The sequence below is a fragment of the Gordonia sp. NPDC062954 genome, from assembly GCF_044543825.1.
Lineage (GTDB): Bacteria > Actinomycetota > Actinomycetes > Mycobacteriales > Mycobacteriaceae > Gordonia > Gordonia tangerina.
Genome location: NZ_JBITWL010000011.1, coordinates 1 through 114759 on the forward strand (window position 1 = coordinate 1; position 114759 = coordinate 114759).

Annotated in this window: 100 protein-coding genes, 1 tRNA gene and 1 riboswitch (1 of these 102 only partly in view); of the genes, 46 read left to right on the forward strand and 55 right to left on the reverse strand. The window is 67.0% G+C overall.

The window, feature by feature from the left end:
• Positions 1 to 65 precede the first annotated feature (65 nt).
• The 5 genes from ACIGKQ_RS12440 to sdhC form a co-directional block, all read right to left on the reverse strand.
• A complete protein-coding gene (locus tag ACIGKQ_RS12440) occupies positions 66 to 452 on the reverse strand; it encodes a hypothetical protein (RefSeq protein WP_396573861.1) in 387 nt (128 codons plus the stop codon).
• 132 nt (positions 453 to 584) lie between these two features.
• Positions 585 to 1373, reverse strand: a complete 789-nt coding sequence (locus tag ACIGKQ_RS12445; RefSeq protein ID WP_266059541.1) for a succinate dehydrogenase iron-sulfur subunit — start codon at positions 1371 to 1373, stop codon at positions 585 to 587.
• Positions 1373 to 3127 (reverse strand): succinate dehydrogenase flavoprotein subunit, encoded by a 1755-nt coding sequence (sdhA, locus tag ACIGKQ_RS12450; protein WP_235723739.1) that lies wholly within the window; start codon positions 3125 to 3127, stop codon positions 1373 to 1375. The genes ACIGKQ_RS12445 and sdhA overlap by 1 nt, the downstream gene beginning before the upstream one ends.
• 17 nt (positions 3128 to 3144) lie before the next feature.
• A complete protein-coding gene (locus ACIGKQ_RS12455) occupies positions 3145 to 3603 on the reverse strand; it encodes a succinate dehydrogenase hydrophobic membrane anchor subunit (protein WP_235723740.1) in 459 nt (152 codons plus the stop codon).
• Between the two features lie 10 nt (positions 3604 to 3613).
• A complete protein-coding gene (gene sdhC / locus ACIGKQ_RS12460) occupies positions 3614 to 4021 on the reverse strand; it encodes a succinate dehydrogenase, cytochrome b556 subunit (RefSeq protein ID WP_235723762.1) in 408 nt (135 codons plus the stop codon).
• A 224-nt stretch (positions 4022 to 4245) separates the two neighbouring features.
• Between sdhC and ACIGKQ_RS12465 the strand changes: the two genes are divergently transcribed.
• From ACIGKQ_RS12465 to ACIGKQ_RS12480, 4 genes are all read left to right on the forward strand, one after another.
• The gene (locus ACIGKQ_RS12465) at positions 4246 to 4647 is read left to right on the forward strand and encodes a cytidine deaminase (RefSeq protein WP_235723741.1); all 402 of its coding nucleotides are present in this window, start codon (positions 4246 to 4248) and stop codon (positions 4645 to 4647) included.
• Positions 4644 to 5996 (forward strand): thymidine phosphorylase, encoded by a 1353-nt coding sequence (locus ACIGKQ_RS12470; protein WP_235723742.1) that lies wholly within the window; start codon positions 4644 to 4646, stop codon positions 5994 to 5996. The genes ACIGKQ_RS12465 and ACIGKQ_RS12470 overlap by 4 nt, the downstream gene beginning before the upstream one ends.
• Positions 5993 to 7153: an adenosine deaminase gene (locus ACIGKQ_RS12475; RefSeq protein WP_235723743.1), complete on the forward strand. Its 1161-nt coding sequence runs from the start codon at positions 5993 to 5995 to the stop codon at positions 7151 to 7153. The genes ACIGKQ_RS12470 and ACIGKQ_RS12475 overlap by 4 nt, the downstream gene beginning before the upstream one ends.
• A 178-nt stretch (positions 7154 to 7331) precedes the next feature.
• Positions 7332 to 8309, forward strand: a complete 978-nt coding sequence (locus ACIGKQ_RS12480) for an IS481 family transposase (protein ID WP_396573866.1) — start codon at positions 7332 to 7334, stop codon at positions 8307 to 8309.
• Between the two features lie 30 nt (positions 8310 to 8339).
• Here ACIGKQ_RS12480 and ACIGKQ_RS12485 read toward each other — a convergent pair whose 3' ends face one another.
• The 3 genes from ACIGKQ_RS12485 to ACIGKQ_RS12495 form a co-directional block, all read right to left on the reverse strand.
• Complete coding sequence (locus tag ACIGKQ_RS12485) at positions 8340 to 9647, reverse strand: primosomal protein (protein ID WP_235723886.1); 1308 nt, start codon at positions 9645 to 9647, stop codon at positions 8340 to 8342.
• Positions 9648 to 9845: 198 nt separating this feature from the next.
• Positions 9846 to 10778, reverse strand: coding sequence for a C40 family peptidase (locus ACIGKQ_RS12490; protein WP_287016208.1), 933 nt, complete (start codon positions 10776 to 10778; stop codon positions 9846 to 9848).
• Entirely contained in the window at positions 10778 to 11131 is a 354-nt protein-coding gene (locus ACIGKQ_RS12495) for a type VII secretion target (RefSeq protein ID WP_396573869.1), read from the reverse strand. Before ACIGKQ_RS12495 ends, ACIGKQ_RS12490 begins: the two co-directional genes overlap by 1 nt.
• Before the next feature lie 69 nt (positions 11132 to 11200).
• On the opposite strand from ACIGKQ_RS12495, the gene upp reads away from it, so the two are divergent.
• On the forward strand, positions 11201 to 11824 hold the full coding sequence (gene upp / locus ACIGKQ_RS12500) for a uracil phosphoribosyltransferase (protein ID WP_235723883.1): 624 nt from the start codon (positions 11201 to 11203) through the stop codon (positions 11822 to 11824).
• A 108-nt stretch (positions 11825 to 11932) separates the two neighbouring features.
• On the opposite strand, the gene ACIGKQ_RS12505 is transcribed toward upp, so the two are convergent.
• The 3 genes from ACIGKQ_RS12505 to ACIGKQ_RS12515 are packed head-to-tail and all read right to left on the reverse strand — an operon-like array spanning position 11933 to position 15243.
• Positions 11933 to 12724: an ABC transporter ATP-binding protein gene (locus tag ACIGKQ_RS12505; protein ID WP_235723904.1), complete on the reverse strand. Its 792-nt coding sequence runs from the start codon at positions 12722 to 12724 to the stop codon at positions 11933 to 11935.
• A gap of 29 nt (positions 12725 to 12753) precedes the next feature.
• Positions 12754 to 14400: a phospho-sugar mutase gene (locus tag ACIGKQ_RS12510; protein WP_396573871.1), complete on the reverse strand. Its 1647-nt coding sequence runs from the start codon at positions 14398 to 14400 to the stop codon at positions 12754 to 12756.
• 39 nt (positions 14401 to 14439) lie between these two features.
• Positions 14440 to 15243, reverse strand: a complete 804-nt coding sequence (locus ACIGKQ_RS12515) for a purine-nucleoside phosphorylase (RefSeq protein WP_396573873.1) — start codon at positions 15241 to 15243, stop codon at positions 14440 to 14442.
• Positions 15244 to 15279: 36 nt separating this feature from the next.
• Here ACIGKQ_RS12515 and ACIGKQ_RS12520 point away from each other — a divergent pair, with 36 nt between their 5' ends.
• Together ACIGKQ_RS12520 and ACIGKQ_RS12525 are read left to right on the forward strand one after the other, a co-directional pair.
• Complete coding sequence (locus ACIGKQ_RS12520) at positions 15280 to 15978, forward strand: enoyl-CoA hydratase/isomerase family protein (protein WP_235723880.1); 699 nt, start codon at positions 15280 to 15282, stop codon at positions 15976 to 15978.
• A gap of 10 nt (positions 15979 to 15988) precedes the next feature.
• A complete protein-coding gene (locus tag ACIGKQ_RS12525; protein ID WP_287016210.1) occupies positions 15989 to 17182 on the forward strand; it encodes an amidohydrolase in 1194 nt (397 codons plus the stop codon).
• A gap of 11 nt (positions 17183 to 17193) precedes the next feature.
• Here ACIGKQ_RS12525 and ACIGKQ_RS12530 read toward each other — a convergent pair whose 3' ends face one another.
• Positions 17194 to 17670, reverse strand: a complete 477-nt coding sequence (locus ACIGKQ_RS12530) for a gamma-glutamylcyclotransferase (RefSeq protein ID WP_235723878.1) — start codon at positions 17668 to 17670, stop codon at positions 17194 to 17196.
• A gap of 216 nt (positions 17671 to 17886) precedes the next feature.
• Here ACIGKQ_RS12530 and ACIGKQ_RS12535 point away from each other — a divergent pair, with 216 nt between their 5' ends.
• The gene (locus ACIGKQ_RS12535; RefSeq protein WP_235723877.1) at positions 17887 to 19290 is read left to right on the forward strand and encodes an NAD(P)H-quinone dehydrogenase; all 1404 of its coding nucleotides are present in this window, start codon (positions 17887 to 17889) and stop codon (positions 19288 to 19290) included.
• A 63-nt stretch (positions 19291 to 19353) separates the two neighbouring features.
• Here the strand turns inward: ACIGKQ_RS12535 and glpK are convergent, their stop codons facing one another.
• Positions 19354 to 20862 (reverse strand): glycerol kinase GlpK, encoded by a 1509-nt coding sequence (glpK, locus tag ACIGKQ_RS12540; RefSeq protein WP_266062012.1) that lies wholly within the window; start codon positions 20860 to 20862, stop codon positions 19354 to 19356.
• A 54-nt stretch (positions 20863 to 20916) separates the two neighbouring features.
• Between glpK and ACIGKQ_RS12545 the strand changes: the two genes are divergently transcribed.
• Positions 20917 to 22659 (forward strand): glycerol-3-phosphate dehydrogenase/oxidase, encoded by a 1743-nt coding sequence (locus ACIGKQ_RS12545; protein WP_235723876.1) that lies wholly within the window; start codon positions 20917 to 20919, stop codon positions 22657 to 22659.
• A 104-nt stretch (positions 22660 to 22763) separates the two neighbouring features.
• On the forward strand, positions 22764 to 23186 hold the full coding sequence (locus tag ACIGKQ_RS12550; RefSeq protein WP_235723902.1) for a pyridoxamine 5'-phosphate oxidase family protein: 423 nt from the start codon (positions 22764 to 22766) through the stop codon (positions 23184 to 23186).
• A gap of 98 nt (positions 23187 to 23284) precedes the next feature.
• Here the strand turns inward: ACIGKQ_RS12550 and ACIGKQ_RS12555 are convergent, their stop codons facing one another.
• Complete coding sequence (locus ACIGKQ_RS12555; RefSeq protein WP_266062014.1) at positions 23285 to 24082, reverse strand: DNA-formamidopyrimidine glycosylase family protein; 798 nt, start codon at positions 24080 to 24082, stop codon at positions 23285 to 23287.
• Positions 24075 to 28712, reverse strand: a complete 4638-nt coding sequence (locus ACIGKQ_RS12560; RefSeq protein ID WP_396573878.1) for an ATP-dependent helicase — start codon at positions 28710 to 28712, stop codon at positions 24075 to 24077. Before ACIGKQ_RS12560 ends, ACIGKQ_RS12555 begins: the two co-directional genes overlap by 8 nt.
• 37 nt (positions 28713 to 28749) lie before the next feature.
• Positions 28750 to 28890: riboswitch (cobalamin riboswitch) on the forward strand.
• A gap of 31 nt (positions 28891 to 28921) precedes the next feature.
• Here ACIGKQ_RS12560 and ACIGKQ_RS12565 point away from each other — a divergent pair.
• The 4 genes from ACIGKQ_RS12565 to ACIGKQ_RS12580 all read left to right on the forward strand — a co-directional run bounded on the left by ACIGKQ_RS12565 (position 28922) and on the right by ACIGKQ_RS12580 (position 31880).
• Entirely contained in the window at positions 28922 to 29158 is a 237-nt protein-coding gene (locus tag ACIGKQ_RS12565) for a CbtB-domain containing protein (protein WP_396573880.1), read from the forward strand.
• Positions 29159 to 29184: 26 nt separating this feature from the next.
• On the forward strand, positions 29185 to 30006 hold the full coding sequence (locus ACIGKQ_RS12570; RefSeq protein WP_328714105.1) for a CbtA family protein: 822 nt from the start codon (positions 29185 to 29187) through the stop codon (positions 30004 to 30006).
• Between the two features lie 2 nt (positions 30007 to 30008).
• Positions 30009 to 30497, forward strand: coding sequence for a histidine phosphatase family protein (locus tag ACIGKQ_RS12575; RefSeq protein WP_266062020.1), 489 nt, complete (start codon positions 30009 to 30011; stop codon positions 30495 to 30497).
• A 156-nt stretch (positions 30498 to 30653) separates the two neighbouring features.
• Positions 30654 to 31880, forward strand: coding sequence for an acyl-CoA dehydrogenase family protein (locus ACIGKQ_RS12580; RefSeq protein ID WP_235723870.1), 1227 nt, complete (start codon positions 30654 to 30656; stop codon positions 31878 to 31880).
• On the opposite strand, the gene ACIGKQ_RS12585 is transcribed toward ACIGKQ_RS12580, so the two are convergent.
• The 5 genes from ACIGKQ_RS12585 to ACIGKQ_RS12605 form a co-directional block, all read right to left on the reverse strand.
• Complete coding sequence (locus ACIGKQ_RS12585) at positions 31881 to 33158, reverse strand: Nramp family divalent metal transporter (RefSeq protein ID WP_266062022.1); 1278 nt, start codon at positions 33156 to 33158, stop codon at positions 31881 to 31883.
• Complete coding sequence (locus ACIGKQ_RS12590; protein WP_287016213.1) at positions 33136 to 35907, reverse strand: molybdopterin-dependent oxidoreductase; 2772 nt, start codon at positions 35905 to 35907, stop codon at positions 33136 to 33138. The genes ACIGKQ_RS12585 and ACIGKQ_RS12590 overlap by 23 nt, the downstream gene beginning before the upstream one ends.
• Positions 35904 to 36722 carry a xanthine dehydrogenase family protein subunit M gene (locus tag ACIGKQ_RS12595; protein WP_235723868.1) on the reverse strand — a complete coding sequence of 273 codons (819 nt, stop codon included), beginning with the start codon at positions 36720 to 36722 and terminating at the stop codon, positions 35904 to 35906. The genes ACIGKQ_RS12590 and ACIGKQ_RS12595 overlap by 4 nt, the downstream gene beginning before the upstream one ends.
• Positions 36722 to 38080, reverse strand: coding sequence for an 8-oxoguanine deaminase (locus ACIGKQ_RS12600; protein WP_287016264.1), 1359 nt, complete (start codon positions 38078 to 38080; stop codon positions 36722 to 36724). The genes ACIGKQ_RS12595 and ACIGKQ_RS12600 overlap by 1 nt, the downstream gene beginning before the upstream one ends.
• 91 nt (positions 38081 to 38171) lie before the next feature.
• Complete coding sequence (locus ACIGKQ_RS12605) at positions 38172 to 39623, reverse strand: MFS transporter (RefSeq protein WP_328714101.1); 1452 nt, start codon at positions 39621 to 39623, stop codon at positions 38172 to 38174.
• Positions 39624 to 40039: 416 nt separating this feature from the next.
• Here ACIGKQ_RS12605 and ACIGKQ_RS12610 point away from each other — a divergent pair, with 416 nt between their 5' ends.
• Positions 40040 to 43429 carry a pyruvate carboxylase gene (locus ACIGKQ_RS12610; protein ID WP_396573884.1) on the forward strand — a complete coding sequence of 1130 codons (3390 nt, stop codon included), beginning with the start codon at positions 40040 to 40042 and terminating at the stop codon, positions 43427 to 43429.
• 55 nt (positions 43430 to 43484) lie between these two features.
• On the opposite strand, the gene ACIGKQ_RS12615 is transcribed toward ACIGKQ_RS12610, so the two are convergent.
• The 3 genes from ACIGKQ_RS12615 to ACIGKQ_RS12625 all read right to left on the reverse strand — a co-directional run bounded on the left by ACIGKQ_RS12615 (position 43485) and on the right by ACIGKQ_RS12625 (position 46523).
• Positions 43485 to 44180 carry a hypothetical protein gene (locus ACIGKQ_RS12615; RefSeq protein WP_396573886.1) on the reverse strand — a complete coding sequence of 232 codons (696 nt, stop codon included), beginning with the start codon at positions 44178 to 44180 and terminating at the stop codon, positions 43485 to 43487.
• Between the two features lie 112 nt (positions 44181 to 44292).
• Positions 44293 to 45906, reverse strand: coding sequence for a 4-hydroxyphenylacetate 3-hydroxylase family protein (locus ACIGKQ_RS12620; protein ID WP_287016216.1), 1614 nt, complete (start codon positions 45904 to 45906; stop codon positions 44293 to 44295).
• Between the two features lie 50 nt (positions 45907 to 45956).
• The gene (locus tag ACIGKQ_RS12625) at positions 45957 to 46523 is read right to left on the reverse strand and encodes a flavin reductase family protein (protein WP_235723864.1); all 567 of its coding nucleotides are present in this window, start codon (positions 46521 to 46523) and stop codon (positions 45957 to 45959) included.
• A gap of 120 nt (positions 46524 to 46643) precedes the next feature.
• Here ACIGKQ_RS12625 and ACIGKQ_RS12630 point away from each other — a divergent pair, with 120 nt between their 5' ends.
• Positions 46644 to 47588, forward strand: a complete 945-nt coding sequence (locus tag ACIGKQ_RS12630) for an AraC family transcriptional regulator (RefSeq protein WP_235723863.1) — start codon at positions 46644 to 46646, stop codon at positions 47586 to 47588.
• A 94-nt stretch (positions 47589 to 47682) separates the two neighbouring features.
• Here ACIGKQ_RS12630 and uraH read toward each other — a convergent pair whose 3' ends face one another.
• The 3 genes from uraH to uraD (ACIGKQ_RS12645) are packed head-to-tail and all read right to left on the reverse strand — an operon-like array spanning position 47683 to position 50538.
• Positions 47683 to 48009 carry a hydroxyisourate hydrolase gene (gene uraH, locus ACIGKQ_RS12635; RefSeq protein ID WP_235723862.1) on the reverse strand — a complete coding sequence of 109 codons (327 nt, stop codon included), beginning with the start codon at positions 48007 to 48009 and terminating at the stop codon, positions 47683 to 47685.
• Positions 48006 to 48539 (reverse strand): 2-oxo-4-hydroxy-4-carboxy-5-ureidoimidazoline decarboxylase, encoded by a 534-nt coding sequence (gene uraD / locus ACIGKQ_RS12640; RefSeq protein ID WP_396573890.1) that lies wholly within the window; start codon positions 48537 to 48539, stop codon positions 48006 to 48008. The genes uraH and uraD (ACIGKQ_RS12640) overlap by 4 nt, the downstream gene beginning before the upstream one ends.
• Before the next feature lie 10 nt (positions 48540 to 48549).
• Positions 48550 to 50538, reverse strand: a complete 1989-nt coding sequence (gene uraD, locus ACIGKQ_RS12645) for a 2-oxo-4-hydroxy-4-carboxy-5-ureidoimidazoline decarboxylase (RefSeq protein WP_235723860.1) — start codon at positions 50536 to 50538, stop codon at positions 48550 to 48552.
• A gap of 155 nt (positions 50539 to 50693) precedes the next feature.
• On the opposite strand from uraD (ACIGKQ_RS12645), the gene ACIGKQ_RS12650 reads away from it, so the two are divergent.
• Positions 50694 to 51290, forward strand: a complete 597-nt coding sequence (locus ACIGKQ_RS12650) for an NTP transferase domain-containing protein (protein WP_396573972.1) — start codon at positions 50694 to 50696, stop codon at positions 51288 to 51290.
• Between the two features lie 8 nt (positions 51291 to 51298).
• On the opposite strand, the gene ACIGKQ_RS12655 is transcribed toward ACIGKQ_RS12650, so the two are convergent.
• The 8 genes from ACIGKQ_RS12655 to ACIGKQ_RS12690 form a co-directional block, all read right to left on the reverse strand.
• On the reverse strand, positions 51299 to 51670 hold the full coding sequence (locus ACIGKQ_RS12655; protein WP_396573892.1) for a hypothetical protein: 372 nt from the start codon (positions 51668 to 51670) through the stop codon (positions 51299 to 51301).
• A gap of 13 nt (positions 51671 to 51683) precedes the next feature.
• Positions 51684 to 53492: an acetyl/propionyl/methylcrotonyl-CoA carboxylase subunit alpha gene (locus ACIGKQ_RS12660; RefSeq protein ID WP_396573894.1), complete on the reverse strand. Its 1809-nt coding sequence runs from the start codon at positions 53490 to 53492 to the stop codon at positions 51684 to 51686.
• A 192-nt stretch (positions 53493 to 53684) separates the two neighbouring features.
• Positions 53685 to 55211: a condensation domain-containing protein gene (locus ACIGKQ_RS12665; protein ID WP_396573896.1), complete on the reverse strand. Its 1527-nt coding sequence runs from the start codon at positions 55209 to 55211 to the stop codon at positions 53685 to 53687.
• Positions 55208 to 55660, reverse strand: coding sequence for a SufE family protein (locus ACIGKQ_RS12670; protein ID WP_235723856.1), 453 nt, complete (start codon positions 55658 to 55660; stop codon positions 55208 to 55210). Before ACIGKQ_RS12670 ends, ACIGKQ_RS12665 begins: the two co-directional genes overlap by 4 nt.
• Complete coding sequence (locus tag ACIGKQ_RS12675; RefSeq protein WP_235723855.1) at positions 55657 to 56553, reverse strand: sulfurtransferase; 897 nt, start codon at positions 56551 to 56553, stop codon at positions 55657 to 55659. The genes ACIGKQ_RS12670 and ACIGKQ_RS12675 overlap by 4 nt, the downstream gene beginning before the upstream one ends.
• Positions 56554 to 56848: 295 nt before the next feature.
• On the reverse strand, positions 56849 to 57508 hold the full coding sequence (locus ACIGKQ_RS12680; protein WP_372475010.1) for a nucleoside triphosphate pyrophosphatase: 660 nt from the start codon (positions 57506 to 57508) through the stop codon (positions 56849 to 56851).
• Positions 57505 to 57750, reverse strand: coding sequence for an acyl-CoA carboxylase subunit epsilon (locus ACIGKQ_RS12685; RefSeq protein ID WP_235723853.1), 246 nt, complete (start codon positions 57748 to 57750; stop codon positions 57505 to 57507). Before ACIGKQ_RS12685 ends, ACIGKQ_RS12680 begins: the two co-directional genes overlap by 4 nt.
• Positions 57747 to 59375, reverse strand: coding sequence for an acyl-CoA carboxylase subunit beta (locus ACIGKQ_RS12690; protein ID WP_235723852.1), 1629 nt, complete (start codon positions 59373 to 59375; stop codon positions 57747 to 57749). Before ACIGKQ_RS12690 ends, ACIGKQ_RS12685 begins: the two co-directional genes overlap by 4 nt.
• 138 nt (positions 59376 to 59513) lie before the next feature.
• Here ACIGKQ_RS12690 and ACIGKQ_RS12695 point away from each other — a divergent pair, with 138 nt between their 5' ends.
• Positions 59514 to 60311, forward strand: coding sequence for a biotin--[acetyl-CoA-carboxylase] ligase (locus ACIGKQ_RS12695; RefSeq protein ID WP_287016451.1), 798 nt, complete (start codon positions 59514 to 59516; stop codon positions 60309 to 60311).
• A 28-nt stretch (positions 60312 to 60339) separates the two neighbouring features.
• Here the strand turns inward: ACIGKQ_RS12695 and ACIGKQ_RS12700 are convergent, their stop codons facing one another.
• A complete protein-coding gene (locus ACIGKQ_RS12700) occupies positions 60340 to 60945 on the reverse strand; it encodes a DUF6069 family protein (RefSeq protein ID WP_235723850.1) in 606 nt (201 codons plus the stop codon).
• 110 nt (positions 60946 to 61055) lie between these two features.
• Between ACIGKQ_RS12700 and ACIGKQ_RS12705 the strand changes: the two genes are divergently transcribed.
• The 3 genes from ACIGKQ_RS12705 to ACIGKQ_RS12715 are packed head-to-tail and all read left to right on the forward strand — an operon-like array spanning position 61056 to position 63667.
• Complete coding sequence (locus tag ACIGKQ_RS12705) at positions 61056 to 61637, forward strand: PH domain-containing protein (protein WP_266062030.1); 582 nt, start codon at positions 61056 to 61058, stop codon at positions 61635 to 61637.
• Positions 61634 to 62308, forward strand: a complete 675-nt coding sequence (locus ACIGKQ_RS12710; protein WP_235723848.1) for a response regulator transcription factor — start codon at positions 61634 to 61636, stop codon at positions 62306 to 62308. Before ACIGKQ_RS12705 ends, ACIGKQ_RS12710 begins: the two co-directional genes overlap by 4 nt.
• A 15-nt stretch (positions 62309 to 62323) precedes the next feature.
• Entirely contained in the window at positions 62324 to 63667 is a 1344-nt protein-coding gene (locus ACIGKQ_RS12715) for a HAMP domain-containing sensor histidine kinase (protein WP_287016224.1), read from the forward strand.
• Here ACIGKQ_RS12715 and ACIGKQ_RS12720 read toward each other — a convergent pair.
• Positions 63639 to 64199, reverse strand: a complete 561-nt coding sequence (locus tag ACIGKQ_RS12720; RefSeq protein WP_235723846.1) for a GtrA family protein — start codon at positions 64197 to 64199, stop codon at positions 63639 to 63641. The two genes, ACIGKQ_RS12715 and ACIGKQ_RS12720, sit on opposite strands and share 29 nt — an antisense overlap.
• A 78-nt stretch (positions 64200 to 64277) precedes the next feature.
• On the opposite strand from ACIGKQ_RS12720, the gene ACIGKQ_RS12725 reads away from it, so the two are divergent.
• Complete coding sequence (locus ACIGKQ_RS12725) at positions 64278 to 65495, forward strand: 5-(carboxyamino)imidazole ribonucleotide synthase (RefSeq protein WP_372512412.1); 1218 nt, start codon at positions 64278 to 64280, stop codon at positions 65493 to 65495.
• Complete coding sequence (gene purE / locus ACIGKQ_RS12730) at positions 65492 to 66037, forward strand: 5-(carboxyamino)imidazole ribonucleotide mutase (protein ID WP_396573902.1); 546 nt, start codon at positions 65492 to 65494, stop codon at positions 66035 to 66037. The genes ACIGKQ_RS12725 and purE overlap by 4 nt, the downstream gene beginning before the upstream one ends.
• Positions 66038 to 66116: 79 nt before the next feature.
• Here the strand turns inward: purE and ACIGKQ_RS12735 are convergent, their stop codons facing one another.
• The 4 genes from ACIGKQ_RS12735 to ACIGKQ_RS12750 form a co-directional block, all read right to left on the reverse strand.
• Complete coding sequence (locus ACIGKQ_RS12735; protein WP_396573904.1) at positions 66117 to 66935, reverse strand: dienelactone hydrolase family protein; 819 nt, start codon at positions 66933 to 66935, stop codon at positions 66117 to 66119.
• Between the two features lie 5 nt (positions 66936 to 66940).
• A complete protein-coding gene (locus ACIGKQ_RS12740) occupies positions 66941 to 67315 on the reverse strand; it encodes a nitroreductase family deazaflavin-dependent oxidoreductase (protein WP_235723843.1) in 375 nt (124 codons plus the stop codon).
• Positions 67316 to 67376: 61 nt separating this feature from the next.
• Complete coding sequence (locus ACIGKQ_RS12745) at positions 67377 to 68099, reverse strand: TIGR03089 family protein (RefSeq protein WP_266062039.1); 723 nt, start codon at positions 68097 to 68099, stop codon at positions 67377 to 67379.
• Between the two features lie 3 nt (positions 68100 to 68102).
• Complete coding sequence (locus ACIGKQ_RS12750; RefSeq protein WP_396573907.1) at positions 68103 to 70052, reverse strand: LCP family protein; 1950 nt, start codon at positions 70050 to 70052, stop codon at positions 68103 to 68105.
• A 377-nt stretch (positions 70053 to 70429) separates the two neighbouring features.
• On the opposite strand from ACIGKQ_RS12750, the gene rfbD reads away from it, so the two are divergent.
• The 3 genes from rfbD to ACIGKQ_RS12765 are packed head-to-tail and all read left to right on the forward strand — an operon-like array spanning position 70430 to position 73391.
• Positions 70430 to 71350: a dTDP-4-dehydrorhamnose reductase gene (rfbD, locus tag ACIGKQ_RS12755; protein WP_287016229.1), complete on the forward strand. Its 921-nt coding sequence runs from the start codon at positions 70430 to 70432 to the stop codon at positions 71348 to 71350.
• Positions 71351 to 71401: 51 nt separating this feature from the next.
• On the forward strand, positions 71402 to 72295 hold the full coding sequence (locus ACIGKQ_RS12760) for a glycosyltransferase family 2 protein (protein ID WP_396573909.1): 894 nt from the start codon (positions 71402 to 71404) through the stop codon (positions 72293 to 72295).
• On the forward strand, positions 72285 to 73391 hold the full coding sequence (locus ACIGKQ_RS12765; RefSeq protein WP_235723838.1) for a sugar phosphate nucleotidyltransferase: 1107 nt from the start codon (positions 72285 to 72287) through the stop codon (positions 73389 to 73391). The genes ACIGKQ_RS12760 and ACIGKQ_RS12765 overlap by 11 nt, the downstream gene beginning before the upstream one ends.
• A 22-nt stretch (positions 73392 to 73413) precedes the next feature.
• Here ACIGKQ_RS12765 and ACIGKQ_RS12770 read toward each other — a convergent pair whose 3' ends face one another.
• Complete coding sequence (locus ACIGKQ_RS12770) at positions 73414 to 74082, reverse strand: O-methyltransferase (RefSeq protein WP_235723837.1); 669 nt, start codon at positions 74080 to 74082, stop codon at positions 73414 to 73416.
• Positions 74083 to 74348: 266 nt separating this feature from the next.
• On the opposite strand from ACIGKQ_RS12770, the gene sigE reads away from it, so the two are divergent.
• The 4 genes from sigE (at position 74349) to tatB (ending at position 77857) form a co-directional block, all read left to right on the forward strand.
• Positions 74349 to 74957 (forward strand): RNA polymerase sigma factor SigE, encoded by a 609-nt coding sequence (gene sigE / locus ACIGKQ_RS12775; protein ID WP_235723836.1) that lies wholly within the window; start codon positions 74349 to 74351, stop codon positions 74955 to 74957.
• Between the two features lie 199 nt (positions 74958 to 75156).
• Positions 75157 to 75732 (forward strand): hypothetical protein, encoded by a 576-nt coding sequence (locus tag ACIGKQ_RS12780; RefSeq protein ID WP_396573912.1) that lies wholly within the window; start codon positions 75157 to 75159, stop codon positions 75730 to 75732.
• Between the two features lie 150 nt (positions 75733 to 75882).
• Positions 75883 to 77349, forward strand: coding sequence for a trypsin-like peptidase domain-containing protein (locus tag ACIGKQ_RS12785; RefSeq protein WP_396573974.1), 1467 nt, complete (start codon positions 75883 to 75885; stop codon positions 77347 to 77349).
• 49 nt (positions 77350 to 77398) lie between these two features.
• Positions 77399 to 77857, forward strand: coding sequence for a Sec-independent protein translocase protein TatB (gene tatB / locus ACIGKQ_RS12790; protein ID WP_396573914.1), 459 nt, complete (start codon positions 77399 to 77401; stop codon positions 77855 to 77857).
• Between the two features lie 15 nt (positions 77858 to 77872).
• On the opposite strand, the gene ACIGKQ_RS12795 is transcribed toward tatB, so the two are convergent.
• The 4 genes from ACIGKQ_RS12795 to ACIGKQ_RS12810 all read right to left on the reverse strand — a co-directional run bounded on the left by ACIGKQ_RS12795 (position 77873) and on the right by ACIGKQ_RS12810 (position 82374).
• Positions 77873 to 79018 (reverse strand): Mrp/NBP35 family ATP-binding protein, encoded by a 1146-nt coding sequence (locus tag ACIGKQ_RS12795; protein WP_396573916.1) that lies wholly within the window; start codon positions 79016 to 79018, stop codon positions 77873 to 77875.
• Between the two features lie 79 nt (positions 79019 to 79097).
• Positions 79098 to 80228 (reverse strand): lytic transglycosylase domain-containing protein, encoded by a 1131-nt coding sequence (locus ACIGKQ_RS12800; protein ID WP_396573918.1) that lies wholly within the window; start codon positions 80226 to 80228, stop codon positions 79098 to 79100.
• Between the two features lie 287 nt (positions 80229 to 80515).
• A complete protein-coding gene (locus tag ACIGKQ_RS12805) occupies positions 80516 to 81055 on the reverse strand; it encodes a DUF1003 domain-containing protein (RefSeq protein ID WP_235723831.1) in 540 nt (179 codons plus the stop codon).
• Positions 81052 to 82374, reverse strand: coding sequence for a magnesium transporter MgtE N-terminal domain-containing protein (locus ACIGKQ_RS12810; RefSeq protein WP_235723830.1), 1323 nt, complete (start codon positions 82372 to 82374; stop codon positions 81052 to 81054). Before ACIGKQ_RS12810 ends, ACIGKQ_RS12805 begins: the two co-directional genes overlap by 4 nt.
• 160 nt (positions 82375 to 82534) lie before the next feature.
• Between ACIGKQ_RS12810 and ACIGKQ_RS12815 the strand changes: the two genes are divergently transcribed.
• The 5 genes from ACIGKQ_RS12815 (at position 82535) to ACIGKQ_RS12835 (ending at position 87850) form a co-directional block, all read left to right on the forward strand.
• On the forward strand, positions 82535 to 83023 hold the full coding sequence (locus tag ACIGKQ_RS12815; RefSeq protein WP_266062056.1) for a general stress protein: 489 nt from the start codon (positions 82535 to 82537) through the stop codon (positions 83021 to 83023).
• A gap of 170 nt (positions 83024 to 83193) precedes the next feature.
• Positions 83194 to 84678 carry an ABC transporter substrate-binding protein gene (locus ACIGKQ_RS12820; protein WP_287016231.1) on the forward strand — a complete coding sequence of 495 codons (1485 nt, stop codon included), beginning with the start codon at positions 83194 to 83196 and terminating at the stop codon, positions 84676 to 84678.
• Positions 84675 to 85829 carry an ABC transporter permease subunit gene (locus ACIGKQ_RS12825; protein ID WP_235723828.1) on the forward strand — a complete coding sequence of 385 codons (1155 nt, stop codon included), beginning with the start codon at positions 84675 to 84677 and terminating at the stop codon, positions 85827 to 85829. The genes ACIGKQ_RS12820 and ACIGKQ_RS12825 overlap by 4 nt, the downstream gene beginning before the upstream one ends.
• Positions 85830 to 85837: 8 nt before the next feature.
• Positions 85838 to 86668, forward strand: coding sequence for a carbohydrate ABC transporter permease (locus ACIGKQ_RS12830; RefSeq protein WP_235723827.1), 831 nt, complete (start codon positions 85838 to 85840; stop codon positions 86666 to 86668).
• 3 nt (positions 86669 to 86671) lie between these two features.
• A complete protein-coding gene (locus tag ACIGKQ_RS12835) occupies positions 86672 to 87850 on the forward strand; it encodes an ABC transporter ATP-binding protein (protein ID WP_235723826.1) in 1179 nt (392 codons plus the stop codon).
• 78 nt (positions 87851 to 87928) lie between these two features.
• Here ACIGKQ_RS12835 and ACIGKQ_RS12840 read toward each other — a convergent pair whose 3' ends face one another.
• Complete coding sequence (locus tag ACIGKQ_RS12840; protein ID WP_235723825.1) at positions 87929 to 88786, reverse strand: chromosome partitioning protein ParB; 858 nt, start codon at positions 88784 to 88786, stop codon at positions 87929 to 87931.
• Positions 88776 to 89450, reverse strand: coding sequence for a metallophosphoesterase (locus ACIGKQ_RS12845; RefSeq protein WP_235723824.1), 675 nt, complete (start codon positions 89448 to 89450; stop codon positions 88776 to 88778). Before ACIGKQ_RS12845 ends, ACIGKQ_RS12840 begins: the two co-directional genes overlap by 11 nt.
• 48 nt (positions 89451 to 89498) lie before the next feature.
• On the opposite strand from ACIGKQ_RS12845, the gene ACIGKQ_RS12850 reads away from it, so the two are divergent.
• A complete protein-coding gene (locus ACIGKQ_RS12850; protein WP_235723823.1) occupies positions 89499 to 90074 on the forward strand; it encodes a suppressor of fused domain protein in 576 nt (191 codons plus the stop codon).
• A 37-nt stretch (positions 90075 to 90111) separates the two neighbouring features.
• Here ACIGKQ_RS12850 and ACIGKQ_RS12855 read toward each other — a convergent pair whose 3' ends face one another.
• Positions 90112 to 91185 carry a magnesium and cobalt transport protein CorA gene (locus ACIGKQ_RS12855; protein ID WP_235723895.1) on the reverse strand — a complete coding sequence of 358 codons (1074 nt, stop codon included), beginning with the start codon at positions 91183 to 91185 and terminating at the stop codon, positions 90112 to 90114.
• A 38-nt stretch (positions 91186 to 91223) separates the two neighbouring features.
• Here ACIGKQ_RS12855 and ACIGKQ_RS12860 point away from each other — a divergent pair, with 38 nt between their 5' ends.
• Together ACIGKQ_RS12860 and ACIGKQ_RS12865 are read left to right on the forward strand one after the other, a co-directional pair.
• Entirely contained in the window at positions 91224 to 91844 is a 621-nt protein-coding gene (locus ACIGKQ_RS12860) for a MarC family protein (RefSeq protein ID WP_235723822.1), read from the forward strand.
• 13 nt (positions 91845 to 91857) lie between these two features.
• Positions 91858 to 92796 carry a glycine betaine ABC transporter substrate-binding protein gene (locus ACIGKQ_RS12865; protein ID WP_235723894.1) on the forward strand — a complete coding sequence of 313 codons (939 nt, stop codon included), beginning with the start codon at positions 91858 to 91860 and terminating at the stop codon, positions 92794 to 92796.
• A gap of 22 nt (positions 92797 to 92818) precedes the next feature.
• On the opposite strand, the gene ACIGKQ_RS12870 is transcribed toward ACIGKQ_RS12865, so the two are convergent.
• Positions 92819 to 93649 (reverse strand): SDR family NAD(P)-dependent oxidoreductase, encoded by an 831-nt coding sequence (locus ACIGKQ_RS12870; RefSeq protein WP_396573924.1) that lies wholly within the window; start codon positions 93647 to 93649, stop codon positions 92819 to 92821.
• Between the two features lie 22 nt (positions 93650 to 93671).
• Entirely contained in the window at positions 93672 to 95207 is a 1536-nt protein-coding gene (locus tag ACIGKQ_RS12875) for an NAD(P)/FAD-dependent oxidoreductase (RefSeq protein WP_235723820.1), read from the reverse strand.
• Between the two features lie 185 nt (positions 95208 to 95392).
• Between ACIGKQ_RS12875 and ACIGKQ_RS12880 the strand changes: the two genes are divergently transcribed.
• Positions 95393 to 95965 (forward strand): TetR/AcrR family transcriptional regulator, encoded by a 573-nt coding sequence (locus ACIGKQ_RS12880; protein ID WP_235723893.1) that lies wholly within the window; start codon positions 95393 to 95395, stop codon positions 95963 to 95965.
• A gap of 151 nt (positions 95966 to 96116) precedes the next feature.
• Entirely contained in the window at positions 96117 to 97010 is an 894-nt protein-coding gene (locus tag ACIGKQ_RS12885; RefSeq protein WP_235723819.1) for an endonuclease domain-containing protein, read from the forward strand.
• Positions 97011 to 97190: 180 nt separating this feature from the next.
• Here ACIGKQ_RS12885 and ACIGKQ_RS12890 read toward each other — a convergent pair whose 3' ends face one another.
• The 4 genes from ACIGKQ_RS12890 to ACIGKQ_RS12905 form a co-directional block, all read right to left on the reverse strand.
• Positions 97191 to 101003, reverse strand: coding sequence for a multifunctional oxoglutarate decarboxylase/oxoglutarate dehydrogenase thiamine pyrophosphate-binding subunit/dihydrolipoyllysine-residue succinyltransferase subunit (locus ACIGKQ_RS12890; RefSeq protein ID WP_396573926.1), 3813 nt, complete (start codon positions 101001 to 101003; stop codon positions 97191 to 97193).
• Between the two features lie 161 nt (positions 101004 to 101164).
• Positions 101165 to 105001, reverse strand: coding sequence for an ABC transporter ATP-binding protein (locus ACIGKQ_RS12895; protein WP_396573977.1), 3837 nt, complete (start codon positions 104999 to 105001; stop codon positions 101165 to 101167).
• A 20-nt stretch (positions 105002 to 105021) separates the two neighbouring features.
• On the reverse strand, positions 105022 to 105777 hold the full coding sequence (locus tag ACIGKQ_RS12900) for a hypothetical protein (protein ID WP_266062069.1): 756 nt from the start codon (positions 105775 to 105777) through the stop codon (positions 105022 to 105024).
• Complete coding sequence (locus ACIGKQ_RS12905; protein WP_396573928.1) at positions 105770 to 106846, reverse strand: glutathione S-transferase family protein; 1077 nt, start codon at positions 106844 to 106846, stop codon at positions 105770 to 105772. Before ACIGKQ_RS12905 ends, ACIGKQ_RS12900 begins: the two co-directional genes overlap by 8 nt.
• A gap of 103 nt (positions 106847 to 106949) precedes the next feature.
• On the opposite strand from ACIGKQ_RS12905, the gene ACIGKQ_RS12910 reads away from it, so the two are divergent.
• The 6 genes from ACIGKQ_RS12910 to ACIGKQ_RS12935 all read left to right on the forward strand — a co-directional run bounded on the left by ACIGKQ_RS12910 (position 106950) and on the right by ACIGKQ_RS12935 (position 114069).
• Positions 106950 to 107579, forward strand: a complete 630-nt coding sequence (locus tag ACIGKQ_RS12910) for a PadR family transcriptional regulator (protein WP_396573930.1) — start codon at positions 106950 to 106952, stop codon at positions 107577 to 107579.
• Positions 107576 to 109099: an MFS transporter gene (locus tag ACIGKQ_RS12915; RefSeq protein WP_396573932.1), complete on the forward strand. Its 1524-nt coding sequence runs from the start codon at positions 107576 to 107578 to the stop codon at positions 109097 to 109099. Before ACIGKQ_RS12910 ends, ACIGKQ_RS12915 begins: the two co-directional genes overlap by 4 nt.
• A gap of 220 nt (positions 109100 to 109319) precedes the next feature.
• Positions 109320 to 110465, forward strand: a complete 1146-nt coding sequence (locus tag ACIGKQ_RS12920; RefSeq protein WP_308191707.1) for a metallophosphoesterase — start codon at positions 109320 to 109322, stop codon at positions 110463 to 110465.
• The gene (locus ACIGKQ_RS12925) at positions 110462 to 113074 is read left to right on the forward strand and encodes an AAA family ATPase (protein WP_396573934.1); all 2613 of its coding nucleotides are present in this window, start codon (positions 110462 to 110464) and stop codon (positions 113072 to 113074) included. The genes ACIGKQ_RS12920 and ACIGKQ_RS12925 overlap by 4 nt, the downstream gene beginning before the upstream one ends.
• An 80-nt stretch (positions 113075 to 113154) precedes the next feature.
• A tRNA-Arg gene (locus ACIGKQ_RS12930) sits at positions 113155 to 113227 on the forward strand.
• Between the two features lie 191 nt (positions 113228 to 113418).
• Complete coding sequence (locus ACIGKQ_RS12935) at positions 113419 to 114069, forward strand: hypothetical protein (protein ID WP_266062079.1); 651 nt, start codon at positions 113419 to 113421, stop codon at positions 114067 to 114069.
• A gap of 18 nt (positions 114070 to 114087) precedes the next feature.
• Here ACIGKQ_RS12935 and ACIGKQ_RS12940 read toward each other — a convergent pair whose 3' ends face one another.
• Positions 114088 to 114759 carry the 3' portion of a DUF305 domain-containing protein gene (locus ACIGKQ_RS12940; RefSeq protein ID WP_372475006.1) on the reverse strand. It continues 195 nt past the right edge of the window, so the window shows 672 of its 867 coding nt (coding positions 196-867); its start codon lies off the right edge, out of view — the gene reads right to left on this strand; it ends in the stop codon at positions 114088 to 114090.

Genomic DNA, 114759 nt, shown 5'->3' on the forward strand with positions numbered 1-114759 from the left:
CATCAGCATCACGGGAGGCCCGCCTACTCTGGCGGAGCCACACGGGTGGGGAATTTAGGTGAGCATCAGTGGGGAATTTCGATGAGCGCCGTCACGTTCACCCAGACCGCGCATCGGGCGAATCCGCCGGACGATTGGAAGACGGCGTCGATCCTCTGATGTCGTACCCGACTGGTGAACACCAGCGACGCAGAGTATCTCGCGGACGTCGGATCATGACGGGTGAGCGGGACACGGGTCTGGCTGCGCAGCGTGTTGTGGCTGTCGTACCAGGACGCCCCACTGTTGACCTCGCGGTCCGAGGTCAGCACCACGGTGATGCGGTCACCGGCACCCGGGTGGCGCGGGGATGCTTGGGCGTGCGGCGAACCGACGGTGATCGCGACGCCCGGGCCGATGACGAGCCCGATGCAGACCAGTGCACCGACGGCCAGTGAATGTGTGCGGCTCATGGTGATTGGACGCATCAGGGGTGCGATCGGTTCCACCGACGACGATGCCCCTCCTCGAGAACCGAGGAGGGGCATCGTCGGGGCTGCAGATAGGTCTATCTGCTTCTGAGGGCCGGATCGGCCGTCAGCAGGTCAACGCGAGAACATCAGCGCACGTTTGACCTCTTGGATTGCCTGGGTGACCTGGATGCCGCGGGGGCACGCCTCGGTGCAGTTGAAGGTGGTCCGGCAGCGCCACACACCATCCATGTCGTTGAGGATGTCGAGACGCTCGACCGCACCCTCATCGCGGCTGTCGAAGATGAAACGATGCGCGTTGACGATGGCGGCGGGACCGAAGTAGCTTCCCTCGTTCCAGAACACCGGGCAGCTGGTGGTGCAGCAGGCGCACAGGATGCACTTGGTGGTGTCGTCGAAGCGGGCACGGTCGGCCTGGCTCTGGATACGTTCCCGGGTCGGCTCGTTGCCCGACGCGATGAGGAACGGCTTGATCGCGCGGTAGGCATCGAAGAACGGCTCCATGTTCACCACGAGATCCTTCTCGACCGGCAGGCCCTTGATGGGCTCGACGGTGATGGTGAGCTCCTTGGATGTGTCCTTCGGGAGCATGTCCTTCATCAGCAACTTGCAGGCCAGGCGGTTGACGCCGTTGATGCGCATCGCGTCGGACCCGCACACGCCGTGGGCGCAGCTGCGTCGGAACGTCAGGGTGCCGTCCAGGTAACCCTTCACGTACAGCAGCAGGTTGAGCAACCGGTCGGTCGGCAGCGCCGGCACCCGAAAGCTCTCGAATCCCTGCGCGTCCGGGTTCTCCGGATTGAACCGGTAGATCTTCAACGTGACCATGGTGGCCTCGTCGGGCACCGGGGGCAGCGGCGGCTCGTCGGCGGATGGGGTGGGGTTCTCCATGATCGCTGTCATCAGTACTTACGCTCCATCGGCTCGTAGCGGGTCTGCACGACGGGCTTGTAGTCCAGCTCGATGTCCGCGAGAAGGCCCTCGCCCTTCTTGTACGCCATGGTGTGGCGCATGTAGTTGGTGTCGTCGCGGTCGGGGTAGTCCTCGCGGGCGTGACCGCCGCGTGACTCCTTGCGATTGAGCGCGCCGACCACGGTGACCTCGGCCATCTCCAAAAGGAAGCCGAGCTCGATCGCCTCGAGTAGGTCGCTGTTGAAGCGCTTGCCCTTGTCGTGCACGCGGATGTGGTTGTAGCGCTCCTTCAGTGCGTGCACGTCGGTGAGTGCCTGCTTGAGCGTCTCCTCGGTACGGAACACCGACGCGTTGTTGTCCATCGTCACCTGCAACTCGGTGCGGATGTCGGCGACGCGCTCATGGCCGCGTTCGCTGAGCAGCACCTCGAGCCAGTCGTCGACCATCTTGGTCGGCGTCTCGGGCAGTTCGATGAAGTCGGCCGACGTGGCGTAGTCGGCGGCGGCGATACCGGCCCGCCGGCCGAACACATTGATGTCGAGCAGCGAGTTGGTGCCCAGCCGGTTCGCGCCGTGCACCGACACACAGGCGCACTCGCCGGCCGCGTAGAGGCCGTGCACCACGGTGTCGTTGTCGCGCAGCACCTGACCCTCGATGTTGGTCGGGATGCCACCCATAACGTAGTGGCAGGTCGGGTACACCGGGACGTACTCGGTGACCGGGTCGACACCGAGGTAGGTGCGGGCGAACTCGGTGATGTCGGGCAGCTTCTCGTTGAGGACGTCCTCGCCGAGGTGGGTGACGTCGATGTAGACGTAGTCCTTGTTGGGCCCGGCGCCGCGGCCCTCGAGCACCTCGAGCACCATCGATCGAGCGACGATGTCGCGGGGTGCGAGGTCCTTGATGGTGGGGGCGTAGCGCTCCATGAAGCGTTCGCCGTCGGCGTTGCGCAGGATGCCACCCTCACCACGCACGGCCTCCGAGATCAGGATGCCGAGTCCGGCCAGGCCGGTCGGGTGGAACTGATGGAACTCCATGTCCTCCAGCGGCAATCCCTTGCGGAAGACGATGCCCATGCCGTCGCCGGTGAGCGTGTGGGCGTTGGAGGTGGTCTTGTACATCCGGCCCGAGCCGCCGGTGGCGAACACGATTGACTTGGCGTGGAAGACGTGGATCTCGCCGGTGGCCAACTCATAGGCGACCACACCATTGGCCACCATCTCGCCGTCTTCGTTTTCACCGAGGCAGATGTCGAGCGCGTAGAACTCGTTGAAGAATTCGACGTCGTGCTTGACGCAGTTCTGATACAGCGTCTGCAGGATCATGTGGCCGGTGCGGTCGGCGGCGTAGCAGGCACGTCGCACCGGCGACTTGCCGTGATCTCGGGTGTGTCCGCCGAATCGGCGCTGATCGATCTTGCCCTCGGGGGTGCGGTTGAACGGCAGCCCCATCTTCTCCAGATCCAGGACCGCGTCGATGGCTTCCTTGGCCATCACCTCGACGGCGTCCTGATCGGCGAGGTAGTCACCACCCTTGACGGTGTCGAAGGTGTGCCACTCCCAGTTGTCCTCTTCGACGTTCGCCAGCGCGGCGCACATGCCACCCTGTGCTGCGCCGGTGTGGCTGCGGGTGGGGTAGAGCTTGGTCAGCACCGCTGTCCGCGCACGTGGCGCGGATTCGATGGCGGCGCGCATGCCGGCCCCGCCGGCACCCACGATGACTACGTCGTAGCGATGTTCCTGCATCAGTTTCGTCAGTCTCCTCAGCCGACGCTGTTCACGTCGAAGGTCAGCAGTGCGTAGGTGCCGAGCACCAGCACCAGGATCATCGAGATGCCCAGCAGGACGTTCAGCCAGAACCGGGTGGAGTCCTTGCGTGAGTAGTCGGCGATGACGGTGCGGACGCCGTTGCCGCCGTGCAGCTGGGCCAGCCACAACATGCTGAGATCCCAGATCTGCCAGAAGGGTTCCTTCCAACGCGCGGCGACGAACGAGGCGTCGATGCGGTGCACGCCGTCGTCCCAGGCGAGCATGATGAACATGTGACCGATGGTCAGGATGATCAGCGCGAGCCCGGAGAAACGCATGAACAGCCACGCGTACTTCTCGAAGTTCCCACCTTTGCGCATCCGCGGTGCGCGGGGATTGTCCAGGCTTGCCGGACGGTCGTAGTCGGTGCCCAGCGTCTTCGCGGCACCCGGAGTTGCTTGCGATGCAGTCATCAGGTGCCTCCTAGAACGAGTGGGTGATCAGGATCTGCAGCAGACGGACCGCACCCGCGCCGAAGACTATGACGAACAGGGTCAGGATCACCCACAGCATCTGCCGCTGATACTTGGGGCCCTTGGACCAGAAGTCGACCAAGATGATCCGCACACCGTTGAACGCGTGGTAGACCACACACGCGACCAGCGCGATCTCCATGAGTCCGATGATCGGCGTCTTGTACGTCTCGATGATCTCGGAGTACTTGTTGGGATCGATGCGGATGACCGCGGTGTCCAGTACATGGACGAAGAGGAAGAAGAAGATGGTGACACCGGTGATGCGGTGCAGCACCCACGACCACATGCCTGGGTCGCCTCGATACAGGGAGCGTTTGCGCACCGGCTCTGGTGCTACCTCGGTGGGGGTGCTCATCGCGAAATTGGCCTCCAACAGCGTCGATGGATGTGCCGAGTCGGCATTATCAGGCTCGGCCGTGGACCCATGCATGAGACTCTAAACCTATGCTGAGGCCGGGCGTAAATTGCCCGAACAGATTTGGGCGACAACTGATCTCGAATTAGGTATGCCTTACCAAGGTTATTGGTCGTATCCGGGGTCACATCTTGCTCGCCCGTACCGATTGTGAGGAGCCTGTCGTGTCTGTCGACGTGGACTGGAAACTGTTGCGGGACAACGCTGAAGCCATGATCGAACGGGCGTATGCGCCATACTCCGGCTTCCCGGTGGGTGCGGCCGGCCTGACATCTGACGGACGTGTGGTGCTGGGCTGCAATGTGGAAAATGTCTCATATGGTCTCGGCATCTGCGCCGAGGTCGCCCTGGTCGCGCACCTGGTCGCGACCGGTCGACAGCCGCTGGTCGCGGTGGCGGTGTGCGATGCCCGCGGGGCGATCCTGATGCCGTGCGGACGCTGTCGGCAGGTATTGCTCGAACACGGCGGGTCCGTGCTGCTGGTGGACCATCCCAGCGGGCCGCGGCGCCTGGCAGAGCTGTTGCCCGATGCGTTCGGGCCCGAGGATCTGGAGGCGGCGCGATGAGTGACCAGGACGTCACGACCGAATCGTGGCCCGAGGACGCAGAGGTCATCGACACGATCTCGGTGATCCGGACCAAACGTGACGGTGGGGAGTTGTCCGACGCCCAGATCGACTGGGTCATCGATCGCTACGCCGCGGAGCACCGCGACGTCGTTGACGAACAGATGTCGGCGTTGTTGATGGCGATCCTGATCCGGGGTATGTCGCGCCGCGAGATCGCCCGCTGGACCCAGGCGATGGTCGACACCGGGCGCCGGATGGATTTCACCAGGCTGCGCCGCGACGGCCAGCAGCTGACCACCGTCGACAAGCACTCCACCGGCGGGGTGGGGGACAAGATCACATTGCCGTTGGCGCCACTGGTGGCGTCCTACGGTGTGGCGGTTCCGCAACTGTCTGGGCGTGGGCTCGGCCACACCGGCGGCACGCTGGACAAGCTGGAGTCGATCGCGGGCTGGCGTGCCGATGTCGGTCCAGACGAGATGGTCGATCAGCTCGAGCGGGTCGGTGCGGTGATCTGCGCGGCGGGCCGTGATCTGGCACCGGCCGATCGCCGGCTCTACGCGCTTCGTGATGTCACCGCGACGGTGGAGTCGATTCCGCTGCTGGCGAGTTCGATCATGTCGAAGAAGATCGCCGAGGGCACCGGTGCGCTGATCCTGGACGTCAAGTTCGGCAGCGGGGCCTTTCTGAAGACCGAGCAGCTCAGCAGGGAACTGGCCGAGACGATGGTCGAGCTCGGTGAATCGGCCGGGGTCACCACCCGCGCGCTGCTCACCGACATGAACACGCCGTTGGGGCTGACCGCGGGCAATGCGCTCGAGGTGGCCGAGTCGGTCGAGGTGCTCGCGGGTGGCGGCCCGGATGATGTGGTGCAGCTGACTGTGGCGCTCGCCAGGGAGATGCTCGACGCGGCGGGGCTCGGCGAGGTGGACCCGGCGGTCAACCTCGCCAACGGCAAGGCCATGGATGTGTGGCGGGCGATGGTGGCCGCCCAGGGCGGCGACCCGGATGCGCCGCTGCCGGTCGCCGACCACACCGACACCGTCACGGCCGAGCACTCGGGCGTGGTCGTCGGTCTCGACGCCTGGGATGTCGGGATCGCGGCGTGGCGTCTCGGAGCGGGACGTGCGGTGCCGGGTGCGGCCGTGCAGGCCGAGGCGGGCGTCACCATCCACGCCAAGCCCGGGGATCGGGTGCGTCGGGGCGATCCGCTGTTCACTCTGCACACGCAGACCGCCGAACGGTTCGCGCCGGCGCGGGCCGCGTTGCGCGCCGCGGTCACGGTGGGCGACGCGCCGGGCGAGCCCGCGCCCCTGATCGTCGATCGCGTTACCGTCGGTGCATGACGACCGCGCAAGTGCCCGCTTCGAATCGGGCGACCGACCTCGGGCCGGGACGGCCGCTGGATCTGCCCAACATCAGGCTGGCCCCGAAGGTGCTGCTGCACGACCATCTCGACGGCGGTCTACGACCGAGCACGGTGCTCGAATTGGCGCGGGAAACCGGCTATGGCGAGCTGCCGGCCGACGATCCGGACGAACTCGCCGAATGGTTTCGCGACGCGGCCGACAGCGGCTCACTGGAGCGCTATCTGGAAACGTTCGCGCACACAGTCGCCGTGATGCAGACGCCCGCCGCGCTGACCCGGGTGGCCCGCGAGTGCGTCGAGGACCTCGCGGCCGACGGGGTGGTGTATGCCGAGGTGCGCTATGCGCCCGAACAACACCTCGAACAGGGTTTGACGCTCGACGAGGTGGTCCAGGCAGTACTCGACGGATTCGCGGCAGGTGAGCGGGAAGCGGCCGAGGCGGGACGCCCGATCATCGTGCGATGCCTGGTCACCGCGATGCGTCATGCCGCGCGGTCGCGCGAGATCGCGGAGTTGGCGGTGCGTTTCCGCGACGCCGGCGTCGCGGGTTTCGACATCGCCGGGGCCGAGGCGGGCAATCCGCCGACGCGGCATCTCGATGCGTTCGAGTTCATGCGGGCCAACAACGCTCCGTTCACCATTCACGCCGGCGAGGCGTTCGGTCTGCCGTCGATCCATGAAGCGATCGCGTTCTGCGGTACCGACAGGCTCGGTCATGGTGTGCGGGTCATCGACGACATCGTGCTGCCTCCTGGTGCGGACCTCACCGCCGAGAGCTTCACCGGTGCCGAGCTCGGGCAAGTTGCCGACATCGTCCGCGACAAACGCATCCCATTGGAGTTGTGTCCCAGCTCCAATGTGCAGACCGGAGCTGTCGCCTCGATGGCCGATCATCCGTTCAACGTGCTGGCCCGCCTTCGTTTCCGGGTCACGGTGAACACCGACAACCGGTTGATGAGCGACACCACGATGAGCAAGGAGTTCTTGCGGCTCGCGGAGCAGTTCGGCTACGGCTGGGCCGATTTCGAACGGTTCACGGTCAACGCGATGAAGTCGGCGTTCATCCACTTCGACGAACGACTCGCGCTGATCGACGACGTGATCAAGCCGGGGTATGCGGTCCTGCTGGGTTGACCCTTCGTGACGCTCGCAAGCTCGCTCCTCAGGGATTGGGGTGGGCATCTGCTCCCTGAGGAGACCCGGAGCGCTGTAACTCTTCGGGAGGTTGTGAACGGCGTGGTGCCGGTCAACAGGTGAGGGCCTCCGGTATCGATGTGGTTACCACACACACGCCGATCACCAAGAGGCCCTCATGACCCACCGTAATGCCTTTCTCACCGAACGTGGCCGTCTGTCCCTGGCTCAGTGCGTCGTCGACCAGGGTTGGCCTCTACGACGGGCCGCCGAACGGTTCAACTGCTCACCGGCCACGGCCAAGAAGTGGGCCGACCGCTACCGGCAGACCGGTGAGGCCGGCATGGCAGATCGGTCCAGCCGCCCCCACCGGTCACCCCATCAGCTCCCGGTGCGCCGGGAACGTCGAATCATCAAGTTGCGGTTCCTGCGTCGCTGGGGCGCTGCACGAATCGCTGCGCACCTGCGGCTAGCAAAATCGACCGTTGAGGCGGTGTTGCGCCGGTATCGGATGCCGCTGTTGCGTCACCTCGACCAGGCCACCGGACTTCCGGTACGCCGGACACCGCCACGACGCTACGAACACGACGCTCCCGGCGACCTGATCCACATCGACATCAAGAAACTCGGCCGCATCCCCGAAGGCGGCGGCCACCGCAAACTCGGGCGCACGATCGGCAACCGGCACAACAAGAAACACCGCCCGGGGTACGCGTATCTGCACCACGCCGTCGATGACCATTCCCGGCTGGCATACTCCGAGATCCTCACCGACGAACGCAAAGAGACCGCCGCGCAGTTCTGGGACCGCGCCCACGCCTTCTTCAGCCAACATGGGATCACTGTGAGACGAGTGATGACCGACAACGGCGCCTGTTACCGCTCAAAGGTTTTCGCAGAATCCCTCGGCGCCGAGATCAAGCACAAGAAGACCCGTCCCTACCGTCCGCAAACCAACGGCAAGGTCGAACGATTCAACCGCACCCTGGCCTCGGAATGGGCCTACGCCGAGTTCTACAGCTCAGAGACCGCCCGCGCAGCCACCTACGACGACTGGCTACACCACTACAATCACCACCGAGCCCACACCGGCATCGGCGGACTCACCCCGATCGAACGCCTACACGTTCACAACCTGCCCGGGTCTTACAGCTAGCGCTAGCGGAGGGTCGTCACGAAGGGTCGCTCAGCCCTTCTTGACCAGACGGCCCTCGAAGTCGTGCACCAGGGCGCGCCATGCCTCCGACTCGTTCTCGAACGGGGGGCTCGGCGCCATCCGCTTGGGATCCGGGTTGATGGCGTAGTCCACGAACCATCCCAGCGGGGTGGTCGATCCGAGGGCTTCGCTCACCGAGTCGTCGTCGGCGTAGTCGGCCGCGTCGGAGAGCAACTCCACTGCGAGGTCGAGTTGGTTGCGGTCCATCCGGCGCGGTCCGTCGGCGATGTCGTCGGCGAGACCGGGCAGCACGTAGACGTTGTCGTCGATGACGTCGAACTCCAGCGACCCGTCAGTGGCTCCAGTGCGCACATCCTCGAACGTCGACAGGTCAGCGAGGTCGTGATCATCGGAGTCCGCGAGGAATCGGCTCAGCGAACGCGGCGAGGTGAAGACGAAAATCTTGCCGTTCGCCCCGAGGAAGACCGGGTCATCGCCGAGATAGCAACGCAGCGAGAGATATTCGTCGGCGTCGGTGACGATCCGGATCGGGTCGATGCCGACGCCTGCCCAGAAGTCGTCGTCGATCTCATCGTCGCTGTCGACCTCGTCGTCGGCATTCTCGGCACTGTCGTCGTCGGACTCGTCGCTGTCGTCGGACTCGACGGTGTCGTCGCCGTTGGTGCTCTCGACGAGATCCAGGTCATCATCGTCGGGTTCGTCTTCGTCCTCGGCGGACGCGGCAGCTTCGAGTTCGGCTTCGGCGGTCTCGACCGCGGACCGGTCGACCTTCGGGGTCGTGATGACATCGTCGATGGCGTCGATGACGTCGTCCCAATGCTTGGCGATGAGCCGACCGATGCGAACCCACAGATCCACGCCTTCGCGACCCTCGAAGTTGCGGGTTCCAGTGGTCACCGCACCCAGGATCGGGTTGCCGTTGAAGAACTTGGTGATGATGGTGAGTTCGCAGACCTCGCCGAGGATGCGAACGATCTCGAGCGCATCCTCCAGCTCCGCGATGACCTCGGGATTGGGATCCTCGGCAGCCAGTTCCGGCACACCGACGAGGTCGTAGCTGTGCCGGTCGTCGGGAACGAGTTCGTCGGCCTGCAGGCCCGCGACGGTCTCCCACGCCGGGTGGTCGACGAGGTCGTTGTCGTCGTCGGTGCGGATGAAGGCGGCCAGTTCGGCGACACCGGGGAATCCGTAGAGGTCCTCGTCGAGTCCGAGGAAGGCCTCCCACTCGTCGTCGCCCTCGCGCCACCGGGGTGCCCAGAGGGTGAAACTGTTTCCGTCGGTGAGTCCGAGCTCGATGGGGACAATGTCTCCGGCCATGAGGACACAGCGTACTGATCGGACCTGTGAACTCCGGTAGCGGCCCCGCGACGGTCCGGTGAACGGCCGGAGCGCGAGCGGTCGCCGGGCCGGGGTCGTCGATGTGGTCAGTGCGCGAGGTCCGGCCACCCGGGCTTCCGCCCGGCCGACCACGGTCGAGTGGGCGCCGTTTCGTATCGAGTGGGCGTATGAGCCAGATCAGCGTGGACGGAAGAAGCCCTGGAAACCCTGGCCGGCGTTCGTCGTGCGTAGCGGCGACGTCTGGACGGGGTCTCCGGCCTCGACGAGTTGGTTGTTGCCCACGTACATCGCCACATGGCCGTCCCAGACGGCCAGGTCACCGGGTTGCAGTTCGGACTGGCCGACCGCGACACCGGCCATGTCCTGATCTTGGGCGAGGCGGGGGAGTTCGACGCCGGCCTGACGATAGGCCCACTGGGTGAAACCGCTGCAGTCGAAACCGTCCGGTGTGGTGCCACCCCAGACATAGGGGACGCCGCGTTGACTCAAAGCGGCGCGCACCGCCTTCGCTGCTCGTTCGTTCGGGGCGTGTGCGATCGATCCGTCCGGCAATCGGATGGCCACCCCGGTGCCGTCGTTGGCGGACGGCGACGGCACCGAAGCCGGGGCCTCGGTCCGACCGATCGCCATCATCCGGTCAGTGTCGGATCGGAGGTCGGACTGTGTGCGCGCGACGATCTGCATGCCGCGCTGGACGTGGTCGAGTGCCACCGGCAGGATCATCGCGATGCCCTGTGGACTGAACAGCGCGGGTCCGAGCGCCGCGGCCAGCGACTGGAAGGAGTCGATCAACGCATTCAGCTGATCGGCGGCAACCTTCACCTTCGCGCCGGCCTGCTCGATGAGCTCGGCGATCTCGGCGCTGTCATCAGTGGTCTCGATCATCGTTCGATGTGTCCGATGAGCCGCGTCGACGGCACCGTCGGCGCCCGTGCCCAACCAATCGGTGGCGACCCGGTTGGTGGCCGCGACCGATTCCCGGCGCGTGTGGTCGAGTGACCCCACCGAACTGCGCAGCCGATCAGCCGGGTTGTCGGGCGGCAGGATGCCGGTGCCGAGGGCGGTGATCATGATGCGTAGCGGCTCGATGATGATCTCGATGGTCAGCATCAGAGATACAGCCCCTCCGTGTGATTCCCGATGTTTCGCGGCTTGTCGGTGGGTGGCCGCGACAACCAATGGCCGGCTCGAGCGTCGGCGTCGAGGTAGACGGTCGCGGCGCTGTCGGTGATGTCGCCCTGCTCGCCGTGACGCGTTGCCAACGTGTCGAGGCGACGCGCGCGGGTGTCGAGTGTGTAGGCGGCCGCGACCAGGAAATCGGCGCCGATGACGCCGAACGTGTCGGTGAGGTCGCCCACCTCGCCTCGCTGGGCGTTCGCGTGCGCTCGCACCACGTCGGCCGCGGTGTGCTGGTCTCGGGCGTAGTCGGCCAACGAGGGGGTATGGACGGAGACATCGGTCATGTTTGTTGGACGCACGGATACCGCTTTCGGTTCCACCCGAGTCCCGGACACACCATTAAGGTGATCGTCATGCAGGTACAGATCGTCGACCATCCATTGGCGGCCGCTCGACTGACCACGATGCGCGACAAGACCACCGACAACGCGGCGTTCCGCGGAGCGTTGTCGGACCTGACCCAGATGCTGGTGTACGAGGCGCTGGCGGGGGCACCGAGCGTGACGGTACCCATCGAGACGCCGCTGACCGCCCACGAAGGATCGCGGCTGGCGACTCCTCCGCTGCTGGTACCGGTGTTGCGCGCCGGTCTCGGCATGGTGGAGCAGGCACACGCGATGGTGCCCGAGGCGCACGTCGGTTTCGTCGGGGTGGCGCGCGACGAGACCACCGCGCAACCGGTGCCGTATCTGGAATCACTGCCCGGCGACCTGTCGGGATTGCCGGTGTTCGTGCTCGATCCGATGCTGGCGACCGGCGGTTCGATGCTGCACACGATCGAGCTCTTGGTGGCGCGCCATGCCACCGATATCACCGCGGTGTGCGTGGTGGCGGCGCCAGAGGGGGTTGCCGCGCTGGAGAAATCCGGTCACCCGGTGCGTCTGGTGGTCGCTGCCGTCGACGACGGCCTCAACGACGTCGCCTACATCGTGCCCGGCCTCGGCGATGCCGGGGACCGCCAATTCGGGCCACGCTGACACCGGTCGACTGAGCGGTCCCGCGCGAACTGATCGGCGGGAGTGAGGTGAACGTTAGGAATTCCGCGACGTTCACCTCACACGGCAGTGCCCGAGCGCCGTGTCGGCTCAGGCGGCGACCGCCGCCCATCGCCCGGCCGCACGCCGCACCACCACATCATGCTCGAAACAAGTGCTGATCGTCGTCGAGGTCAGGGCCTCATCGACCGCTCCGGCGGCGATCACCTGGCCATCGCGCAGCAACATCGCGTGACTTGTGCTGGCCGGTAGATCTTCGAGGTGATGGGTGACCAGCACACTGGCCAGGCCGGGTACCTCGGAGCGGAGCTGGTCGATACCGGTCAGCAGCTTCTCGCGCGCCGCAAGATCCAGGCCGGTCGCAGGTTCGTCGAGCAGCAGCAACGCCGGGCGCGGCATCAGTGCCCGCGCGATGAGGGTCCGGCCCCGTTCGCCCTGACTCATCACCGGCCACAGCGATTCGCGGCGGGTGGTCATGCCCAGCAGCTCGAGAAGCTCGTCGGCGTGACGGTGCTCGTCGACGGTGTAGTCGTGCCGACGGTCGAGCTCGGGGGTGTTGGTCAGGCCGGTGAGCACCACCTCGTGGGCCGTGAGCGGTACGTCGATGCGCCAGCGCGGATCCACATGGCCGATGTGGGTGCGCAGTTGACGCATGTCCACCCGTCCCAACCGCCGACCCAGTACGTCGACGGTGCCGGCGGTGGGGTGGCCGCGGGCGCCGAGGATCGTCATCAGCGTCGACTTACCGGCCCCGTTCGGGCCGAGCAATGCCCAGTGCTCGCCATGCGCCACGCGCAGACTCACGTCGTGCAGCAGGGGGCGGCCCCCGCGGATCACATCGATGTTCGCGGCGTCGAGTAGTGGTTCGGGGGAGGACACCAGCCCACCGTAGCCAGGCGATCGATCCCGACTCAGCGCGGGAGGTCGGCGATGACGTCAACGGCGAGCGCATGCAACCGCGCGGATGTCGCGGCCACGTCGGACTCGCGCGGCTCGGCAACCAGTTCGAGGTAGTACTTGAGTTTGGGTTCGGTCCCGGAAGGCCGCACCATCACGCGTACTGAGGTCTCGGGATCGTTTGCGGCACCGGACAGTTCGACGGCATTGGTGTTTAGGTGATCCTGTCGGGTGGCGTAGTCGACGCTCGTGACGCTGATCCCGGCGAGGGTCGTCGGGGGATGTGTGCGCAGCCCCGCCATGATGTCGGCGATCCGGTCGAGGTCGGTGACCCGGATCGAGTGCTGGGTGGTCACATGAACTCCGTGTTCGACGAACAGTTCATGCAGCGCTGTCGCGAGATCGGAACCGGCGCTGACCCGTTCGTGGGTGAGTAGTGCCGCGACCACCGATGCGCTGATCCCGTCCTTGTCGCGCACGGCGACTGGATCGACACAGTGGCCGATGGCCTCCTCGTACGCGTAGAGCAGCGGTTCACCTGCGCGGACGAGCCATTTGAAGCCGGTGAGGGTCCTCGCGTACCGGGCGCCGGTAGCCTCGGCCACGGCCTGCAACAGTGACCCGGACACGATCGTGCCCGCCACGACGGGTGCGTCGAGATCGGTGGCCGCGAGCAGATGCCTGCCCAGCAGGGCGCCGGTTTCGTCGCCGGTGAGCATCCGCCAGCTGCCGCCGATACGAGCGCCGAGCGCGCATCGGTCGGCGTCGGGGTCCAACGCGATGGCGAGGTCGGCGTCGACGTCGGCGGCGAGTGCCAGGAGCCGATCGGAGGCCCCGGGTTCCTCGGGGTTGGGAAAACGCACGGTGGGGAAGTCGGGATCGGGTGCGAACTGCTCGGGCACCACCTCGACGTCGGTGAACCCGGCCCGGCGCAGAGCGGTGAGCGCCAGCGCGCCGCCCACACCGTGCATGGCCGTCAGCGCGATCCGAACCGGCGACCGTGGTACCCGTCCGAAGCGGTTCGTCAGCCGGGTCAGATACCGCTCGGTGTTGGCGGCCGCCCACGGATCATCGGCGGACACAGTCGTCCGGGGCACGGTGTTGGCCGGCGCGGCCGTCGCGATCAGCCGCTCGATCTGCGTGTCGTCTGGCGGGATCAGCTGGGCGCCACCGGACACGAAGACCTTGTACCCGTTGTCGGCCGGCGGATTGTGTGAGGCGGTCACCGCGATCGCCGCGGACGCACCGAGATCCCGGCAGCAGAACGCGATGAGTGGAGTGGGGGTGGTCCCCGGTAGCCGCACCACATCGAATCCCTGCGCCGCGAGCACCTCGGCGCAGGCATCTGCGAAGTCGGCCGACCCGTGGCGGGCATCGCGGCCCACCACTACCCTCGACCCGGCGTGCCCGCCGTCGATGAGCCAGCGTCCGAGCGCGACGGTCGTCCGCACGATTACTGCGACGTTCATCCCGGATGGCCCGGCCCGGACCGGTCCACGCAAGCCGGCGGTGCCGAAATGCAATGTGTGGGAGAACCGCTCGGTCAACTCGTCGGGTGTCAGCGCACGCAGCTCGGCGCGGGTGCGCGGATCGGGGTCGGCGGCGATCCAGGCCTGCGGATCTGATGTCGGCGGATCGGACGCCGCCTGTGGATCGGACACCCCCCGCGAATCCTGTGGATCAGGTACAGACATGGCGTGTCAGAGTTCGGCGATGATCGACGCCAGTAGCTCGCCCATCCGGGTCGCCGAGGCACGCCCCACCTCGAGTACCTCGGTGTGGCTGAGCGGTTCACCGGTGATGCCGGCAGCGAGGTTGGTCACCAGCGACATGCCCAGCACCTGCAGGCCCGCGGCACGCGCGGCGATCGTCTCGTGCACAGTGGACATCCCGACGAGATCGGCGCCCAGGGTGCGCAGCATCCGGATCTCGGCGGGCGTCTCGTAATGCGGACCGGGTAGCCCTGCATAGACACCGTCGGACAGTGACGGGTCGGTGCGTCGGGCGATCTCCCGCAATCGCGGCGCGTAGGCATCCACCAGGTCCACGAACTGCGCGCCCCGCATCGGAGACCGAGCGGTGAGATTGAGGTGATCGGCGATGAGGATCGGCTGACCGACCTTCATGTCGTCGCGTAGTCCGCCGGCCGCGTTGGTCAAGACGATGGTGTGCGCGCCTGCCGCTGCGGCGGTGCGCACGGGGTGGACCACGCGGGCCAGGTCGTGCCCCTCGTAGGCATGAACTCGGCCGAGCAGGATCAGCACGCGACGATCACCCACACGCACAGAGTGAACCGTTCCGCCGTGCCCCGCAGCCCGCGGTGCGCTGAAGCCGGGAATGGACGCCATCGGCACGCTCGCGATGGGGCGGCCGAAGGCGTCGGCGGCCGGGGCCCAGCCGGAACCGAGGACCACCGCGACGTCGTGGGCGGCGCAATCGGTCTCGGCGGCGATGGTCGCGGCCGCGGCGATTGCGGCCGCGTCGGCGTCGGCTGTGGGGTCCATGGCCCCAACCCTAGTGCCCGACGATAAAGTCCCTACATGCCGTTTCTCAGTTCTGTAGGCGATGTCACCGAGCTCTATCTGGGCACCGAAGGGGTCGAGCTCGACGAGTCGAACCCGGAGAACCGGTTCCGTCTCGACTGGCTGACGACGGTCGAGAACGCGCTCGCCGAGGTCGCCGCGGAACCGACCCGGCCGCTGATCATCACGGCCACCGGCAAGTACTTCACCAACGGACTCGACACCGACCACATCCTGGCCGAGCCCAAGGCGTTGCCCGACTACCTCGACCGCGTGCACGCGCTGTTCAGCACACTCCTCACGTTGCCGGTGCCGACCGTCGCCGCGATCAACGGTCACGCCTTCGGTGCCGGGGCGATGTTCGCCCTGTGCGCCGACCACCGTCTGATGCGCACCGAACGCGGGTTCTGGTCACTGCCCGAGGTCGCGCTGGGTATGCCGTTCCCGTTGGGGATGAGTTCGTTGCTGCGTACCCGCCTCGCCGATCCGGTGGCCACCGAGGCGATGCTGACCGCGCGGCGCTACTCGGGCGAACAGGCACGTGCCGGTGGCATCGTCGAGGAAGCCGTCGACATCGACTCCCTGCTCGCCCGGGCGCGGGAGGTGGCTGCCGAGCGTGCACCGTTGGCGGGCCCCAATCTCGGTGAGGTCAAACGCAACCTGCGTCAGCCACTGATCGCTGACCTGCAGATCGCGTATCCGCGGAGGGCACTGTGAGGTTCTCGCGATGGCCGTGAGCGAACGCGGAATCCGGCCGGCGGCGCCACGCGACGTCATCGACGCCTGGTGGGCCGCGCACCGCGACGACGTGGTGCGGTGGCGCCGGGAGATCCACGCCCACCCGGAGTTGTCCCGCCAGGAGGTCAACACCACCGAACTGGTGATGGCCGAGTTGACCGCGGCGGGTCTGACCCCGCGTCGACTACCGCTGGGCACCGGCGTGGTCTGCGACATCGGCGGGGACGAGATGCCGCGGGTCGCGCTGCGCGCGGACATGGACGCGCTGCCGATCACCGAGCACACCGGTCTGGCCTTCAGTTCCACCGTGGAGGGTGTGTGCCACGCCTGCGGACATGACGCCCACACGGCGATCCTGATCGGCGTCGCCAAGTTGTTGGCGACGGTCGACGACCTGCCGGTCGGTGTCCGACTGATCTTCCAGGCGGCCGAGGAGGTCATGCCCGGAGGTGCGCTCGACGCGGTGGCGGCCGGAGTGATGACCGGCGTGGGACGGATCTTCGCGCTGCACTGCGATCCGAAACTACCGGTCGGTTCGGTGGGGCTGCGGGCGGGCGCCCTCACCTCGGCGGCCGATCACATCGATCTGCAGCTGCATTCGGCCGGTGGGCACACCTCGCGGCCCCATCTGACGGGCGACCTCGTCTATGCGATGGGGACGGTGATCACCGGGCTACCCGGAATCCTGTCGCGGCGCCTGGATCCGCGGTCGGGCACCGTGATGGTGTGGGGTGCGGCGAATGCGGGCACTGCACCCAACGCCATCCCGCAGGAGGGGCGGCTGCTGGGTACGGTCCGGACCGGTGACCACGAGAGCTGGGCGCTGCTCGAACCACTGGTGCGCAGCGTGATCGGCGAGCTGCTGGCGCCGCTGGGGGTCCGCTACGACCTGTCCTATTTCCGAGGTGTGCCGCCTGTGGTGAACGACGAACAAGCGATCGCCGCGATGCGGGCCGCGGTGGCGCAGATCGGCCCCAACGCGGTCGCCGACACCCCTCAGTCACCCGGCGGGGAGGACTTCTCGTGGTACCTGGAACACGTACCGGGCGCGATGGGGCGGCTCGGCGTGTGGGATGGGATCAGCCCGCGTGTCGATCTGCACCAGCCCAATTTCGACCTCGACGAGCGTGCGCTGGAGATCGGGGTCCGCACGTTGGCGGGAATCGTGCTCGGCGACGTGTGATTCCGGGGGCGTCAAGGTTCCAGCGGACCCGGGCCCACGTTGCGTGACTCGCGTAGTCGGAGGTCCTGTACATAGTCGGCCGGAGCGCCGGCGATCTCGGCGGCCTCGGCCATCACCCCGAGGTATCGGGCCGACGGCAGGCCACCCTCGTAGGCGTCGAGGACGTAGAGCCAGGCCAGCACCGGGCCGTCGGCGGTGTCCACCCGCACCCGGATCTTGACGTGGATGCCCAGCTCCGAGCCTTCCCAGCGGTCGAGGTTCTCCTCGTCCTCCGGGGTGACGTCGTAGAGCACGATGAAAACCCTGGCATCGGGATCGTCGCGATCCTCGGTGACCGTGGCCAGCGAACCCTCCCAGCCGATGTCTCCGCCTCCGAAGGTCAGGCGCCAACCGTGTAGCCATCCGGTCCCCGCCATCGGGGAGTGCGGTGCTCGCTCGGCCATCTGCTCGGGGTGCATATTGGAGCCGTAGGCTGCGTAGATGGGCATTTAGGTCTCTGACCTGCACTTTCTCCGCGTGGCGGACGCGTGGGCGATCCGCGCGATCATTGAAAACGTCTCAACTCCCGATTGATCGTATTACGCAGGCGGACCCGATACGTCCGCGAGATGTGACGTGTGCCCGGATGGCGCGGGCGCGGTGGGCGGACCGCGGGCACCGGGGACTAGGTTGGTAGGCGGTACGGCGGCGAACAGGAGTGACTTGTGACCAAGATCGTGATCATCGGCGGCGGACCCGCGGGCTACGAGGCCGCGTTGGCGGCGGCCGCGTACGGTGCCGACATCACGGTGATCGATTCCGACGGTGTCGGCGGCGCGTGTGTGCTCTGGGATTGCGTTCCGTCGAAGACGTTCATCGCCTCGACGGGCATCCGAACCGAGGTGCGCCGTGCGGTCGATCTGGGGATCAACCTGAGCACCGACGATGCGTTGGTGACGCTGCCGCAGATCCATCAACGGGTGCGTGATCTCGCCTTTGCCCAATCCGCCGACATCCGGTCCCGGCTGATCAGCGAGGGGGTGAAGCTGGTGTCGGCGCGGGCAGCGCTGGAGGAACGTCAGATCGGGGTCTCCACCCATGGTGTCGTGGCGACGCTGCCCGACGGTTCGACCGAACGCTACGAGGGCGACGTGGTGCTGGTGGCGACCGGTGCCTCGCCGCGCATCCTGCCCGACGCCCAGCCGGACGGTGAGCGCATCCTGACCTGGCGTCAGCTCTACGATCTCGAACAGCTACCCGAACATCTCGTCGTGATCGGGTCGGGTGTGACCGGTGCCGAGTTCGTGCACGCCTACACCGAATTAGGCGTCAGGGTGACCCTGGTGTCCAGTCGTGACCGCGTGCTGCCCGGGGAGGACGAGGATGCGGCCCTCGTGCTGGAGGACGCGCTGGCCGAACGCGGGGTCGAACTGATCAAGCATGCCCGCGCCGACAAGGTGGAACGCAACGGCGATTCGGTGACCGCGCACCTCGCGGACGGCCGGACGGTGACCGGGTCACATGTGTTGATGACGGTCGGTTCCATCCCCAACACCACCGAGTTGGGACTCGACCGGGCCGGGGTAGAGGTCGATCGGGGCGGCTACATCACCGTCGACCGGGTCTCGCGCACGTCGGTCCCGGGTATCTACGCGGCCGGTGACTGCACGGGTCTGCTGCCGCTGGCGTCGGTGGCCGCGATGCAGGGGCGGATCGCCATGTACCACTCACTGGGCGAGGGCGTGAGTCCCATCAAACTCAAAACGGTTGCATCGGCGATCTTCACGCGTCCCGAGATCGCCACCGTCGGGGTCTCGCAGCAGGCCATCGACAACGGTGACTACCCGGCCCGGACCGTGATGCTGCCGTTGGCGACCAATCCGCGCGCCAAGATGAGCGGGCTGCGGCGCGGTTTCGTGAAGATCTTCTGTCGGCCGGCGACCGGTGTGGTGATCGGAGGCGTGGTGGTAGCGCCCACCGCCTCCGAACTGATCCTGCCGCTGGCGCTGGCAGTGCAGAATAAGCTCACGGTGTCCGACCTCGCGCAGACCTTCTCGGTGTATCCGTCGCTGACCGGTTCGGTCACCGAGGCCGCACGCCAACTCGTGCGTCACGACGATCTCGACTGACCTCCGCGATCTTGTAGTACGAACGGGCGAAAAACGATACGTTCGTACTACGAAACCGGGGGTTCAGGCCAGGTCGAGACTGTGCTCGACGGCGCGGTTCCAGCCGGCGTAGAGCTCGTCGCGGGTGGCCGCCGGCATCCGCGGCTCCCAGCGGGTGTGCTCGGCCCAGTTCTCGCGGATCTCGTCCTCGGACTCCCAGTAACCCACTGCGAGACCGGCGGCATATGCGGCGCCGAGCGCGGTCGTCTCGTTGACCACCGGCCGAACCACGGGGACATCGAGGATGTCTGCCTGGAACTGCATCAGCAGGTCATTGACGACCATGCCGCCGTCAACTTTCAGTGTCGACAACTCCACACCCGAATCGGCCTGCATCGCCTCGATCACCTCGCGGGTCTGGAAGGCGCTGGCCTCCAAGGCGGCTCGAGCGAGATGGCCCTTGTTCACGAACCTCGTCAGGCCGACGATGACCCCGCGCGCATCCGGCCGCCAGCGGGGTGCGAACAGCCCGGAGAACGCGGGCACAAAGTAGGCGCCGCCGTTGTCGTCGACGCCGGCTGCGAGCGTCTCGATGTCGGCGGCGTCAGCGAACAGGCCCAGGTTGTCGCGCAGCCACTGCACCAGTGATCCCGTTACCGCGATGGAGCCCTCGAGTGCGTAGCGGGCCTGTTGATCGCCGATTCGGTAGCACACGGTGGTCAGCAATCCGTGATCACTGAAGACGGGTTCGGTGCCGGTGTTGAGCAGCAGGAAGTTGCCGGTGCCGTAGGTGTTCTTGGCCTCGCCCGGACTCAGGCAGGCCTGGCCGAAGGTGGCGGCCTGTTGATCGCCGAGGATCCCGGCCAGTGGCACGCCGGGCAGCGAGCCGTGTTCGCGCAGCGGGCCGTAGACCTCTGAGGAACTGCGGATCTCGGGCAACAGTGCGGTCGGCACGCCCATCTCGGCACAGATCTGCTCATCCCATTGCAGGGAGCGCAGATCCATCAGCATCGTGCGTGACGCATTGGTGACATCAGTGATGTGCAGTCCGCCGTCGCGGCCGCCGGTCATATTCCAAGCGGTCCACGAATCCATTGTGCCGAAGCACAGTTCACCCGCCTCGGCACGATGGCGAGCGCCCTCGACGTGGTCGAGTAGCCAGCGGATCTTGGGACCGGCGAAATAGGTGGACAACGGCAGTCCGGTCCGATCCCGGTAGCGGTCGGTCCCGACGTCACCGGCGAGATCGTCGCACAGGTCGTTGGTGCGGGTGTCCTGCCAGACGATCGCATTGTGGATCGGCACGCCGGTCTCGCGGTCCCAGATGAGCGTGGTCTCACGTTGGTTGGTGACCCCGCAGGTGGCGATGTCGCCGTGCTTGAGGTCGGCCGAGGCGAGTGCGGCGGCCATCACCCGCCGGGTGTTGCGCCAGATCTCGGCGGCGTCGTGCTCCACCCAGCCGGCCTGCGGAAATATCTGCTGGTGCTCGATCTGCTCGCTGCTGACGACGCGTCCGCTGCGATCGAAGATCATCGCACGGGTGGACGTGGTGCCCTGGTCGACGGCGGCGACATATGTGTTTGCGCTAGCCACGCGGCCAGTGTCGCACGCGGTGGCATTCGAGGAGATCAATTAGGCTGGGCAAGCATGAACACCGAGTTCAACCCGGACCGGCCGGCCGATATGGGTCCGCTTTACCGTGCGGAAGCGTGGCGGCGCCTGGGCAGTGAACAGTTCGACATCGTGGTCATCGGAGGCGGAGTCGTCGGTGTGGGGGCCGCGCTCGACGCGGCGACGCGCGGCTTGCGCGTCGCGCTGGTGGAGGCCCGTGACATCGCGTCGGGGACGTCGAGTCGGTCGTCGAAGATGTTCCACGGGGGTCTGCGATACCTCGAACAGCTCGAGTTCGGGCTGGTCCGTGAGGCGTTGCGCGAACGCGAATTGTCGCTGCGTCTGCTGGCCCCGCATCTGGTGAAGCCGCTGCCGTTCCTCTACCCCCTCACCCAGCGCGTCTGGGAGCGACCGTATGTGGCGGCTGGATTGTTCCTGTACGACCGCATGGGTGGAGCAAAATCTGTTCCGGGACAGCATCATGTCACCCGGTCCGGCGCACTTCGCGTGGCTCCCGCGCTGAAACGGAGTTCGTTGATCGGTGGCATCCGATACCACGACACGGTTGTCGACGACGCAAGGCACAGTCTGACCGTTGCCCGCACGGCGGCCAACTACGGTGCGGTCATCCGCACGTCCACCCAGGTGGTCGGTTTCCTGCGCGAGTCCGACCGGGTTCTCGGTGTGCGCGTTCGGGATTCGGAGACCGGCGACGTCACCGAGATCCGCGGTCACTGTGTGATCAACGCGGCCGGGGTGTGGACCGACGAGGTCCAGGCGCTGTCCAAACAGCGCGGCCACTTCCGGGTACGTGCGTCCAAGGGTGTGCACATCGTGGTGCCTCGAGACCGGATCGTCAGCGAGACCGCGATCATCTTGCGCACCGCGAACTCGGTGTTGTTCGTGATCCCGTGGGAGACGCACTGGATCATCGGCACGACCGACACCGACTGGAATCTCGACCTCGCGCATCCGGCTGCCACCCGCGCCGACATCGATTACATCCTCGAGCGGGTGAACGAGGTGCTGGTGACCAAGCTCACCCACAATGACATCGAAGGCGTCTACGCGGGGTTGCGCCCGCTGTTGGCAGGGGAGGACGACGAGACCTCGAAGCTGTCCCGTGAGCACGCGGTGGCGACGGTGGCGCCCGGGTTGGTGTCGATCGCGGGCGGCAAGTACACCACCTATCGGGTGATGGCCGCCGACGCCGTGGACGCCTGTACCGATTTCATCCCCACCCGGGTGGCACCGTCGATCACCGAGCGGGTGCCGCTGCTCGGAGCCGACGGATACTTCGCGCTCATCAACCAGTGCGAGCATCTCGGCCAGCGATTCGGGTTGCATCCCTACCGAATTCGTCGTCTGCTCAACCGGTACGGATCGTTGATCGATGACGTCCTCTACTACGCCGACGACGATCCGTCACTGCTGCGCCCGCTCGCCGCGGCACCGCAGTACCTGCGCGTGGAAGTGGTCTATGCGGCGATAGACGAGGCTGCACTGCATCTCGAGGACGTGCTCGCGCGCCGGACGCGCATCGCGATCGAGTACCCGCACCGCGGCGTCGACTGCGCGCGGGAGGTGGCGGAGTTACTCGCGCCCATACTCGGCTGGACCGAGGAACACACGGCGTTCGAGGTGGCCACCTATATCGCCCGCGTGGAGGCGGAGGTCGCGTCGCAGCGCCAGCCCGATGACGATTCCGCCGATGCGCTGCGTGCGGCGGCCCCGGAGGCTCGCCCCGAGATCCTGGAGCCCGTTCCGGTTCCTGAGTGACCCGCGCGGATGGTCGTGGTGCCCATCACAGGAAGATGGGGACCTTCGACTCTGCCGAACACGTTCCGGTGGACGGAGAATGGTGTATGGCAGAAGGACAGGACATGGTCGACAACGCGGTTGAGGAACTCACCACCGACGAGGCGTGGGAACTGCTCGGGTCCACCGAGTTGGGACGCATCGGCCTCAGCGTCGGCGGTCACCCGGACATCTTCCCGGTCAATTACATTGCCGGAGAAGGTCGGATCACCTTCCGGACCGGCGAGGGTACCAAGCTCTCCGAGATCGCGGTCAACGAGAACGTCGCCTTCGAGGCGGACGACCACGATGACCAGCGCGGCTGGAGCGTCGTCGCGAAAGGCACCGCACGCGTGCTGGTTTCGACTCATGACATCGCTGCCGCCGACGAATTGTCACTGCGTCCGTGGATTCCCACGATGAAGTACAACTACGTCGAGATCGCGGTCACCGAGATCTCCGGGCGGCGGTATCTGTTCGGTCCTGAGCCGGAACGGTACCCGGTCTAGCTGTTTGCGAACAGCGCCATCGGGGGCGGGTATCGCCTCGCCTCATGCTGCCGTCGCGAAACACTTCCTGTCGGACGGTGAACGGTGTCTGGCAAGCGTCATGACTGACACTGTCGGCAGAAGTAGATCACGCGATCCTCGCCGATCGAGCCGAGCTGGTCTCGCTCGATCGGCGAACCACATCTGCGACACAGTTGGCCGCGCCGACCGTAAACCCACATGCGTGCATTGGGCGCGGTCTGGCCGGTCGTGGTCCGGGCCGTCCGCAGCCGGTTGGCCCACAACACCCGGCGGGCCAGGTCGACCATGGCCGTGACGTCGACTTCGCGCACCGGTCGGGTGGGCAGCACCCTGCGAAGGAAGCACAGCTCGCTTCGATAGACGTTGCCGATGCCCGCGACGAGCCGCTGGTCGAGGAGCGCGGTTCCGATCGGCTCATCGGCGCGGGCCTCGATGCGGCGGATGGCCTCGGTGGGCTCCCACTCGGCGCTCAGCAAGTCCGGTCCCAGGTAGGCAAGGTCCTGATCGGGGGTCTCGGTGAGCTCCAGGATGCCGAGGTCGAAACCGACGGCTTCGTGCGTCGCGGTACGTAACACGACCCGTGCCTGGTACCCGGGACGACGCCATTTCGTGCCGATGGGGTGGACATGCCAGGCGCCCTCCATCTTCAGGTGCGAATGCAGACTGACCCTGGCGAGTCCCGAGTCGTCGTCATCGGATCCGCCGACATCGATGAGGAGATGTTTGCCCACCGATCGGACCGAGGTGACCGTTCGGCCGGTCAGGTCGGCGGTGGCCAGCGACGGTATCCGGAACTGTGTCCGCGTCAGCCGTTGACCGTCGAGCGCCGCCCGCAGTCGTGCGGCGGCGGCGAAGACGGTGTCGCCCTCAGGCATGCCTGCCGTAGCGCATGCGAACACCGCGCGGTGTGGTGGCGAATCCGGCCTCGATCAGGATTCGGCCGAAATCCGAGGTCAGCACGGGCTCGGAGTCGACCTGATCGATCATGAGCCGAGCCACGCGGCCCGAGCGGACGATCTCGGCGAGAGCGCCGGCGGCGGTCTGCAGAGCGGGAAGCGATTCGGTGAACGTCAGCAGGGTCTTGCCGCCTCGTTCGACGTACACGACGAGTTCGCCGCCCACCATGACCACCATGGCGCCTGGTTTGCGACCCGGGCGGCGTCGGCCGTCCTCGGCGCGGGTCGTCGGCCAACCCAAAGCGGCGCCAAACGGATTGGCCGGATCTGTGGCCGCCAGCACGATCGCCGGTGGGGTGCGCCGATCGTCGAGGGCGTGGCGACGCAATTCGTCGATGGTTGCGGTCGAAGCGAACTGCGCACCACCCAGGCCGTCGACGAAGTAGCCGCGCCGGACCTGACCGTTGTCCTCGAACACGGTGAGGGCCTTGTAGATCCGGTAGAACCCGCCGACAATGTCTTCGTTGGTGACACTTCCGCGCGTGATGACCCCATAGCGCGCGAGCAGCTGATCGCACAGCGCCTGCGTGGCCACCGTCGGGTCGGTGGTGATACGGTCGGGAACCACCCAGCGGCCACCGGCGGTGGGCGGGACACTCTGGCCGGCACCGTGTTCGGTGAGATAGCGGGTGGACAGCCGCTGCGCCCGAAGTCGCGGCGCGCGTCCACGGGCCCGGTGGGCCGGTGCCGATCGCGGCGACGACGAGGTGCGCCGCGGTGCCAACATCGCGCGCACCGGAGCGAACGAGTCATTGCTGACCTGACCTGCCCACACCAGATCCCAGAGGGCGGCCTCGATATCGGCGGCGGACACGGTGCCGTCGGAGGACACCGACTCGGCAAGCTTGCCGAACCGTAGCGCGCCGCCGGGGGCCAGTGCGGCGGTGAGTCGGTCGTGCACTCCGGTGGTGTCGATCTCGTCGGCGGGAGCCAACGTGAGCGGTGCGACATCCACCGGATGCAGGGCGATCCAGCCGTCCGACCCACCGATACGGCCGTGCCCGGACCAGATCACCTCGCCGGAGCTGAGCAATTCGTCGAGCATCGCCGGACTGTAGTCGGTGACGCGGGCGGGTAGGACCACCGATTCCCACGCCGAGGCGGGCAGCGGGTAGCCGGCCAACTGGTCGATCACCGTCGCCACCCCGTCGACGCCGCGGAGTTGTTCCTCAGGGGTGACATGCTGCCAGGACGCGGTGAAGCGGGTGAGGGTCTCGTGGTCGACCGGCGCGACCTCGGCGCGGCTCGCCGCCAGAGAACCGCGACGGATCTGACCGAGCACATCGGCATGGCACCACTGGGTCGCGTGCGGTGCGCCGGTCCGGGTTTCCGTGCCCTGCTCTGTCTCCTGGGCCTCAGGGAGAAAATCCCCCTCGATGACCCGACGGTCGGCGGCCAGCCGGATGAGAGTGTCGCGGACGACCCCGACCGCCATGCCCAGTGCATCGGCGGCCTCGGTGACGGTGAACGGGCCGTGCGTCCGTGCATATCGGCTCACCAGATCCCCCACCGGATCACCCACCGGTTGCAGGAAGGCCGCCGGAATGCCCAGCGGGGCCGGAACGCCGAGACCGTCACGCAATCGGGCGGTGTCGTCGATCGACGCCCACAGCGCTCGGCCACGATGGGTGATCGAGATGATCTGGCCGGATCGGTGCAACTCGGTCAGCTGATCGATCGCGGGTGTTTCGCCGCGATAGCGTGCATCGACGTCAGCGGTGTCGAGAGGACCGAGCCAGCGCAACAGGTCGACGATGTCCTCGGCATCTCGGGCCTGACGCTCGGCAACGGTGCGCTGCAGGCGTGCGGTCACCTCGGCGATCACGCCGGGATCGAGCAGCTCGCGCAAGTCGACGCGGCCGAGCAGTTGCGCGAGCAGGCTGGTGTCCAACGAGAGCGCGGCGGCCCGGCGTTCGGCCAGCGGTGCGTCGTCGGCGTAGAGGAACGCCCCGATGTAGCCGAACAGCATCGATGCGGCGAACGGGGAGGGGCTTGCGGTCTCGGTCTCGACTACTCGGACCCGCCGCTGGCGGATTCGGGTGAGCAGGTCGGTGAGCGCAGGAAGGTCGTAGACGTCCTGCAGACACTCTCGCACCGTCTCCAGGATGATCGGGAAGTCGGGGAATTGTGAAGCGACGGAGAGCAATTGTGCGCTGCGCTGACGCTGCTGCCAGAGTGGGGCGCGACGGCCGGGGTCGCGTTTGGGTAGCAACAGGGCACGCGCTGCACATTCGCGGAATCGGGAGGCGAACATCGACGAGTCGGCGAGAGCGTCGGTGACCCACTGCTCGATCTCATCGGGATCGAGGACGAAGACCGACGCGCCCGGCGGGTCGTCGTCGGTGTCGGGCAGCCGCACGATGATGCCGTCGTCGGAGGCCGTGGTGGCGCCTTCGAGGCCGAGTGTCTGCAACAATCGTGCCGAGATCGCACTGGCCCACGGTGCGTGCACGCGCAATCCGTAGGGCGAGTGCAGAATCAGGCGCCAATCGCCGAGTTCGTCGCGGAAACGTTCCACCACCAATGTGCGGTCGGTGGGCAGGTGGCCGGTGGCCTCCTGCTGTTCGGCGACGAGGGCGGCGAGGTTCTGTCGGGCATTGTCGGTGAGCCCGAGCCGGTGCGCGTGTTCGGCCAATGTGTCGGGATCGGCCACCGCCCCGGTGAACTTGCCGATCGCCGCACCGAGTTCGGCGGGGCGACCGATCGTGTCGCCGATCCAGAACGGCAACCGGCCGGGCTGGCCGTAGGCCGGTGACACCAGCACCCGGTCGTGCGTGATGTCCTCGATGCGCCAACTCGTGGCACCGAGCGCGAAGACATCCCCGACGCGCGACTCGTAGACCATCTCCTCATCGAGTTCGCCGACGCGGGTCGACTTCTCGCCGACCATGAACACGCCGAACAGTCCGCGATCGGGGATCGACCCGCCGGAGGTGACCGCCAATCGCTGCGCCCCGCGGCGTCCGACGAGTGTCCCGGCATCCCGGTCCCAGGTGACGCGGGGCCGTAGTTCGGCGAACTCGTCGGAGGGAAAGCGTCCGGAGATCAGGTCGAGGGTCGCCTCGTACACCTGGCGGCCGAGCTCGCGGTAGGGCGCGGCGCGGCGGACGAGGTCGTACCACTCGTCCACGTCGAGGTCGTCGACCGCGGCGGCCGCGATGGTCTGCTGGGCGAGGATGTCGAGGGGATTCTGCGGTACCCGTAGTGCCTCGATGGCGCCGTCGAGCATCCGTTCCACGGTCACCGTGCAATGGATCAGGTCGGTCCGGTGCTTGGGGTAGAGCACCCCCTGCGAGATCTCACCCACCTGATGGCCCGCGCGGCCGATGCGCTGGAGTCCGCCGGCCACCGACGGCGGGGCTTCGACCTGCACCACGAGGTCCACCGCGCCCATGTCGATGCCGAGTTCCAGCGAGCTGGTCGCCACCACGCACGGCAGGCGTCCGGCCTTGAGGTCGTCCTCGATCTCGGCGCGCTGTTCCTTGCTGACCGAACCGTGATGCGCGCGGGCCAGGATCGGGGCGGCGCCACCGCTGGCGCCGCTGGCCATGATGTACGCGGGAGCACCGCCGGCGACGGTGGGGTTGGCGGACGGATTCGGCGCATTTCCGGTGCGCTCGGCGTGGATCTCGTTGAGGCGGGCGGTGAGCCGCTCGGCCAGTCGCCGCGAATTGGCGAACACGATGGTCGCGCGGTTCTTCTCGATGAGGTCCACGATGGACGACTCCACGTAGGGCCACAGCGACCCGGCGGTGGGGGAGAACGCGTCGTCGAGGTCTTCGCCGGCAGGTGTGTCCGGTGGTGGCGGGATGTTGGCCATGTCCTCGACGGGCACGTCGACCCGCAGATCGAAGGTCTTGGCCGCCTTGGGACGGACCACCGTGCACGGAGCGCTGCCGCTGAGGAACTCCGCCACGACCTCGGGTGGACGGACCGTCGCCGACAGTCCGATGCGCTGCGCCGGCCGGTCGAGCAGTTCGTCGAGCCGCTCGAGGGAGAGCGCGAGATGGGTACCGCGCTTGGTGGCCGCGACGGCGTGCACCTCGTCGACGATCACCACCTCGACGTCGGTGAGTGTCTCGCGGGCGGCCGAGGTGAGCATCAGAAAGAGCGATTCGGGGGTGGTGATCAGGATGTCCGGCGGAGTTTTGACCAGGGCCCGGCGCTCGGCGGCGGGGGTGTCGCCCGAGCGCACCCCGACGGTGATCGCCGGTTCGGGCTCACCGAGTTCCTGCGCCGCCCGGGTGATGCCGGTCAGTGGCGCGCGCAGATTGCGTTCGACATCGACCGCGAGCGCCTTGAGTGGGGAGATGTAGACGACACGTGTCCCGCGCTTCCGGTCGGGTCGGGCGGCGAGGCGATCCAGCGCCCACAGGAATGCCGACAGTGTCTTGCCGGAGCCGGTGGGCGCGATGACCAGGGTGTTGTTTCCGTCGGCGATGGAGGCCCACGCGCCGGTCTGCGCCGCGGTCGGTTCCTCGAACGCGCCGTCGAACCACCGCCGGGTGGGGGCGGTGAAGCGGTCGAGTACGGACGTCTTGCGGGGCACTCTGCCATCATCCACCACACGTCCGACAACGCCGGTAGTACAGTCATCACACACCAGTGCGCGGGGAATCCGGTGAGAGTCCGGAGCGGTCGCGCCGCTGTGATCCCGTCGCAGTACGGCCACCGAGGCCATCGGCGGCGGGAGAGCCAGAATGCCGCCTGGTGTGTGTTCGCCAACGGATGGGACGCGCAATCCCAGAAAGGACCACCATGACCGCCTCCACGCACTCATCATCGGCCCGCGCAGTGGCCGCGCCGAGCCTTGCGGTACCCAATGTCTCCGCGGCCAGCGTGGCGCTGTGGCTCAGCCTCACCGTGCTGCTCGCCGGGCTGGCCTATTACTTCCTCGGGTACGACCAGGGCGCGGTGAGCGTCTTCGGTTCCGACACCCACGTGCACGAATTCGTGCACGACGCCAGGCACTTCCTCGGTTTCCCTTGCCACTGATCGCCACTGGTAGGAGACAACCGAACATGGAGAAGAAATTCATCGGCGCAGGCCTGCTCTCGGGCCTGGTCGCCGGCATCGTCGCGTTCATCTTCGCGCGGCTGTTCATCGAACCCCTGGTGGTCGAGGCGATCGACTACGAAGAGGGACGCTCCCACGCCGAGGAAATGCTCGCCGGTGAGCACGGTGGCCACGAGCACGGCGAGATCTTCTCGCGCTCGATCCAGGAGAACGTGGGTGCCGGGATCGGAACCATTGTGTTCGCGGTCTGCATGGGCGCGTTCTTCGCGGTCGCGTTCACCGTGCTGTGGGCCTACCTCGGCCGTCGTCACCCGGCCACGGACCCGCGGATGGCCGCCGTGGCGCTGGGCGCGATCGGGTTCGTCGCGGTGTTCGCCGTGCCGTTCTTCGCCTATCCGGCCAACCCGCCGGCGGTGGGCGACGACGACACGATCGGTGCACGCAGCGCGGCATTCCTGACGATCACCATTTTGTCGGTGGTGTTCGCAGTTGTCGCGGTGGTCCTGGCGTTGTGGCTGCGGCCACGGCTCGGCGGGCTCGTCGCGGGCGTGCTCGGGGCTCTCGCGTATCTCGTCGCGGTCTCTGTCACGATCATGCTGCTCCCGGAGTTCCACGAGGTGCCCGGCCCGCTGTCCGACGCCACCGGGCAGATCGCGTTCCCCGGTTTCCCGGGTGATGTCATCGGCGACTACCGGGTGTATGCGATTGCCGATCAACTGATCATGTGGACCGTGTTGACCGTCCTCTTCGCGCTACTCCTCGGACGTCTCATGCGATCGGGTTCCGACGAATCCCCCGACGCCCACGTCGCGCAGGTCGACGCCTGACGATGCTGATCGTCACCGCCGGCCGCACCGGCCCCAACAGATCGGTGCGGTTCGGCGGTGATGCATCTCTGGACGATCGTGGACGACGCGACGTGGCCGGACTCCGCGCGGAGGTCACCGCGACCATCGGCACCGGCCGTGTTGCCGGTGGTCCCGAGCGTGCGGTGGTCGAGTCGTCTGACGTGTTGCAGATCCAACCCGTGACGACACCAGCTCTCCGATCCCTTGATGTCGGTCGGTGGACGGGGCGGATGCCGACCGAGATCACCCCGGATGACTTGGCCGCCTGGTTCACCGATCCGGTCGCCCGCCCGCATGGTGGGGAGAGCGTCGCACGGTTCGTGGAGCGGATCCACCGGTGGTATGTCACCGATGGCGCCGATACCGACGTGTGCGTCGTCTCGATGCCGGTTGCACAGGCACTGCTGTGTACCGACCCCGAGGAGTTCTTCGGCGTCGAGATCCGACCGGCGACGATCTATCACCGCTGACAACTCTCGCCTCGGACGGCCGGGACAGCGGACCCAAGACACGAATTTCGGAATCCGTACCTTTACAACCCGGGTGACGCCTGACACAGTAACCTGGCAGGAAAGTGGAACATGTTCAGCCCGTACTGGCGGGCGCGGCGGTGGGGAGTTGTGACGATGTTCGAGTGGTCCGAAGAAGACCTGATGGTGCGGGATGCGTTGCGCGCGTTCATCGACAAGGAGATCAAGCCGCACATCGACGAACTCGAGACCGGTGTTCTGCCGCCGTATGACATCACTCGCAAGCTGCTGGCGACCTTCGGTGTCGACGCGATGGCCAAGGACGCGTTGGAGAAGGAGCTCGCGGCAGAGGCGGCCGGTGAGAAGCCGTCGGGCGGCGGTGGCGGCGGTGGCATGTCCGGGTCGATGTTCATGATCGTCAACATCGAGCTGGCCGGGGTGTGCCTCGGACTGGTCGGTTCGATGGGCGTCAGTATGGGGCTGACCGCCTCGACGATCCGCGGCAAGGGAACACTGGCGCAGAAGAAGCGGTGGCTGCCCGAACTCGTCACGATGGAGAAGGTGGGCGCGTGGGCGATCACCGAACCCGATTCCGGGTCGGATGCGCTGGGCGGCATGAAGACCACGGTTCGCCGCGACGGTGACGACTACCTGCTCAACGGGCAGAAGACGTTCATCACCAACGGTCCCTACGCCGACACCATCGTCGTGTTCGCCAAACTCGACGACGGCAGCGACACCCCGATGCGCGATCGCAAAGTGCTCTCGTTCGTCCTCGACAAGGGCATGCCCGGTCTCACCCAGGGCAAGCCGTTCAAGAAGATGGGTATGACGAGTTCGCCGACCGGTGAACTGTTTTTCGACAATGTGCGCTTGGGTAAGGATCGTCTGCTCGGCGAAACCGAGGACACCGGCGCCGACACCCGCGGCGGTGAGGGCGCCAAGGCAGGATTCACCGCCGAGCGCGTCGGCATCGCCGCGCTCTCGTTGGGCATCATCAACGAGGCGCAACGTCTGTCCATCGACTACGCCAAGACCCGCAAGCTCTGGGGCCAGGAGATCGGCCAGTTCCAGCTCATTCAGCTCAAGCTCGCCGAGATGGAGGTGGCCCGGATCAACGTGCAGAACATGTTGTTCAGCGCGATCGAACGCGGTCAGGCCGGCAAGCCACTGAGCCTCGCCGAGGCCTCGGCGATGAAGCTGTACTCCTCGAAGGCGGCGACCGACGTCGCGATGGAGGCCGTACAGCTGTTCGGCGGCAACGGCTACATGGCCGAGTACCGGGTCGAGCAGCTCGCGCGCGATGCGAAGTCGCTGATGATCTACGCGGGCAGCAACGAGATCCAGGTGACGCATGTGGCCAAGGGGTTGCTGAGGGGCTGATCAGGCACCCGTCACCACCAAACCGATCAACGTCAGGTTGAGGAGCACGATCAGCACCGACGCGATGCCCGCGGTCAGCCGCAGGGGCCATCCGTCGGCGAACTCGCCCATCAACGACCGGTCAGCGGTGAACCGGCCCAGCGGGATCACCGCGAACGGGATGCCGAAACTCAGCACCACCTGACTGATGACCAGCGCCCAGGTGGGGTCGACGCCGAGAGCCAGTACCACCAGGGCCGGGATGACCGTGATCACCCGCCGGATGAACAGTGGGATGTCTCTGTGCAGTAGGCCGCCCATGATCGCCGCGCCGGCAGACGATCCGACGGAGGTCGACGCCAGTCCACTGGCCAGTAGTCCGATGGCGAAGGCGGTTGCCATCGGAGATCCGAGGGCGTCGGCGACCGCGTCGTAGGCGCCCTCGATGGTGTCGGTACCTTCCTTGCCGCGCAGGTTCTGTGCGGCCAGCAACAGCAGTGCGACGTTGACCGCGCCGGCGACGATCAGTGCCACCACGACATCCCAGCGCGTGACCCGCACCAGTTGTCGTTGGCGCGTCGCCGACCGGGTGACCCCGTGTCGGTCGATGACCATCGCCGAGTGCACGTAGATGGCGTGTGGCATTACGGTCGCACCCAACATACCGGCTGCCAGCAGCACGGTCTCCGGTCCGTCCAGCCGCGGGACGAGCCCACCGAGTACCTCGTTTGCCGGCGGTGGATCGACCACCAGTCCGGCCAGGAAACCGATCACAATGATTGCCAACAGGCCGAGTATCACCTTCTCGAATGTGCGTTCCTGCCGCGGATTCTGTAGGAGCAGCACGGTCAACGAGACCGCGCCCACGATCACCCCGCCCAGCACCAGCGGCAGATCGAACAACAGCTGGAGGGCGACGGCGCCACCGAGCACCTCGGCCAGGTCGGTGGCGATGGCCACCACTTCTGCCTGAACCCAGAACGCCAGTCGCGGACGGGTGCTCAGACGGTCACCCAGCAGCCCGGGCAGGCTCTTGCCGGTGACGATGCCGAGCTTTGCCGACTGATACTGGATCAGCATGGCAATCACGTTCGCCAGCACCAGAACCCAGACCAGCAGGAAACCGTAGCGGGCGCCCGCGGTGATGTTGGCCGCGACGTTGCCGGGATCGACGTAGGCGATCGCGGCGACGAACGCCGGCCCGAACAGCGCGAGGTTGCCGACGATGTTCTTGCGGGTTCTCGACACCCGTTTACGCGTGGTGCCGTCCTCGCCGCTACGCGTGCCGACCAGTGCCACCCACCTCACGGTCGATCAGGCGCCACACCCGGTCGCGTGACATCGGCTGTTCGCAGGGCCGCACACCGATCGCACGTCGGATCGCATTGGCCATAGCCGGGGCAACCGGGTTGTACGGGGACTCGCTCATCGACTTCGCCCCGAACGGACCCAACTCGTCGGACGTCTCGGCGAAGTACACCTCGGTGACCGGCACATCGGCCATCTGCGGCACCCGATAGGTGCGGAACACACCCGTCAGCGGGACCCCGTCGGCGAGCATGATCTCCTCGTAGAGCGTCGATCCGATGGCTTGGGCCACGCCGCCCTCGACCTGCCCGCGACACTGTTGCGGGTTCATCACCGTACCGGCGTCGGCCGACTGGATCGACTGCAGGATGCGCACCACCCCGGTCCGGACATCGACGGCGACCCGAAAAGCCTGAACGTTGAAGGCAATCGACCGTACGTCCCCGGTCTCCTCGCCGTCGGCGGTCACCTGGTCCGCGGCCGGATCGAGGACATCGATCATCTCGTCGAACGAGACCATCCGGTCACCCACCAGCGCGCCGTCGGAGGTGAGCACCACGCGGTCGGGTTCGGCGTCGGCCACGGTGGCGGCAGCGCCGATCAGGTTCTCCCGCAGACTGGTACACGCCCGGTGCAGTGCTTTGCCGGCCACCGTCGTGCCGGCGGAGGCGAAAGCTCCGGTGTCGTAGTCGGCGGCGTCGGTGTCGCCGTGTCGCAACCGAATCCGCTCGGGGACGGTCTGCAGGGTGGCGGCCACGATCTGGGTGTGCACCGTGGTGGTGCCGTTGCCGAATTCGGCCGTCCCGATGCCGACGTGATAGTCGCCGTGCCGGTCGACGGCCACCTGCACTCGGGAGATGTGCCCGCGTGGGGCCATGGTGGCGATAGCCGCGAGCGCCATTCCCTCACCTACCCGCCAGTGCGGACCGGCCGGCGGCTCGACGCCGTTGCCGCGATCGAGTGCCGCCTGCGCCAGGTCGAGGCACTGGTCGAGGCCATAGCTGCCGTAGACGAGATCGGGTTCGGGCTCGGCGTGGGCGGCCAGCAGCGGGTCGCCGTCGCGGACTGCATTGATTCGTCGGATGTCGAACGGGTCGATGCCGAGTTCGATGGCCAGCTCGTCGAGCGCGGACTCGATCGCGAAGATGACCTGCCCCAGACCGTAACCGCGGAAGGCGCCGGACGGCGGATTGTTCGTGTAGACGACCTCCGCGTCGACCCGTTTGATCGGACAGTTGTACACCGAGATCGACTCGGCGCAGGCGTGGAACATCACGCCGATCGCGTGGTTGCCGTAGGCGCCGGTGTCCGACAGCACGTCGATCTTCAGTGCGGTCAACACGCCGTCGGTGTCGGCGCCGAGATCCACGGCGACCCGGAACGGATGGCGATAGGTGGTGCGCGTCATCTCGTCGCTGCGGCTCATCTCATAGGCACACGGACGGCCCGTCCGTAGCACCGCCAACGCCACCAGGTCCTCGGTCAGCAGTTCCTGTTTGCCGCCGAATCCGCCGCCGACGCGGGCGCTGAAGACGCGGATCCGCTCCGGCGCGAGATCGAGGATGTGCGCGAGTTCGTCGCGGACCAGGAACGGCACCTGGGTGCTGGTCCGGATGACCAGCCGACCGTCGTCGTCGAGCCAACCGATGCTGCCGTGTGTCTCGAGCTGAGCGTGGGAGACCCGGGCGGTGGACCAGGTCCCCGAGACCGTGACCGCCGAATCGGCCAGTGCCGCATCGATGTCCCCTCCGAAACCGTGGTGGAAGTCGGCGATCACGTTGCGATCGGCGTGATTGACCCGATCCAGCGCGGTGCGGTCCGGGTGGATGGCCGGGGCGCCCGGTCGACGCGCTTCGCCGGGGTCGAAGACCGCCGGCAGGATCTCGTAGGAGACCTCGATGAGTCGGCAGGCCCGCTCGGCCGCGGCTGCGGTCTCGGCCACGACCGCCGCGACCCGTTGACCGACGAACCGGACGACGGGGTCCAACATCATCGTGTCGTCGGGGTCGTCCTCGCGATGCTCGTGACGAGCGGTGGAAAACCTTGTCTGCGGGACATTGTCATGGGTCAGTATCAGCGTGACACCGTCCACCCGCTCGGCGGCGGTGGTGTCGATGGACACGATGCGCGCATGCGCGTGCGGTGACCCCAGCACACGCAGATGGGTGAGGCCCTCGACGGTGACGTCGAACGTGTACGGTTCGGTGCCGGTGACCACGCGACGGGCCGCCGGTGGCGATACCGACCGGCCGATGCACGCCTCAGCCGCCTCTGGGGACGGGTCGGTGGGGTTCCGGAGATCATCGGCCGGGGCCACGGCCGCGGTGATCGCGTCGCGGATCGAACGGTAACCGGTACAGCGACAGATGTTTCCCTTCATCTTCCGGGGCAGATCATCGAGATCGGCGGCCTCGAGTGTGGACGCGGTGACGATCATGCCGGCGGTGCAGAATCCACACTGGAAACCGAAATTGTCGACGAACGACTGCTGCACTGGATGGAGGTCGTCCGGGGTACCGAGCCCGGTGACGGTCGTCACCGTGTGTCCCTCGACGCGTTGCGCCGGGTAGATGCACGAGTGCACCGGGGTGTCGTCGACCAGCACCGAACACGCGCCGCAGTCGCCGGCATCGCAGCCCTTCTTCACCTCGAAGTGGGCGTTGTCGCGCAGGAGCGTGCGCAGGCACTGGCCCGGACGCGGAGTGGCGTCGTGCATGTCGCCGTTGACGGAGAACTTCATGCCGTCACCCCACCGGCGAGTTCGGCGCGGATCTCTTCGGCGAGCACTGCCGAGGTGGCGCGTCGCCAATCCGCCGATCCGAGAGGGTCGGTGTAGAAGTCGTCGGCAGCCACGACCCGGTCGTGGAGTTCGTCGATGGTGGGGATCGCGTCGAAACGCATCACATGTGGGCGCAGGGTGGCGGCGGTGACGACCAGGATCAGTGTGCCGTCCTCGTCGCGACGGCCGGTCACCACCGCACCCGACCGGCCGAGTTCGGCCAGCGCGATCTTGCGGAACGCGGTGACCGATTGCATCGAGGTGCCGGGTATGTCGATGGCGCGCAGTATCTCTGCGTCGCCGAGTGAGTTTGTGCCGTTGCCGGTGATCAACTCCGCCACCGGGGTGCGACGTTCGCTGCCGTCGGGGCACCAGATGACGGCCGTGGCATCGAGGCCCGCTGCCAGCGAGACCATCGAGGCCGCGGCGAACGACCGACAGATGTTGCCGCCGACGGTCGCGACATTCCAGATCTTGAACGAGGCCAGGAGCGCGTTGGCGCACTCGGAGAACAGTGGTTGCGCACGCCAGGCCGATCGAGCGGGCAACCTGGTGATCTCGACGATGGGGCAGGTGGCGCCGATCCGCAGCCCGTCATCGGGAAGATCCTCGAATGCCGGCCAACCCATGGTGGTGAGGTCCACGATGCCGTCGGCGTCGACCTGCGGTTCGGAGAAGAACCAGGTGCCGCCGGCCACCACGCGCTCGCCCGGGCCGAGCCGCAGATCCTCGCGGGTACGTGCGTAGCGGTAGCGGTCGATGGTGTTGAGGTCCATCACCCGGCCTTCTCGATCAATCGGCGATGTTCGCGCACCACGTCGGCGGCGATGCGTTCGGCATCGACGGTCCGTAACATGTTGTGCTCGACCACCTGTCGCCCGTTCACCCAGCTCGCGGCAATCGGCGGGATCGCGCCGAGCACGAGCGCCGCGACCGGGTCGTCGATTCCACTGTGTGCCACCGACGTCAGATCCCACAGCACCAGGTCGGCGAGTTTGCCCACCTCGATCGACCCGGTGTCGGCGGCGCGGCCGAGCACCTGAGCGCCGCCGATCGTGGCCAACTCGATGGCGGTGCGCGTGGTCAGGGCGGTGGGTCCACCACGGGCACGGGCCATCAGCACCGCCTGGTAAGCTTCCTCGAGCAGCCGGCACGACTCGTTGGACGCCGCACCGTCCACGCCGAGTCCTACGGGGACACCCGCGTCGACGAGATCGCGGGTACGGCAGATCCGGTTGCCCAGCCGGGCGTTGGAAGTGGGGCAGTGGGCCACTCCGGTGGACGTTGCGGCGAGCCGGCCGATCTCGTCGTCGTCGAACTCGATGCCGTGGGCGAACCACACGTCGTGGCCCACCCAGCCGACCGACTCCATGTATTGCAGTGGGGTGGAGCCGAAGTGCTGCTGGCAGTAGGTGTTCTCGTCCAGCGATTCGGCCAGATGGGTGTGCATGCGTACGTCGAGTTCGCGTGCCAGCGTTGCGGATTCACGCAGGAGATCAGTGGTGACGGAGAACGGTGAACACGGTGCCAGGGCGATGCGCAGCATCGAGTCGTCGGCGGGGTCGTGCCAGCGCGACACCGCGTCCGAACTGGCCGTAAGGATTTCGTCGATGCTCTGCACCACCGAGTCCGGCGGTAGACCGCCGTCCTTTTCCGAGAGGTCCATCGAGCCGCGGGTCGGGTGGAAACGCAGCCCGACTGTGGTTGCGGCGTCGATCTCGGCACCCAGTAGATCGCCGCCCTCGGCCGGGAAGACGTAGTGGTGGTCGGTGGTGGTGGTGCAGCCGGACAGTGCCAGTTGGGCGAGACCACCGAGGGCGGCGGTGCGCACCGCCGCCTCGTCGATGCCGGCCCAGATCGGGTACAGCGTGGTGAGCCATTGGAACAGCGTGTGGTCGGCGGCGAGACCGCGGGTGACCCACTGGTATAGGTGGTGGTGGGTGTTGACCAGCCCGGGGGTGAGCACGCACCCGCGCCCGTCCACCCTGATCGCGTCGGCGGGCAGCTGCGCCGGCGGAGCGCCGACGGAGACGATCCGCGTCCCCTCGATAACCACGCAGGCGTCGGCGAGTTCTCGGCGCTGCGGGTCCACGGTCACCACGAAGGCGTTGTCGATCACGGTCACCGACGGCACGGAATCTGCATCGGATGACGACCCATTGGAGGACACCCGCGTCACGCTACGACGATCGCGTTACGAATTCGTTTCGGTGGTCGGTCACTGGTCAGACGTCCTGCACTGAGATCGGCCTCCGGGGTGGAATCGCGAGCGCCAGCACGATGGCGAGCACGCACGCGCCCAGCGAGATCGCCGACGCCCACAGGTACCCCGATTCGGTGGGTACACCGACTCCGGTGCCATCGGCGGCGGGCACCGAGATCATCGACCATGTGAGGATCATGCCCACGACCGCCGCTGACGTGGATGTGCCGACCACCCGCATCAGCGCGTTGACGCCGTTGGCCTCGCCGGTCTGTTCCACGCGCACCGAACTCATGATCAGCGCCGGCATCGCGGAATAGGCAACGCCCAGGCCGGCACCGATGAGGCAGGCGACGCCGAGCATGACGCCCCAATTCATCGCCCACGGGCCGGTCAGCGCCACGATGAACACCACGTAGCCGGCGGCGATGACGGCGCCGCCGGTGGCCAGCGACACCCGTGGGCCGAATGCTGCGGTCAGTCGGGCGGAGACGTGGGAGAAGATGAACATCAGGATTCCGCTGGGGGCCAGTACGAGGCTGGCGGTGAACATGTCCAGACCCAGTCCATTGGGGCCGGTCGTCGGTGCCATCAGGAGTTGGATCGGGATCAGCTGCATCGAGTAGAAGGCGAATCCGGTGGCGACCGATGCGATGTTGGTCAACATCACCGGCCGTTCGGTCGCGACATCGAGATCGATGAGCGGGTTGGCGCCGCGCCGCTCCACGAACCACCAGACCACGGCCACCACGACGAACGCCGCGAACATGCCGATGGTCAGCGGCGCCGACCATCCCCACTCCGATCCCTTCGAGAGGGGGAGCAGCAGGAAGACCAGCATCGCGGCCAGGCCGAGGGCGCCGAGCAGGTCGAAGCGGCCGCCGGTGCGCGACAGGCTCTCCGGAACGGTGAGCGCGATCCCGGCGGCGCCGAGTAGCGCGGCGGCCGCGCACGCCCAGAACAGTGCGTGCCAGCTGACGTGCTGGGCGATCGCGGCCGCGAAGGGCAGGCCGAGGGCGCCGCCGATCCCCAGCGATGCGCTCATCGTGCCCACCGACGACCCGAGATGCCGCGGCGGGACGATGTCGCGCATGACGCTGATGCCCAGGGCGATCGTGCCGAACCCGAGGCCCTGCAGTGCGCGACCGACCAGGAACGGGGGCAATGACGCCGACAGTGCGCACACGGCCGAACCGGTGGCCACACAGCCCATGCTTGCCACCAGCATCAGACGTTTGCCGTACATGTCTCCCAGGCGTCCGCCGATCGGCGTGATTACCGCACCGGCCAGCAGGGTGATGGTCAGCGCCCAGGTCGTGTCACCGGGATCGGCATTCAGCAGTGTCGGCAGCTGCGGGATCAGTGGCACGATGATCGTCTGCATCAGGGCGACGACGATGCCCGCGGCGCACAGGATCGTGACAGCAAGGCGCGGGTGGCGGTCGGGTACGAGCGCGCCAGAGTCCTCGTCCACCGGCCTCTTGATCGCACTCAATGCCCACACACCTCCGAGCGTCCACGCTATCGAGTGGGTGCTTGGTCCGGATCGGCGGACCCACCGAAGGTGGGTCCATATTTCGTTCGGTCGTCGCTTCCAGTGTCGTCGGAACCGATGTTGCGCCACCTTCCCAGCGGTCTGCGTGAATGCGGCAACCGGGCTGCCATACCGAGCGATTGCTCGGTGATGTTTCCGGAAACGCACAGGTCAACGGCATGATTGTGAGAACGCGGCGTCTCAGGCGTAGTCTTGAGCGTTTGCCTCGGGCGCCGTCGGCCGTAGAACACGCGCGCAGTACTCTGAGACACCCAGCGTGGATTGAATGCGGTACCGGTGCGCCCCCGACATCGTCGTCGCGGGAGCGCTCCGTCGCACTGACGAGAGAGAGACGCGTGTTCGAGAAAGTCCTGGTGGCCAACCGCGGAGAAATCGCCATCCGCGCCTTCCGAGCGTCGTATGAGCTCGGCGCCCGTACGGTGGCGATCTTCCCGTATGAGGACCGGAATTCGGTGCATCGGCTCAAGGCCGATGAGTCGTATCAGATCGGTACTCCGGGTCATCCGGTGCGCGCGTATCTGTCGGTCGATGAGGTGATCGCGGCGGCCGAGCGGTGTGGCGCGGATGCGATCTATCCGGGTTACGGGTTCTTGTCGGAGAATCAGGGTTTGGCCCAGGCGTGTGCGGATGCGGGGATCACGTTCGTGGGTCCGTCGGCGGATGTGTTGGAGCTGACGGGTAACAAGGCGACGGCGGTGGCTGCGGCGAAGGCGGCGGGGTTGCCGGTGTTGGCGTCGTCGGAGCCGTCGGCCGATGTGGCGGAGTTGCTCGCGGCTGCCGAGTCGATGCAGTTCCCGGTGTTCGTCAAGGCGGTGGCCGGTGGTGGTGGCCGGGGTATGCGTCGGGTGGAGAAGATCGCGGATCTGGCCGATGCGATCGCGGCGGCCTCGCGGGAGGCGGAGGCGGCATTCGGGGATCCGACGGTGTTCCTGGAGCAGGCGGTGGTCAATCCGCGCCATATCGAGGTGCAGATCCTGGCCGATACCCACGGCAATGTGATCCATCTGTTCGAGCGGGATTGTTCGGTGCAGCGTCGTCATCAGAAGGTGATCGAGTTGGCGCCGGCGCCGAACCTGTCACCGGAGTTGCGCGAGAAGATCTGCTCGGACGCGGTCGCGTTCGCCCGCCACATCGGCTACACGTGCGCCGGGACGGTCGAGTTTCTGCTCGACGAAAACGGTCAGCATGTGTTCATCGAGATGAATCCGCGCATCCAGGTCGAGCACACGGTGACCGAGGAGATCACCGATGTGGACCTGGTGGGCTCACAGCTGCGCATCGCGTCGGGTGAATCGCTGGACGATCTCGGATTGTCGCAGGACACTCTGGCGATTCGGGGTGCGGCGATGCAGTGCCGGATCACCACCGAGGACCCGGCCAACGGGTTCCGGCCCGACGTCGGACGCATCACCGCCTACCGCAGTCCGGGTGGTGCCGGGGTGCGTCTGGACGGCGGTGCGGTGCTCGGTGCCGAGGTGACCGGCCACTTCGACTCGATGCTGGTGAAACTCACGTGTCGCGGTCGGGATTTCGCGACCGCGGCGCGCCGTGCGCGGCGTGCGGTGGCCGAGTTCCGGATTCGTGGAGTGGCCACCAACATCCCGTTCCTGCAGGCGGTGCTCGATGATGTCGACTTCCGCGAGGGCCGGGTGACGACGTCGTTCATCGAGGACCGTCCGTGGCTGCTGACCTCGCGCAGCTCGGCCGACCGCGGCACCAAGATCCTGTCGTATCTGGCCGATGTGACGGTCAACAAGCCGCACGGCGAACGTCCGACGAAGGTGTATCCGCGTGACAAGCTGCCCACGCTGGATCGCGCCACCCTCGCCTCACCGCCGGACGGTTCGCGTCAGCGGTTGTTGGAGTTGGGGCCGGCCGGGTTTGCCGCGGATCTACGGGATTCGAAACGACTTGCCGTCACCGACACCACTTTCCGGGACGCTCATCAGTCGTTGCTGGCCACCCGGGTCCGTACGACCGGGTTGATGGCGGTGGCGCCCTATGTGGCGGCGATGACCCCCCAGTTGTTGTCGCTGGAATGCTGGGGTGGGGCCACCTACGACGTGGCGTTGCGGTTCCTGAAGGAAGACCCGTGGGATCGGTTGGCGCAGTTGCGTGAAGCGGTACCCAACATCTGTTTGCAGGTGTTGCTGCGGGGCGCCAACACCGTCGGCTACACCCCGTACCCGACCAAGGTGACCACCGCGTTCGTCGCCGAGGCCACCGCAACCGGTATCGACATCTTCCGGATCTTCGACGCGCTCAACAACATCGAGCAGATGCGTCCGGCCATCGACGCGGTACGCGAGACCGGCACGGCGGTCGCCGAGGTCGCCATGTCCTACACCGGTGACCTGGCCAACCCGAACGAGGACCTCTACACCCTCGACTACTACCTGCGGTTGGCCGAACAGATCGTCGATGCCGGCGCGCACGTGTTGGCGATCAAGGACATGGCCGGGCTGTTGCGGGCGCCGGCGGCGACGAAGCTGGTGTCGGCATTGCGCAGCAACTTCGATCTGCCGGTGCATGTGCACACTCACGACACCCCCGGCGGGCAGCTCGCCACCTATCTGGCGGCGTGGGAGGCCGGGGCGTCGGCCGTGGACGGCGCCAGTGCGGCGTTGGCCGGTACCACCAGCCAGCCGGCGTTGTCGGCGATCGTGGCCGCCGCTGCTCATTCCGAGCGTGACACCGGCCTCGATCTGCAGGCCGTCTGCGACCTCGAGCCGTACTGGGAGGCGCTACGCAAGGTGTACGCGCCGTTCGAGTCCGGACTGCCCGCGCCGACCGGACGGGTCTACACCCACGAGATCCCCGGTGGGCAGTTGTCGAACCTGCGACAGCAGGCCATCGCCCTCGGACTGGGCAACCGGTTCGAGGCCGTTGAAGAGGCCTACGCCGCCGCCGACCGCATGCTGGGTCGAGTGATCAAGGTGACCCCGTCGTCGAAGGTCGTCGGCGATCTCGCGTTGGCGTTGGTCGGCCGCGGCATCACCGCCGACGAGTTCGCCGCCAACCCGCAGGGCTACGACATCCCCGACTCGGTGATCGGTTTCCTGCGTGGCGAACTCGGCGATCCCGCTGGCGGCTGGCCCGAACCGCTACGCTCACTGGCGTTGGAGGGCCGCGCCGAGGCGGCGGCCACCGCCGAGTTGTCCGACGACGATTCGCAGGCGCTCGACACCCCCGGCCAGAAACGCCAGCACACTCTCAACCGGTTGCTGTTCCCCGGCCCCACCAAGGAATTCGACGACCACCAGGAGACCTACGGCGACACCTCCCGGCTGTCGGCGAACCAGTTCTTCTACGGGCTGCGTTACGGCGAGGAACACCGCGTCGAGCTCGAACCCGGTGTCGACTTGCTGATCGGGCTCGAAGCGATCAGCGAACCCGACGAGAAGGGCATGCGCACCGTCATGTGCATCCTCAACGGACAACTACGTCCGGTGCAGGTGCGTGACCGTTCCGTCGATGCCGAGGTCGCCGCGGCCGAGAAGGCCGATCGCGGCAATCCGCACCACATCGGCGCACCGTTCGCCGGAGTCGTGTCGCTGAGTGTGGACGTCGGCGACGAGGTCGCCGCCGGCGCTGCCATCGGCACCATCGAGGCGATGAAGATGGAAGCCACCATCACTGCGCCCGTCGGCGGCAAGGTCGTCCGCGTCGCCATCGGCCAGGTCACCCAGGTCACCCCGGGCGATCTGCTCGTCGAAATCGGGTAGCGGGGTCACGCCCGCGACAGTTCCCCATGTGAATCGGTATCCACATGGGGAACTGTCAATTACGGGGGTGATTTCCGGCGTATCTGTCAGTCCTCCGTGTGGTTGGCTTGGCCGTCGACGACGAGATCTGCAAGGTGCCTGCTCGCGGCGACCAGCCGGGCGTTGGGTTCGTCGACGGAGTCGACCCACGCGGCGGCATCGGCAAGGCCCTTGCCGGCGGCGCGGTGGCGACGTAGCAGCCGTTCGCGTCGGAGGGGACCCGGCGCGTCGATGTAGTAGAGGCGGCGTAGCAGTGGACGCACCGCGGACCATGGCGGGTTGTCGAGAGCAAGGTAGTTGCCTCCACGACAATCACCCGGGCAGTGGGTGCGACGACGAGCCGCGCGGCGATCGGTTCGCCCATGACATGGTCGAAGTCGGGGCAGTACACCGGTCGGTCGCCGCACGCGGTGATCCGTTCGAGCAGCGTGACGAAGCCGTCGGCATCGAAGGTATCCGGTGCGCCTTTGCGGTCGCCGCGGCCGATGTCGGCGAGCACGCGGTCGGATAGATGAAACCCGTCCATCGGGACGTATGCGACCGTGTCGGGTCCGCGTCGGGCTCCGAGGATGTCGATCACCGCGCGCGTGATCGTGGTCTTACCGCCGCCGGGCGGGCCGGTGATGCCGACGAGTACCCGCTCCGTTCCGGACAGGAGGCCGGCGATGTCGTCGGCGACTGCGGCGGCGGGTCCGTCAACGGCGTCGGGCATGCGATCGACGGTAGTCGCCATCAGTAACGCGGGTCGGGGGCGGACAGCGCGAGCCGTCCCGGTTCCCGCGGGCCGTCGACGGTCCGCGGGAGCCGAGACGACCCGCGCGAGGCTAGCTCGACCGGCCGAACCAGCTGACGTCGTCGTTGCCGATGAGGTCGGGGACCGTCCAGCCGTCCAGGTCGTACTCGGACAGGCACTGTTCGGCGAGACCCTTCATGGATTCCACACCACCACGGTTCTGCGCGGCGAACAGCAACTCTGCCTTCACATTCTCGTGGTTGCCCGAGTAGTTGCGCTCGTAGAGTTCGTGCCGGCCGCCGAATTCGGAACCGATCGAATCCCACAGTGCCTTCATCACCTTCACCCGATCGACCGCGGTGATGCCGTTGGAACCGCGGACGTACTTGTCGAGGTACGGGCGCACATCGGGGCTCTTGAAGTCGGCGGCGCTCGACGGCAGATAGATCAGGCCCGACGCGACGTCCTGCTCGATGATCTCCTTGATACGCGGGTAGCCCTGCATCATGAACATCCGGTAGGTGAGGCCATACTCGAGGCGCGGGATCACGGTGTCGCCGATCCACGGTTCGGGGTTGTGGGCCATCGCATCGGTGAGCGTCCAGAACAGATTGCGCCAACCGATCACCTCACCGACGCGGGTCTGCACACCACGGAAGCCGCCGGAGCCGGTGGCGTCAAGGGCCTTCATCAGCAACCCGGCGATGAAGTCGAGTTTCACCGCCAGACGGGTACAGCCCTGGAAGGTGAACCGCGGCAGGAAGCCGGATTGCGGGAAGAAGGCGTTGATGCGCTCGACGTCGCCGTACATGAAGACGTTCTCCCAGGGCACGAGCACCTTGTCGAAGACGAAGATGGTGTCGTTCTCGTCCATCCGGCTCGACAGCGGGTAGTCGTACGGGCTGCCCATGACCGCGGCCTGTTCGGTGTAGGAGGTCCGGCAGATGAGTTTGATGCCGGGTGCGTCCATCGGCACGGTGCAGATGAGCGCGAATTCCTTCTTGCGGATCGGCAGCCCGTAGTGGGCGATGAAGTTGTAGTTGGTGATGGCCGAGCCGGTGGCGACGACCTTCGCTCCCGAGACGATCAGCCCCGCGTCGGTTTCCTTCTCCACCTTCATGAACACGTCGCCGACCTCGTCGGGCGGCAACTGACGATCCACCGGCGGATTGATGATGGCGTGGTTCCAGTACAGGACCTTTTCCTGTGACTCGCGATACCAGCGTTCGGCGTTGGCCTCGAACGGTGCATAGAGATCCTTGTTGGCATGCAGGGTGCCCAGGAAGCTGGCCTTGTAGTCGGGGGAGCGTCCCATCCAGCCGTAGGTCATCCGTGCCCATTCGGCGATCGCATCACGTTCTTTGACCAGATCTGCCGAGCTCGTGGGCGCCTTGAAGAACGGCATCGTCACGCCGCCGTTGCCGGTGTCGGTGGGCGCGGTCACCTTGTCGCGGGTGGCCGGATCGTGCATCGAGTCGTAGAGGCGAGCCGTCATCCGGATCGGGTTGCGGAAGGCTGGGTGGGTGGTCACATCTTTCACGCGCTCGCCGTGTAGCCAGATCTCGCGCCCGTCCTTGAGTGACTCGATGTACTCGTCGCCGGTCATCGGCCGGGAGGCGAAATTGCGCGTCTTGTTGGCCGCACTGTCGGCTGCCGGGTTGGTGGTCGGTGCGTCGGTGTCGGGCCGCTCGTCGAGAGTGGTCATGATTGATACCTCTTTCTGATCGATCGATCGTGACTGGTTATGAAAACGGTTCAGGCGGTGCGGGTTCCGGCCAGATGAAACGGGGTGAACGTGGTGGTCGAGTCGAACCATCCCGAATGCGGATCGTCGGCGCACAACGTCCACAGTGAGTTCACGCTCGGCTCGCCGAGATCGTGAAAGGTGCTGCGGTAGTACAACAGTGGTGACTTCCCGCTCGACGATGCGTCGACGATCTCGCCGATGAAGATGATGTGGTCGCCGCCGTCGTAGCTACGCCATGGGAGGCAACTGAGGGTGGCGGCGGCGCCCTGCAGGACCGGTGCGGTCGGCCCGTCGTCCCATCGGGGTCCCGGGTCGGCCGGCCTGCCGGCGAAATGCATTGCGATGTCGAGTTGATCGGCTGCCATGATGTTCACCGCGAATGGTGCATCGGTGAGGTACCCGCAGGCCTTGGACTTGCGCGTCAGGGTGACCTGGCAGAGGCGAGGTTCGAGCGAGACGGCCGTGAATGCGGTGACGGTTGCGCCGTGCGGCTCACCGTCGGCGTTTGTGCAGGTGATCACCGTGACGCCGCTGGCGAACTGGCCGAAGATGTTCTGTAGCGCCGTGCGTTCCATGTGACTACTCCTTTCGATGATCGCTAATGTGAGGTAGAACATATTTCGACGTCGGCCCCTTGACGATCCGCTGAACGCGACAGCGATCCGGAATGCGCGGCGAGGTCGTGAGGAGTGTCGATGAGTCAGCTGCAACAGCTTTCAATACCGGGTGATCCGGATTGGGATGCAGCGTCGGATGCGGTGTCCGCAGCCTATTTCCCACACGTGCTGCGGCCCCGTGTCGCCCGCAGCACAGCGACCGAGGCCGATGTCGCGGTCACGGTGCTCGGCCCGCTGCGTATCGCGCGGATCGGATGGGGCGCGGAGGTATCGATTCACTCCGACCATCCCGGCGCCTACGGCATCAACGTCCCGCTCAACGGTGTGCTCGAGACGTCGGTCGCCGGACATTCGGTGGTGTCGACCAGCGGGTCGGCGACGGTCAATCCGCCCGACACCCCCACCGACATCACCCGCTGGTCGAGCACTTGCACGATCGTCGGCGTCAAGATCGACCGCGACTTCCTGCACCACGAGATGTGTCGGGTGACCGGGCAACCCGACACGTCCATACCCGATCAGCTCGATCTTCGTTCACCCGAAGGCGCGAGTTGGTTCCGTCTGGTGCAGTCGATCGCCGGACAGCCCGCCGACGACCCGCTACTGGCCAACCCGTTGGTCGCCGAACAACTCGCCGGATCGTTGACCGATGCGTTTCTCTTGGCGGCCGTCCCCGACGATCGGGGCGATCATCTGCTGCCTCGACCGCGGATCGTGACCCGAGTGCTCGACGCCCTGCGCGCCGACCCGGCACGGCCCTGGACGGCCGCGGACATGGCCGAGTCGGCCGGGGTGAGCGTGCGTCGCCTTCAGGAGGGCTTTCGGCAATACGTGGGGAAGACGCCGCGTGAATGTCTCACCGAGATCCGACTCGCTGCGGTTCACGACGACCTCATGCGCGGAACGTCGGCGTCGGTGACCGACGCCGCGATGAAGGCGGGTTTCACCCACACCGGACGGTTCGCCGCCGCGTTCCGACAGCGATACGGCGTCTCGCCGTCCCAACTACTCACCGACCGCTGAGCGCGCGACCGGTGGGGGAGTTCTGGACGCAGTTTCGAGTTCCGGCCAGGAGCCCGAACTGCGGCCAGAGCCTGCAGGTGCGGCCGGCACCGGGTCAGCTACCCCGATATGTCGAGTAGGCGTACGGGCTCAGCAGCAGCGGCACGTGGTGGTGGCGCTGCGGATCGCCGACCTCGAAGCAGATGTCGACCTCGGGGTAGAAGCCGGTGAGCTGCTGATCGGCGAACCAGCTGCCGGTGTCGAAGACGAGATGGTGGATGCCGGCGATGAGCGCGTCGGTGTTGACCTGCGCGATCCGGCCGTCACCGTCGGTGACGCCGGCAGCGAGTTCGGTGCCGGAGGCATCCTGCAGGGACACCGCGACGCCGACGGCGGGTGCGCCGCTGACGGCATCGAGGACGTGGGTCGACAAACCGGTCACGCCTGGGCCTCCTCGTCGAGGTAGATGCTTGCCGGTGTCAGCATACGGATCAGTCGGCTGCGGTTGATCTTGGCGAGTTCCATGCGCATCACCCGACGTTCGGTCTCGGGGTCATTGCTCATGCGCTGCTTGAGGATGTCGAGGAGCTCCGCGGCGGGGCGGCCGTTGGCGAACACCAGGTAGACGTGACCGAACCTCTCCTCGTAGGCCGCGTTGAGTTCCTTGATCTCGGCCAGCACATCGGCGTCGGCGCCGGTGACCCCGGACTGTTCGCGTTTCGACGACGGATTGTCGGCCCGGTCGCCGATCCGCGGGTGTCCGGCCAACGCGTCGTCGAGATCCTTCTCGGTGAGCTCGGCCATGATCAGGTCGGCGTACTCGAGCAGCGCCTCGTCGTCGGAGAACGGCCGGGCCGACGCCACGCGCACTGCCCAGATCCGGGAGCTGCAGCATTCGAAGAGCTGATTGATGGCCCGACGTTCGGACAATTCGTTGAAACTGGACAATCCTCGCCAATCGACACGACGCATGCGCCCCAGCCTAAGAGAGTTCCGGTTGTCGGGTGAATCGGGCCGACGTGAACGGGTTGGCGTCGGCGACGAGATCGTCGAAGCGGTAGTTCGCGATCTTGGCGATCTCGATCAACGCGAACGACTTCTCGCTCGTCTCCGAGTTGTCCATGCGTGCCCAGCCGTTTCGCAGGACCCGGTCGTAGCGTTCGGTCTCGCGGGCACAGATGACGAGCGGGAACCCGAAATGCTCCTGGTAGGCGGCAGCCAGATTCACCACATTCTCGTGCTCGGTCTCCTCGAGGTGAGACAGCCCCTTGTGGTCGACAGCAACCAGCTCGCCGGTCTCCTCGTCCTCGGCGCCCAGATCCGGGAAGGCGCGGATGAGCGCCAACTGTTCCTCGTCGCTGCCGGTGAGCATCGCCTCCTGGAACGCGCTGCGCAGGTCGTGGACGTCCTCGAACGGCTTCTGATCCCAGGCCCGGTCGAGCACCCAGTCGACGTTCTGTACGACGCCGCCGAAGGTGTCCCGGAACTGCTCCTTGGACATCGTGTTGACCTCGTCAAGGGTGATCGCGCCGCCACCGGCCACCGCGGGCCCACGGCCACCCACGTGGAAGAACAACAGATTCAACAGGATGGCGGTGATCGCGCCCATGGTGATCCCGGTGGAGAACGGGATCTGCAAGAAGATGTTCGGCATCGCCTCGTCCACTCCGGGCAGCGCAGGCACGTCGACCTGCTCACCGGACTTCTCGATCACGGTGGTCGGGGCGGCTGACTGGGAGAACTGCACATACAGCGCGACGGCCAGCGACGTCGCCGAGATGATCAGGTTGCGATGATCGGTGAAATCGACCGAGGTGAGTGTCTGGATGCCGACGATCGCGACGGTGGCGAACATGATCAACGCGGCACCGCCGAGGACCGGCGCAGGAATCGACTCGACCACCTTCGCCAGCTTGGGCAGCACCCCCAGAATGATCATGATGACGCCCGCACAGGCGACCACCCAGCGACTCTTGACGCCGGTGAGCCGGACCAGACCGACGTTCTCGGAGAAGGCCGTATACGGGAACGAGTTGAACGAACCGCCGATCATGGTGGCCAAGCCGTCGGCGCGCACGGTGGCCGCGACGTCCTCTTTTTTGATGCGCTTGCCGACGATCTCGCCGGTCGCGAAGACCGACCCGGTCGATTCCACCGCGACAACGAGGAGCACCACGATCAGTGAGACGATTGCGACGATGTCCCACTGCGGCCAGCCGAACGCGAAGGGCGGGGTGAAGCCCAGCCACGACGCCTCGCCGACCGAAGAGAACGAGGCGTCGCCGAGGAGCCACGCGATGAAGGTGCCGACCGTGAGGCCGAGGAGCACCGCGATCGTCGCCATGAACCCGCGGAAGAAGCGTTGCATCAACACGATCAGCAGGATGGTGCCCAGTGCATAGCAGACCCAACGCCAGTTGGCGGAGTCGTGTAGATGGGTGGCGGGATCGCTCACCGCGTCGCCGGCGCCCACCGGGATGAGACAGATACCGATGATGGTGATCAGGGTGCCGGTCACCACCGGCGGCAGGAATCGGATCAGCTTGGCGAAGAACGGCGCGATCAGAAAGGTGAACACGCCGGCCGCGATGACCGCGCCGTAGACGGTCTGCAGCCCGACACGTCCGCCGCCGTGATTGTTGGCGATCTGGATGACCGGCGCCAGGGTCGCGAAGGTGATTCCTTGCAGCAGTGGCAGCCGGACGCCGATCTTCCAGAATCCGACGGCTTGTAGCAGCGAGGCGATGCCGCAGGTGAACAGGTCGGCGGTGATCAGCATCGTCAGCGCTTCGTCGTCGAGGTCGATGGCGCGTGCGATGAGCAGGGGGACGAGGACAGCGCCGGCGTAGAAGGCCACCACGTGCTGGGCACCGAGCGCCACCAGTTTCCCGGGTGGGGGTACCTGGTCGACCGGATGCACCCGGCGTTTGCGCTGCGGTGCCCCGATGGGGGCGCTGGAATCGGTTGCCATTGGCCTCATCACCTAGAGTTCGTAGCCCTGCCGTGAACGATCGCCGCGCACAGCAGATAAATAGTGAACCTCGATGCGGATTCCCGCTCGGCGGTGGATCGTATATTTCGTCGTGGTAAAAGGTGCGGAACGGACAGGAGGCCAGTGCGGTGGCGATGACGGGACCCGAGGGCCGTGACCTGCCGGACACGTCTGCGAGTCGCGTCGGTGCGGTGTGTGGCGTGGTGCTCGCAGCCGGCGCCGGAAGTCGCTACGGAATGCCGAAAATCCTTGCACACCAAGGTCAGTGGCTAGCGATCGCGGTGCGGGCGCTGCGCGACGGGGGGTGCGACGAGGTGGTGGTGGCGATGGGGGCGAGCACTGTCGAACCACCCGGCGGGGCATCGGTGCTCCACGTCGACGACTGGGCGACGGGTCTGTCGGCGACAGTGCGCGCCGCCGCGGGATGGGTGGCACAGCGGCGGGATCCCGCCGCGATGGTTTTACATGTTGTTGACACACCCGATGTGGGGCCGGAGGTCACCGGCCGCGTCGTCGACGCGGCGCAGCGTCGGCGGGATGTGGTGGCACGCGCGGTGTTCGACGGACGGCCGGGCCACCCGGTGTACATCGGGTCCGACCATCTCGACCCGCTCGGTGCTCATCTGCAGGGTGACGTCGGGGCGGGACGGTATCTGGCGACCGTCGCGGGTCTGCGCACCGTGGAGTGCGGTGACCTGGCCACGGGCCGCGACCGCGACCTGCCGGACTGATCTCGCTCTCAGAGCCCGGGTAGGCCGTCCGGCACGGTGTGTGGCAGGGCGACGTCGAGTACGCCCGCGGCGAAGCGGGTCACCGGGCCGCCGGCGGCACGCAACGCGGCATCGTATCCGGCGCGTGCGCGACCGCAGTAGTGGGTGGGCTGACCGTGGGTGACGTCGAGTCCGATGACGGCGATCGTCTCGCCCGTGGTGGGGATGCAGATGCCCCACACGAACAGATTCTCCGATTCCCATCCACGCGCGACGACCTCGATGTACCCGAGCGGATCGGGCACACCGAGGTCGTCGAGTGCGGGGACGTCGGAGATCCGTTCATCGGCACGCAGCGCGCGCAGATACCAGGCTCCGGCGTTGATCTCGACCGGTTCCATGACCGGTGCGTCGCTACTTCAGTTCGAGCAGCACGGTGCCCTGGGTGACGGCGGCGCCGGCCTCGATCGCGAGTCCGGTGACCACACCGTCCTTGTGGGCGGTGACGGGGTTCTCCATCTTCATGGCCTCGAGCACGACGACGAGTTCGCCGGCGGAGACCTGCTGGCCCTCCTCCACGGCGACCTTCACGACGGTGCCCTGCATGGGCGCTGCCACGGCGTCACCGGAGACGGCGGCATTGCCACCCTTTTTGCGGGACCGGGCCTTCGGCTTCTTGCGGACCACGCCGTTGGCGCTGCCGCCACCGCCACCGAGCGCGAGATCACCCGGCAGCGAAACCTCGACGCGTCGGCCGCCGACCTCGACGACGACGTTCTGGCGCGGCAGCGACTCGTCGTCCTCGATCGGCTCACCACCGGTGTATGGCTCGATCGGGTTGTCCCAGTCGGTTTCGATCCACTTGGTGTAGACATCGAAGGTCTCGACGCCGTTCTCGTCGGTGTGGCCGTGGAAGGCCGGGTTCTCGACGATATGGCGGTGGAACGGGATGACCGTGGCCAGGCCCTCGACTTCGAACTCGGCGAGCGCGCGCGCCGAGCGCTCGAGCGCCTGCTCGCGGGTCTCGCCGGTGACGATGAGCTTGGCGAGCATCGAGTCGAACTGTCCGCCGATCACGTCGCCGGCAACGACGCCGGAGTCGACGCGCACGCCGGGACCGGTCGGCTCCTTGTACACCGTGACCGGCCCGGGGGCGGGCAGGAAGTTGCGGCCGGCGTCCTCGCCGTTGATGCGGAACTCGAAGGAGTGCCCGCGCGGCGTCGGATCCTCGGAGATCTCGAGCTTCTCGCCGTTGGCGATGCGGAACTGCTGACGAACCAGGTCGATACCGGAGGTCTCCTCGGTGACCGGGTGCTCCACCTGCAGACGGGTGTTGACCTCGAGGAAGGACACCAGGCCGTCGCTACCGACGAGGAACTCGACCGTGCCTGCACCGTAGTAGCCGGCCTCGCGGCAGATGGCCTTGGCCGACTCGTGGATCTTGGTGCGCTGCTCGTCGGTGAGGAACGGCGCGGGGGCCTCCTCGACCAGCTTCTGGAAGCGGCGCTGCAGCGAGCAGTCGCGGGTACCGGCGACGATGACGTTACCGTGCTGGTCGGCGATGACCTGGGCCTCGACGTGGCGGGCCTTGTCCAGGTAGCGCTCCACGAAGCACTCGCCGCGACCGAAGGCGGCGACGGCCTCGCGGGTGGCCGACTCGAACAGGTGCGGGATCTCCTCGATGGTGTAGGCCACCTTCATGCCGCGTCCACCGCCGCCGAAAGCCGCCTTGATCGCGACCGGTACGCCGTGTTCCTCGGCGAACGCGACGACCTCGTCGGCGTCCTTAACCGGGTCCTTGGTGCCCGGCGCCATCGGTGCGTCGGCCTTGAGCGCGATGTGGCGGGCGGTGACCTTGTCGCCGAGGTCGCGGATGGACTGCGGCGACGGGCCGATCCAGATCAATCCGGCGTCCAGCACGGCCTGCGCGAAGTCGGCGTTCTCGGAGAGGAAGCCGTAGCCGGGATGGATGGCGTCGGCGCCCGACTTGGCCGCGGCGTCGAGGATCTTGTCGAACACGAGGTAGGACTCGGCCGAGGTCTGGCCGCCGAGCGCGAACGCCTCGTCGGCGAGCTTCACGAACAGCGCGTCGGCGTCGGGTTCGGCGTACACGGCGACGCTGGCCAGACCGGCGTCCCGAGCGGCCCGGATCACTCGCACCGCGATCTCGCCACGATTGGCGATGAGGACCTTGGAAATACTGTTCGCAGAGCTACTTGGCACTTGTTCTCCTGGGCGTCGTGACGCTCGGTGGAGCGGCACTTGGTCGTTATGAATCACATCACGCGTCTGGGGTTTCACCCGTCCGGCCGATCGTGACGGCCCTCGGAGTGAGGCACGACACTCGAGTCTAAGTGTCACGCGTTCAGGGCAATACCCTAGCCCACCGATCAAGCGATCGGTCGCCCCCTCCGGTTACTCGTCGGTACGAAAAGTGCTCGCGTCACCGAGCTCCCGGATCAACCGGGCGAAATCGTGCAGGTAGGCCTGGACGGGACCGACGGGACCGGTGTCCGTGTCGCCGGGTTCGGCGGCCGGAGTGGGATAGTTCACGTCGGCGCCCGGGACGTTCTGACTATCAGGCGACGCTGCGGGTTCCGGTGGGAAGCGGGCCGACACCCGCATGCCGCCGGGTGTCCGATTGATCCAGATATAGACCTCGTGGGGTGCATAACTGTGGCTGCGCAACACCTTCGCCCGGCCCGCGTCGGCCTCGGCCGCCCCCGGGGCATATCGCGTGTCGATGAACGAGATCACGAACAAGGGTTCGCCGCTGTGGCCGAGGAGTTCGGCGACCCGCAGGAACGGCAGCCCGGCGCCCTGGCGGGACCGTTTGAGTTCGGCGGTCGCCCGTGTGACCGCCTGATCGAAGGTCGGTGAATCGGAGACGTCGAGGGTGAACGGGGCCACCGCAACGAACCAGCCCAGCGCGGTGAGCCAGCGAGCGTCGTCGCGGGTGTGGCGGGGGAGCACGCAGCGGAACTCGTCGTCGCCGGTGCGATCGTGATGCACCAGGGCGCACGCCGCGAGCACGCCTGCGGTCAGCGTGCCGCCGGCCTGCGAGCAGACCGCGGTGAATCTGTTGGCGGCCGCGTCGTCGAGGATCAGGCCGTACAGCGATTGCTGGGCGACGGCGGATTCGTCGCTCGGATCGGGGGCGGGTGACTCCAGCTCGGCGCGGTCGATGGTCGCGGCCTCGGAATCGGCGGTGAAGGCCGGCATGCCGCCGTGGCCGGCGCGCAGGAAATCCGTCCACGTCCGTACCGCTGGGTGGTCGCCGCCGGTCTGGTCGGCCATTCGGCGTTCCTGGGCGCTGAAGTCGACGTAGCTGCCGACGGGCGCCAGTTCGGGTTGCTCCTGACGCCGTGCTGCGCGGTAGAGGGTGGCGAGTTCGTGTTGCGCCATGATCAGCGAGTAGCCGTCGACGAGCGAATGGTCGGCGGCGAACAGCAGGGTGAACGAGTCCTCCCGGCCGACGGTGGCGAACATGTAGGCCGGCCAATGCAGCGGCGCCGTCGCACGGTCGAAGGCGCCGGCGATCTGTTCGACCAGCGGACCCGACTCGGTGTACCAGCCGATGCGGCCCATCTTGAGCTTGACGGTGCCGGGCTCTGTGCTGAGTCGTTGGAGGCCGTCACCGCGGATGATGACGTGGCTGCGCAACACCTCGTGTCGGTCGATCCACTGCAGCAGGGTGGTCCGGATGGCCGGGATCGACAGCGGTTCGGCGAATTCGATGGCCAGACCCAGCCAGGATTCCCGGCCGCCCTCGCGTCGGGTGCGCAGCCGATAGTCGAACGCCGACCGCAGATGCTGCTCGTGATTGTGCGACGTGAGGCGGGAATCGCGGCTCCAGGAACCCAGGCCACCCGAGACATACGGCATCCACTCGACGAGTCCGCCAGGCTCCACCGACTCGTCGCGGATCTGGACGAACTTCATGTCGAACTGGTGGGGGTGCCGGGTCCGTCCCCGGCCTGACGTCGCACCTGTCCTTTGATCCGGGCGAGCATGCCCGCCATACCCCGCAGTCGCAGCGGACTGACCGCCGAGCCCAGCCCCAGATCGTGATAGAAGTCCGCCGGCACCGCGAGGATCTCGTCGGCGGGCGCGCCGTCGAGGCCCTGATACAGGATCGAGGCGAAACCGCGGGTGGTCGGAGCCTCTGCCGGCGCCGTCAGGTACAGCCGCACATGATCAGTGTCGGCGGCGTCCACCGACAGGAATACCGGCGACTGACACTCCGGCACCGGCTCCATCGCGTCCTGTTGGAGGTGGGACGGGAGCTCGGGCAGTTCACGCGAGAACTCCAGCAGCAACGTCACCTTGTCGGCATCGCCGAGTGCGCCGAAGTCGTCGACGATCTCGGCGAGAGCAGCCGGCAGTGTCATGTCGTCGCCGGGGCGGCGCCCGGCTCGGGGCCGATGGCGATGGGCACCCGCACCGCGTTACCCCATTCGGTCCACGACCCGTCGTAGTTGCGCACCTTGTCGTAGCCGAGCAGATGGGTCAGCACGAACCAGGTGTGGCTCGACCGCTCGCCGATGCGGCAGTACGCGATGGTCGGGGTTGACGGATCGAGGTCGGCGTAGATCTCCTCGAGTTCCTTACGGCCGCGGAAGCGGCTGTCCGGTGCGGCGGCCTTGGCCCACGGGATGGAGATGGCGGTGGGGATGTGGCCCCCGCGTAGCGCACCCTCCTCTGGGTAGTCCGGCATGTGCGTGCGTTCGCCGGTGTACTCCTGCGGGGAGCGCACGTCGACGAGCGGTTGGGTACCGAGCGCCTCGAGCACCTCCGGCGCGAATGCGCGGATTCGGGAGTCATCACGCTCGACGACGGGGTAGTCCGATCGCGGGTACTCGGGCACATCGAAGGACGTGTCGCGATCCTCCGACATCCAGGCGTCGCGGCCACCGTCGAGCAGCCGGACGTCCTCGTGGCCGAACAGCGTGAACACCCACAGCGCGTAGGCGGCCCACCAATTGCTCTTGTCGCCGTAGATCACCACGGTGTCGTCGCGTTCGATCCCCTTGCTACGCATGAGCTCAGCGAACTGTTCACCGTTGATGTAGTCGCGGGTCACCGGATCGTTGAGATGAAGATGCCAGTCGATCTTCTGCGCGGTCGGGATGTGACCGATGTCGAAGAGCAGGACATCCTCGTCCGACTCGACGATCTTGAGTCCCTTCGCACCGAGATGCGCCGACAGCCACTGGGTGCTGACCAGACGCTCCGGATGCGCGTACTCGGCGAATGCCGGATTCGGATCGGTCTCCACGCTCAACTGCGGTCCCTTCAATCTGTGGTCGCCGATGCGGCATCGGGCGGTCTGACGGACACGGCGATCCGGTGTCTGGCAATGAGCCTACCCACTGCCGAAGTCGCGTGGCGTGCCGACTCACGGTCGTGTCGGCGAGCTGAGAGCTCAGCCGACGCGGTGCCCTTCCATGGACAACTCGCCCAGCCGATGTGACACGGCGTCAAGGACATCGTCGAGGGTGTGTGATCACGACGACGACCCTGGACACTGATGCCGGAATCCGTGCACTTGCCACGACATGCAGGTGTGTCGGCCCAGATCAGTTGTCCGATTTGCCAGTTGGGTCCGACAGCCACAAGTCGACGACCGACACCCCCACCTCGCCGAGCAGACGACGAACGGTCGGCAGGCCGATCCCGAGCACCGATGACGGATCGCCGTCGACGGAGTCCACGAACCAGCCGCCGAGCCCATCGAGGGTGAAGGCGCCGGCCACCGAGAGGGGTTCGCCGGTGGCGACGTAGGCATCGATCGTCGCGTCGTCGACGTCGGCGAATCTGATGGTCGTCGACGCCGCGGCGTGCGCGGAGGCGGCCACCAGGCCGTCGTGGATGCGGGTGACACAGTGCCCGGTGATAAGTTCGGCCGAGCGGTTGCGCATGGTGCGCCACTGGCTCTGCGCGACCTGTGCGGTGTGCGGTTTGCCGCTCAGCCGGCCGTCGAAGAACAGCATCGAGTCACAGGTGAGGACCACCACATCGGAGGCGTCGCAGTCGGCGAGGACATCGGCCACCACGGCGTCGGCCTTGGCCTGCGCCAACCGGACGACGATGTCCTCGGGTGGAAACGCCGCCATGGTGGTCAGCAGGGCGTCCTCGTCGACGTCGGAGACGATCACCCGCGGGTCGAGTCCCGCGTCGCGCAGCACCCGGAGGCGGGCCGGCGACGCCGACCCGAGCACCACCTCCGGTGCGCTCACCACCTCAGGTTGGTGAAGCTGCCCGGTGCGCCCCAGATCGGCCGCAGCCGGTCCTCAGGGCGTCCCCAGTCGTCGCGTGGCCCGGCGTCGGCGATGCCGCCACCGGAGGACCCGGCGGCGGAGGCGACGACCGCGACGAGGGCGGCGAGTTCCTCATCGGTCGGGTTACCCCGGACGACGCGCAAAAACGGTGCGGACTGTGTCTGCGTTTCGGCGTCGGCGCCGGTCTCGATGTCGCTCACAGCGGAATGTTCCCATGCTTCTTCGGCGGCAGCGTGACCATCTTGCGCTCGAGCAGGCGCAGCGCGGTCGCCACCTGGCCACGGGTGTGGCTGGGCGGGATCACCGCGTCGACGTAGCCACGTTCGGCGGCGACGTACGGATTGACCAGAGTGTCCTCGTACTCCTGCTGCAGTTCGAGGCGCAGTGCGTCGACGTCCTCGCCGTTCGCCGCAGCTTCCTTCAGCTTGCCGCGGTAGACGAATCCGACCGCGCCGGAGGCGCCCATGACCGCGATCTGGGCCGTCGGCCAGGCCAGATTGACGTCGGCGCCCATGTGCTTGGACCCCATCACGTCGTAGGCGCCGCCGTAGGCCTTGCGCGTGATGATGGTGATCTTGCCGACGGTGGCCTCGCCGTAGGCGTACAGCAGCTTGGCGCCGCGGCGGATGATGCCGTTGTATTCCTGGTCGGTGCCGGGCAGGAAGCCGGGCACGTCGACCAGGGTGACGATCGGGATGTTGAAAGCGTCACACGTGCGGACGAACCGGGCGGCCTTCTCCGACCCCTTGATGTCGAGGCAGCCGGCGAACTGGGTCGGCTGGTTTGCGACGATGCCGACGCTGCGGCCGTCCACCCGGCCGAATCCGACGATCACGTTGGTCGCGTACTCGGCCTGCACCTCGAGGAACTCGTCGTCGTCGAGGATGCGCCGGATGACCTCGTGCATGTCGTAGGGCTGGTTCGGCGAATCAGGGATCAGCGTGTCGAGTTCGAGGTCCTCATCGGTGAGGGTGTCCTCGATCGAGCCGGCAGCCGGCTGGTCCACCGGCAGGCGCGGGGCCTCGGCCCGGTTGTTGCTGGGCAGGTAGCCGAGCAACTCCTTGACGTACCCGAGCGCGTCTTCCTCGTCGGAGGCCACGTAGCTCGCGGTACCCGACTTCGTCATGTGGGTGTTGGCGCCACCGAGGTCCTCCATGGTGACGTCCTCGCCGGTGACCGTCTTGATGACGTCCGGGCCGGTGATGAACATCTGACTGGTCTTGTCGACCATCACGACGAAGTCGGTCAGGGCGGGGGAGTAGACGTGGCCGCCGGCCGCAGCGCCGAGGATCAGCGAGATCTGAGGGATCACGCCGGAAGCGCGGACGTTGCGGTGGAAGATCTCGCCGTACAGGCCCAGGGAGACCACACCCTCCTGAATACGTGCGCCGGCACCGTCGTTGATGCCGATCAGCGGCCGTCCGGTCTTGATCGCCAGGTCCATCACCTTCACGATCTTCTCGCCGTACACCTCGCCGAGGCTGCCGCCGAAGACGGTGGCGTCCTGGGAGAAGATGCACACCTCGCGGCCGTCGATGGTGCCGTAGCCGGTCACCACTCCATCGCCTACCGGGCGGCGCTCGGCCAGTCCGAAGTTGGTGCTGCGATGCCGGGCCAGCGCATCGAGTTCCACGAACGAGCCCTCGTCGAGGAGGTGAGTGATCCGCTCGCGCGCGGTGAGCTTGCCCCGCTCGTGGATTTTGTCCACCACGGCCTCGCCCACGGGGTGCTTGGCCTCATCGAGGCGGTTACGCAGATCGGCGAGTTTTCCCGCCGTCGTGTGGATGTCGGGGGCGGAGCCGTCCTCGCGCGAAGCAGTCGTCATGGACACCGATGCTAACGACCCGGGTGTGAGCCACGTCAAGCGGATCAACGTGAGATATGCCTCAGGTTCCCGAGCGATCGGTCGGGGAACGCGGATATGGCGTTGACCTGCACCTGTGGCGCGGTAGCGTCATCACCTATGAGTAACCATGCCGCCGATCTCGATGCCGATCGACTCCTCGAACTCCTGTCCGGTACCCGTTGGCGAGCGGTGGAGGTGGTGGCATCGACCGGCTCCACCAACGCAGACCTGGTCACACAGGCGGCTTCCGGCGACGTCGACGGCACGGTGCGGTTGACCACCGATCAGACGGCGGGGCGCGGCCGCCACTCCCGGGTGTGGTCCGCGCCGGCGGGGAGTCAGCTGGCCATGTCTGCGGCGGTCGCGGTGGGGTCCGAGACCGAGCATCTGGGTTGGTTGTCGTTGCTCGCCGGACTGGCGGCGGTCGACGCGATCGATGAGGTGGCGGGTCGACGGCCAAAGCTGAAATGGCCCAACGATGTCCTGATCGACGACCGGAAGGTGGCCGGCATCCTGGCCGAGTACACGAACACACCTCGCGGGGGTCTCGCGGTGATCGGGATCGGGATCAACACCTACATGTCGGCCGAGGACCTGCCGGTGCCGACAGCGACGTCCTTGCAGATCAGCACCGGAACCGAGGTCGCGCACACCGAACTGGCGGCGGCATTCCTGCGTGGGCTCGGGGATCTGTTGACCCACTGGCCCGACGACCTGGACCGACTGAGCGCTGCCTATCGCGATCGCAGCGACACCGTCGGCAGGCGGGTACGGCTGGTGATGCCCGGTGACCAGACAGTGACCGGCACCGCGGTCGGCGTGGACGCGATGGGTCGGATCGTCGTCGACGCCGAGGGCCGTGAGGTGGTCGCGGCGGCCGGCGACGTCACCCACCTGCGGCCGCTCGACGATTGAGACCTCGCGCGTCGGTCGTCTGGCTGCTTCAGCTGTCCTGGATGCTCTTGTGTCCCATGGCTGGGATCAGCGAGATGATCGGTAGCCCGATGATCAGATGGAGAATGGCGGTGGCGATGCCGACCGACAGTTCCGCGGACAGGATCAGCGGGATGATCACCGCCGCGGCGATCAGCAGACCGACGATCCAGCGGAAGAACTGATTCGGCGACGGGGTCACCATCTGCAGCACGTACCACAGCGCGCCGGCCGCGAGTGCGCACAGGAACGCAACCACCGCGAACCAGAACTCGTCACGCGCCAACGGATTCCACACCCCGAACCGGCCCGCTTCGTTTACCCGCTGCACGATCGCGCGGATGATCCACGCGGCCAGCCATGCGGCCAGGCCGGTCACGACACCGGTCATCACCACACCGCCGACGAACATTGTCGGATTGACGTTGGGTCCCAGCCGCGGTTTCTGGCGTCCGGCGTCGGCGGGCTGATACGGGTCCGCCGCATACGAGTAGGTCGGATCCGAGTGATCGGATCTCGGGGCGGGCTGCTGGCTGTAGGCCCGGGACTCGGGGTACCCGGGTTCATAACGCGCGGTCCGTGGATCGCGCGGGTCACGTGGATCGTGGTAGCTCATGTCTGTCGGACCTCGAGACTTCTCGTCACCTGCACGGCTTCACCGGAAGTGTACCCACGCCCGGTCGGAGTTCGGCCGTCCCGTGCTCGCCGGACATTAAGCTTTAGGCCATGTCCTATCCACGGGAGAACCTCGCCCCGGGCGAGGAGATCGTGCTGCATCGGCATCCCCACTGGAAGTGTCTGATCGGCCCGTTCCTACTGTTCCTGGTGGTCACGGCCGCGGTCGGGCTGCTGGGCGGCGTGATCACCGGTGCCGACCTCGGTTCCACCACTCGACTGATCCTGTTGGGCATCGTCGGCGTGCTGTGGCTCGCGGCATTGGGTTGGTTCTTCGTCCGGCCGCTCGTGTCGTGGGGGTCGACGCATTTCGTCCTCACCGACCGGCGGGTGATCTTCCGCAACGGCATCATCACCCGATCGGGGATCGACATCCCGGTGCGCCGCATCAACACCGTCGAGTTTCGGCACGGTCCCATCGACCGGCTGCTGCGCACCGGCACCCTGATCATCGAGTCGGCGTCGGACGAACCGTTGGCTTTCGACGACATCCCGCAGGTCGAGCGTGTGCATGCGCTGCTGTACCACGAGGTACTCGACGTGGCCGAGAACGAGCCGTTCACCGACGGATACGACGGTGAGGCGGCCGACGACATGCCGGAACGTCGGCACGACGAGGGGAGCAGGCGATGACCGACGTGCTGTTGGCCGAGGATGACGCCGCGATCGCGGAGCCGCTGGCCCGGGCACTCACCCGCGAGGGGTACGGCTGCGAGGTCGTCACCGACGGCGCGCAAGCACTCGATCAAGCCCTGGACAGTCGGTTCGAACTGTTGATCCTGGATCTCGGGCTGCCCGAGATCGACGGGCTCGAGGTGTGCCGCCGGGTCCGCTCGGAACGGCCGACGCTGGCGGTGCTGATGTTGACCGCGCGCACCGACGAGGTGGACTTCGTGGTGGGCCTCGACGCCGGCGCCGACGACTACGTCGGCAAACCGTTCCGGCTCGCGGAGCTGCTCGCACGGGTCCGGGCACTGCTCCGTCGTCAGCAGAGCGCCGACGTGGTGCTCGACGGGGGCGACATCCAACTCGACACCCGCGGACGGCGGGTACTGGCCAACGGCGCCGACGTCGTGCTGGCCAATCGCGAGTTCGATCTGCTGCGTTTCCTGATGGAACGCTCCGGGCAGGTGGTCAGCCGTGACGAGATCCTCACCGAGGTGTGGGGGTCGGCGGATCTGCGCTCGTCGAAGACCCTGGACATGCACATCTCCTGGTTACGGCGCAAGATCGGCGACGACCAGTACGACCGCCCGAGGCACATCGTGACGGTGCGCGGCGTCGGCTTCCGATTCGACCCCTGACCCGGGTGACCCGCGATGCGCCGCCGGATTCTGAACACGATGATCGCCATGTGTCTGGCGGTCGGCCTGCTGCTGGGTGTACCGCTCAGCGTGATCGCCTGGTGGTGGGTGTCGGACAACGCGCATCAGACGCTCGACGGGCGCCTCAAACTGATCTCCGATCAGTTGATCCGCCAAGAGGGTGAGGCCGGCAGCCTCGCGCCCGGGCAGCTGGATGTCGACGCCTTCCGGCTGCTGATCCCCGAGAACGGTCGACTGACCGTGCGCTACCCGGTCGACGGTGGTGCCGACGCGATGGTGGTGATCGGCGATCGGATCGACGGAGCGGCGATGGGTGACTCGATCGGACTCGGCAACGCGGGGTCACTGCTGCTGGAGATCCCGCTCGAGCAGGTGCGCGACGACCAGTTGGTGGCCGTGGGGATTGTGTTGCTGGTGGTGGCCAGTTCGATCGCGGCCGGCACCATCGTCGCGGCAGTGACCGCCGGAAGGATCGCCGATCCGCTCATCGACCTCGCCGACCGGGCCGCGGCCATGGCACGGGGCGACTTCCGCTCGGAATGGAAGTCCTACGGCATCGGAGAACTCGATCGGGTCTCGCGCGCACTGGGTGATGCGAACGCCGAGATCGCGCTGCGGCTGGAACGCGAGGGCGAGATCGTCGGCGACGTCTCACATCAGCTGCGTAGCCGTCTCACCGCCATCCAGTTGCGCCTCGACGAGTTGTCGATGCATCCCGACCCGTCAGTGGTTGGCGAGGCGGAGGCGGCGTTGGAGCAGGTGGAGCGACTATCCAGAGAGCTCGACGAGATGGTCGCGGCGTCGCGGAACGACCCGGCGGTGCCTGACGACATCGACGTGGCGGAGCTGGTGAACACGCTGATCGGCGATTTCCGTGCGTCCTTCGAGGCGGCCGGACGCACCATCTCGGCGCGGTTCGACGGTCGGGCGACCGCGGTGAGTGCGCGGCCCGGGCGCCTACGCGAGGCGTTGAGTGTCCTGGTGGACAATGCGTTGCAGCATGGTGGCGGGACGTGCCACATCCAGGTCGACGATCTGCCGTCGGGCGAGATGTTGCGCGTGTCGGTCTCCGATGAGGGCGACGGTGTTCCCGACCCGTTGGTCGGGCACATCTTCCGGCGGGGATTCTCTGCGGGCCGGGGTAATGGGGTGGGATTGTCGCTGGCACGGGCCTTGGTGGAGGCCGACGGCGGGCGCCTCGACCTCACGTCGCGCCGGCCCGCGGTGTTCTCCCTGGTCATTCCGTCGACCCACGGCAGCCGCCTCGGCGGCGCGGTCGACGGTGATCCGCCGACCGGGGAGACCGAGATCAGGCGTGACCGAGTTCCTCATCGATGAGTTCGGCGTCGCTCGGATGCAGGTCGGTGGAGCCGGCGTCCCCACCGCGCAATTGTTCGACCGGGAAGGCGAATTTGCGCAGCGCCCAGAAACGGAACGCCATCTGCAACAGGTTGCCGATCAAGAAGCCCAGGACGAAGTCGAGTACCACCAGCTCGGTGGTGGTGACATTGCTGCGCAGGTCGAAGACGTTGTTGGCCACCCATAGTGGTGCCGCGGCCAGGATCACGCCGATTCCGCTGATCGCGAAGAACAACAGCGCCTCGTGATGACGTTCGCGGCCACCACGGTTCTTGAACGCCCACTCCCGGTTGAGGATGTAGCTCAGGATCGTGGCCAGGGTCCCCGAGATGATGCGGGCCACCACCGGCTTCGGTTCCAACACGGTGAAGGTCAGCGCGTAGAAGATGACCAGGTCGAAGACGAAGGTGGTGCCCCCGACGAGAGCGAACTTGATCAGCTCGTGGTGTTGCATCGCGAGCCGACGAACCGGCTCGGGGAGTCGAGCCACGAGCTCGTCGATGAAGGGCACAAGATCCGAGTGTACGAAATCAAACCGAAGAGTAACTTCGCCGGTCGGTCATGCGCACGACGTGGCGAACGTGCCACGATGTTCGGCGTGACATCCAGCATGCCAACCGTGACGATGATCGGCGGTGGTCAGCTCGCCCGTATGACCCATCAGGCGGCCATTGCGCTCGGACAGTGTCTGCGCGTGTTGGCGTCGAGCGAGACCGATCCTGCCGCCCAGGTCAGCGCCGACATCGTCCTCGGCTCACACAATGAGCTCGCCGACCTCCGCCGCGCCGCGCAGGGCGCCGCCGCCCTCACTTTCGACCACGAAGGTGTGCCGCTGAGCCATCTGCAGGCGCTCGAGGCCGAGGGCGTGGCGGTGCGCCCGCCGTCGGCGGCGCTGCACTTCGCGCAGGACAAGCTCGCGATGCGGGTGCGGCTGGCTGAGCTGGGCTTGCCGGTCCCGGACTTCGCCGACCTGACCGACGCCGGCTCGGATGCGCGCGCACGGTTCGTCGAGTTCGGACAGACCCACGGTTGGTCGATCGTGCTCAAGGCGATCCGCGGGGGCTACGACGGGCGTGGTGTCTGGCTGCTCGACAACCGTGACGAAGCGCTGTCGGTGTTCGACGAACAATTCGGTGCCGGGGTCGGTCTGATCGCCGAGCAGAAGGTCGCGATGCGTCGCGAGTTGTCGGCGATGATCGGACGATCCCCGTTCGGGCAGGGCGCCGCGTGGCCGGTGGTGGAGACGATTCAGCGCAAGGGGCAGTGCGCCGTGGTGTTGGCACCGGCGCCGGATCTGTCCGACGAGGTCGCCGAGCAGGCGCAGCAGATGGCGCTGCGGTTGGCCGAGGCACTCGGCGTCGTCGGGGTGATGGCGATGGAACTCTTCGAGACACTCGACGGTGAGCTGCTGGTCAACGAACTCGCGATGCGGCCACACAACAGCGGGCACTGGACCATGGACGGTGCGGTGACCTCTCAGTTCGAGCAGCATCTGCGGGCCGTGCTCGACTACCCGCTCGGGGACACTGCGGCGCGGGCGCCGGTGATCGTGATGGCCAATATCCTGGGTGCCGAAACGGCGCCGGAGATGACGATGGACGAGCGTCTGCATCACCTGTTGGCCCGCATGCCCGATGCCAAGGTGCATCTGTACGGTAAGGGCGAACGGCCCGACCGCAAGGTCGGGCACGTCAACATTGTCGGTGGCGATACCGATTCGCCCGCGACCGTGCGGGAACGTGCGGAACGCGCCGCGCACTGGATGTCTCACGCCGAGTGGACCGATGGATGGGATGCGCACGCATGACCGAGACCGAACCCCACGACGCGGGGTATCACGAACCGATCCGGCCGCGGGTCGGATTGATCATGGGCAGCGATTCGGACTGGCCCACCATGGAAGCCGCCGCCGAGGCGTTGGCCGAGTTCGAGGTGCCCTTCGAGGTCGGTGTGGTGTCGGCGCATCGCACGCCGCAGCGGATGCTCGACTACGCCTCTGGCGCAGCCGATCGCGGGATCTCGGTGATCATCGCGGGCGCGGGCGGTGCGGCGCATCTGCCCGGGATGGTCGCCTCGGCTACCCCGCTGCCGGTGATCGGCGTGCCGGTGCAGCTGCGCACCCTCGATGGTCTGGACTCGTTGCTTTCGATCGTGCAGATGCCGGCGGGTGTGCCGGTGGCCACCGTGTCCATCGGTGGGGCGCGCAACGCGGGGCTTCTGGCGGTGCGGATCCTGGCCTCGTCGGACGCCGGATTGCGTTCGCGCATGGTCGATTTCCAGCAAGGGCTGGAAGCCATGGTGCTGGAGAAGGACGAGGCGCTGCGCACCAAGCTGCTCGGGGACGACTGAGCGGTCACCGACGGCCACAAGTGCCGTAGATCGGTGTCGCCAGGTGACTCAGATCTACGGCACATTCCTGTCCGCAGCCCTAGTGGCGCAACTTCTCGGCGACGAAGTCGAGCACCTGCTCGCGTGCGTCATACGTGGGCTGCCCCGGCTCGTCGATGAGGTCTTCGGTCAGCACCGAATGTGGCTGCGGCAACATGGAATCCGGGCTGGCCGAGAAGTCGGGTAGCTCGACGGCCAGGAACGCGTCACCGAGTTGTTCCCGGAGGAAGTCGAAGCGCGACCGCGGGGCCAGACGATCACCCTCGAACCGTAGGCCCATCACCTGCAGCCCGGCGGCGCACCGACTCTTCACCTGCGCCAGGTCGGCGTCGCTGAGATCGATGGACCGGTTGCGTGCCGGTATCACACCGAACGGTAAGGACGGCTGGGACAGCACCGGGGCAAGCAGACGGTCGTCGGTGGCCATTGCCAGTGCGAAGCCGCCGGTGAAGCACATCCCGACGGCGCCGACGCCGGGGCCGCCGCACCGATCGTGTTCCTGGGCCGCGAGTCCACGCAACCAGTCGGCGATCGGTGAGGTCTTTCCGGTGGCCAGCACGGTGAACTCCCGGCTGATGCACGCCCGGGCGATCGTCTCGGCCATGTACCGCGTGGATCCGACGCGGCCGAGCGCGTCGGGCCGCGGATCTCGGCCGTCGACACCGAACAGTGAGGGCATGACCGCGGTGAGTCCGCGTGTCGCCACCTTTCGGGCGAAGTCGGCGACCTTTGGGCTGATGCCGGGCATCTCGGCGATGACGATGACCGCTGGGCCCTCACCCTTGGCATATACCGTCTTCGTGGCCGTTCCGACGGTGACATCGCGGGCGGTGAAATCGTCGAGAGCATCGTCGGGCACCGCGGTCACCCTTCGACGAGAGTGCCGATGAGGACGGACTCGAACATGCGGGCCGGGATGCGCGCACCGGACGCCACATCCGGGGAGTCCGACGGGATGATGCGCGGCCGAACCACCTTGTAATGCTTGGATTTGCGCACCAAACCGAATTCATTGGCGGCCTGCACGTTGCGTACCCAGTCGGTGTGGCGTCCGTAGGTCAGCACGATCGAGAGCCGGTCGTCGTCGACCCAGGCGAGCACCGGGATCGAGTACTCCTTTCCAGACTTGCGCCCCACGTGTTCCACCATCGCCCACGGCGCCAGCCGCGGAGCCCATTGGCGCTGGATCGGATTGGTCACCTTCTTGTTGAATCGCGCAACTGCCTTGGGGATCTTCATGCCTACGAGGATGCCCCACGCGAGCGGACTTGAGGGCCCTCTTCGGACGAATCCGCACGCGTCAGCGCAGTGTGATGTCCGCACGTTCGGTGTCGGCGAGTCCGGCCAACCGGTCGTCGTCGGGATGCGACACGGTGACGAGAGAGGCGCCAACGGCCAGCGGCGCAACGAGATTGCCGATGACGCCGCGAGCATCGTGCCACCGGCGGGCGGTGAGGACACGTGTCCCGGCCGAGACGCCGTCGGCGGCTGCGGCGCGCCGTGCGGTGGCGAGCACCGTGGCGGTGTCGTCGTCGTCGAGCACCGGTCCGGCGGGGACGTCGGTCGGGGAGTACTGGTCGCCGTGGACGCGTACCGCGGTCGCGAAGTCGGTGACCCCAACGGGCAGGTCGCGCACGCCCATCGCGAACGGGTCTAGTGAGGCGACGAGCAGCTCATCGACATCGTCGTGAGCGTCGATGCGTTGCGCCGACGTCACGGCGACGCCGACAGCGCCGGTGTCGCCGGAGCTGCCCGGCAAGCGGACGCGCGCACCGGCCCACCACGCGCCGAGCAGGATCGCTGCGGTCTGCCAATGCTCCGGAAGGTCGACAACGACCTCGTCGCCGGGCGCGAGGCCGAGTTCGTCGACAAAGAAGTTCGCCGACTTCGCGGCCCAATTCCCCAGGGTGGCACCAGAAAGCTCGGTACGTTCACCGCTTCGGTGGTCGTAGTAGGTCAGCAACGGTTGCGACCAGTCGGCGACGGCGGCGAATACGGCGGCAGTGATGGTGGTGTCGGTCATCGATCAGTTCACACAGGTCGGGCCGTCGGTGCCGGCCGTGATGGGTGGGCGGTTGTTGCCGACGCGCTCGCTGGCCGGGACGTTGTCGACCTGGGTTCCGGTGTCGAGGATCGAACCCGGGCCCTCGTAGGTGTTGGTGAGCACGGCCTTCAGATGCTTCTCCGGTAGTGAGGAATCCACGCGCACCTCGGCGCCGCCGAGATCCTTGGCCAGTTGGCGGGCCCCGGCGTCCTCGGCGTGGGTGTACACGACCGTGTCGCGGTCGTCGGCACTGCCGCTGAGGGTGTCGCCGGACTGGAACCCCTTGGTGGTCAAGATATTGGCGACGTTCGATGCGAGACCGTCGATAGTGCCGGCGTTGACCACGTCGACAGTGTAGTCGGCGCGTTCCGGTGTGCCGTCGTCCTGCTTGCGGTTGAGGAGGTTGTCGGTGAAGGTCCGCACCTGGTTGGGGTCGACCTCGACGACGCTCTGCTGGCCGTCCTCGCTCCACCCTTGCTCGGTGACCACCGGGATGGTGGCGAACTTGACGCGTCCGCCGCTGAGGTCCTTGAGTTGTTCGGCGAGTTTCACGACATCCCAGTTGTCGTCGATCACGACCGACCGGGAGACCGCCCGCTGCAGTTCGGACAGCTTGCCAGGGTCGGCGAGCATGTTGGCCGACAGCATCTTGTTGGCCAGCGAGGCCATGAACACCTGCTGCCGAGTGATGCGATCGAGGTCGCCGCGCGGCAGCCCGTGGCGTTGCCGGACGAAACTGAGTGCCTTGGGGCCGTTGAGGGTTTGTTCGCCGGCGCGGAACCGTGCCCCCGAATACGGTTCGTTGACCGCGTCTTTCAGGCAGACGTCGACGCCGCCCACGGCATTGGTCAGCAGCACGAAGCCGAGCAGACCCACCTCGGCGTAGTGGTCGACGTGCACGCCGGTCAGGCCGGTCACGCTGTCGATGAGGGCCTTGCGTCCGGCCTGCGTGCCGTCGTTCTCGGCCGCCGCGGGCGTCGCACCGGCCTCGACCGCGCGCTGGCGCACACCCTCCTTGGTGGTGCCGTATGCCGCATTGATCTTCGACATCCCGATGCCGGGAACCTCGACGTAGGAGTCGCGAGGGATCGAGATCGCCGTCGCCGACGATCCGTCGTTCGGGATCCGGATCAACAGGATGGTGTCGGTGTTGGTGGCGACTTCCTCGCCCGAGCGCAAGAGTTTGAGTTCGTCCGCCGACAGCGGATTGCCCTTGGCATCGGTGCGTGAATCGGTGCCGACGAGCAGGATGTCGACCGCGCCGTCGTCGGCGCCGCCGAGACCCAGGCCACCCAACTGGGTGATGTTGGAGTTGAGATTGTTTACGTTGTTCCACGCGTAGCCGGTGCACAACAGCACCGACACCGAGAGCAGCGCGACGAGCCCACGACCGATGCCGGCCCGGCTGGTCTTGGCCCGCCAGGACGGGCGCGACGGCGGGGTCGGGCCGGTTCCGTCTGGACGCGGTTCGCGGGGGCGCCGATTGGAACCCGATGTCGCGGTCGCTGCTGCTGCCGGCCGATCCGGTCGGTCTCGCCGTTCGGGCTGCGCCGCCCGACGTCGAGAGCGCGGGTGTCGGGGGTCGGAGGGGCCGCCACCACGTTGATCGGCCTCGGCTGCCGGGCGTCGTCGCCGCCGCGGTGAATCTGTGGCGCCGTCGGTGTGGATTTCGTCGGATGCGGTCGAGACGACGTCGGGCCGGCGGCCCCGGACACCTCGGCCCGCGGGAGGTGAGGACACGGGTCGCCGGCGTGGCGGAGGTGCCGACACATCATCAGGGCTCGGTCGGCGGCGCTTCGGCTGCCCGGACGCGCGCGGGTCGACGCGGTCCTCCGGAGAGGGCCTGCGGCGGCGTTGCTCGGGTCCCGACCACGGGGCCTGTTCCGGCGGCCGCCGGCGAGGTGTGCGTGGCTGCTCCCGGCCACCTGTCATCCTCCGGTCATCAGCCGGCGCCCCCTCTGGCCTCTTTCGGTCGGTTGGCTTCCGGTCCGTCGATGACATGGGACGTGGCGTGGACTCGTCGGGGCGTGTGCGACCACCGTGACGTCGGCGTGCATCACCAGGTCGAGACTCCACGAGCGGGTCATCACCTTTCGTCGTCGGTCACCACGGCTCTGCTTGCCTGCCGGTCACTGTTGGGTGTGACGCATGTGTGTGCAGATGTCGGTGATGTTGGCGTTTCAGATGTTGCAGTTCTGACGCCAGGCTATTGAAGTGGCGTAGGAAATCCGGGAACGCCACGCCGTATCAGTCCCGCGAGACTCACATCACCGACCGCCATCGCGTCCCGGCGGCCCGCGTGCGGCACGATGGCAGCCATGAGTCCGACGTTCTTCGTCATCGGTGCGACCGGACAGCTCGGCACCGCGCTGCGGGCCGACGCGGATGCGCCCGCCAACATACGTGCGCTGGGGTCGGCTGACGTCGACATCGCCGACGCGGCGTCGGTGTCCACGGCGTTGTCCGATCTGGGGCCGGGTGATGTGGTGCTCAACTGTGCGGCCTACACCGACGTAGACGGTGCGGAGTCCGACACCGCCCGCGCCTACGCGATCAATCGCGACGGACCGGCGAATCTCGCGCGAGCAACGCGTGCGGCGGGGGCCTGGCTGATCCACGTCTCGACCGACTACGTCTTCGCCGGCGCGGCGGCGACCACCACCGCCCCACGCCGCGCGCAGCCGTACCAACCCGGCGACGTCACGGGTACCCCGGAGACGGTGTACGGCGCGTCCAAACTCGCCGGCGAGCAACTCGCCGTCGAGCTCGATCCGGCCACCACGATCGTGCGGACCGCGTGGGTCTACACCGGCGGTCCGAACAGTCGTGACTTCGTCGGCACCATGCGGCGCCTGGAGTCGTCCCGCGACACGGTGTCGGTGGTCGACGACCAGACCGGATCGCCCACCTACGCCGCAGATCTGGCGGCCGGGCTCTGGGAACTCGCGGCGCGCGGCCGCGACCGGAGGGTGGCCGGCGCGGTGCTGCACGCCACCAATTCCGGCAGCGTCACCTGGTTCGCCGTGGCACGCGCGGTGTTCGCCGAGGTGGGGGCCGATCCGGACCGGGTGCATCCGTGCACCACCGCGCAGTTCCCTCGTCCCGCGCCGCGACCGGCGTACTCAGTGTTGTCGCCGACCGCGTGGGCCGAGGCGGGCCTGGCCCCATTGCGTGACTGGCGGGCAGCCCTGCATGCCGCCGTGACGCTCGATCACGCTTCGGTGGACTGACACGTGTCGCAGCCGCGCAGGACATCCGTCAACGTTGGTTACCCTTACCCGGTGACCGCTGAGTTGGCCGTCGTGACGGTGACGTATTCGTCGGGGAGGCATCTCTCGACCTTCCTGGAGAGTTTGGCGAAGGCCACGTCGGCGCCACCGCCGCGAGTCGTCATCGCCGACAACGGTTCCACCGATGGCGCGCCGGAGACGGCAGCCCGCGAACACGACAACGTGACGCTGGTCCACACCGGCGGCAACATCGGCTATGGCGGCGGCATCAATCGGGCCGTCGCCGAACTCGACCCGTCCGTCGAGTTCATCGCAGTGGCCAACCCCGACGTCGAGTGGTCGCCCGGCTCGCTCGACGAACTCCTCGCGGCGGCCCGACGGTGGCCCCGTGCCGGTTCGCTTGGTCCGCTGATCCGCGAACCGGACGGCTCGGTCTACCCATCCGCGCGCCGGGTACCCGATTTGATCTCCGGCGCCGGACACGCCGTTTTCGGCTCGATCTGGAAGTCGAATCCGTGGACGACGGCCTATCGCGCCGACAACGCCGAGCCCAGCGAACGGTCCGTCGGGTGGCTGTCGGGGTCGTGCCTGCTGGTGCGGAGGGCGGCGTTCGACTCGGTGCAGGGCTTCGACTCCCGGTACTTCATGTACATGGAGGACGTGGATCTCGGCGACCGGCTCGGTCGGGCCGGTTGGCTCAACGTCTACGTGCCCGGCGCGGAGGTCGTGCACACCAAGGGGCATGCGGCCGGACGTGATCCGGACGCCATGTTGCCCGCCCATCACCGCAGCGCGTACCGCTTTCAGGCAGACCGACACCCCGGGGTGTTGCAGGCGCCGGTGCGGCTCGCGTTGCGGATCGGACTCGCACTGCGTTCGCGGGTCGCGGTCATCGCGGCCCGCAGGTCTGGGGAACGACACCGAGGAGCAAGCCATGACCAGTGACAACCCAGTCGACGCGCCGTCGGGAGGCGACGGCGTGCAGGCCGTGGTACTCGTCGGCGGGAAAGGCACGCGGTTACGTCCGCTGACATTGTCGGCACCCAAGCCGATGCTGCCGACGGCCGGCGTGCCGTTCCTCACGCATCTGCTCTCCCGCATCAGGGAAGCCGGCATCGTCGACGTGGTGCTGGGCACCTCCTTCCAGGCCCACGTGTTCTCCGAGTACTACGGCGACGGATCGAAGCTCGGACTGAACCTGACCTATGTCACCGAAACCGAGCCGCTCGGCACCGGTGGGGCCATCCGCAACGTGCTCGACCAACTCACCGCCGACACCATCCTCGTGTTCAACGGTGACGTCCTCGGCGGCACCGACGTCCGTGAGGTCCTTGCCACACATCGGCGCAGTGGGGCCGACGTCACCATGCACCTGGTGTCGGTGAGCGATCCGCGCGCCTTCGGCTGCGTGCCCACCGACGACACCGGCCGGGTCACCGACTTCCTGGAGAAGACCCAGGACCCGCCGACCGATCAGATCAACGCCGGTACCTACGTTTTCCGGCGTGCGGTGATCGAGGAGATCGAACCGGGCCGACCGGTGTCGGTGGAGCGCGAGGTGTTTCCCAAGCTGCTCGCCGACGGTCGGCACATCCAGGCTCACGCCGACCACGCCTACTGGCGGGACATGGGTACGCCGGAAGACTTCGTCCGTGGGTCGGCCGACCTCGTCCGCGGCATCGCCCCATCGCCGGCGCTCGGTGACCGCCGAGGTGAATCGCTCGTGCACGAAGGTGCCGGCGTGGCACCCGGCGCGGTGCTGATCGGCGGCACGGTGGTCGGCCGCGGCGCCGAGATCGGTCCGCGCGCCCGCCTCGACGGCGCCGTCATCTTCGACGGGGCGGTCGTCGAGGCCGGGGCAGTGGTGGAACGCAGCATCGTCGGCTTCGGTGCCCGGCTGGGTCCCCGGGCGCTCGTCCGCGACACCGTGATCGGTGATGGTGCCGACGTCGGTGCCCGTTGCGAACTACTCCGCGGCGCCCGCGTGTGGCCGGGGGTCCAGCTGCCCGACAACGGAGTTCGGTTCTCGACCGACGTCTGATCGACAGGACCGAGGGGCGACTCTAGCGGGCTTTGGCGGCCGCCAGCACACCCGCCCCGAGCGGGATCACCACCGGCAGTAGGCGCTCGTCGTCGGCGATCAGCAATGCGGCCTCGCGTGCGGCGACCGCGGCGGGCTCCGTGCGGGTGGGGTCGGCGACGGCGCCACCCGCGGTCGCATTGTGCACCACCACCACGCCGCCGGGCCGCAGCATGCGCACCGCCTCGGTCACGTGCCGGGGGTGGTCGATCAGTGGCCCGTCGACGAAGACCAGGTCATAGGACTCGTCGGCGAGTCGCGGCAGCACGTCGCGCGGGGTGCCGTTGATCAGCCGAGTGCGGCCCGAGGCGATGTCGGCGCCGGCGAACGACTGGCGGGCTGCGCGATGATGCTCGGGCTCCGGGTCGATGGTGGTCAGCACACCGTCCGAGGCCATGCCGTTGAGCAACCACAATCCGCTCACCCCGACCCCGGTCCCGATCTCGACGACCGCATGGGCGTCACAGCTGCGCGCCAACAGCGCCAGCAACGCACCCACCGCCGGCGCGACGGCCGCGGCACCCAGCTCGTCGGCCCGGGCGCGGGCCGCCAGTAAGGCGTCGTCCTCGACGATCGCAGATTCGGCATAGTCGATCAGCGTGTTGCCCGCCGAGGCGGCCGCATCGTCGGCGCCTCCTTCTGAATCCGTCACCCTTCGAGGTTATGTCCCCGCGTGGCCTTTCCGTGCGCGGCGCGCCACTCGTGGTACAGAACGGCGTGGTCAGGCCCCATTTGTCGACCGACCAGACATCCTCAGCGAAACCTCAGGTCTCTCATACGGCGACCACAACACGATGGGAGAGGGTTTCAATCAGCGATGTCCTCGCCCGGCGGAATAGTTTGGCGAGGGTCCTGGTTTACCATCGTGAACATCCGTCATCCGATGCGATGACCGGGGAAGGGAACTGGCCACTCAACATGACTGATCCCCTGGGGTCTGCAGACGTCGTCCCCGCCGGCACTGCCGGCTTCGACGCAACCGGCGACGGCAATCTGATGCCGTCATGGGACGAACTGGTGCGCGAACACGCCGATCGTGTGTACCGGCTCGCCTATCGGCTGTCCGGCAATCAGCATGATGCCGAAGACCTCACGCAGGAGACGTTCATCCGGGTCTTCCGGTCCCTGTCCAACTACAAGCCCGGCACATTCGAGGGCTGGCTGCACCGCATCACCACCAACCTGTTCCTGGACATGGTGCGCCGGCGGAGCAAGATCCGGATGGAAGCCCTGCCCGAGGAGTACGACCGGGTGCCCGCGGACACCCCCGATCCGCAACAGATCTTCCACGACGCCAACCTCGACCCCGACTTGCAGGACGCGCTCGACGCGTTGCCGCCCGAGTTCCGCGCCGCCGTGGTGCTCTGCGACATCGAGGGATTGTCCTACGAAGAGATCTCCGCGACGCTCGGTGTGAAACTGGGTACGGTGCGCAGCCGCATCCATCGTGGCCGCCAGGCGATCCGTGACCACCTCAATGCCCGCGGTCACACCAGCAGTCGCTCGGTCGCCGTCGGTTCCTCCTAGCGGCCTCGTCCCTGACACCTGCGGACGCCACGCATCTGCAGATCCCGGGAACCGCGGCCGCCCGGGCTTCGTTGTCATCTTCGGATAGGCTGGGTGGCCGCGCGTTGTCACACTCCGCGCGATTGCCATCGGAGTATCGGTGGCGGCGCCGCCGATCAGCAGGTGACGTGAGGCACAGGGCGAGAGAGGTGAACGTCAGATGGAGATGAGCCGAGGAAGGCCAGCCTCGGGGCAACCGGACTCGCGGCAACCGGGATGGGGCATCGATGGCCCGCTTCCCACATCCGATCTCCGACGACGCCGACGATCCTCATGGAACCCCGCCACCTGGACTCCGGTGACCGCCTCGTTGGCGCCCAATCGCGACTATCGAGCGCCGGGAACGGCCGGGGGACGCCGATTCGCCTCCACCGAGCATCTCGCCGCGGAGGCGGTGGCCGCCTTTGTCGACGCCGAACTCGGGATGACAGCTCACCTGCGCGCCACGCAACATCTCGCGCAGTGTCGCGAATGCATGGCCGCGGTCGACGCGCAGGTGACCGCTCGCACCCGGCTGCGGGCCGCCGGCGACGTGTCCATGCCCGCCGGGTTGCTCGGTCAGCTGAGCCAGATCCCCACTCGCGAGATCGACGTCACCGCCATGTCGTCGGACACACCGACCGATCGCGTCGGTTTCGATCCGGCCGACGGCGGATCGGCGCAGCCGAATATGCCCACCGATGCCTTCGAGTCGGGTCCGACGCGTGCGCGGATGAGCCGTTGGCGGGGCCGCTGACAGGTGGACGGTAGTAGGGACGACGCAGTCGATCAGGCGAACAGGGCCGCCAAGGACGCCACGACTGAGCAGACGGCCGGCGCGCAGCCGACGAACGACGCGCTCAGCGAAGCCGACGACTCCGTGTGGGGCGACGACGCCACCGGCGACATAAACGGCGAGACCACGAACACATCGGCCGGCGGCCCATCCGGTCCGCATCGCGCCGCGGTCTCACCCCAGACTGCAGCGGTGTTCGGCCGGCCCGACGGGGTGGCAGGTTCCTTCGCGGAGTCACCCGAGTCGCCCAACGATCGGCCGGTCCCGGAGATCTCCGCGCCGGATCCGGTACTCGCAGAGGCGTTCGGCCGTCCGGCCGGGGAGACCGAGACCCTGCAGCGTGATCCGCTTGCGTCCTATGGCCGGGACGAGGCTCCGTCGGCCCCGCCGGATCCCTGGCGTGACCCGGAGTCCATGGTGGCCCTGGCCGATCCGGCGCTCACCGCACCGACGAGCGCCGAGCCGACCGAAGCCGGACCCAGGCTCGGTATCCGGGACATCCTCTTCGGCCGACGTGTGAGTTGGCATGTGCTCGCGACACTGGCGGTGCTGGCATTGTTGGTGGGCCTGGTCGGGGGCCTGATGGGTCGATGGACGGCCGAGGTCGTCTCACCACTCAACTCCGACTCCGTACGGCTGTCCACCGGCGAGTCCGACGATGACGCCGAACCCCGGTCTCCGGTCGCGAATGTTGCGCGGGCGGTGGAGAAGTCGGTGGTGGCACTCGATGTCCGGACCTCGAGTTCGGTGGGCACCGGATCCGGCTTCGTGATCGACGAGAACGGCTACATCGTGACCAACAACCACGTCATCGCGATGGCCGCCAACGACCGCAACGCGAAACTCGAAGCCGTCTTCTTCGACCGTCGGCGGGTGCCCGCGCGCATCGTCGGCCGTGACACCAAGACCGACCTGGCCGTGGTCAAGGTGGACAATGTCGACAACCTGACGGTGTCGACGATCGGCAATTCCGACGATCTGCAGATCGGGCAGGAAGTCGTCGCCTTCGGCTCGCCGTTGGGTCTCGACCGTACTGTGACCAGTGGCATCGTCAGCGCCTTGCACCGTCCGGTGCCGCTGCGACCCGATGCGGAGTCCGACACCGACGCCGTGATCGATGCCATCCAGACCGATGCGGCGATCAACCCGGGTAACTCCGGCGGCCCACTGGTCGACGACGACGCCGAGGTGGTGGGTATCAACACCGCCGGACTGGTGCCCGGCGGCGGGTCGATCGGCCTCGGCTTCGCGATCCCGATCAACCAGGTGGTGCCGATCGCGCAGACGTTGATCCGCAACGGCGAGGTCCGTCATCCGCAGATCGGTGTCAACGCCAGTTCGGTGCGCAACGACCGGGTGTTGGGGGCACAGGTGCGCAACGTGGTCGCCGGCGGACCGGCCGACCAGGCAGGTGTGCGCGAGGACGACGTGATCACCTCGTTCAACGAGCGGACCATCGAGAGTGCCGACGAATTGACCGTGGCGGTCCGCACCGCGAAGATCGACGACACGGTGCCCTTCACATACTGGCGTGACGGGCGGACCTTCACCGGTACGATGACGCCCGCCAGTGATTGACCAGACCGCCTGACGGTACGGCAGCGGGCACGAGCGATGGGGAAGCACAATGTTCAGCAGCATCGGTTGGGGTGAGATCGCCGTACTGCTGGCCGCCGGTCTCATCATCCTCGGGCCGGAACGGCTCCCGGGTGCAGTGTCCTGGACGATGAAGTCGTTGCGGCAGGTCCGTGAATACGCGACCGGCGCCACCGACCAACTCAAGAACGAACTCGGCCCCGAGTTCGACGACCTGCGCAAGCCGTTGTCCGATCTCAACGAACTGCGCGGCATGACTCCGCGCGCCGTGGTCACCAAACACCTGCTCGACGGCGACGACTCGGTGTTCAACCTCGGACTCGACGCGACCACGGTGGACCGCACCACCACCGAGACCCCGCAGATCAAACCGGTCTCCCGGCCGCTGCCGGATCCTGTCACCGATGCCAGGTCATCGACGGACGGTGACGCAGACTCATCGGCGCCGACGGTGCGCGGTCACCGCGTCAGCGACTGGGACGCCACCTGAGCCGTCTGTTGCCGGTCAGGCGTTCCGAGTGGTGTCGATACCGAGACTCATCCCGGCGAGCCCACGGCGCCGGACCGCCAGTTTTTCGGCGATGGCACGCAACGCCGACCCCGACGTCGAGTCCGGGGACGAGAGCACAACCGGCACACCGGAGTCGCCGCCTTCGCGCAAGGTCGTCTCCAGCGGAACCTGTCCCAGCAGCTCGACCTGGGCGCCGACCGCTCGGGTGAGCCGTTCGGCGACCTTCTCCCCGCCGCCGGACCCGAACGGCTCCATCCGGGAGCCGTCCGGCAGCTCCATCCAGGACATGTTCTCCACCACGCCCAAGATCTTCTGGCGGGTCTGCAACGCGATGGCACCGGCACGCTCGGCGACCTCGGCGGCGGCCTGCTGCGGCGTCGTCACCACCAGGATCTCCGCCCCGGGGATGAGCTGAGCGATCGAGATGGCCACATCGCCGGTGCCGGGTGGCAGGTCGAGCAGCAGGACGTCGAGGTCGCCCCAGTAGACATCGGCGAGGAACTGTTGCAGTGCGCGATGCAGCATGGGGCCACGCCAGGTCACCGGGGTGTTGCCGTCGGTGAACTGGCCGATCGAGATGAACCGTACGCCGTGACTCTGCGGCGGCATGATCATCCGCTCGACCTGGGTCGGCTTGGCATCGCTGCCCAGCATGCGGGGTACTGAGTGCCCATAGATGTCGGCGTCGAGGACACCCACGCTGAGACCGCGTTCAGCGAGTGCAACGGCGAGATTGACCGTCACGCTCGACTTGCCGACGCCGCCCTTGCCGGAGGCGACCGCGTAGACGCGGGTCAGCGAGCCGGGCTGCGCAAACGGGATCACCGGCTCGGCCTTATCGCCTCGGAGCTTCTTGCGGAGCTCGGTGCGCTGTTCGTCGTCCATCACGCCGAGCTCGACGCGGACCGTACCGACGTCGGGCACGTCGGCCACTGCGCTTTCCACCCGGCCGCTGATCTCGGTACGCATCGGGCAGCCCGAGGTGGTCAACAGGACGACGATGTCGACACTCGCATCGTCGTTGACCGCGACCGACCCGACCATCCCCAGGTCGGTGATGGGTTTGCCGATTTCGGGATCATTGACCTTGCTGAGCGCGGCGCGAACCGCCGATTCGGTGGGTACAACTCCGGTAGTCATCACCTGCCAGCTTAACTGTCGGGCAGACGGGCATCGGCAGACGTCCACGTCCACCGGTCGGATACCGCAGGGCGGTCGGTCAGCGGGGCGCTCCGGGGGCAGGGGTGGTGCTCGGAGCGCCGGGCTTGCGGTTGGTGCCCGAATCGCGCGGGCCTGCCGGTTGCTGCTGCGGCGCGGTCTTGGGTCGTAGTTCGGGCGGCAGCAGTTCCGGCGGCACCAGATCCGGTGGCAGACACAGCTGGCCGAGACAGGTCGGTGCCGGCGTCGTCGTCGACGGCGGGCTCGACGGGGCAGACGAACGCTCGCTCGGGGTGGATGGCGTCGAGGACGTCTTCGACGACGACGACTTCTTCGGCTTGCGCTTGGGTTCCGGGATGGGATTGGTCGGCATGACGCCGGTGGCGTAGGCGCCTGCCCAGCTCAGCACGTTCGCCACGTACTCCATCGAATGGTTGTAGCGCAGCACCGCCGACACCTTGTTCTTTTCGGCCATGATGTCGCTGACGCCCGCACACAGGTAACGCCCGGCCGAGTACGTCGCGTCGAAGACGTTGTTCGGATCCGACTTGCCGTCGCCGTTGGCGTCGGAGCCCCAGCTGGCCCACGTACTGGGGATGAACTGCATCGGGCCCATCGCGCGGTCATGGGTCGCATCACCGTCGATCCGACCGCCGTCGGTGTCTCGGATGACGGCGTTGCCGGCCAGTGAGCCGTCCAGGACGGGTCCGGCGATCGGATTTATGGTGGTGCCGTACTGATCCACCGAACCGTTTGATGCGTGGTTGGACTCGATGCGTCCGATACCCGCGAGCAGGAACCAGGGCAGTCGGCACTGGGGAGATTCCGCGGCAACCCGGTTGGCGGCCAACTTGTATGCCTGCAGGACGACTCCCGGGATGCCGAGCGGACCGCTCGGCAGGGCCGCGGTGATCCGGAACTGCGGCGCCACGGCCGGCTCGGCCGCCTTGGGGGGCGGGGCGAAGCCGAGCAAGGTCACCGGCGCGCCAGGAACGATCTCGGCTGAGGTCGGGGGAGCGGCTGCGGCGACGGCTTCGGATCGGGTGGAGATCGCACCACCGGATGCGCTCGACGTCGCCGCACCGAGGAGCATCGCGCCCACCAACAGTCCGCCGCTTCCGACCGTCAGGGCGCGACGAGGTACGTGTGCGCGCCGCGGGCCCCGGGCGCGACGGAAAGGACGCGGGCTCATCGGCGCAACCTCGGTGACGCCGCCCCGTTCATCGTCGGCGTCCGCATCTGCGTCACCGATATCGCCTGCCTGTCCACACCCACTCCGATGGTCCACCGCTCATGCATGTCCGCCCCGAACCCTCGCGGCTTGGTGTCGGCATCGACCCTGTGTGTGCCGGGTGTCCCGGACGTCTCCCCGGGGCCGGCCGACGTGTGACCCACGATACATATGGGTCGACCGCCCCAATACCGGAACCCGACAATTCTTGGCCACGCCCATCTGATCGGTGGGTGAACGGTCGGGCGTTACCGACGCGCGTCGTTGCGAGCGCCGCTGTCGGTCTGCTCGCCGTCCTCCTCGTCGGCCGACGGCGCCAAGCGCTCGGTGAGTTCGGTCAACAGGTCATCGAGTTCGCGGCGCAGGTAGTCGCGGGTGACGGTGTCGCCGACCGCGAGCCGCACCGCGGCGAGTTCGCGTGCGAGGAACTCGGTGTCGGCCTTGGTCTGCGCCGCGCGCATGCGGTCCTCGTCGAGCGCGACCTTGTCGCGGTTCTCCTGACGGTTCTGCGCGAGCAGGATGAGCGGCGCCGCATACGCCGCCTGCGTGGAGAATGCCAGGTTGAGCAGGATGAACGGGTAGGGATCCCACCGCCAGGACACTGCCACCAGGTTCAGGGCGATCCACACGATGACCACCACGGTCTGGATGGCCAGGTAGCGTCCGGTACCCAGGAACCGGGCGATCCGTTCGGCGTGGACGCCGACCACGTCGGAGTCCAGATTGAACGAGAATCGCCGGCCCCCGCGGGGTGTGTCGAGGCGGCGACCGCTCTGTTCGGGGCTCACGCACCTGCTCCTGCGGTGTCGGCGCCGGTGATCCGGGGGATGGGTCCGGTGTCGTCGGTGTCGGTCTCCCGCCAGTCACGGGGCAATATCTCGTCGAGCAGGTCGTCGACGCTGACGGCTCCGACCAGGTGACCTTGGTCGTCGACGACGGGCCCGCACACCATGTTGTAGGTCGCGAAGTACCGGGTGACGGTCTCCAGTGAGTCCTCGGGGTGCAGCCGGGACAGATCGGTGTCGATGATCCCGCCGACGAGGTGGGCGGGGGGTTCGCGTAGCAACGCCTGCACGTGCGCGCAGCCGAGATACTTGCCGGTCGGTGTCGACGTCGGCGGGCGGACCACGAACACCAGACTCGCCGCCGCCGGGGTGACATCCGGATCGCGTACGCGGGCAAGCGCTTCGGCGACGGTGGTGGAGGCGGTGACGATGATCGGCTCGGGGGTCATCAAACCGCCCGCGGTGTCGGGGGAGTGGGTCAGCAGGCGGCGGACGGGCTCGGAGTCCTCCGGGTCCATGCGTTCGAGCAGCGACTCGGCCTCTGCGTCGGGCAGCTCGCCGAGCAGGTCGGCCGCGTCGTCGGGATCCATCGCCTCCAGCACGTCGGCGGCACGCTCGGGCTCGAGATTCTTCAGCACTTCGGTCTGGTCGTCGGGTGGCAGTTCCTGGAGCACGTCGGCGAGGCGCTCGTCGTCGAGGGCGGCCGCGATCTCGTCCCGGCGCTTGCCGGGGAGCTCACGCAGCGCGTTGGCGACGTCGGCGGCCCGCATGCCCTCGAACTGTTGCAGCGCCTGAGCAACGCCCTGGCCGGGCAGGTTGAGGTCGGTCGGGGTGAGTCCGTGCACGTGGGTCCAGTCCACCACGTGGGTCTCCCCGCGCCGCCGCAATCCCCGACGCCCGGTGCGAACCGCCACCCGCGACACCACCCAGTCGCGGGTGCGGGTGCGCTCGATGCCCAGGTCGACCACGGTCACGTCGATGCCCGCCAAGTCGGTCAGGTCCGGATCATCAACGCGGACACGGGAATCCAAAATCTGACCGACTGCCAACGCCTCGCCCGGGCGTAGGTGGAGCCGACGGAGACTGACCGTTCCGGTGTTGAGTGTGACCGCCTGGGGCTCGATGGCGGTGACCCGCAGCATGGGGACGAAGATCCGTCGTCGGGTGGTGAGTTCGACCGCCAGGCCGAGCGCACGCGGCTGTTGTCCGGTCAGGCGGACCGCGACGACGACATCACGCACCCGGCCGATCGACTCGCCATCGGGTCCGAGCACGGCCAATCCGACCAACCTGGCCACGTACACCTTGCTCACCACCGCCATGGGAGTAAGGGTAGTGGTATCGGGATGCGCACTGCGCGCGTCCCGACCCGCCGCAGTGCCTCCGCGGCGGGGCCGATCCTGCCCGCCGCGGTGCCGAATGAGTGTGTCGCGGGCGCCTGACGAACGCGCGCCGCAGGCGCCGAAGAAAGAAGGACGCGAGATGACGAACCCGATGCGCCCCGGTCGCGAGACCCCGGGTCTGCCGACGCCGCCGACGGGATGGCCGATCGGTTCCTATGGCACCTACGCCGAGGCGCAGCGCGCCGTCGACCACCTTTCCGACCAGAACTTCACCGTGCAGGATGTGACGATCGTCGGCGTTGACCTGATGCAGGTCGAGCGCGTCATCGGGCGTCTGACCTGGGGAAAGGTGATCGGCGGTGGCATTGTCTCCGGTGCCTGGCTGGGCTTGTTCTTCGGTCTTCTCGTGTCGTTGGTGGTAACCGGCGCCGGCTTCGCGCCGATCGTGTTCGGCTTGATCGGCGGCATCATCTTCGGTGTGATCTCGACGACCATCCCGTATGCCGCGACCCGGGGGCAACGCGACTTCGCGTCCACCATGCAGCTCGTCGCGGGTCGCTACGACGTGCTCTGCGACCCCCGTACCGCCGAGCGGGCGCGGGACATGCTCAGCCGCCTGTCCAACTGACCCCGATCCGGTGGGAAATGGGCGCGGGCCAGATCACGATTCTCCTACGTTCTGGCACGCCCTTACCGAATGTGTTGCATGTCACGAACTGTGACGGCTAACGTAGCGCCTCAGACGCTGACCGGTGCGGCCTCGAAGTCTTGCACCGCGAACGACATCGAGGAGGCTGCGTGCGGTTCCGGGCTGGCAGTTCCGAATCCGGTCTATCGACAACCCATCCGAGGCGGCAGCGCGGGCTGCGGCGAAAACTGGTGGTGGCGGCGGCCGCGCTGGCGACTGCGCTACCCATCGTGACCGCCTGCGGCTCGGGCTACACGCCACGGGTGATCAACATCTATCCACCCGCCGACGGCGCGTCGTTCATCGACAAGGTCGGGCAGAAGTGCTCGGCCGAATCCGACGGCGCCTACCAGATCGTCACCACCCCGCTGCCCAAGTCCGCCGACGACCAACGCCTGCAGCTGGCACGGCGGCTCGCAGGCAACGACCACGGTCTGGACCTGATGGGCATGGACGTGGTGTGGACCGCCGAATTCGCTGACGCGGGATGGATGGTCCCGGTGCCCGATGACCTGGCCGCCGACGTGGAGCGCGACACCCTGGGGGGCCCGCTGGAGACCGCGACGTGGAAGACCGACGATGACGCGGAGAAACGGCTCTACGGAATCCCCACCTGGACCAACACCCAGTTGCTCTGGTACCGGCCGGACGTGTTGCGTGAGTACCTGAACAAGAACCGTCCACCGACCACGTGGGACGAGATGCTCGCCGACACCCAGGCGGTGCTGGCCAAAGGCGGGCCGAGCTACATCATGGTGCAGGGTCGTCAATACGAGGGCCTCATGGTGTGGTTCAACTCGGTGCTGGCCAGTGCCGGTGGGGAAATCGTCGATCCCGACGATCCGAGCAAACAGACACTCAACGACACCCCGGCCCATCGTGAGGCAACGCTGCGGGCCCTTCGGACACTCAAGGCCGTGGCCACCGCGCCCGGACACGACCCGTCGCTGACCAACTCCGACGAGTCGGCGGCCCGTCTGGGTATGGAGAGCGGCAACGCCCTCTACCAGGTCAACTGGCCGTTCGTCTTCTCATCCATGCGCAGCAATGCCGCGGCGGGCGACGTGCCGTTCTTTCCGGAGATGACGGAGTTCGGACCGATGTTCGCCGATCCGGACAATCCGCCTGCGGACAGCGATCTCGCTCCGGTCAATCGGGTGGTGCGAACCAAGTTCGACTTCGCGCCCTATCCAGGTGTGAGTCCGGATATGCAGACCAAGACGACACTCGGCGGTATCAACATCGCAGTGGCCAGTACCTCGCAACAGCAGGACCTGGCATTCGAGGCCGCGGCCTGCCTGACCAATCGCGATGCGCAGCGCGTGTACTCGATCGAGGGCGGCACCCCGCCCACGATCGCGTCCATCTACGACGACCCGGACTTCCAGGACGCCTACCCGATGGGCGACGACATTCGAGACCAACTCAGCGATCAGACCGCGGCGTTGCGTCCGGCATCGCCGGATTACCAGGCCATCTCGACACTGGTCACCGCCACGCTGAGTCCGGTCGGAGCGTGGGATCCGGAGACGATGGTCGATGAACTCGCCGACCAGGTCCAACGCGCGATTGACGGGGAGGGGCTGATCCCATGACCACGGGAGACAACGACGATCCGCGGACCCGGCCGGGTCGGCATTCGATGCCCGACGACGCGACCCCGCGTGAGCCCTCGGTTCGGCCGCCCGAGGTGACGCGCCGTCCGGACTCGGGCGCACCGGCATCGGGGGGCTGGGTCCCGCCGCAATCGGGTGCCGCGGCAGGCCGTGCGCCGGAGTTCCCGGCAGCGGCCTCGACCGCGCCGCAGGGTGCGGTCGCGACGGCGACCCGTGACCCGGCAGAGCCGTCGCGGCGCAAGAGTGCGATCAGTGAAGGCAAATCCGCCGAGCGTCGGCTGGCGTTCTGGCTGGTGGCGCCGGCCGCGCTGATGATGCTGCTGGTGACCGGGTACCCGATCATCTACGCGTTCTGGTTGTCGCTGAACAAGATGAGTCTGTCGGCGCCAGGCGAGCGCGAGTTCGTCTGGTTCAGCAACTATCTGACGGTCCTGAGTTCGGATTACTGGTGGACCTCCTTCTTCGTGACACTGGGCATCACCGTGGTGTCGGTGGCCATCGAGCTCGTGCTGGGTATGGCGATCGCGCTCGTCATGCATCGCACCATCTTCGGGCGCGGCACCATCCGGACGGTGGTGCTGATCCCGTACGGCATCGTGACGGTCGCCGCTGCCTTCAGCTGGTACTACGCATGGACGCCGGAGACCGGGTATCTCGCCAACCTGTTGCCCGACGGCAGTGCACCGTTGACCGAACAGTGGCCTTCTCTGGCCATCATCGTGCTGGCCGAGGTGTGGAAGACGACGCCGTTCATGGCACTGCTGCTGCTGGCCGGTTTGGCGCTGGTACCCGACGATCTGCTCAAAGCCGCCCAGGTGGACGGCGCAGGAGCGTGGACGCGGCTGTGGCGCATCATCATCCCCTTGATGAAACCCGCCATCCTGGTGGCCCTGTTGTTCCGCACCCTGGATGCGTTCCGGATCTTCGACAACATCTACGTGTTGACCAGAGGGTCCAACAACACCTATTCGGTGTCGATGTTGGGTTACGACAACCTGTTCAAGGCATTCAACCTCGGAATCGGTTCGGCCATCAGCATCCTGATCTTCATCTGTGTGGCGCTCATCGCGTTCATCTTCGTCAAGGGCTTCGGCACCGCCGCGCCCGGCTCTGACAACGAGGGGAGGTAGGGCCGGACATGTCGCAGAGTGTGTCCAATCGGGTCTGGTGGACCGTCGCCAACGTTCTGGTGGTGCTGTACGCCGTCATCCCGCTGCTCTGGATCATCAGCCTGTCCTTCAAGCCGCCGGGCAGTATCAAGGACGGCAACTTCATCCCGCAGCAGTGGACCTGGGACAACTACAAGGGAATCTTCGAGACCAGCGCGTTCACCAGTGCGCTGCGCAACTCCATCGGTATCGGGCTGATCACCACGCTGATCGCGGTGATCCTCGGCACGATGGCCGCCTATGCCGTTGCCCGGCTGGACTTCCCGGGTAAGCGCCTACTCATCGGTGCCGCCCTCCTCATCGCCATGTTCCCGCAGATCTCGCTGGTGACCCCGTTGTTCAACATCGAGCGCAGTATCGGCCTGTTCGACACCTGGCCCGGCCTGATCCTGCCGTACATCACCTTCGCGCTCCCGCTGGCGATCTACACGCTGTCGGCGTTCTTCCGAGAGATCCCCTGGGAGCTGGAGAAAGCGGCGAAGATGGACGGAGCCACGCCGTGGCAGGCGTTCCGTAAGGTGATCGCTCCGCTGGCCGCACCGGGTGTCGTGACCGCCGCCATCCTGGTGTTCATCTTCGCCTGGAATGACCTGCTGCTGGCGCTGTCGTTGACCTCCACCGAGCGGGCCATCACCGCGCCGGTGGCGATTGCGAACTTCACCGGCGACTCACAGTTCGAGGAACCGACCGGGTCGATCGCTGCGGCCGCCGTGGTCATCACGATTCCGATCATCATCTTCGTCCTCTTCTTCCAACGTCGAATCGTTGCCGGCCTGACCTCCGGCGCCGTGAAGGGATAACCCGTGGCCGAGATCACCCTGAGCAAGGTAACCAAGCAGTACCCCGACGGGTCGACGGCGGTCCACGGGGTCGACATCGACATCGCCGACGGCGAGTTCATCATTCTGGTCGGGCCGTCCGGATGTGGAAAGTCGACCACGCTGAACATGATCGCAGGACTCGAGGACATCACGTCCGGCGAGCTGCGGATCGGCGGGGAGCGGGTCAACGAGCGCGCGCCCAAGGACCGCGACATCGCGATGGTCTTTCAGAGCTATGCGCTCTACCCGCACATGTCGGTACGGGAGAACATCGCCTTCCCGCTGACGTTGGCGAAGATGAACAAGTCCGAGATCGCCGCCAAGGTCGATGAGGCCGCCAAGATCCTCGACCTCGGACCGTATCTCGACCGCAAGCCCGCCAACCTCTCCGGTGGGCAGCGTCAGCGCGTGGCGATGGGCCGTGCGATCGTCCGCTCGCCCAAGGCGTTCCTGATGGACGAGCCGTTGTCGAACCTCGATGCCAAGCTGCGCGTGCAGATGCGTACCGAGATCGCGCGACTGCAGAACCGGCTGAACACCACGACCGTCTATGTCACCCACGACCAGACCGAGGCGATGACTCTCGGCGATCGGGTGGTGGTGTTGCGCGGCGGATACGTGCAGCAGATCGGTACCCCGCAGGAACTCTACAACGAGCCGGCCAACCTGTTCGTCGCTGGATTCATCGGCTCTCCCGCGATGAACTTCCTGCCCGGGCGGCTCGGTTCCGACTCCATCGAAACGCCGATCGGCTCGATCTCCGTTCCCGATCACCAACAGGTGGTCGCCAATGCCCAACGCGCGCAGAGCAATGGCGAGGTACTCATCGGCATCCGGCCCGAGCATCTCGAGGATGCCGCACTCGTCGAGACCTCGGTGCGGGAGAAGGGCGCGACCTTCACTGCATCCGTGGATGTCATCGAGAACATGGGGTCGGACAACTACGTCTACTTCTCGGTGGACACCCCGCACGCGACGAGTGACGCGCTCAGCGAGTTGTCCGCCGACGCGGGCGGTGTGGACATCGGTGGCGGGCAAATGATCGCGCGGGTGTCCCCGGAGTCGTCGATCAGTCGCGGCAGCAACGCCGAACTCTATTACGACACCTCGCGTGTCGCGGTATTCGACCAGTCCTCCGGCGCGAACCTGCGTCTCGCCTGAGGGGGAGTCACTCTGACCGCTCAGCAGGTAGCTTCCCCTGGTCGGTGAGGAGCGAGCGTGCGGCGTCACGAAGGGCGTTCACCGGCGCCGACGATGCCCCTGTTCGTGCAGCTTGCGGATGATCTCGTCATCCCAGATGTGCTTGCGCACCAGGCGATACCGTTCGCACGCGAGCCACATGTACAGTTCCGCGTCGCTCTCGAGGTCGGTGCGGATCTCGGCTCGGCGCGCCATCCGCACCACCGGTAGGAACTCCTCGCCGAACCAGCGGCGGGCCACCTCGGCTCGCCCGAGATACTCGCCGAGTTCCTGGCTGAGGCGAAACCCCCACGCCTCCACGTTCTCCGCGAGTTCTGCATAGTCGAACGGGTCGGCGAGCCTGATCGCCTCGGCCTGCGCGCTGGGCAGTGGAACCCGCGACAGGAACAGCCGCCGATGATCCTTGAGCAGTAGGTCCGAGGTGACGTTGATGCCGTCGGCGGAGATGCGGGTGTGGATCTCGGTCACATACGCGTCGATGGTGCGGAAGTGCCGCGCGATGGCGATGGACACACGGTGATGGCCGTCGAGGACGAAGTGCATCGACCCCACCCGGTACAACTGCACCGGCGGCACCGATTCGCCACGGCGCTGCGCCGCGGCCAGTCGCTGCCAACGCTCCCGGATCCGGGACGACGTGGGTCGGAAGTACCGATCGAAATCCCTGGTACGGTCCACGCTTCCGACGATCGTGCTGACCTCGACCTGTTGTAGGCCCAACGCCGTCTCGCCCACGCGGCCGAGTGCGGCGACGACCTCGTCGAACGGCAACACGGTGTTGACGTCGGCCGGTTGGCGCGTGAACCACGCCATCAGCCGCGACATCTCGGCATGCCTGCGCATGCGGGTGAAGTCGTTCTCGGCGTCGGCGTCGGGAAAACCGGTGTCACGAGCCATGTCGTCGCCTCACGACCTGGAATTCCCGGCTGCCCGGCTCGATGTCGAACTCGCAGTAGCCCACGACATTCATGGAGATCGTGTCGTCGCCGATCATCTTGTCGGCCGGCCGCATTCCGTACGGATGCACATGCCCGTGCACCAACAGGGTGGGGCGCAACGACCGCACGAGGCCGTGATAACAGTCGAATCCGCGATGCGGGGCGTCGTCGCCGTCCCCGACCCCACGTGCCGGGCTGTGGGTCAACAGAATGTCGGGCGTCGGCCGCGAGCAGGTCAACCGCCAGGAGCGCAGCCGCTGATGGACATCGGTGTATTGGTTGGGGCCGCTGTTGTAACGCCGACAGCCGCCGAGCCCGCTGATCCGCAGACCGGCGACGGTCGTGGTGCGGCCGTCGACGTTGATCGCGCCACGTGGCCCGGGTTCGGCGGCCGGTAACCCGGCACGGACCCAGCCTGCGCGTGCCTGCCGGTAGCCCGACAGATCCCGATCGTGATTGCCGGGTACGAAGACGCACGGCGCGTCGCAGAGCGTGGCGAGCACCTCCAGGTATTCGAACGGAAGGTCGCCGGCACCGAGGATGACGTCGGGCCGACCTTCGATACCCATACCGAAGGTCAGCGACTCCACGACCTCGTCGGCCACCGCCAGCACACGAACCACGCCTGTCAGGTTACGGGGCCGGTCAGCGCGGCGACTACGGTTGGAGCCGTGAGCGATGCAGTCACCGACCGGATCAGTGAGTTCCTCGGCGAGCGTATGTCCACGCAACCGCAACGTGCCTCGGTCACCTTCCTGGGAGTGGAGCCGATCGAGGTACTGCGGTTCGCCGGCGGCGACGATGTCGTCTACGTGACCCTCGGTTGCGCCCGGCACCCGATGAGCGAACCCAGCGATCTCCACGCCGACCCCGTCACGGGGCCACGCGCCGAGGTCGTGGTGCGATTGCACGCGTCGACCCCGTTGCCCGGCCTGCACAAGCGGATGGCGACGGTGGCCGCGGCGCCGGCCGTCGAAGGCCTCATCCTGGCCCCTGATGCCCTCGTCGACCTGTCCGAACCGGTCTGGGACGGGGCGGCACCGACGGCGCTGCTCCTCGAACCCGATGACCTCGGCGACCTGGTGTTACCGGAGCCGATGGATCCGGTTCGATTCCTGCGTGCCGTGCCGATCACCGCGAACGAGGCCGCATGGGTACGGCTCAAGGGCGCCGACGCCCTGCGTGAGGCCTGGCGTGAAGCCGGAATCGACGTGATGTCGCCGGAGCGAGCCGCCGCGAAGCTCTGAGCGGTCCTAGGAGGAAAACGCCGGTCGGCGTCCGGCGCTACAGCCAGTGGTGTCGGCGCAAAATCACCCACAGCGCGGAGCACGCGACGAGCAGTCCGACGATCACCGTCGGATAACCCCAGCGTTCGTCGAGTTCTGGCATGTACTCGAAGTTCATGCCATAGATCCCGGCCACCAGGGTCGGCACGGCCGCGATCGCGACCCACGACGAGATCTTGCGCATGTCGGTGTTCTGCTGGATGCCCACCTTCGCCGCCGCGGCACCGAGCAACGAGGTGAGAACCTCGTCGTACTCCACGACCCGGTCGATGACAGTGGTGAGATGGTCGGCGACGTCACGGAAGTGCCGCCTGATCTCCTTTGGCACCATCGGATTGTCGGCGGTGAGCCGGGCCAACGGCCCGGTCAGCGGGGTCACTGCGCGTCGCAACTCCAGAACCTCGCGTTTGAGCAGGTAGACGGGGTCGATGTTGAGGGAGCGCTGGGTCCCGAACACCGAGCTCTCGATGGCGACGATGTCGGTTTCCATCCGATCGGTGACCGCGAGATAGCTGTCCACGACGAGGTCGGAGATCGCGTGCAGCACCGCGGTCGGTCCCAACTCCAGTCGTGTGGGCCGGGCCTCCAGCCGCCGACGCAATCCGGACAGGTGCGTGTGATCGCCGTGGCGGACGGTGATGACGAAATCCGGACCGACGAAGATCATGATCTCGCCGGTCTCGACGACCTCACTGGCCTTGTCCATCGACTCGTGCTCCACGTACTTCACCGTGCGCAACACCAGGAACTGGGTGTCGTCGTACACCTCGAGCTTCGGTCGCTGGTGGGCGTTGACGGCGTCTTCCACCACCAACTCGTGCAGCCCGAAGACCCGCCCGACGTCCTGCATCTGTTCGTCGTCGGGGGAATGCAGGCCGAGCCAGACGTACCCCTCGCCACTCGCGCGCACCTCGTGCAGCGCTTCGCGGTAGGACACCCGCCCGGGGCGGCGATCGCCGTTCACGTAGACGGCACAGTCGACCACCGCGCGGGCCGCGGGCACCGGGATACGCGGCAGCGGACGCTTGTCGCGGCGCGGCGTGACGAATCCGCCGGGCCGCAGATGCGGCATCGAGGGCACGAGGTGGATGCTACTCGTAGGATCACCGCGTGCCCTTCGACGTGACCGTCTACACCACCACTTTGATCACGCTGATCGTGATCATGGATCCGCCCGGCCAGGTACCGGTGTTCCTCAGCCTGGTGGGCCACCGATCGGCGGAGTACCGGCGCCGCGCCGCCTGGCAGGCTCCGCTGGTCAGTCTGCTGGTGATCAGTGTGTTCGCGATCGGTGGCAAGGCGATCCTGAACTATCTGCACATCGGGATCCCGTCCCTGCAGGGTGCGGGCGGGCTGCTGTTGCTGCTGGTGGCGCTGCAGTTGCTGACCGGACTGGGCTCTGCGGGCAAACCCGAGGCCAGCGACGATGTCAACGTGGCATTGGTGCCACTGGGGACCCCGCTGCTGGCCGGACCGGGCGCCATCGCAGCGGTGATCGTGGCGGTGAGCGCCGAAGCGGGTAACGCCGGGGGCTATGTGGCGATCGCCGCGGCCATCATCAGCGTCCACTTGATCGTCATGATCGTGCTGCGCTATTCGACGATCCTGATCCGCCTGCTCGGCATCGGCGGTATCACGTTGTTGGCGAAGATCGCGGGTCTGTTGCTCGCCGCCATCGCGGTCCAATTGATCGCCGACTCCGTCGCTGGGTTCGTCGCCGCGGGCGGCTAACGTGGGGCGCGTGATGAAGCGCGCACTGACGGCTGTTTTGACGATCTGTGCCCTCGCGGCGACCCTCCTGGCGTGCTCTGAGGACACCTCGCCGGGCCGAGAGGTGACGTTGGGCGCACCGGACTCATCGGCGATGATCGTGATGGCCCAGGTCTATGCCGGCGCACTCCGACATGCGGGTAGCCCGGTGTCGACAGAAATACACACCGGTGACTACCGGCAACTCCTCGACGAGATGGACACACTCGACGTCGACCTGTTCCCGGCATTCAGCGGAAACCTGCTCAGCCGGCTCGCGCCGCAGCTCGAGCCACGAACCGCCGAGGAGGTCTACACCGATCTCAACCGGTCACTCCCGCAGGGGGTGTCGGTGGGTGACGCGACGATGGTGACCGCCACACCGCAGGTCTTCGTCGCTGCTTCGACGGCCGACGACGGGCAGGTGAGCGACCTCGCCGACTGCGGCCGGCTGCCCGCCGACCTGCCGGTGGTGATGATCGGTGCGCCACAGCAGGGTGTGGTGGCGGCGTTCGCTGCGGCCGGATGTCGCTTCGGTCCGGTGGAATCGGTGGACTCGGTGTCTGCGGCCGCCGACCGGATCGCCTCGGGGCAGGCGGTCGGCGTCCTGACCCCGCTCGACGTCGCGGGTGACGACGCGGAGGGGTCGGTCGGTGACATTCGTGCGCTGCGGGTGTCGGTGCCCGACGCCACCGCATCGGCGACAGCCTCGGCCGCGCCGTCGGCGACGGCCGTCGTCGACGTTGGGCCGCGACCCGAGGAACTGGTGCCGGTCTATCGCAGCGCGGCTCTCACCCTCGACGAGGTCAAGACGATGAATGTGGTCGCCGGCGAGATGACCACGGCGGATCTGGCAACGCTGGCTCGCGCCGTGGACACCGGCGCAGACCCGGCCGAACTCGCGGGCGAGTGGTTGGCCGAACACGGTCTGTGAACCGGTCCGGCCAACCGCCTGGTCAGCGGGCCTTGGACAACGCCCAGCCGGCGATCCGGGCGACGACGCCCTGATAGCCCGAGGCGACGACGCGGACCCAGAGGTCGAGCAGTTTGGCGTCGGTACCGACGAGCACGCGGGCGCGGTTGCGGCGGACGCCGTTGATGATGACGTCGGCGGCGTCGGCCGACGTCATCCGGGCGAGGTAGCGGTCGAAGAACTCGGCAGTGGACTTCTGGTTGTGCTCACCGGACGTGGTGGCGTTGCGCGCGATCGCGGTCTTGATACCGCCGGGGTGCACGCAGGTGACCTTCACCGGGTGCTTGGCGACGATCATCTCTTGGTTGAGGGCCTCGGTGAAGCCGCGGACTGCGAACTTCGCCGAGTTGTAGGCGGCCTGCCCGGGTTCGGACAGTAGCCCGAACAGCGACGAGGTGTTGACGATGTGGCCGTCTCCGGACGCGATGATGTGTGGCAGGAAAGCCTTGGTGCCGTTGACGACTCCCCAGTAGTCGACGTCCATCACCCGCTCGATGTCCTTGAACTCGGTGCGCTCGATCTCCCCGTGATGGGCGATGCCGGCATTGTTGAAGATGACGTTGACGATGCCGTAATGGGCCACCACGGTGTCCGCGTACTCCAGCACGGACTCCCGCTCGGCGACGTTGAGCAATTGCGCGTGCACGGGTGCCCCCGTCTCGGCGACCAGCTTCTCGGTGACCGCCAGGCCTTCCGGGTTGAGGTCGGAGATGGCGAGTTTGGCGCCCATCCGGCCCAGCTTCACCGCGAGGTCGCGGCCCATTCCCGAACCGGCGCCGGTGATGACGACGACCTTGTCACGAAAGTCCTTCATGGTGTGTCTCCTTCGACGGCATTCAGGCGGTGACCGAGGCCGGCCGCTTGTCGGTGGTGTCTGTGGTTGCCGGGGCGTTGCGAGTGCGCTCCACATCGTAGGCGGCGATGTCGAAACGCTTGGTGACTCGTCGGAAGTTGAACGTGAAGCCGGGCCACAGCGTGGTGATGTTGCCGTGGTGATCCTTGTACCAGGACGCACATCCGCCGTTGACCCACACACTGTTGCGCAGGCTGTGCTGGATCTCCGCGTTATAGGCGCGCTGAGCGTCGAACTTCACGTCTGTGCGTGTGATGCCCTGCTGGCGAACCGTTTTCACGTAGTCGACCAAGTAGTTCAGCTGCGACTCGATCATGTACACCATCGAGGTGTGGCCCAGACCCGTGGACGGGCCGATCATCAGCATCATGTTGGGGAACCCGTTGACGAACGAGCCCTTGTAGCCCTGCATGCCGATCTCGTCCCAGACCCCGGCCAGGCTGCTGCCGTCGGTGCCGATGATCTTGCCGAACACCGGGGAGTCGGTGACGTGGAACCCGGTGGCCACCACGATGACGTCGACGTCGCGCACACGTCCGTCGGCGGTGCGGATGCCCGACTCGGTGACGCCCGCGATCGGATCGGTGACCAGGTCGACGTTGGATCGGGCGATCGCCGGGTACCAGTCGTTGGAACGCAGAATCCGCTTGCAGCCGACCTGGAAGGTGGGGGTCACTTTTCGCTTGAGCTCGCGGTCGCGGATGGACCGGGCGATGTTGGCGCGGCAGATGAGCTCGACCGGTTTGAGTGACTTGGGGGAGTAGGTGAGTCCGAACGCGGTGACCTCGTTGGCCGCGTAGACGACGCCGCGCATCGCCGTCTGGAACCCCGGCACGTTCTCGAACGCCCAGTGCTCTGCTGCGGTGTACGGACGTTCCGTCCGCGGCACGATCCACGGTGCGGTGCGCTGGTAGACGTCGAGGCGGCCGGCGACCTTGGCCAGTTCGGGCACGAGCTGGATCGCCGACGCGCCGGTGCCGATCACCGCCACTCGCTTACCGGTGAAGTCGTAATCGTTGTCCCACCGAGCCGAGTGCACGATCTTGCCGTCGAAGTCGTCGAATCCGTCGATGTCGGGCAGGTTGGGCTCGCACAGCGGGCCGACCGCGCCGACCATGATCTCAGCGCGCACCTGCTCGTTCTGCCCCTCGCGGACGACGTCGAGAATCCAGCGTTGCTGGTCCTCATGCCATTCGGCGCGCTCGACCTCGGTACCGAAGCGGGTGTGGCCGCGCACTCCGTGTTCATCGGCGACACCGTTGATGTACCGGTGGATCTCCGGTTGATGTGAGTACGAGCGCGACCATCGGGGGTTGTGCGCGAATGAGTAGGAGTAGAGCTGCGACGGGACGTCGCAAGCGGCCCCCGGGTAGGTGTTGTCGCGCCAGGTGCCGCCGAAGTCGGCCCCGCGATCCAGGATCACGAAATCGTCGACACCGTTCTGCTTGAGCTTGATGGCTGCGCCCAGGCCGGAGAAGCCTGCCCCGACGATGGCGATCTGTACATCGATCATTGTCATGGTCTCACCGTAGCGTTCTACTGAATGAGCGTCAATAGTTTGTTGAACTATGATCAATAGCGGCCTACGGTGGAGTGGACCAGCACGAATGCGCGGAAACGAACGCGGGAGAGGACACGTAAGCTGTGACGGTGACCCGAGGTTCTGCGACACAACGTCCCGCCGAGACGGCGAAACGGACCCGGATGAGTCCGGAAGCACGGCGCGACCAGTTCATCGATCTCGGCCTGCAGATGGTGCGCGATCGTCCGCTGGAACTGGTGTCGATCGACGCCATCGCCGAGGCCGCAGGCGTCTCCCGCGCACTGCTGTTCCACTATTTCGCCTCCAAACAGGAGTTCCACGTCGCGATCGCTCGGGCGCAGGCCGACGAGATGCTCGAGTGCACCGCGCCCGATGAGTCCCTCGGTGATCCGCTGGCGATGCTGTCGGGCTCGATGTCGGCGTTCATCGACTACGTCAGCACCAATCGCGAGGCGTATATGGCTTTCATGCGTGGGTCGTCGAGCGCGGACCCTGCCATGCGCGAAGTGTTCGACGGAACTCGCGCGGTGATGTCGGCGCGCATTCTCGACCACGCGCCCGCCCTGGGCATCGACGTCACACCGGTGGTGGAGATGACTGTGCAGGGCTGGATCTCATTCGTGGAGGAGACCACCATCAGCTGGCTCACCGAGCCGGTGGTCACGCGTGACGAACTGCTGGGCGTCATCACCGCGTCGCTCCCGGCGTTGGCCTCGGTCGTCCAGCACCCCTGATCGCCGGCAGAACCCCAAATCTCGCCGACAGAACCCGGATTCGCGCCGACTGAACCCTCGGCCCTACCGCAGGCTGTGGATAACGGCGTGAATTGTCCCCAGGCGCACGATTGATGTCGTTGTGGAAGCGCCGGTGCCCTGCAATGTCCTCATGGCACGCAATTCACCGAATGGCGACAAGTACCTTGTCCGACGCAAGAAGGCCGTGGCGTCCACTGAAATGTCGGCGGAGCAGTTCGCTGTCGCGTTCACACGGTTGCATGGTGACAGCTACGTCGAACGATCGGCTGTTCTCGCGCCCCGTGAGAGGATCATCGCGACTGCACGGACTGCGCCCGACGACGTGGTCGTCGGTGGGATCGCTGCGAAAGTCATGCACGGCGGCACATGGCATGACGGGGATTTCACGGTCGAGCTGATCCGCGCTCCTGACGCCGGCAACAAGCGAGGGCGCGGACGGGCGGTTCATCGCACAGACCTCGAGCCCGATGATGTCGTGGACATCGATGGTGTGAGGGTGACGTCGGTGTTACGAACTGCCCTCGACATTGGTCGGGTACCGCCGGAATGGCGCGCGCTCGGTCATCTCGACGACCTCGCATCAGCGACCGGCTTCTGCCCCGAGGACCTGGCCGCCTACGTCAAGCAGTTCCCAGCGCGCCGCGGTATCCGCCAACTGCGTGCGCTGATTCCGATGATCGACGGCAGATCGGAATCACCGCCCGAGAGCTGGCTCCGACTCCTGGTGTTCCGAGCCGATCTTCCGACACCGGATCTGCAGGTCGAGGTGGTCGATCCGGTTGATGGGCACGTCTTCGCGCGGATCGACCTCGCCTACGAGCAACTCAAGATAGCGATCGAGTACGACGGTGAGGACTTTCACTCGACGCCTGCACAGAAGGCCCATGATGAGGCCCGTGACGCCAAGCTGAGGGCACTCGGATGGATTGTCATACGTATCAATGCTGAACGGATGCGCACCGATCAGTGGGGAATCGTCATGGAGATCGAGAAGGCTCTGCGTGTGCGTGGCGGGTACTTCTGACCACCAGCCTCGGCGAGCGATTCCGTCGCCGCAATTGTGGGTTCTGTCGGCGGAATTTGGGGTTCTGTCGGCGTGAAACAGGGTTCTGTCGGCGAAGGCGCAGCCACCCCACTTCGTTGCGGAAGTGGGGTGGCTGCCGTTCGGTTAACCGCCGCGAGGTGCGGTCAGGAGGCCGTCACATCAGGAGAAGCACTCGTCGAGGATCTCCTGCTGCTCCACGGCGTGCACCTTGCTCGAGCCCGACGACGGTGCCGACATGGCCCGACGCGAGATGCGCCGAAGACCGCTGAGCACGTCCGGCAGCACCTCGGGCAGCCACAGGCCCAGGAACGGCCACGGACCCTGGTTGGCCGGCTCTTCCTGGACCCAGCGGAAGTCCTCGGCGTTCGGGTACTGCTCGAGGGTGTTGCGCAGACGGCGGTGCGGCACCGGGTACAGCTGCTCGATGCGCACGACAGCGACATCTTCGCGCTTCTCCTTGTCGCGGCGCGCGGCGAGTTCGTAGTAGAGCTTGCCGCTCACCAGCAGCACTCGCTTGACCTTGCTGCGATCGGCGCCACCGAGGAACCTCGGGTCGTCGAGTACCGAGCGGAACTTGTCGTCGGTGAACTCCTCGATGGGGCTGACGGCATTCTTGTTGCGCAGCATCGACTTCGGGGTGAACACGATCAACGGACGGCTGATGCCGTCGAGCACGTGGCGGCGCAACAGGTGGAAATAGCTCGACGGGGTCGACGGCAGCGCGACAGTCATCGATCCCTCGGCACAAAGCTGAAGGAATCGTTCGATACGACCTGAGGTGTGGTCGGGGCCCTGGCCCTCGTGCCCGTGCGGCAGCATCAGGACGACGTCGGAGAGCTGTCCCCACTTGGCCTCGCCGGAGGAGATGAACTCGTCGATGATCGACTGCGCGCCGTTGACGAAGTCGCCGAACTGGGCTTCCCACATCACCAGCGCGTCCGGGTTGCCGACCGAATAGCCGTATTCGAAGCCGACCACCGCGAACTCCGACAGCGGCGAGTCGTAGACCATGAACCGGCCCTCGGCGCTGTCGCCGGCGATGGTCTTCAGGTTGTTGAGCGGGGTGTACTCCGCGCCGCTGTCGCGGTCGATGAGCACCGAGTGCCGCTGGGTGAACGTGCCGCGCCGGGAGTCCTGACCCGACAAGCGGACCGTGCGGCCCTCCAACACGAGCGAACCGTAGGCGAGCAGCTCGGCAAAGGCCCAGTCGATCTTCCCGTGACGCGACATCTCGTGGCGACGTTCCAGCACCGGCTTCACACGCGGATGCGCATCGAAGCCGTCGGGGGTGTGGAAGAACGCGTCGCCGATGGCCTCGAGGACCTCCTTGTCGACGGCGGTCACCAGCTTGGTCGGCAGGGTCTGATCGGCCTGGATCGAGGGGCTCGGTTCGGCGTGATACTTCTCGAGTTCCTTGACCTCGTTGAACACCCGCTCGAGCTGACCTTGGTAATCGCGCAGAGCGTCCTCGGCCTCCTTGGTGGAGATGTCACCGCGACCGATCAGGGCTTCGGTGTAGCTCTTGCGGACGCCGCGCTTGGTGTCGATCACGTCGTACATGGCCGGTTGGGTCATCGACGGGTCGTCGCCCTCGTTGTGGCCGCGGCGACGGAAGCAGACGAGGTCGATGACGACGTCCTTGCCGAAGGCCTGACGGTAGTCGACCGCGAGTTTGGCGACCCACACGCACGCCTCCGGGTCGTCGCCGTTGACGTGGAAGATCGGCGCGCCGATCATCTTGGCGACGTCGGTGCAGTACTCGGTCGACCGGGAATGCTCCGGGGCCGTGGTGAAACCGACCTGGTTGTTGACGACGATGTGGATGGTGCCGCCGGTACGGTAGCCCGGGAGCATCGCCATGTTCAGTGTCTCCGCGACCACACCCTGACCGGCGAAGGCGGCGTCGCCGTGCAGCATCAATGGCAGCACCGAGAACTGATCGTCGTCGTCGAGCAGGTCCTGCTTGGCGCGGACGAGACCCTCGAGAACGGGGTCGACGGCCTCGAGGTGGCTCGGATTGGCGGTCAGCGAGACGTTGATCTCGTTGTCGCCGAACATCTGGTAGTACTTGCCCTCGGCGCCGAGGTGGTACTTCACATCGCCCGATCCGTGCGCCTGCGACGGATTCAGGTTGCCCTCGAACTCGGTGAAGATCTTCGAGTACGGCTTCCCGACGATGTTGGCGAGCACGTTGAGGCGGCCGCGGTGGGGCATGCCGATGACGACCTCGTTGAGACTGTGTTCGGCACCCTGGTCGATCACGGCATCCATCATCGGGATCACCGACTCGGCACCCTCGAGCGAGAAGCGCTTTTGACCGACGTACTTGGTCTGCAGGAACGTCTCGAACGCCTCGGCGGCGTTCAGCTTCGACAGGATGTACTTCTGCTCGGCGACCGGCGGCTTGACGTGTTTGATCTCCACCCGGTCCTGCACCCAGCGCTGCTGTTCGGGCTCCAGGATGTGGGTGTACTCGACACCCACATGGCGGCAGTACGCATCGCGCAGGATCGACAGCACGTCGCGCAGCTTCATCTTCTCCTGGCCGTGGAAACCGCCGACCTTGAAGCTGCGATCGAGGTCCCAGAGAGTGAGGCCGTAGGTGAGCACATCGAGGTCCGGATGACTCGCGCGTGCATCGCTGTCCATCATCAGCGGATCGATGTCAGCCATCAGATGCCCGCGGTTACGGTATGCCGCAATGAGTTCCAGAACGCGTGTGCTCTTGTCCACCAGTCCGGCGGGGATGTCGCGGCGCCAGCGGACCGGCTCGTAGGGGATGTGGAACGCGGTGAAGATCTCGTCGTAGAAGGCGTCGTCCAGCAGCAACTGGTGGATGGTCCGCAGGAAGTCGCCCGACTCGGCACCCTGGATGATGCGGTGGTCGTAGGTGGAGGTCAGCGTCATCAGCTTGCCGACGCCGAGATCGGCGATCTGCTCGTCGCTGGCGCCCTGGAACTCCGCTGGATATTCCATCGCGCCGGCGCCGACGATGGCGCCCTGCCCCTTCATCAGGCGCGGTACTGAGTGCACGGTGCCGATGGTGCCCGGGTTGGTCAGCGAGATGGTCACACCCGAGAAGTCCTCGGCGGTGAGTTTGCCGTCACGCGCACGTCGGACGATGTCCTGGTAAGCGGTGTAGAACTCCGCGAACCCCATCGTCTCGCAGTTCTTGATCGCGGCGACGACCAGCGTCCGATTGCCGTCTTTGCCGACCAGGTCGATGGCCAGGCCCAGGTTGGTGTGCGCGGGGGTGACCACGTTGGGCTTGTTGTCGACCTCGGCGAAGTGGCGATTCATGTTCGGGAACGCCTTGATCGCCTGGACGATGGCGTAGCCGAGGATGTGGGTGAAGCTGATCTTGCCGCCGCGGGTACGGGCGAGATGATTGTTGATGACGATCCGGTTGTCGATCATCAGCTTGGCCGGGACGGCGCGAACGCTGGTGGCGGTCGGGATCTCCAACGACGCCGACATGTTCTTGGCGATCGCGGCGGCCGGGCCGCGGAGGACCTTGTTCTCGTCCGCGCTGGGTGCTGTGGCCGCGGCCTTCGCCGGCTCCTTGGCCTTCTGCGAACGGGCCGATCCGTCGCGGCTGGCGGTGCTCTGGCCGGAAGCGGCCTTGGTGGCCGTCGATTCCTTGGTGGGTCCGGCCTTGCGGGCGGCAGCCTTTGTCGGCTGCTGGTCGAGGGTCACCTGCTTGCTCTGCTTGGCCGGCGCAGACTTCGAGGTGGACTCTGCCGAGGCCGACGGCGTTGCCGGGGCCTTCGCGGCGGACGAGGTCGCCGGAGCTGCGGTGGCGGGGGCGTCAGCGGTGGCCGCCGTATCGGACGAGCCGTTCGAGTTGGGGTCGTAGTCGGCCAGGAAGTCATGCCAACTCGGATCGACCGACTTCGGGTCCTTCTTGTATTGCTGGTACATCTCCTCGACCAGCCAGGTGTTTTGTCCGAAATCCGAAATCGAACTGCTCACAGCGCCTACTCGCCTCAATTCCCTCTGGTGTCGGGTCGCTTGTCACCACGTAAGTCCCTTGTGAAGACTATCGGTGAACCACCTGCAGATGGTACGCGTGCCGAGTCGGTGGCGTGCGTCTGACCTCACCGAACACAGCATCTTGAGGTGTATGTCACCTGTCACCTGAGGCGGATGTCACCGGCGGTGGCGATACCGTCGGCGTCTGGGGCGACACCGGCATCCCAGAACGCGCGGTACCGTCCGTTCAACGCCAGTAGCTCGCGGTGTGTTCCCCACTCGACGATTCGGCCCCCGTCGACCACGGCGATGACATCGGCCCGTGCCGCCGTGGCGAGGCGATGGGCGACGATGACCGACGTCCGGCGGTGGGTGAGGGCCTCGCCGGCGGCGAGTACGAGCGCCTCGGTCGCCTGGTCGAGGGTGGCGGTCGCCTCGTCGAGCAGGAGCAGGTCGGGGTGAACGAGTTCGGCGCGCGCGAGCGCGATCAGTTGGCGCTGCCCCGACGACAGACCCTGCCCCCGCTCGCCAATCGGGTGGTTCATCGCGCCGGGCAACTCGGCGATCATGCCCGCGGCGCCGACCGCCGACGCCGCCGCGGCGATCTCTGCCCGCTGGGCATCGGGTCGGCCGTACGCGATGTTGTCGGCGACGGTGCCGGTGAACAGATGTGGTTCCTGTGGCACGACTCCGATGCGGGCGCGGTAGGCCTCGAGTTCGTGGTCGCGGATGTCGGTCTCGTCCATCCGGACCGAACCCGAGGTGGGGTCGTAGTAGCGGGCCAGCAACTTGACGATGGTCGACTTGCCCGCGCCGGTCTTGCCGACCAGCGCCAGCGAGGTGCCGGACGGGACCGTGAGGTCGATCTCGGTCAGCGCATCGCGATCGGCGCCGGCGTAACGGAAGGACACGTCGGCGAAGTCGACGCGGCCGTCGAAACCCGCTGCCGGTACGGGAGTGTGACTGTCGCGACGGTGCAGCGAACTCGGGGTGCGGATCAGGTCGCCGATACGGCGTAGGCCGACCGCGGCCTGCTGGTATCCGTCGAATACCTGGGAGAGCTGTTGTACCGGCCCGAAGAGCATCGACAGGTAGAGGACGAACGCGACGAGGGTGCCCGCCGACAGCGAGCCCTGGGAGATCTGGTGTGCGCCGACCGCGATTGCGACCGCGGCGGCGAGGTCGGACATGAAAGTGATGAACGGGAAGTAGATCGAGATCGCGGTCTGGGAGACCATCCGGGCGCTCAGCCACTCGTCGGTGCGGCGGGTGAAGCGTGCCGTCGCGGTGGGCGTGTGCCGATAGGTCTGCGTGGTCTTGATACCGGCGATGTTCTCCTGAAAGTCGGCGTTGACCAGGCTGACCAACTCCCGTGACCGGGTGTAGGCCACCGAGGAGATACGGCGGAACATCACGGTGGCGACGATCAGCACCGGAAAGACCGGCAGGATGAGCGCACCGAGTAACGGATCGGTGATGAGCAGGGCCACCGTGACCCCCACCAGGGTGAGCGCTGCGACGACCGCAGTGGACAGGCCCGTCTGCAGGAACGTGGACAGTGCGTCGACATCGGTGGTCATCCGGGTCATGATCCGACCGGAGAGTTCGCGCTCGTAGTAGTCCAGACCCAGCCGCTGCAAGTGCGCGTAGCTGCGGACGCGCAGACCGAACAGGACGCGTTCGCCGGCCCGGGTCGAGGTGATCGTCATCGTGGCGGCGGCCAGCCAGCCGACGCCCACCAGTGCCACCCCCACCGCGCTCGCCCACCACAGCGTCGTTTCGTCGGTGTGCGTCGCGGCGTCGATCACGGTGCGCGCCAGGGAGGGAAAGGCCAACCCGACGAGGGTGTCGATCGCGATGGTGACGATTGCGGCGCCGAGCAGCCAGCGCACCGGCCGCAGGAGTTGAGCCAAGGAGAAGTCCCGGTTGTCCGAGCGGGCAGTGTTCACGTCGATGGTGGGCTGCTCGTCGGCGGGTGGTAGCGCGTCGACTGCGGCGGTGAGTTCGGGCGTCGCCGGCATCGAGCCAAGGGCGCCGCCCATGCCACCGCCGCCCCTGGCGCCGCCGCCACCCGGGCCTCGGGTGGGTGTCACCGGTCGTCGGATGGTGTGATCGGGTGCGGTGACGGGAGTGGGTGGCCACAGGTCGTCGAGCGCCGGGCCCCCAGGCACTTCCGGGAGGGTCTCGCCGACCACCTGTTCAGGGTCGGCCGAGGACATCAGGCTGGCGAACAACCCGCACCGCGCGTCCAACTCGTCGACGGTCCCCACGTCGACGATCCGCCCGCCGTCGAGAACGGCGACCCGGTCGGCCAGGGCCAGCGTGGACCGGCGGTGTGCCAGCAGCAGCATCGTGCGGCGCTCGGCGCGCAGCCCGCGCAGGATCCGGACCTCGGTGGAGGCGTCCACCGCTGAGGTCGCGTCGTCGAGGACCAGTACGCGGGACCCGGCGTAGAGCGCGCGGGCCAGGGCCACGCGCTGGCGCTGGCCGCCGGACAGGGTCAGTCCCCGCTCGCCGACGACGGTGTCGAAGCCATCGGTGAGGCCGTCGATGAACTCGAGCGCGTCCGCGCGCTCGGCGGCCGACACCAGTCGGGCGCTCGGTGGCGCGCCGGAGGCGAGGCTGGTGTCGGCGCCGTCGGGCCCGAGCATGATGTTGGCCGCGATGGTGTCGGAGTACAGGAACGGTTCGTCGAAGACCACCGACACCGCGTCGTGCAAGGCGTCGGGTGCCAGTGCGTCGACCGGGTGGACCGTGTCGCCGACCAGCAGCTCGATCGCACCGCGCTCGGGCCGGTAGTAGTGTCCGACCAGATCCGCGAGGGTGGACTTTCCCGACCCGGGGCGGCCGACCACGGCGACACATTCGCCGGGCCCCACAGTCAGGTCGACCCCGTCGAGGACCTGTCGGTCACCGAATGCGAACCCGACGTCGCGTACCCGCAGCCCGATCGGCCCGTCGGGCAGGGTCGCGGTGTTGTGTTCGGCCGGGTCGCGCGGATGGTCGATCACGTCGTAGACGCGATCGACGGCGGCGCGCGCGAGTTGCGCGCTCACCACGAGGTTGGTGAGTAGTCGCGCCAATGCGGTCATCGAGGCGATGTAGGTGGCGAAGGCGAGGAAGGTGCCGGCCGTGATGTGGCCGTGCATGGTGAGGTACCCGCCGAGCGCGATCACGGCGACCATGCCCAGTTGTGGGATGGCGGCCATTGTGGGGGTGAAGCGGGCGTTGATCCGTCCGGCCCGCATCCGCAGCGAGAACAGGCGGGTGCCCAGGCCGACCAGTTCGTCGACTGCACGGCGTTCCTGACCGAACCCCTTGACCACACGGACACCGGTGACGGTTTCCTCGACATGCTGTGCCACGTCGGCGGCCGCCTGCTGGGCAGACCAGGTGGCGGCGAACAGCTTTCGGCGAGTGCGCATCACGACCAGGGCGACCAGCGGGAAGATCGACAATGCGACGCAGGTGAGCAGGGGTGACAGATAAGCCATGATGCCGATGGCGAACACGACCTGGACCGCGGCCCCGATTGAGAGTGGCGCCATGGCCAGCAGGCCCTGCACGATCTGCAGATCCGAGATCGACCGGGAGACGATCTGGCCGGTACGGATCTGGTTCTGCGCGTTGCCATCGAGATGCAGCAGCGTGTCGAGCAACTTGCGACGCAGCCCGTTCTGCACGGTCACCGACAGCCGTCCCGCGGTGAGGCGCCGCCCGAACTGACATCCGTAGCGCACCACCGCCAAGACGACGAGCGCGATGACGATGAGCCGGATCGACAACCCGTCGGAGACGGCGCCGGTCGCGTGGTCGATGGCCGCCTTGGCAAGTAGCGGCGCGATCAGGTCGACCGCGACCGCCACCGCTGTCACCGCCAGTGTGATGGTGACCAGCGCGCGATGGCGTCCACATTCGGCGACGAGTCGCCGGATCCAGCCGCGTCGGGTGGGGGCGTCGTCGGTTGCCGGCGGCGTCCCCTTGTCACCGTGCCGCACTCGGGATTGGAGCGCGGAGATCACCGACGTCCCGGCGGAAGCCCGGTACCGGCGACGACCTCGCCGTCGATCGTCCACGTGGTCGGCGGTGGGCCGAACGCCTCGCGTGCGTTGGCAATGACGCGTTTGCCCAGGGCGCGGTTGCCGACCCCGCCGATCATTGCGCCGATGCCGGCCGGCAGGAGTTTGCCGAACAGCAGTGGCGCGCGCTTGAACGCATACTTCTTGGCCACCTTGTTGACGAGTGTTTTGTTCAGCTTCGCCAGGCCGCCGCCGGGAATGCTCGCGCCGCCCAGCCGCCGCAAGGCCCCGCCCCGGGTGCCGACGAGGCGCCCCAGCGCGACGACGCCCTCCTCGCCGAGCGCGACGGCGAGGACGAGGGTTTTGCGGCGCTCGGAATCGTGCACCGGGATGCCGTGTACCTCGGCGATCGACAACGCGAGCAGGGCCGATGCCTCGAGGAAGAACGCGGTCTCGCCGGTCATCGCGCCCAGTGCGGTCATCGTGCCCACGCCGGGGACGGCGGCGGTCGCGCCGACGGCGCCGCCGGAGCCGGTGACGGCGGTGAGGTAGAGCTTCTCGAGTCGCGCGATGATCTGCGCCGGCGTCTCCTCCGGATTCGCGGTTCGCAGGCTACGCACATATCGGGCAACTGCCGGCGCCTGCAGGCGTTGCGCGCGGTCGAGGAGACCGCCCGTCACCTCCACGGCCTTGCCGGGAGGGCGCTGCTGGTCGCCCGAATCCCCGCTTCCATGGGTCCGGTCGCGATCAGCCATCGGTCGGCACTCCGTCCGCGGCGGGCACGACCTCGCCGGGCTGTGGCGGTCCGGGGGGTGTGCCGTCGCCGAAGGGGCGACCCCCGAGTTCCTCGCGATGATGGGGAGTCAGCCAGTTGTGGAGGTCGGGACCCACCGGGATGACGCCGGTGGGGTTGATGTCTCGATGCACCACGTAGTAGTGGCGTTTGATCTGGGTGAAATCGATGGTGTCGCCGAATCCGGGCGTCTGGAACAGGTCGCGGGAGTATGCCCACAACACCGGCATCTCCGCGAGCTTGCTGCGATTGCACTTGAAGTGGCCGTGGTAGACGGGATCGAAGCGAGCCAGGGTCGTGAACAGTCGGATGTCGGCCTCGGTGATCGTGTCGCCGACCAGGTAGCGCTGGTTGGCCAGGCGCTCGGAGAGTTCGTCGAGCTTGGCGAACAGCCGGTCGTAGGCCTTCTCGTAGGACTCCTGGTCCCCGGCGAAGCCGCAACGGTAGACACCATTGTTGACCTCGGTGTACACACCCCGGTTGACTTCGTCGATCTCATCGCGCAGATGTTCGGGATAGAGCTCCGGTGCGCCTTCGCGGTGGTGGTCGGTCCATTCGAGTTCGAAGTCGATGGTGATCTGCGGGTAGTCGTTGGTGACCACCGCACCGGTCGGGATGTCGACCACCGCGGGCACGGTGATCCCCTTGGGGTAACCGGGGAACCGTTTCTCGTACGCGTCCTTGAGACGGGGGATCTGCAGCACCGGGTCGAGGCCCTCGGGGTCGAGGTCGAAGGTCCACGAGTCGGAGTCATGGGTGGGTCCGCACATGCCCATCGACAGCGCGTTCTCGAGGCCGAGGAGGCGGCGCACGATGATCGTCCGGTTGGCCCATGGGCAGGCCCGGGCGACGACCAGGCGGTAGCGGCCTGCCTCGACGGGGTAACCGTCGCGGCCGTCGCGGGTGATCCGTGTGTCGATGTAGTTCGTGTCCCGGACGAACTCCTGTCCGGTGGTCACATAGACACCCTGCTCGGTCGCCGCTCCCTCGGTGGGGGCGGCCGCGGCGGTGCGGGGGCTGTTGGTGGTCATGTGATCCACAGTAATGACCCCGTCCGACGGTTGGCAGAAGATGGTCGAAACGGTATATTCCATCTGGAATATTTGACTTCGGATAGCGAGCGAGGGTCAGCGCATGTCGGCGAACGGGATGTTGCCGCCCCTGGCGGTACTCGTGCTCGGGCTGGTGGCCGAGCGGCCGATGCATCCCTATGAGATGTTTCAGACCACGATCGAGCGGCGCGAAGACCGCCTCGTGAAATTCCGGCCCGGCACGCTCTATCACACGGTCGACCGATTGTCCGACAAAGAGCTGATCGAGGTTCACGACGTCGAGCGGGAGGGCAATCGCCCCGAGCGAACGATCTATCGCATCACCGCCACCGGCCGCGCCGCCTTGGCGCGCAGCCTCGAGCAGCTGCTCGAAGGGCATCCGACGGAGTATCCACAGTTGTATCTGGCGCTCTCGGAGGCCCATGGACTGCCGCGGTCGCGTGTCATCGAGCTGCTCACCACGCGGCTGACGCAGATGTGCGCCGAACTCGAGAACCTGCGCGTGAGCGCCGCCGAGGCCGCCGACAGCGGCAAGGCGGAGATGTTCTATCTCGACATCGGCTGTCGCATCACGACATTGAGTGCGCAGATCGACTGGCTCCGTGGCCTGCTCGAACGTTTGACAAACCACTCCATCGCCTGGCTCGACGACCCGGACTTCCGGGCCGTCGCCGCCTCCACCGCACCGCACGAGAAGGACGCCGACGCATGACCTCTCCATCAACCCCCGCCGTGCCGCTGACCACCCGGCCCTGGGCGGCCATGCTGGCGCTGTGTGTCGGCTTCTTCATGATCCTCGTGGACATGACGATCGTCGCCGTGGCGCAGCCGCAGATCCAGACCGCACTCGACACCGACGTGAACGGCATCGTGTGGGTCACCAGCGCCTACCTGCTCACCTACGCGGTCCCGCTGCTGATCACCGGCCGTCTCGGCGACAAGTACGGGCCGAAACGCGTCTACCAGATCGGCTTGCTGGTATTCACGATCGCGAGCGTCTGGTGCGGATTCTCCGACACCATCGGTGAACTCGTTGCCGCCCGAGCCCTCCAGGGTGTCGGCGCCGCCTTGATCACCCCGCAGACGATGGCGCTGATCACCCGCATCTTCCCGCCGGAGAAGCGTGGTGCGGCCATGGGCGTCTGGGGCACCGTCGCCGGCGTCGCGACGCTGGTGGGGCCGCTGCTCGGCGGCATTCTGACCGACGGATTGGGCTGGGAGTGGATCTTTTTCGTCAACCTGCCGGTCGGCGTCGTCGGCCTGGTGTTGGCCGCTGTGCTCGTGCCCGACGTGGGAACGCACGACCATCAATTCGACTGGCTCGGTGTGGCCTTGTCGGCAGTGGGTATGTTCGCGCTCGTCTTCGGAATTCAGGACGGCGAGAAGTACGGCTGGAACGCCTTGATCTGGTCACTGATCATCAGCGGCGTGGTCCTCATGGCTCTGTTCGTGTGGTGGCAATCGCGGATCAAGGGCGAACCGTTGGTGCCGCTGTCGCTTTTCGCCGACCGCAACTTCTCCCTGGCCAACATCGGGATCGCGTCGATGGGCTTCGCGATCTCCGGTCTGATGATCCCCACGATGTTCTTCTTGCAGCTCGTCGGGGGCATGTCACCCACCCGGGCTGCGGTGATGATGGTGCCGATGGCGTTGCTGACCGGTGCACTCGCGCCGATCGTCGGTCGGGTCCTCGACCGGGTGCACCCACGTACGATCATCGCCTCTGCGTTGCTGCTGAACGCCGTTGCGGTCGGCTGGCTCGGCGTGATCGCCCGTCCGGAAACCCCGGTGTGGCTGCTGATCATCCCGATGTGTCTGATGGGCGTCGCGTCGGCCGGGATCTGGGCGCCGTTGGCAGCCACGGCGACCCGCAACCTGCCGTGGCATCAGGCCGGCGCCGGCGCCGGCGTGTACAACACCACGCGGATGATCGGTTCGGTGCTCGGCAGCGCCGCGGTGGGCGCGCTGATGCAGACGCGTCTGGCCACTCTGCTCCCGGGAGTCGACACCGAACACCACAGCGCCGGCGGCCAGCTACCCGACGCGGTCCGGGACGGCTTCGCCACCGCCATGGGTCAGTCGCTCTACCTGCCCGCGGCAGTGTTGTTGATCGGCGTGGCAGCGGCCCTGTTCTTCGTCAAACCTCGTCATCAGGCCGGTGTGCCCGCGCCTGGTGGGCAAGGTGCGCAGGCCGGCGACAGCGCGGCGGCCGGGCCCGTCGCAACGGCCTGATCCGCGCGGCACCGCACCAGATCACGGCTTCGCCTCCCACAGTGTGTCGGTCCACGCTCGTAGGATGCGGCTCGAGAGTGGGAGGTGAGACATGACCGTGCCGTTGTTCGACCTGCCGGGGTTCGATCCCGACCAGACACAGCCGAACCGGTCCCGGCCAGCGGCGGCGGGCGCAGGCCGGCTCGAGTCGCCGGGATCGGTGGCCGGGTCCGCGCACGAGGTGACCTTCCTGCACACGGCCGATTGGCAGTTGGGGATGACGCGGCGCCACCTCGATGCCGACGCCGCGCATGCCTACACCGCCGCTCGCCACGAGGCCGTCGAACGCATCGGCACACTCGCCGCCGAGGTGGACGCCGAGTTCGTGGTGGTGTCCGGGGATGTCTTCGAAGACCATCGGGTGTCGTCGAAGATCATCCGCCGCACCCTCGACGCTCTCGGCGCCTACGGAATCCCCGTATACCTGTTGCCGGGCAACCATGATCCCTTCGACGCGGCGGGGATCTATCGTTCCCGGACCTTTGCGCAGGCGTGCCCGGACAACGTCACGGTGCTTTCGGGTGCAGGTGTGCATCAGGTGCGCGCGGGTGTCGAGCTGATCGCTGCGCCCTGGTCGCACAAGCAGCCGGGAACCGATCTGGTGGCCGCCCAGGTAGCACGTCTCGCGCCTGCCGACGCCATCCGGGTGATGGTGGGGCACGGCGGTGTCGACGCGTTGACCCCGGGCGGCGACGAGGCGCTCATCGGGCTCGCCGCGGTGGAGGCCGCGGTCGACGGTGGCCTGCTCGACTATGTCGCTCTGGGCGATCGGCACTCGGTCACCTCGGTGGGGACCACCGGACGGGTGTGGTACCCGGGTGCACACGAGGTCACCAACTTCGATCACATCGAGCAGGAGCCCGGCCATGTCCTCGCGGTCACCCTGCGCCGTTCCGGTTCGTCGCGCGATGTCGACGTGGTTCCGCATCGGGTGGGGCAGTGGTCATTTCGGACGGTGTCGGCCGACATCGCCGGACTCGCCGACATCGAGGCGTTGCGCCGGCGACTCGACGACATCGACGACAAACCGAGGGTGGTGCTCGGTTTGCGGCTCGTCGGGTCGGTGTCGGTCACGGAGGGGGCAGCGCTCGACGAGTTGCTCGAGGAGGCCGCCGACCGATTCGCCTCGGTCACCCGGCCGGACGGCGCGGAAGATCTCGTGGTGGTCGCCGACGATGGTGACCTAGCCGACCTCGGGGTCGGGGGCTACGTCCGGGAGGCCGCCGAGGAGCTGTTCGACCGCAGCGGATCCACCGACCTCGACGAGGCGCGCAACGCGCGCGATGCGCTGGCCCTGTTGCATCGCCTCACCGGGAGGATTCGATGAGGCTCCATCGGATGCGTCTGCACGAGTACCGGGGTGTCGCCGACCGGGACATCCGGTTCGCCGAACGCGGGGTGACCGTCGTCGAGGGCGCCAACGAGGCGGGCAAATCCTCGATGATCGAGGCTCTTGAGTTGCTGCTCGACGTCCGTGCCGAGAGCAAAGCGGCGAAGGTCCGTGCGATCATGCCGGCCGGCCGTGAGGTGGGTACCGAGGTCGAGGTCGAGATATCCTGCGGCCCTTGGCACTTCACCTACTCGAAGCGGTTCAATCGGCAGCCGGCGACGAATCTGAGCATCCATCGGACGCGGCCAGAACAGCTCACCGGGCGCGACGCGCACGAACGCGTACTGGAGATCCTGGGCGGACACGCCGATCTCACGCTGTTCCGCGCTCTTCGGTTGTTGCAGGCCGATGACGCGGCCGGTCGTCCGATGGGCGACAGTGCCGCTCTCGCCCGTGCTCTGGATCGGGCTTCGGAGTCCGACGGTGACACAGCGGATTCCGCGTCGGCGGAGGTTGCCGAACAGGCCCTCATCGACGCCGCCGAGGCCGAGTACCGTCGCTACCGGACCTTGGGTCAGGGCCGGCCCACTGGCGAACTCGCCGCCGCGATGCGGACCGCCGACGAGCTCGACAAGCGTTGCCGGACACTTGCCGACGCCCGAGACGCGGTCGACGCCGATGCGCAGCGCCTTCGCAGCCTCCTCGATCGCCGGTCCGAACTCGCGCGCACCCGGGAGTTGCGTGAGGTCGAGCGCGACGAACTCGCGATCAGCTGGACCGAAATCGAGCGTCTACAGACCGAGCAGGCGGCGGCCGACGCCGAGGTGCGGCATCTGCTCACGGCCAGTCAGCTGGCGCAGCGCGATGTCGTCGATCGGGAGCGGGTCGCGGCGCAGATCGCCGCAGCGACGGCCGATGCCGAACGGCTGGGAGCCGGGATCGCCGACCACGATGCACGGGCGCAACGCGCTGAGACCTCGGCGCGACACCTCGAGGACGAGTTGCATGCCGTCCGCGAACGCTGGCAGATGGTCCAGACCGCGTTGTCGGCGGCGCAGTCCGCGCAGCGCGTTCGAGAACAACGTCGCGAACTGCGCGATCTCGATGAACGGCTCGTTGAACTCGATCGCATCGCCGCCGAGTCGTCGACTCTCGACGAGTCGCTGCGGGCCAACACCGTCGATGCGTCCGCGGTCCACACCGCGGTCGACCTGGCGCGGCGTCGTGCGGTGGCTCAGGCGCGGCTGGAAGCGGTCGCGGCGCGCTTCACCGTCGAACCGACCGGTGCGAGCACTGTCACCGTGGATGGTGAGGCCGTGGCCGACACCGCCGATCGGGTGGCCGTGACCGACGCGGTCATAGAGGTCGCCGGAGTGGTCACGGTCACGGTCCGCCCCGGTGCCGACACCGCCGCTCCGGCACAAGAACTCGCAACGGTAGACCATGAGATAGCGGCGTTCTGTGCCACCCACGGGCTCGCCGGCCTCGACGACCATGCGGATCGGGCGCGAGAGCGCGCGAACCTGGTGGAGCGGCGGGCGAGTTCGCAACGACGGGCACGCGAACTCATCGGTGACCGAAGCCACCGTGCCATGGTCGAACGACGTGACGAGCTGCGCACCATCATTGAGACGGAGTCGGCAGGCGCCGACGTTGACCCCGATGACATCGCGTCGCTCGCGGGGACCGAGCGTGAGCTCTCCGAACTGGTGATGTCGGCGGAACGTGCGGTCACACAGCAGCATTCGGCCGCACGGGAGGCCCGCACCGAGGGGCGTATGGCTCGGGAGGAGCGCGAGCGACTGGCTGGCCGCATGGTCGAGCTGGAAGGACGCCGCGCCGAGATGCTCGCGCAACTCAGCGACGATGATGCGCGACGAACGGTGCAGGCCGCGGCCACGCGGCTCGGTGAGGCACGTGACCGGCTCGGTCGACTCGAGACCGAGCTCGCGCGTCTCGACGTCGCCGAGATCGAGTTACGGCGGGAGCGGGTGACCGCCGACCTCGCCGCGATTGCGCGCGAACATGCCGACCTCGAACGCTCCGCCACCGAACTCCGCGCGCGGATCGAGCTCTACCGTGACGAGTCGCGCCTCGACCTGCTCCAGGACGCGACGGCAGAACTCGAGAGTGCCATCGCAGCCCGGGACCGCGTACAGCGGCGTGCCGACGCGGCCGAGCTGCTGTACCGGACGCTCCTGGACAAACGTCAGCAGACACGCACCCGCTACGCCGACCCCTTCGCCCGGCGCCTGGCGGAGCTGGGTGCCCACGTATTCGGAGCGGGAGTGAGTTTCGATGTCGACGACAACCTGGAAGTGGTGTCGCGCACCGTCGATGGCCTCACCATCGCGCACGAGGCATTGTCCGGCGGGGCGCGCGAACAGTTGGCACTGCTCACCCGGCTGGCCTGCGCCACGCTCGTCGACGAGGCCGACGGAGTGCCGGTGCTCCTCGACGACGCACTCGGCTACAGCGATCCGCACCGGATCGCGGCCATGGGAGAGGTGCTCACCGCGGCCGGGCGCGACGCGCAGGTCATCGTGCTGACATGCAGCCCCGACCGATACCGAGGTGTCGACGAGGCCGAGATCGTCGCCGTGTGACGATCGAGGCCCCTCGCGACGCGCCGCCCCGGTTTTGGGATCACCCCGCCGGGTGCGCTACGCTAGCCCTCGCCCGATGAGCCCCCGTAGCTCAGGGGATAGAGCGTCTGCCTCCGGAGCAGAAGGCCATAGGTTCGAATCCTATCGGGGGCACTGTCACATCCCTGCCGACCTCCGGTCGGTGTGCGCCCACTGTGGTTTGAAAGATTTTTGCGCGGGCGCACTGTCACATCCCTGCCGACCTCCGGTCGGTGTGCGATGCACCTGCACGATGCCAATCAATCTTCGATGAACGTTGCCCGGTTTGCCGCGCCGAATCGGGGTCCGCACCGCAAGATTCACCTATGACTACACAAGCCGCCGCTACCGGACCGGATCGGTACTTCGCGGCCACCGTCGACAAGCAGTGCTGGGGATTCATGATCGGATCCGCATTGTTCGCGCTCGGGTCGGCACCCGGGTTCGTTGCATGGGCGGGTTCGTCAGCCGCAAATGTGAGTTTCTTCGTGGGTGCCTGGTTCTTCACCGGTGCTGCGCTGATCCAACTGGTGCTCAGTGGCGACGCCACCACCGAGGTATCCGGGCGAAAACACATTCGCACCGAATGGCTTTCGTCGGCAACGCAGTTCGGTGGAACCCTGTTGTTCAACGTGAGCACCGCAGCGGCTCTGCACGCGGACACCGTCGTGCAGGAGAGGCGGCAGGTCTGGACGCCGGACGCTGCGGGATCGGTCGCCTTCTTGGTGAGCGGGGTGCTCGCGGTGCTGGTGTTCGCCCACGCGGTGCGGATCTGGGCGCCGGGACGACGAGAGTGGTGGGCGGTGCAGATCAACCTGCTCGGCTGCATCGCCTTCGGGGTCTCCGCGGTCGGCGCATACGTGGATTCCACCGGGGTGGTGATCAGCCAGTCGGTCGCCAACACCGGGACGTTCGTCGGGGCGGTGTGCTTCTGGCTGTCCGCCGCCCTGACGCTTCCGCGCTGGGACCAGGATTGACCGTCGGTCACGTCCGATTCAGTTCATCGGCAGGGGCTGTGCGCCACGTTCGCCGATCATCGCGGTGAGGATCGCGATCTCCTTGGTCTGAGTGCGCTGCATGCCGGCGGCGAGGGCACGAACGTAGTCCTCGGAGACCTGGTCGGGGTCGGTCGCGTACTCCATCATCTCGATCCCGCCCTCGTGATGGCGCAGCATGAGCTGCAAGAAGTAGACGTCGGTGTCGGCGCCCTGTGTCGACCGCAAGCGGTCCATCTCGGCCGGGGTGGCCATCCCGGGCATCGGGGGTTCGGCGTATGGAACTGCGGGCATCGCATCCTCGGGCGCCATGCCTGCGCCGTCGTGCGCCGCGGAATGCTCGTCGGAGGTGCCGTGCTCGTGCCCGTCGGAGGTGCCGTGGTCGTGCGGGGTGCCCGACGACGCCGCCGAGTCGCTCATCTCGTGACCCATCCACGCCATCGGGCTGCTCGGGTTGATCAGAGGTTGACCCCACCTCGTCAGCCACGACTGCATCTGCCCGATCTCGTTGCTCTGCGTGGTCAGGATGTCGAAGGCCATGCTGCGGACCTGCGGGTCGGTACCGTTCTCGAGTTCGATCGCCGCCATCTCGACTCCCTGCTCATGGTGGCGGATCATGTCCTGGGCGAACCCGACCGCAGCGGAATCGGTCGCGGGCGCCGCGTCGGACTC

Excerpts from the sequence above, each read along its gene's own strand:
- ACIGKQ_RS12710 (WP_235723848.1), top strand. The coding sequence starts at position 61,634 with ATGACCGACGTGCTGTTGGCCGAGGATGACGCCGCGATCGCGGAGCCG.
- ACIGKQ_RS12490 (WP_287016208.1), bottom strand. The coding sequence starts at position 10,778 with ATGCTGACCATCGAGATCATCATCGAGCCGCTACGCATCATGATCACC.
- ACIGKQ_RS12725 (WP_372512412.1), top strand. The coding sequence starts at position 64,278 with ATGTTCGGCGTGACATCCAGCATGCCAACCGTGACGATGATCGGCGGT.
- ACIGKQ_RS12705 (WP_266062030.1), top strand. The coding sequence starts at position 61,056 with ATGTCCTATCCACGGGAGAACCTCGCCCCGGGCGAGGAGATCGTGCTG.
- uraD (WP_235723860.1), bottom strand. The coding sequence starts at position 50,538 with ATGGCAACCGATTCCAGCGCCCCCATCGGGGCACCGCAGCGCAAACGC.
- ACIGKQ_RS12780 (WP_396573912.1), top strand. The coding sequence starts at position 75,157 with ATGGAGATGAGCCGAGGAAGGCCAGCCTCGGGGCAACCGGACTCGCGG.
- ACIGKQ_RS12830 (WP_235723827.1), top strand. The coding sequence starts at position 85,838 with ATGTCGCAGAGTGTGTCCAATCGGGTCTGGTGGACCGTCGCCAACGTT.
- ACIGKQ_RS12650 (WP_396573972.1), top strand. The coding sequence starts at position 50,694 with ATGACGGGACCCGAGGGCCGTGACCTGCCGGACACGTCTGCGAGTCGC.
- ACIGKQ_RS12470 (WP_235723742.1), top strand. The coding sequence starts at position 4,644 with ATGAGTGACCAGGACGTCACGACCGAATCGTGGCCCGAGGACGCAGAG.
- ACIGKQ_RS12520 (WP_235723880.1), top strand. The coding sequence starts at position 15,280 with ATGCCGTTTCTCAGTTCTGTAGGCGATGTCACCGAGCTCTATCTGGGC.
- ACIGKQ_RS12925 (WP_396573934.1), top strand. The coding sequence starts at position 110,462 with ATGAGGCTCCATCGGATGCGTCTGCACGAGTACCGGGGTGTCGCCGAC.
- ACIGKQ_RS12515 (WP_396573873.1), bottom strand. The coding sequence starts at position 15,243 with ATGGACCCCACAGCCGACGCCGACGCGGCCGCAATCGCCGCGGCCGCG.
- ACIGKQ_RS12910 (WP_396573930.1), top strand. The coding sequence starts at position 106,950 with ATGTCGGCGAACGGGATGTTGCCGCCCCTGGCGGTACTCGTGCTCGGG.
- ACIGKQ_RS12550 (WP_235723902.1), top strand. The coding sequence starts at position 22,764 with ATGGTCGACAACGCGGTTGAGGAACTCACCACCGACGAGGCGTGGGAA.
- ACIGKQ_RS12900 (WP_266062069.1), bottom strand. The coding sequence starts at position 105,777 with ATGGCTGATCGCGACCGGACCCATGGAAGCGGGGATTCGGGCGACCAG.
- ACIGKQ_RS12655 (WP_396573892.1), bottom strand. The coding sequence starts at position 51,670 with ATGGAACCGGTCGAGATCAACGCCGGAGCCTGGTATCTGCGCGCGCTG.
- ACIGKQ_RS12670 (WP_235723856.1), bottom strand. The coding sequence starts at position 55,660 with ATGACACTGCCGGCTGCTCTCGCCGAGATCGTCGACGACTTCGGCGCA.
- ACIGKQ_RS12915 (WP_396573932.1), top strand. The coding sequence starts at position 107,576 with ATGACCTCTCCATCAACCCCCGCCGTGCCGCTGACCACCCGGCCCTGG.
- tatB (WP_396573914.1), top strand. The coding sequence starts at position 77,399 with ATGTTCAGCAGCATCGGTTGGGGTGAGATCGCCGTACTGCTGGCCGCC.
- ACIGKQ_RS12565 (WP_396573880.1), top strand. The coding sequence starts at position 28,922 with ATGACCGCCTCCACGCACTCATCATCGGCCCGCGCAGTGGCCGCGCCG.
- ACIGKQ_RS12815 (WP_266062056.1), top strand. The coding sequence starts at position 82,535 with ATGACGAACCCGATGCGCCCCGGTCGCGAGACCCCGGGTCTGCCGACG.
- ACIGKQ_RS12715 (WP_287016224.1), top strand. The coding sequence starts at position 62,324 with ATGCGCCGCCGGATTCTGAACACGATGATCGCCATGTGTCTGGCGGTC.
- ACIGKQ_RS12595 (WP_235723868.1), bottom strand. The coding sequence starts at position 36,722 with ATGGACCTCAACACCATCGACCGCTACCGCTACGCACGTACCCGCGAG.
- ACIGKQ_RS12935 (WP_266062079.1), top strand. The coding sequence starts at position 113,419 with ATGACTACACAAGCCGCCGCTACCGGACCGGATCGGTACTTCGCGGCC.
- ACIGKQ_RS12480 (WP_396573866.1), top strand. The coding sequence starts at position 7,332 with ATGACCCACCGTAATGCCTTTCTCACCGAACGTGGCCGTCTGTCCCTG.
- ACIGKQ_RS12580 (WP_235723870.1), top strand. The coding sequence starts at position 30,654 with ATGTTCGAGTGGTCCGAAGAAGACCTGATGGTGCGGGATGCGTTGCGC.
- ACIGKQ_RS12885 (WP_235723819.1), top strand. The coding sequence starts at position 96,117 with ATGGCACGCAATTCACCGAATGGCGACAAGTACCTTGTCCGACGCAAG.
- ACIGKQ_RS12545 (WP_235723876.1), top strand. The coding sequence starts at position 20,917 with ATGAACACCGAGTTCAACCCGGACCGGCCGGCCGATATGGGTCCGCTT.
- rfbD (WP_287016229.1), top strand. The coding sequence starts at position 70,430 with ATGGCAGCCATGAGTCCGACGTTCTTCGTCATCGGTGCGACCGGACAG.
- ACIGKQ_RS12570 (WP_328714105.1), top strand. The coding sequence starts at position 29,185 with ATGGAGAAGAAATTCATCGGCGCAGGCCTGCTCTCGGGCCTGGTCGCC.
- ACIGKQ_RS12855 (WP_235723895.1), bottom strand. The coding sequence starts at position 91,185 with ATGCCGCATCTGCGGCCCGGCGGATTCGTCACGCCGCGCCGCGACAAG.
- ACIGKQ_RS12695 (WP_287016451.1), top strand. The coding sequence starts at position 59,514 with ATGAGTAACCATGCCGCCGATCTCGATGCCGATCGACTCCTCGAACTC.
- ACIGKQ_RS12575 (WP_266062020.1), top strand. The coding sequence starts at position 30,009 with ATGCTGATCGTCACCGCCGGCCGCACCGGCCCCAACAGATCGGTGCGG.
- ACIGKQ_RS12590 (WP_287016213.1), bottom strand. The coding sequence starts at position 35,907 with ATGAAGTTCTCCGTCAACGGCGACATGCACGACGCCACTCCGCGTCCG.
- ACIGKQ_RS12765 (WP_235723838.1), top strand. The coding sequence starts at position 72,285 with ATGACCAGTGACAACCCAGTCGACGCGCCGTCGGGAGGCGACGGCGTG.
- sigE (WP_235723836.1), top strand. The coding sequence starts at position 74,349 with ATGACTGATCCCCTGGGGTCTGCAGACGTCGTCCCCGCCGGCACTGCC.
- ACIGKQ_RS12700 (WP_235723850.1), bottom strand. The coding sequence starts at position 60,945 with ATGAGCTACCACGATCCACGTGACCCGCGCGATCCACGGACCGCGCGT.
- ACIGKQ_RS12615 (WP_396573886.1), bottom strand. The coding sequence starts at position 44,180 with ATGCCCGACGCCGTTGACGGACCCGCCGCCGCAGTCGCCGACGACATC.
- ACIGKQ_RS12475 (WP_235723743.1), top strand. The coding sequence starts at position 5,993 with ATGACGACCGCGCAAGTGCCCGCTTCGAATCGGGCGACCGACCTCGGG.
- ACIGKQ_RS12870 (WP_396573924.1), bottom strand. The coding sequence starts at position 93,649 with ATGAAGGACTTTCGTGACAAGGTCGTCGTCATCACCGGCGCCGGTTCG.
- ACIGKQ_RS12880 (WP_235723893.1), top strand. The coding sequence starts at position 95,393 with ATGAGTCCGGAAGCACGGCGCGACCAGTTCATCGATCTCGGCCTGCAG.
- ACIGKQ_RS12440 (WP_396573861.1), bottom strand. The coding sequence starts at position 452 with ATGAGCCGCACACATTCACTGGCCGTCGGTGCACTGGTCTGCATCGGG.
- ACIGKQ_RS12630 (WP_235723863.1), top strand. The coding sequence starts at position 46,644 with ATGAGTCAGCTGCAACAGCTTTCAATACCGGGTGATCCGGATTGGGAT.
- purE (WP_396573902.1), top strand. The coding sequence starts at position 65,492 with ATGACCGAGACCGAACCCCACGACGCGGGGTATCACGAACCGATCCGG.
- ACIGKQ_RS12750 (WP_396573907.1), bottom strand. The coding sequence starts at position 70,052 with ATGACAGGTGGCCGGGAGCAGCCACGCACACCTCGCCGGCGGCCGCCG.
- ACIGKQ_RS12625 (WP_235723864.1), bottom strand. The coding sequence starts at position 46,523 with ATGGAACGCACGGCGCTACAGAACATCTTCGGCCAGTTCGCCAGCGGC.
- ACIGKQ_RS12740 (WP_235723843.1), bottom strand. The coding sequence starts at position 67,315 with ATGAAGATCCCCAAGGCAGTTGCGCGATTCAACAAGAAGGTGACCAAT.
- uraD (WP_396573890.1), bottom strand. The coding sequence starts at position 48,539 with ATGCGTCGTGTCGATTGGCGAGGATTGTCCAGTTTCAACGAATTGTCC.
- ACIGKQ_RS12905 (WP_396573928.1), bottom strand. The coding sequence starts at position 106,846 with ATGACCACCAACAGCCCCCGCACCGCCGCGGCCGCCCCCACCGAGGGA.
- ACIGKQ_RS12800 (WP_396573918.1), bottom strand. The coding sequence starts at position 80,228 with ATGAGCCCGCGTCCTTTCCGTCGCGCCCGGGGCCCGCGGCGCGCACAC.
- sdhC (WP_235723762.1), bottom strand. The coding sequence starts at position 4,021 with ATGAGCACCCCCACCGAGGTAGCACCAGAGCCGGTGCGCAAACGCTCC.
- ACIGKQ_RS12530 (WP_235723878.1), bottom strand. The coding sequence starts at position 17,670 with ATGCCCATCTACGCAGCCTACGGCTCCAATATGCACCCCGAGCAGATG.
- ACIGKQ_RS12690 (WP_235723852.1), bottom strand. The coding sequence starts at position 59,375 with ATGACGACTGCTTCGCGCGAGGACGGCTCCGCCCCCGACATCCACACG.
- ACIGKQ_RS12840 (WP_235723825.1), bottom strand. The coding sequence starts at position 88,786 with ATGGCTCGTGACACCGGTTTTCCCGACGCCGACGCCGAGAACGACTTC.
- ACIGKQ_RS12825 (WP_235723828.1), top strand. The coding sequence starts at position 84,675 with ATGACCACGGGAGACAACGACGATCCGCGGACCCGGCCGGGTCGGCAT.
- ACIGKQ_RS12495 (WP_396573869.1), bottom strand. The coding sequence starts at position 11,131 with ATGACCGATGTCTCCGTCCATACCCCCTCGTTGGCCGACTACGCCCGA.
- ACIGKQ_RS12865 (WP_235723894.1), top strand. The coding sequence starts at position 91,858 with ATGAAGCGCGCACTGACGGCTGTTTTGACGATCTGTGCCCTCGCGGCG.
- ACIGKQ_RS12525 (WP_287016210.1), top strand. The coding sequence starts at position 15,989 with ATGGCCGTGAGCGAACGCGGAATCCGGCCGGCGGCGCCACGCGACGTC.
- ACIGKQ_RS12445 (WP_266059541.1), bottom strand. The coding sequence starts at position 1,373 with ATGACAGCGATCATGGAGAACCCCACCCCATCCGCCGACGAGCCGCCG.
- ACIGKQ_RS12665 (WP_396573896.1), bottom strand. The coding sequence starts at position 55,211 with ATGAAGTTCGTCCAGATCCGCGACGAGTCGGTGGAGCCTGGCGGACTC.
- ACIGKQ_RS12810 (WP_235723830.1), bottom strand. The coding sequence starts at position 82,374 with ATGGCGGTGGTGAGCAAGGTGTACGTGGCCAGGTTGGTCGGATTGGCC.
- ACIGKQ_RS12620 (WP_287016216.1), bottom strand. The coding sequence starts at position 45,906 with ATGACCACTCTCGACGAGCGGCCCGACACCGACGCACCGACCACCAAC.
- ACIGKQ_RS12455 (WP_235723740.1), bottom strand. The coding sequence starts at position 3,603 with ATGACTGCATCGCAAGCAACTCCGGGTGCCGCGAAGACGCTGGGCACC.
- ACIGKQ_RS12485 (WP_235723886.1), bottom strand. The coding sequence starts at position 9,647 with ATGGCCGGAGACATTGTCCCCATCGAGCTCGGACTCACCGACGGAAAC.
- sdhA (WP_235723739.1), bottom strand. The coding sequence starts at position 3,127 with ATGCAGGAACATCGCTACGACGTAGTCATCGTGGGTGCCGGCGGGGCC.
- ACIGKQ_RS12745 (WP_266062039.1), bottom strand. The coding sequence starts at position 68,099 with ATGACCGACACCACCATCACTGCCGCCGTATTCGCCGCCGTCGCCGAC.
- ACIGKQ_RS12875 (WP_235723820.1), bottom strand. The coding sequence starts at position 95,207 with ATGACAATGATCGATGTACAGATCGCCATCGTCGGGGCAGGCTTCTCC.
- ACIGKQ_RS12555 (WP_266062014.1), bottom strand. The coding sequence starts at position 24,082 with ATGCCTGAGGGCGACACCGTCTTCGCCGCCGCCGCACGACTGCGGGCG.
- ACIGKQ_RS12795 (WP_396573916.1), bottom strand. The coding sequence starts at position 79,018 with ATGACTACCGGAGTTGTACCCACCGAATCGGCGGTTCGCGCCGCGCTC.
- upp (WP_235723883.1), top strand. The coding sequence starts at position 11,201 with ATGCAGGTACAGATCGTCGACCATCCATTGGCGGCCGCTCGACTGACC.